The 115,343-nt window shown below is 72.5% G+C and carries 100 protein-coding genes, 1 pseudogene and 1 riboswitch (2 of these 102 only partly in view); of the genes and pseudogenes, 72 read left to right on the top strand and 29 right to left on the bottom strand.

Translation table 11 applies throughout. The annotated features are described in order from the left end of the window. Both ffh and OG702_RS09975 read left to right on the top strand, forming a co-directional pair. Positions 1-1,473, top strand: the 3' portion of a protein-coding gene (ffh, locus tag OG702_RS09980; protein WP_327288500.1) for a signal recognition particle protein. 93 nt of this gene lie to the left of the window's left edge; the window shows 1,473 of its 1,566 coding nt (coding positions 94-1,566); its start codon lies beyond the left edge, outside the window; it ends in the stop codon at positions 1,471-1,473. A gap of 36 nt (positions 1,474-1,509) precedes the next feature. Beyond that, the gene (locus OG702_RS09975) at positions 1,510-2,025 is read left to right on the top strand and encodes a GNAT family N-acetyltransferase (RefSeq protein ID WP_327288499.1); all 516 of its coding nucleotides are present in this window, start codon (positions 1,510-1,512) and stop codon (positions 2,023-2,025) included. Positions 2,026-2,065: 40 nt separating this feature from the next. Here the strand turns inward: OG702_RS09975 and OG702_RS09970 are convergent, their stop codons facing one another. Both OG702_RS09970 and OG702_RS09965 read right to left on the bottom strand, forming a co-directional pair. Further along, positions 2,066-2,569, bottom strand: coding sequence for a DUF402 domain-containing protein (locus OG702_RS09970; protein WP_327288498.1), 504 nt, complete (start codon positions 2,567-2,569; stop codon positions 2,066-2,068). A 56-nt stretch (positions 2,570-2,625) separates the two neighbouring features. Beyond that, positions 2,626-3,468 (bottom strand): SAM-dependent methyltransferase, encoded by an 843-nt coding sequence (locus OG702_RS09965; RefSeq protein WP_327288497.1) that lies wholly within the window; start codon positions 3,466-3,468, stop codon positions 2,626-2,628. Positions 3,469-3,663: 195 nt separating this feature from the next. Here OG702_RS09965 and proS point away from each other — a divergent pair, with 195 nt between their 5' ends. The 17 genes and pseudogenes from proS to OG702_RS09880 all read left to right on the top strand — a co-directional run bounded on the left by proS (position 3,664) and on the right by OG702_RS09880 (position 18,006). Continuing rightward, on the top strand, positions 3,664-5,076 hold the full coding sequence (proS, locus tag OG702_RS09960) for a proline--tRNA ligase (protein WP_327288496.1): 1,413 nt from the start codon (positions 3,664-3,666) through the stop codon (positions 5,074-5,076). Between the two features lie 241 nt (positions 5,077-5,317). Beyond that, positions 5,318-5,908 carry a hypothetical protein gene (locus OG702_RS09955; RefSeq protein ID WP_327288495.1) on the top strand — a complete coding sequence of 197 codons (591 nt, stop codon included), beginning with the start codon at positions 5,318-5,320 and terminating at the stop codon, positions 5,906-5,908. A 149-nt stretch (positions 5,909-6,057) separates the two neighbouring features. After that, positions 6,058-6,501 (top strand): 30S ribosomal protein S16, encoded by a 444-nt coding sequence (gene rpsP / locus OG702_RS09950; RefSeq protein WP_327288494.1) that lies wholly within the window; start codon positions 6,058-6,060, stop codon positions 6,499-6,501. 2 nt (positions 6,502-6,503) lie between these two features. Continuing rightward, the gene (locus OG702_RS09945) at positions 6,504-6,743 is read left to right on the top strand and encodes an RNA-binding protein (RefSeq protein ID WP_033173065.1); all 240 of its coding nucleotides are present in this window, start codon (positions 6,504-6,506) and stop codon (positions 6,741-6,743) included. A 143-nt stretch (positions 6,744-6,886) separates the two neighbouring features. After that, the gene (gene rimM / locus OG702_RS09940; protein ID WP_327288493.1) at positions 6,887-7,447 is read left to right on the top strand and encodes a ribosome maturation factor RimM; all 561 of its coding nucleotides are present in this window, start codon (positions 6,887-6,889) and stop codon (positions 7,445-7,447) included. 1 nt (position 7,448) lies between these two features. Further along, a complete protein-coding gene (gene trmD, locus OG702_RS09935; protein WP_327288492.1) occupies positions 7,449-8,270 on the top strand; it encodes a tRNA (guanosine(37)-N1)-methyltransferase TrmD in 822 nt (273 codons plus the stop codon). Between the two features lie 133 nt (positions 8,271-8,403). Then, on the top strand, positions 8,404-8,754 hold the full coding sequence (rplS, locus tag OG702_RS09930; protein WP_327288491.1) for a 50S ribosomal protein L19: 351 nt from the start codon (positions 8,404-8,406) through the stop codon (positions 8,752-8,754). A 44-nt stretch (positions 8,755-8,798) separates the two neighbouring features. After that, a complete protein-coding gene (gene lepB, locus OG702_RS09925) occupies positions 8,799-9,518 on the top strand; it encodes a signal peptidase I (RefSeq protein ID WP_327288490.1) in 720 nt (239 codons plus the stop codon). Further along, positions 9,511-10,668, top strand: coding sequence for a signal peptidase I (gene lepB, locus OG702_RS09920; protein ID WP_327288489.1), 1,158 nt, complete (start codon positions 9,511-9,513; stop codon positions 10,666-10,668). Before lepB (OG702_RS09925) ends, lepB (OG702_RS09920) begins: the two co-directional genes overlap by 8 nt. Further along, a complete protein-coding gene (gene lepB / locus OG702_RS09915; RefSeq protein WP_327288488.1) occupies positions 10,649-11,653 on the top strand; it encodes a signal peptidase I in 1,005 nt (334 codons plus the stop codon). Before lepB (OG702_RS09920) ends, lepB (OG702_RS09915) begins: the two co-directional genes overlap by 20 nt. A gap of 55 nt (positions 11,654-11,708) precedes the next feature. Continuing rightward, a complete protein-coding gene (gene lepB, locus OG702_RS09910) occupies positions 11,709-12,455 on the top strand; it encodes a signal peptidase I (RefSeq protein ID WP_442814703.1) in 747 nt (248 codons plus the stop codon). A 93-nt stretch (positions 12,456-12,548) separates the two neighbouring features. Continuing rightward, a complete protein-coding gene (locus OG702_RS09905) occupies positions 12,549-12,875 on the top strand; it encodes a DUF2469 domain-containing protein (protein WP_327288486.1) in 327 nt (108 codons plus the stop codon). A gap of 42 nt (positions 12,876-12,917) precedes the next feature. Beyond that, positions 12,918-13,326: pseudogene (locus tag OG702_RS09900) on the top strand (YraN family protein). After that, entirely contained in the window at positions 13,326-14,966 is a 1,641-nt protein-coding gene (locus OG702_RS09895; protein WP_327288484.1) for a YifB family Mg chelatase-like AAA ATPase, read from the top strand. The pseudogene OG702_RS09900 and the gene OG702_RS09895 overlap by 1 nt, the downstream one beginning before the upstream one ends. Beyond that, the gene (dprA, locus tag OG702_RS09890; RefSeq protein WP_327288483.1) at positions 14,966-16,273 is read left to right on the top strand and encodes a DNA-processing protein DprA; all 1,308 of its coding nucleotides are present in this window, start codon (positions 14,966-14,968) and stop codon (positions 16,271-16,273) included. The genes OG702_RS09895 and dprA overlap by 1 nt, the downstream gene beginning before the upstream one ends. A gap of 284 nt (positions 16,274-16,557) precedes the next feature. Beyond that, positions 16,558-17,394, top strand: coding sequence for an RNA polymerase sigma factor WhiG (gene whiG, locus OG702_RS09885; protein WP_327288482.1), 837 nt, complete (start codon positions 16,558-16,560; stop codon positions 17,392-17,394). 30 nt (positions 17,395-17,424) lie between these two features. Then, a complete protein-coding gene (locus OG702_RS09880) occupies positions 17,425-18,006 on the top strand; it encodes a TetR/AcrR family transcriptional regulator (protein WP_327288481.1) in 582 nt (193 codons plus the stop codon). A gap of 68 nt (positions 18,007-18,074) precedes the next feature. Here OG702_RS09880 and OG702_RS09875 read toward each other — a convergent pair whose 3' ends face one another. Then, positions 18,075-18,629, bottom strand: coding sequence for a murein hydrolase activator EnvC family protein (locus tag OG702_RS09875; RefSeq protein WP_327288480.1), 555 nt, complete (start codon positions 18,627-18,629; stop codon positions 18,075-18,077). A gap of 264 nt (positions 18,630-18,893) precedes the next feature. Between OG702_RS09875 and rpsB the strand changes: the two genes are divergently transcribed. From rpsB to OG702_RS09820, 11 genes are all read left to right on the top strand, one after another. Beyond that, positions 18,894-19,841, top strand: coding sequence for a 30S ribosomal protein S2 (gene rpsB / locus OG702_RS09870; protein WP_327288479.1), 948 nt, complete (start codon positions 18,894-18,896; stop codon positions 19,839-19,841). 111 nt (positions 19,842-19,952) lie between these two features. After that, positions 19,953-20,789, top strand: a complete 837-nt coding sequence (gene tsf / locus OG702_RS09865; protein WP_327288478.1) for a translation elongation factor Ts — start codon at positions 19,953-19,955, stop codon at positions 20,787-20,789. A 188-nt stretch (positions 20,790-20,977) separates the two neighbouring features. After that, positions 20,978-21,760, top strand: a complete 783-nt coding sequence (pyrH, locus tag OG702_RS09860) for a UMP kinase (protein ID WP_327288477.1) — start codon at positions 20,978-20,980, stop codon at positions 21,758-21,760. A gap of 114 nt (positions 21,761-21,874) precedes the next feature. Further along, positions 21,875-22,432, top strand: a complete 558-nt coding sequence (gene frr, locus OG702_RS09855; RefSeq protein ID WP_327293164.1) for a ribosome recycling factor — start codon at positions 21,875-21,877, stop codon at positions 22,430-22,432. A 113-nt stretch (positions 22,433-22,545) separates the two neighbouring features. Further along, positions 22,546-23,541, top strand: coding sequence for a phosphatidate cytidylyltransferase (locus OG702_RS09850; protein WP_327288476.1), 996 nt, complete (start codon positions 22,546-22,548; stop codon positions 23,539-23,541). A 78-nt stretch (positions 23,542-23,619) separates the two neighbouring features. Beyond that, positions 23,620-24,168, top strand: a complete 549-nt coding sequence (locus tag OG702_RS09845) for a GNAT family N-acetyltransferase (RefSeq protein ID WP_327288475.1) — start codon at positions 23,620-23,622, stop codon at positions 24,166-24,168. Positions 24,169-24,268: 100 nt separating this feature from the next. Beyond that, entirely contained in the window at positions 24,269-25,375 is a 1,107-nt protein-coding gene (rlmN, locus tag OG702_RS09840) for a 23S rRNA (adenine(2503)-C(2))-methyltransferase RlmN (protein WP_327288474.1), read from the top strand. A gap of 63 nt (positions 25,376-25,438) precedes the next feature. After that, a riboswitch (TPP riboswitch) is annotated at positions 25,439-25,568 on the top strand. Beyond that, positions 25,561-26,673, top strand: coding sequence for a thiamine ABC transporter substrate-binding protein (locus OG702_RS09835; RefSeq protein ID WP_327288473.1), 1,113 nt, complete (start codon positions 25,561-25,563; stop codon positions 26,671-26,673). It overlaps the preceding riboswitch by 8 nt. 22 nt (positions 26,674-26,695) lie before the next feature. Further along, positions 26,696-28,405, top strand: coding sequence for an ABC transporter permease (locus OG702_RS09830; RefSeq protein WP_442814702.1), 1,710 nt, complete (start codon positions 26,696-26,698; stop codon positions 28,403-28,405). 44 nt (positions 28,406-28,449) lie between these two features. Next, positions 28,450-29,466: an ABC transporter ATP-binding protein gene (locus OG702_RS09825; protein WP_327293163.1), complete on the top strand. Its 1,017-nt coding sequence runs from the start codon at positions 28,450-28,452 to the stop codon at positions 29,464-29,466. 148 nt (positions 29,467-29,614) lie between these two features. Further along, positions 29,615-30,094, top strand: a complete 480-nt coding sequence (locus tag OG702_RS09820; RefSeq protein ID WP_327288471.1) for a VOC family protein — start codon at positions 29,615-29,617, stop codon at positions 30,092-30,094. A gap of 21 nt (positions 30,095-30,115) precedes the next feature. Here the strand turns inward: OG702_RS09820 and OG702_RS09815 are convergent, their stop codons facing one another. The 5 genes from OG702_RS09815 to OG702_RS09795 all read right to left on the bottom strand — a co-directional run bounded on the left by OG702_RS09815 (position 30,116) and on the right by OG702_RS09795 (position 35,225). Further along, the gene (locus tag OG702_RS09815) at positions 30,116-31,228 is read right to left on the bottom strand and encodes an LOG family protein (RefSeq protein WP_327288470.1); all 1,113 of its coding nucleotides are present in this window, start codon (positions 31,226-31,228) and stop codon (positions 30,116-30,118) included. 26 nt (positions 31,229-31,254) lie between these two features. Beyond that, entirely contained in the window at positions 31,255-32,376 is a 1,122-nt protein-coding gene (locus OG702_RS09810) for a hypothetical protein (protein ID WP_327288469.1), read from the bottom strand. 67 nt (positions 32,377-32,443) lie between these two features. Then, positions 32,444-33,172, bottom strand: a complete 729-nt coding sequence (locus OG702_RS09805) for an ABC transporter ATP-binding protein (RefSeq protein WP_327288468.1) — start codon at positions 33,170-33,172, stop codon at positions 32,444-32,446. A gap of 227 nt (positions 33,173-33,399) precedes the next feature. Then, positions 33,400-34,761, bottom strand: coding sequence for an aspartate aminotransferase family protein (locus OG702_RS09800; protein WP_327288467.1), 1,362 nt, complete (start codon positions 34,759-34,761; stop codon positions 33,400-33,402). A 2-nt stretch (positions 34,762-34,763) separates the two neighbouring features. Continuing rightward, positions 34,764-35,225 (bottom strand): Lrp/AsnC family transcriptional regulator, encoded by a 462-nt coding sequence (locus OG702_RS09795; RefSeq protein ID WP_327293161.1) that lies wholly within the window; start codon positions 35,223-35,225, stop codon positions 34,764-34,766. Positions 35,226-35,445: 220 nt separating this feature from the next. On the opposite strand from OG702_RS09795, the gene OG702_RS09790 reads away from it, so the two are divergent. Continuing rightward, positions 35,446-36,879, top strand: a complete 1,434-nt coding sequence (locus tag OG702_RS09790; RefSeq protein ID WP_327288465.1) for a gamma-aminobutyraldehyde dehydrogenase — start codon at positions 35,446-35,448, stop codon at positions 36,877-36,879. 50 nt (positions 36,880-36,929) lie between these two features. Here the strand turns inward: OG702_RS09790 and OG702_RS09785 are convergent, their stop codons facing one another. Next, positions 36,930-37,646 (bottom strand): glycerophosphodiester phosphodiesterase, encoded by a 717-nt coding sequence (locus OG702_RS09785; protein WP_327288464.1) that lies wholly within the window; start codon positions 37,644-37,646, stop codon positions 36,930-36,932. Then, positions 37,637-38,674: an adenosine deaminase gene (locus OG702_RS09780; protein WP_327288463.1), complete on the bottom strand. Its 1,038-nt coding sequence runs from the start codon at positions 38,672-38,674 to the stop codon at positions 37,637-37,639. Before OG702_RS09780 ends, OG702_RS09785 begins: the two co-directional genes overlap by 10 nt. A 333-nt stretch (positions 38,675-39,007) precedes the next feature. Between OG702_RS09780 and OG702_RS09775 the strand changes: the two genes are divergently transcribed. The 7 genes from OG702_RS09775 (at position 39,008) to OG702_RS09745 (ending at position 46,950) form a co-directional block, all read left to right on the top strand. After that, positions 39,008-40,240, top strand: coding sequence for a polyamine ABC transporter substrate-binding protein (locus OG702_RS09775; RefSeq protein WP_327288462.1), 1,233 nt, complete (start codon positions 39,008-39,010; stop codon positions 40,238-40,240). 16 nt (positions 40,241-40,256) lie between these two features. After that, positions 40,257-41,516, top strand: coding sequence for an ABC transporter ATP-binding protein (locus OG702_RS09770; protein ID WP_327288461.1), 1,260 nt, complete (start codon positions 40,257-40,259; stop codon positions 41,514-41,516). After that, on the top strand, positions 41,513-42,463 hold the full coding sequence (locus OG702_RS09765; protein ID WP_327288460.1) for an ABC transporter permease: 951 nt from the start codon (positions 41,513-41,515) through the stop codon (positions 42,461-42,463). Before OG702_RS09770 ends, OG702_RS09765 begins: the two co-directional genes overlap by 4 nt. Next, the gene (locus OG702_RS09760; protein WP_327288459.1) at positions 42,463-43,269 is read left to right on the top strand and encodes an ABC transporter permease; all 807 of its coding nucleotides are present in this window, start codon (positions 42,463-42,465) and stop codon (positions 43,267-43,269) included. Before OG702_RS09765 ends, OG702_RS09760 begins: the two co-directional genes overlap by 1 nt. Before the next feature lie 70 nt (positions 43,270-43,339). After that, the gene (locus OG702_RS09755) at positions 43,340-44,737 is read left to right on the top strand and encodes an NAD(P)/FAD-dependent oxidoreductase (protein ID WP_327288458.1); all 1,398 of its coding nucleotides are present in this window, start codon (positions 43,340-43,342) and stop codon (positions 44,735-44,737) included. Between the two features lie 136 nt (positions 44,738-44,873). Next, a complete protein-coding gene (locus OG702_RS09750) occupies positions 44,874-45,323 on the top strand; it encodes a hypothetical protein (RefSeq protein ID WP_327288456.1) in 450 nt (149 codons plus the stop codon). Between the two features lie 118 nt (positions 45,324-45,441). Next, positions 45,442-46,950, top strand: a complete 1,509-nt coding sequence (locus OG702_RS09745; protein ID WP_327288455.1) for a CoA-acylating methylmalonate-semialdehyde dehydrogenase — start codon at positions 45,442-45,444, stop codon at positions 46,948-46,950. Here the strand turns inward: OG702_RS09745 and OG702_RS09740 are convergent. Both OG702_RS09740 and gabT read right to left on the bottom strand, forming a co-directional pair. After that, positions 46,909-47,601, bottom strand: coding sequence for a phosphatase PAP2 family protein (locus tag OG702_RS09740; protein ID WP_327288454.1), 693 nt, complete (start codon positions 47,599-47,601; stop codon positions 46,909-46,911). The genes OG702_RS09745 and OG702_RS09740 overlap by 42 nt on opposite strands. Before the next feature lie 362 nt (positions 47,602-47,963). Beyond that, positions 47,964-49,295: a 4-aminobutyrate--2-oxoglutarate transaminase gene (gabT, locus tag OG702_RS09735; protein ID WP_327288453.1), complete on the bottom strand. Its 1,332-nt coding sequence runs from the start codon at positions 49,293-49,295 to the stop codon at positions 47,964-47,966. Between the two features lie 245 nt (positions 49,296-49,540). On the opposite strand from gabT, the gene OG702_RS09730 reads away from it, so the two are divergent. Further along, positions 49,541-51,673, top strand: coding sequence for an ATP-binding protein (locus tag OG702_RS09730; RefSeq protein WP_442814358.1), 2,133 nt, complete (start codon positions 49,541-49,543; stop codon positions 51,671-51,673). A gap of 87 nt (positions 51,674-51,760) precedes the next feature. After that, the gene (locus OG702_RS09725) at positions 51,761-53,311 is read left to right on the top strand and encodes a PucR family transcriptional regulator (RefSeq protein ID WP_327288451.1); all 1,551 of its coding nucleotides are present in this window, start codon (positions 51,761-51,763) and stop codon (positions 53,309-53,311) included. 15 nt (positions 53,312-53,326) lie between these two features. On the opposite strand, the gene OG702_RS09720 is transcribed toward OG702_RS09725, so the two are convergent. After that, a complete protein-coding gene (locus OG702_RS09720) occupies positions 53,327-53,743 on the bottom strand; it encodes a CU044_2847 family protein (protein ID WP_327288450.1) in 417 nt (138 codons plus the stop codon). A 208-nt stretch (positions 53,744-53,951) separates the two neighbouring features. Between OG702_RS09720 and OG702_RS09715 the strand changes: the two genes are divergently transcribed. From OG702_RS09715 to OG702_RS09685, 7 genes are all read left to right on the top strand, one after another. After that, complete coding sequence (locus OG702_RS09715) at positions 53,952-55,406, top strand: aldehyde dehydrogenase family protein (protein ID WP_327288449.1); 1,455 nt, start codon at positions 53,952-53,954, stop codon at positions 55,404-55,406. A gap of 132 nt (positions 55,407-55,538) precedes the next feature. Continuing rightward, complete coding sequence (locus tag OG702_RS09710) at positions 55,539-57,458, top strand: acyl-CoA dehydrogenase family protein (protein WP_327288448.1); 1,920 nt, start codon at positions 55,539-55,541, stop codon at positions 57,456-57,458. 81 nt (positions 57,459-57,539) lie between these two features. After that, complete coding sequence (gene dxr / locus OG702_RS09705) at positions 57,540-58,793, top strand: 1-deoxy-D-xylulose-5-phosphate reductoisomerase (RefSeq protein ID WP_327288447.1); 1,254 nt, start codon at positions 57,540-57,542, stop codon at positions 58,791-58,793. Further along, positions 58,790-60,106 (top strand): M50 family metallopeptidase, encoded by a 1,317-nt coding sequence (locus tag OG702_RS09700; RefSeq protein WP_327288446.1) that lies wholly within the window; start codon positions 58,790-58,792, stop codon positions 60,104-60,106. The genes dxr and OG702_RS09700 overlap by 4 nt, the downstream gene beginning before the upstream one ends. Positions 60,107-60,205: 99 nt before the next feature. Further along, positions 60,206-61,360, top strand: a complete 1,155-nt coding sequence (gene ispG / locus OG702_RS09695; protein ID WP_327288445.1) for a flavodoxin-dependent (E)-4-hydroxy-3-methylbut-2-enyl-diphosphate synthase — start codon at positions 60,206-60,208, stop codon at positions 61,358-61,360. A 134-nt stretch (positions 61,361-61,494) separates the two neighbouring features. Next, positions 61,495-62,340 (top strand): GNAT family N-acetyltransferase, encoded by an 846-nt coding sequence (locus OG702_RS09690; protein ID WP_327288444.1) that lies wholly within the window; start codon positions 61,495-61,497, stop codon positions 62,338-62,340. A gap of 49 nt (positions 62,341-62,389) precedes the next feature. Continuing rightward, a complete protein-coding gene (locus tag OG702_RS09685; protein ID WP_327288443.1) occupies positions 62,390-62,923 on the top strand; it encodes a GNAT family N-acetyltransferase in 534 nt (177 codons plus the stop codon). Positions 62,924-62,939: 16 nt separating this feature from the next. Here OG702_RS09685 and OG702_RS09680 read toward each other — a convergent pair whose 3' ends face one another. From OG702_RS09680 to OG702_RS09670, 3 genes are read right to left on the bottom strand one after another with little or no spacing between them, the layout of a single operon-like run. Continuing rightward, a complete protein-coding gene (locus tag OG702_RS09680) occupies positions 62,940-63,890 on the bottom strand; it encodes an aminoglycoside phosphotransferase family protein (RefSeq protein ID WP_327288442.1) in 951 nt (316 codons plus the stop codon). 47 nt (positions 63,891-63,937) lie between these two features. Continuing rightward, the gene (locus OG702_RS09675; protein ID WP_327288441.1) at positions 63,938-64,357 is read right to left on the bottom strand and encodes a ferritin-like domain-containing protein; all 420 of its coding nucleotides are present in this window, start codon (positions 64,355-64,357) and stop codon (positions 63,938-63,940) included. After that, positions 64,354-64,878 carry a hypothetical protein gene (locus OG702_RS09670; RefSeq protein ID WP_327288440.1) on the bottom strand — a complete coding sequence of 175 codons (525 nt, stop codon included), beginning with the start codon at positions 64,876-64,878 and terminating at the stop codon, positions 64,354-64,356. The genes OG702_RS09675 and OG702_RS09670 overlap by 4 nt, the downstream gene beginning before the upstream one ends. Before the next feature lie 113 nt (positions 64,879-64,991). Between OG702_RS09670 and rimP the strand changes: the two genes are divergently transcribed. From rimP to OG702_RS09625, 9 genes are all read left to right on the top strand, one after another. Continuing rightward, a complete protein-coding gene (rimP, locus tag OG702_RS09665; RefSeq protein ID WP_327288439.1) occupies positions 64,992-65,561 on the top strand; it encodes a ribosome maturation factor RimP in 570 nt (189 codons plus the stop codon). A gap of 2 nt (positions 65,562-65,563) precedes the next feature. Next, positions 65,564-66,595, top strand: coding sequence for a transcription termination factor NusA (gene nusA, locus OG702_RS09660; protein WP_327288438.1), 1,032 nt, complete (start codon positions 65,564-65,566; stop codon positions 66,593-66,595). Between the two features lie 101 nt (positions 66,596-66,696). Then, entirely contained in the window at positions 66,697-66,978 is a 282-nt protein-coding gene (locus tag OG702_RS09655; RefSeq protein ID WP_327288437.1) for a YlxR family protein, read from the top strand. Between the two features lie 163 nt (positions 66,979-67,141). Next, complete coding sequence (gene infB / locus OG702_RS09650) at positions 67,142-70,258, top strand: translation initiation factor IF-2 (protein WP_327288436.1); 3,117 nt, start codon at positions 67,142-67,144, stop codon at positions 70,256-70,258. 128 nt (positions 70,259-70,386) lie between these two features. Further along, complete coding sequence (locus OG702_RS09645) at positions 70,387-70,680, top strand: DUF503 domain-containing protein (protein WP_327288435.1); 294 nt, start codon at positions 70,387-70,389, stop codon at positions 70,678-70,680. Positions 70,681-70,731: 51 nt separating this feature from the next. Continuing rightward, positions 70,732-71,232 (top strand): 30S ribosome-binding factor RbfA, encoded by a 501-nt coding sequence (rbfA, locus tag OG702_RS09640; RefSeq protein WP_327288434.1) that lies wholly within the window; start codon positions 70,732-70,734, stop codon positions 71,230-71,232. Continuing rightward, a complete protein-coding gene (gene truB, locus OG702_RS09635; RefSeq protein ID WP_327288433.1) occupies positions 71,229-72,122 on the top strand; it encodes a tRNA pseudouridine(55) synthase TruB in 894 nt (297 codons plus the stop codon). The genes rbfA and truB overlap by 4 nt, the downstream gene beginning before the upstream one ends. 253 nt (positions 72,123-72,375) lie before the next feature. Continuing rightward, entirely contained in the window at positions 72,376-76,125 is a 3,750-nt protein-coding gene (locus tag OG702_RS09630; RefSeq protein ID WP_327288432.1) for a trypsin-like peptidase domain-containing protein, read from the top strand. A 248-nt stretch (positions 76,126-76,373) separates the two neighbouring features. Then, positions 76,374-77,342: a bifunctional riboflavin kinase/FAD synthetase gene (locus OG702_RS09625; protein ID WP_327288431.1), complete on the top strand. Its 969-nt coding sequence runs from the start codon at positions 76,374-76,376 to the stop codon at positions 77,340-77,342. A 130-nt stretch (positions 77,343-77,472) separates the two neighbouring features. Here the strand turns inward: OG702_RS09625 and OG702_RS09620 are convergent, their stop codons facing one another. The 5 genes from OG702_RS09620 to eccE all read right to left on the bottom strand — a co-directional run bounded on the left by OG702_RS09620 (position 77,473) and on the right by eccE (position 85,740). Then, positions 77,473-78,141 carry a response regulator transcription factor gene (locus OG702_RS09620; RefSeq protein ID WP_327293160.1) on the bottom strand — a complete coding sequence of 223 codons (669 nt, stop codon included), beginning with the start codon at positions 78,139-78,141 and terminating at the stop codon, positions 77,473-77,475. An 89-nt stretch (positions 78,142-78,230) separates the two neighbouring features. Then, on the bottom strand, positions 78,231-79,748 hold the full coding sequence (locus OG702_RS09615) for a sensor histidine kinase (RefSeq protein WP_327288430.1): 1,518 nt from the start codon (positions 79,746-79,748) through the stop codon (positions 78,231-78,233). 236 nt (positions 79,749-79,984) lie between these two features. Continuing rightward, entirely contained in the window at positions 79,985-83,074 is a 3,090-nt protein-coding gene (locus OG702_RS09610; protein ID WP_327288429.1) for an SCO5717 family growth-regulating ATPase, read from the bottom strand. A 582-nt stretch (positions 83,075-83,656) separates the two neighbouring features. Then, a complete protein-coding gene (locus OG702_RS09605) occupies positions 83,657-84,439 on the bottom strand; it encodes a hypothetical protein (protein WP_327288428.1) in 783 nt (260 codons plus the stop codon). Beyond that, entirely contained in the window at positions 84,439-85,740 is a 1,302-nt protein-coding gene (eccE, locus tag OG702_RS09600; protein WP_327288427.1) for a type VII secretion protein EccE, read from the bottom strand. The genes OG702_RS09605 and eccE overlap by 1 nt, the downstream gene beginning before the upstream one ends. Before the next feature lie 167 nt (positions 85,741-85,907). On the opposite strand from eccE, the gene eccB reads away from it, so the two are divergent. The 7 genes from eccB (at position 85,908) to mycP (OG702_RS09565) (ending at position 93,127) form a co-directional block, all read left to right on the top strand. Next, a complete protein-coding gene (gene eccB / locus OG702_RS09595) occupies positions 85,908-87,410 on the top strand; it encodes a type VII secretion protein EccB (RefSeq protein WP_327288426.1) in 1,503 nt (500 codons plus the stop codon). 84 nt (positions 87,411-87,494) lie between these two features. Then, positions 87,495-87,965, top strand: a complete 471-nt coding sequence (locus tag OG702_RS09590; protein WP_327288425.1) for a hypothetical protein — start codon at positions 87,495-87,497, stop codon at positions 87,963-87,965. Between the two features lie 43 nt (positions 87,966-88,008). Further along, on the top strand, positions 88,009-89,535 hold the full coding sequence (locus OG702_RS09585) for a WXG100 family type VII secretion target (protein WP_327288424.1): 1,527 nt from the start codon (positions 88,009-88,011) through the stop codon (positions 89,533-89,535). A 43-nt stretch (positions 89,536-89,578) separates the two neighbouring features. After that, positions 89,579-90,961: a type VII secretion-associated serine protease mycosin gene (mycP, locus tag OG702_RS09580; protein WP_327288423.1), complete on the top strand. Its 1,383-nt coding sequence runs from the start codon at positions 89,579-89,581 to the stop codon at positions 90,959-90,961. Between the two features lie 119 nt (positions 90,962-91,080). After that, positions 91,081-91,419, top strand: coding sequence for a WXG100 family type VII secretion target (locus OG702_RS09575; protein WP_327288422.1), 339 nt, complete (start codon positions 91,081-91,083; stop codon positions 91,417-91,419). 57 nt (positions 91,420-91,476) lie between these two features. Next, on the top strand, positions 91,477-91,773 hold the full coding sequence (locus OG702_RS09570) for a WXG100 family type VII secretion target (RefSeq protein WP_327288421.1): 297 nt from the start codon (positions 91,477-91,479) through the stop codon (positions 91,771-91,773). A 109-nt stretch (positions 91,774-91,882) separates the two neighbouring features. Then, positions 91,883-93,127 carry a type VII secretion-associated serine protease mycosin gene (gene mycP, locus OG702_RS09565; RefSeq protein ID WP_327288420.1) on the top strand — a complete coding sequence of 415 codons (1,245 nt, stop codon included), beginning with the start codon at positions 91,883-91,885 and terminating at the stop codon, positions 93,125-93,127. Between the two features lie 73 nt (positions 93,128-93,200). On the opposite strand, the gene OG702_RS09560 is transcribed toward mycP (OG702_RS09565), so the two are convergent. The 7 genes from OG702_RS09560 to eccCa all read right to left on the bottom strand — a co-directional run bounded on the left by OG702_RS09560 (position 93,201) and on the right by eccCa (position 103,977). Continuing rightward, positions 93,201-94,535, bottom strand: coding sequence for a YrhB domain-containing protein (locus OG702_RS09560; protein WP_327288419.1), 1,335 nt, complete (start codon positions 94,533-94,535; stop codon positions 93,201-93,203). A gap of 4 nt (positions 94,536-94,539) precedes the next feature. Then, on the bottom strand, positions 94,540-94,899 hold the full coding sequence (locus OG702_RS09555) for a YrhB domain-containing protein (protein WP_327288418.1): 360 nt from the start codon (positions 94,897-94,899) through the stop codon (positions 94,540-94,542). A gap of 96 nt (positions 94,900-94,995) precedes the next feature. Then, positions 94,996-96,687, bottom strand: a complete 1,692-nt coding sequence (locus tag OG702_RS09550) for a putative T7SS-secreted protein (RefSeq protein ID WP_327288417.1) — start codon at positions 96,685-96,687, stop codon at positions 94,996-94,998. Between the two features lie 227 nt (positions 96,688-96,914). Beyond that, the gene (locus OG702_RS09545; protein WP_327288416.1) at positions 96,915-98,663 is read right to left on the bottom strand and encodes a putative T7SS-secreted protein; all 1,749 of its coding nucleotides are present in this window, start codon (positions 98,661-98,663) and stop codon (positions 96,915-96,917) included. Beyond that, the gene (locus OG702_RS09540) at positions 98,663-99,325 is read right to left on the bottom strand and encodes a hypothetical protein (RefSeq protein ID WP_327288415.1); all 663 of its coding nucleotides are present in this window, start codon (positions 99,323-99,325) and stop codon (positions 98,663-98,665) included. The genes OG702_RS09545 and OG702_RS09540 overlap by 1 nt, the downstream gene beginning before the upstream one ends. Continuing rightward, positions 99,322-99,936 carry a hypothetical protein gene (locus OG702_RS09535; protein WP_327288414.1) on the bottom strand — a complete coding sequence of 205 codons (615 nt, stop codon included), beginning with the start codon at positions 99,934-99,936 and terminating at the stop codon, positions 99,322-99,324. Before OG702_RS09535 ends, OG702_RS09540 begins: the two co-directional genes overlap by 4 nt. A gap of 108 nt (positions 99,937-100,044) precedes the next feature. Further along, the gene (gene eccCa / locus OG702_RS09530; RefSeq protein WP_327288413.1) at positions 100,045-103,977 is read right to left on the bottom strand and encodes a type VII secretion protein EccCa; all 3,933 of its coding nucleotides are present in this window, start codon (positions 103,975-103,977) and stop codon (positions 100,045-100,047) included. Positions 103,978-104,112: 135 nt separating this feature from the next. Here eccCa and eccD point away from each other — a divergent pair, with 135 nt between their 5' ends. The 6 genes from eccD (at position 104,113) to OG702_RS09500 (ending at position 111,292) form a co-directional block, all read left to right on the top strand. Next, positions 104,113-105,579 carry a type VII secretion integral membrane protein EccD gene (gene eccD, locus OG702_RS09525; RefSeq protein WP_327288412.1) on the top strand — a complete coding sequence of 489 codons (1,467 nt, stop codon included), beginning with the start codon at positions 104,113-104,115 and terminating at the stop codon, positions 105,577-105,579. 209 nt (positions 105,580-105,788) lie between these two features. Beyond that, positions 105,789-106,076, top strand: coding sequence for a 30S ribosomal protein S15 (gene rpsO / locus OG702_RS09520; protein ID WP_033173003.1), 288 nt, complete (start codon positions 105,789-105,791; stop codon positions 106,074-106,076). Between the two features lie 331 nt (positions 106,077-106,407). Continuing rightward, the gene (locus OG702_RS09515) at positions 106,408-108,630 is read left to right on the top strand and encodes a polyribonucleotide nucleotidyltransferase (protein ID WP_327288411.1); all 2,223 of its coding nucleotides are present in this window, start codon (positions 106,408-106,410) and stop codon (positions 108,628-108,630) included. Continuing rightward, on the top strand, positions 108,627-110,003 hold the full coding sequence (locus tag OG702_RS09510; RefSeq protein WP_327288410.1) for a M16 family metallopeptidase: 1,377 nt from the start codon (positions 108,627-108,629) through the stop codon (positions 110,001-110,003). The genes OG702_RS09515 and OG702_RS09510 overlap by 4 nt, the downstream gene beginning before the upstream one ends. Positions 110,004-110,064: 61 nt before the next feature. Then, entirely contained in the window at positions 110,065-110,838 is a 774-nt protein-coding gene (gene dapB, locus OG702_RS09505; protein WP_327288409.1) for a 4-hydroxy-tetrahydrodipicolinate reductase, read from the top strand. Between the two features lie 4 nt (positions 110,839-110,842). Beyond that, complete coding sequence (locus OG702_RS09500; RefSeq protein WP_327288408.1) at positions 110,843-111,292, top strand: hypothetical protein; 450 nt, start codon at positions 110,843-110,845, stop codon at positions 111,290-111,292. Between the two features lie 16 nt (positions 111,293-111,308). Here the strand turns inward: OG702_RS09500 and OG702_RS09495 are convergent, their stop codons facing one another. After that, positions 111,309-111,854: a hypothetical protein gene (locus tag OG702_RS09495; RefSeq protein WP_327288407.1), complete on the bottom strand. Its 546-nt coding sequence runs from the start codon at positions 111,852-111,854 to the stop codon at positions 111,309-111,311. A 166-nt stretch (positions 111,855-112,020) separates the two neighbouring features. On the opposite strand from OG702_RS09495, the gene thyX reads away from it, so the two are divergent. The 3 genes from thyX to OG702_RS09480 form a co-directional block, all read left to right on the top strand. Continuing rightward, positions 112,021-112,794, top strand: coding sequence for an FAD-dependent thymidylate synthase (thyX, locus tag OG702_RS09490; protein ID WP_442814353.1), 774 nt, complete (start codon positions 112,021-112,023; stop codon positions 112,792-112,794). Between the two features lie 189 nt (positions 112,795-112,983). Continuing rightward, positions 112,984-113,883, top strand: coding sequence for a 4-hydroxy-tetrahydrodipicolinate synthase (dapA, locus tag OG702_RS09485; RefSeq protein ID WP_327288405.1), 900 nt, complete (start codon positions 112,984-112,986; stop codon positions 113,881-113,883). A 136-nt stretch (positions 113,884-114,019) separates the two neighbouring features. After that, positions 114,020-115,343: the 5' portion of a ribonuclease J gene (locus OG702_RS09480; RefSeq protein ID WP_327288404.1), read on the top strand. The gene runs 362 nt beyond the window's last position; the window shows 1,324 of its 1,686 coding nt (coding positions 1-1,324); it begins with the start codon at positions 114,020-114,022; its stop codon lies beyond the right edge, outside the window.

Below are 115,343 nucleotides of genomic sequence, written 5' to 3'. Positions count from 1 at the left end.
CGCGAGATCCGGATCGCGCTTCTCGAGGCGGACGTGGCGCTGCCCGCCGTGCGCGCCTTCATCGCCAACGTCAAGGAACGCGCCTCCGGGGCCGAGGTCTCGCAGGCGCTGAACCCCGCCCAGCAGGTCATCAAGATCGTCAACGACGAGCTGATCACCATCCTGGGCGGCGAGACCCGGCGGCTGCGCTTCGCCAAGCAGCCGCCCACCGTGATCATGCTGGCCGGCCTCCAGGGCGCGGGAAAGACCACGCTGGCCGGCAAGCTCGGCAAGTGGCTGCAGGGCCAGGGCCACACCCCGCTGCTGGTCGCCTGCGACCTCCAGCGGCCGAACGCCGTCAACCAGCTCAGCGTGGTCGCCGAGCGCGCCGGCGTCGCGGTCTACGCGCCCGAGCCCGGCAACGGCGTCGGCGACCCGGTCAAGGTCGCCAGGGACTCGATCGAGTTCGCCACCTCGCGGCAGTACGACATCGTGATCGTCGACACCGCGGGCCGCCTCGGTGTCGACCAGGAACTGATGCGGCAGGCCGCGGACATCCGCGACGCCACCCACCCCGACGAGATCCTCTTCGTCGTCGACGCGATGATCGGCCAGGACGCGGTCAACACCGCGGAGGCCTTCCGCGACGGCGTCGGCTTCGACGGCGTGGTGCTCTCCAAGCTCGACGGCGACGCCCGTGGCGGTGCGGCCCTGTCGATCGCGCACGTCACCGGCAAGCAGATCATGTTCGCCTCGAACGGTGAGAAGCTGGACGACTTCGACGCGTTCCACCCGGACCGGATGGCGTCGCGCATCCTGGGCATGGGCGACATGCTGTCGCTGATCGAGAAGGCCGAGCAGACCTTCAGCCAGGCCGAGGCCGAGAAGATGGCGGCCAAGCTGGCGAAGGGCCCCAAGGAATTCACGCTGGACGACTTCCTGGCGCAGATGGAGCAGGTCCGCAAGATGGGCTCGATCTCCAAGCTGCTCGGGATGCTGCCGGGCATGGGCCAGATCAAGGACCAGATCAACAACCTGGACGAGCGGGACGTCGACCGCACCGCGGCGATCATCAAGTCGATGACCCCGGGCGAGCGTGCCGACCCGCACCTGATCAACGGCTCCCGCAGGGCGCGTATCGCCAAGGGCTCGGGTGTCGAGGTCAGCGCGGTCAAGAGCCTGGTGGAGCGGTTCTTCGAGGCGCGCAAGATGATGTCCCGGATGGCCCAGGGCGGCGGCATGCCCGGGATGCCGGGGATGCCCGGCATGGGCGGTGGTCCGGGGCGGCAGAAGAAGCAGCAGAAGCAGGCCAAGGGCAAGCGGCAGAGCGGCAACCCGATGAAGCGCAAGGCCGACGCGGCCGCCGCCGCCGCGCGCCGCGAGGAGCAGCATCAGGACGGGGGCGCCGAGCAGGGCGGCGGCAGCCCGTTCGGCCTGCCGGGCGGCGGCAAGGACTTCGAACTGCCCGACGAGTTCAAGAAGTTCATGGGCTGATGCGGGCGCCTTTCGGCGTCGCGGGATGATGGGTGCATGCGCGTATCGATCAGAGAACCCAGGTCCAGTGACACCGAGGCGCACCGCAGTGCGGTGCTGCGGTCGGTCGAGCATCTCTCGCCGTGGAATCCGGTGGAGCCGGACGGCCTGCCCGAGCTGCTGCGGCGGCAGGGCGCCGGCCTGCGGACCTTCCTGATCTTCGACAACGAGGACGGCGGCATCGTCGGCAAGTGCAATGTCGCCAACATCGTGCTGGCCCGCTTCCGCAACGCCGCCCTCGGTTACGACAGTTACGTGCCCTACAACGGGACCGGCCGGATGACCGAGGGCCTGCGGCTGGTGGTGGACCGCTGCTTCGCCGCCGAGCCGGGCGGCCTCGGCCTGCACCGGCTGGAGATCAGCGTCCAGCCGGACAACGTCCGCTCGGTGGCGATGGCCAAGCGGCTCGGCTTCCGGCACGAGGGGTTCTCGCCGCGGATGCTGTTCATCAACGACGCCTGGCGCGACCACGAACGCTTCGCCATGACCGCGGAGGAGTGGCCGGGCCTCTAGCCGGGCATCAGCCGCGCTTCCGGCCGGCCCCGGCCGCGGCTCAGCCGAGCAGCGGGGCCAGGCCGCCGTCGCGGCGGGCCAGCGCCTCCAGCTCGTCCAGCGCGCGCACCGCCCGCCCGGCCGCCTCCGGGTCCCGCGCCGCCAGCCCGCTCGCGGCGAACTCGTCCTCGTCCAGCCGCAACACCAGGCTGCCGTCGGCCGACACCCACAGGTCGAGGTCCAGGTCCTCCGAGGTGAGCACGCCCGCCGCGACCATGACCGGCCGGGCGACATCGCAGTACCAGCCCTTGGGCACGCCGCGGGCGTCCCGCACCTCCTTGACCGCGTACCACCGGTCGCGCCAGTAGTGCTCGGTGAACAGGTCGCCGGGCTCGAAGCGCACGAAGCCGAAGTCGCGCACCTGCGGCAGCGACCAGGGTGCGGTCACGGTCACCTGGACACCGTCGTCGGCGACCACGGTGGCGGGGTAGCGGACCTTCTCACGGCCGGCCTTGACCAGGCGCACGGACGCCGGGGCGCCGGGCGGCAGGAGGGTGGTGGGCATGCCCTCACCCTTGCCGATACCGCGCCTGGCGGCCACCGGGTTTCCTGTCGGGCGGGTCAGACGCGGGCGATCAGATAGCGGAAGACGTTCTCCATCCGGACCGTGCCGTCCGGACGCCGGTAGGGGTGCAGGGCCTCGGCGACCTCCTTCTCCACCTGCTGCTTGTCGGTGGCGGCCACCGCCGGGTCGAACAGGCCGGTCGACAGCAGGCCGCGTACCGCGCTCGCCTGGTTCTGGTAGCCGAACGGGCACGACACCCGCCCCGAGCCGTCAGGCCGCAGCCCGGCGCCCCTTGCCAGGTCCTCCAGGTCGTCCCGGCCGCTGAGCCGCGGTGCGGGGGCGGCGGGGCCGCGGGGTTCGGCGAGCCGGGTGGCGACCTTCAGCACCCTGGCGGCCGAGCAGCGTTCCGGCGGCCCCCAGCCGGCCAGCACCACGACGCTGCCCGGGCGGGTCACGGCGGCGACGGCCGCCAGCGCGGGCCGCAGCTCGTCCGCGGGGGTGGCCGGGTCCAGGGCGGTGACGACGTTGTGGCCGCCCGCGCGCAGGTCCTGCGTTCCGGGTGCGCCGGCGCGCAATGAGGGCGGTGCGGCGGTCGTACGCGCGCCCCGCGGTAAGGTACCGGGTCTCTTCGGTCCGGCGAGTCTTTCCCCCGCCAGGCGCAGCCGGTCGGGGTCGGCGTCGTATCCGGTGACGGCCGCGCCGCGGGCCGCCGCGAGCAGCAGCGCGAGGCCGGAACCGCAGTTCAGGGCGAGGAGCCCGGTGCCGGGACCGACGTCGAGCCGGTCGTGCACGGTGTCGTAGAGCGGTACGAGCATGCGTTCCTGGATCTCCGCCCAGTCCCGTGCCCGGTCGTGGTGTGCCGTCGCCGGCCTGGATCCGCGATAGAGGGTAGGTGCCATCGAAGCCCCAATCAGCCACGCTTCGCCGTGTTCCCCCCAGGGAATGTGTGCCGTTTTCGCCCCCCGAGAGCCAGACAACTGCTCTTTGCCCGTGGCGTCCAGGGCCCGGGGGAGTCGTTTTTCACCCGTTCCGCGGCCGGTTCCACGGGCGTAACCGATTCACGCTGCGGGGGCGGCGGCACGTACCATCGCCCCATGGCAAAGGCTCCCGTTCTCACCCCCCAGGCGGACGACTTCCCGCGCTGGTACCAGGACCTGATCAACAAGGCAGAGCTGGCCGACAACGGCCCGGTCCGCGGCACCATGGTCATCAGGCCGTACGGCTACGGCCTGTGGGAGCGGATGCAGCAGGACATGGATCTGCGGATCAAGGAAGCGGGCGCGCAGAACGCGTACTTCCCGCTCTTCATCCCGCAGTCCTACCTGACTCGGGAGGCCGAGCACGTCGAGGGCTTCGCGCCGGAGCTGGCGGTCGTCACGCACGCGGGCGGCAAGGAGCTGGACGAGCCGATCGTGGTGCGCCCCACCTCCGAGACGATCATCAACGAGTACTTCTCCAAGTGGGTGCAGAGCTACCGGGACCTGCCCCTGCTGATCAACCAGTGGGCGAACGTGGTGCGGTGGGAGCTGCGCCCCCGGCTCTTCCTGCGCACCACCGAATTCCTCTGGCAGGAGGGCCACACCGCCCACGCCACCTACGAGGACGCCCGCGACTACGCCTCGCTGATCCAGCGCGAGGTCTACGCCGACTTCATGACCAACGTGCTGGCGATGGACGTGGTGCTGGGCCGCAAGACGGTCAAGGAGCGCTTCGCGGGGGCGATCAACACCCTCACCCTCGAAGGCATGATGGGCGACGGCAAGGCCCTGCAGCTGGGCACCAGCCACGAGCTGGGCCAGAACTTCGCGAAGGCCTTCCACACGCAGTACCTGTCCAAGGACGGTGCCCAGGAGCACGTCTGGCAGACCTCCTGGGGCAGCACCACCCGCATGATCGGCGCGCTGGTGATGATGCACGGCGACGACAACGGGCTGCGGGTGCCGCCGCGGCTGGCCCATGTGCAGGTCGTGGTGCTGGCGATCAAGGGCGACGACGAGGTCGTGGCCAAGGTGCGGGAGATCGGCGACCGCCTCAAGGCCGCCGGGCTGCGGGTCGTGGTCGACGACCGCACCGACACCCCGTTCGGCCGCCGGGCGGTCGACTGGGAGCTCAAGGGCGTGCCGGTGCGGGTCGAGGTCGGCCCGCGCGACCTGGAAGCGGGCACCGCGGTGCTGGCCCGGCGCATCCCCGGCGGCAAGACGCCGGTCTCGATCGACAGCCTCGCCGAGCTGCTGCCCGCCGTGCTTGAGGAGGACCAGGCGCACCTGCTGCGCGAGTCCCGCGAACGTCGGGAATCCCGCACTGTGGACGTCGCGACCATCGAGGAGGCGGCCGAGGCCGCCGCCACCGGCTGGGCGCGCATCCCGTGGGCCGACCTCGGCCCGGAGGGCGAGGCGAAGCTCGCCGAGCAGGGCATTTCGGTGCGCTGCCTGGTCACCAAGGACGGCGGGGTGCCGGACGCGGACGACACTCCTGGCACGCTGGCGATCGTCGCGCGGGCGTACTAGCGGGCGTACTGCGGCCGCGGACGGCCGCCGGTGTCCGCTGACCGAAAACCGATGTACGTAATACGTGGTTCGTCCAACGTTGGGGCGGGTGCGCGGGTTCTCCACTGTCCTCCGCACCCGCCCTGCGTCATGCCCATCCACGCCCATCCACGGCGCATCATCCGGAACTGACCGATCAGTGCAAATTAATTGGGCTGGCCCGGAATCGGAACACCGGGAGCGCCCGGCTCGTTGTCACGGCGTGAGCACGACACCACCTGTCCTCGCCGCCGAGCTGGCAGTCGCGTGGGCCGACATTCAACGGCACCACCCCGAGCTGCCCGATCTGGCCGCCCCCGAGTCCCTGATCGGAGAGTCGTCATCCGCCTGCGGAAACGCGCTCTCCTTCGAAAGGCTGCTGCATGAGGCCGTGCACGGGATCGCCGCAGCCCGCGGCATCCGTGACACCTCGCGTGCCGGCCGCTACCACAACCGCCGATTCCTGGCCATCGCCGACGAGATGGGCCTCGACCACGCGGAGGAGCCGCATCCCAGCAGCGGGTTCTCGCTCGTGGTGATGCGCCCGGACACCCGGAAGCGATACCGGGCGACCATCGACCGGCTGCAACGCGCCCTCAAGGCCCACACCGTGGCCACCACGGCGGACACCGCGAGCTCCTTCCGCGGGCCCGCCGCACGCCATGGGTCTTCGGGCGGCGGAGTGCGGGTCAAGGCGGTCTGCGACTGCGGGCGCAATGTACGCGTCGTGCCGTCCGTCCTGGCCCAGGCGCCGATCATGTGCGGGGCCTGCGGGCAGCCGTTCCGTATCCCGGAGGTCGTGGGCGCCGCCTGAGTGTGGCAGAATGTCCAGCTGAGAACTCGACAGCCGTGCAGGAACCCTCTCTCCTTCGGCTGACGCGTCCATCGGGCGCAACGACTCCCACAACCCCACGTGGAGGTCCGCTGTGCCCAAACACGTCAATTCCAGGAGAACCCACTCCCGTGGCAGTCAAGATCAAGCTGAAGCGTCTGGGCAAGATCCGTTCGCCTCACTACCGCATCGTCGTCGCCGACTCCCGTACCCGCCGTGACGGCCGGGCCATCGAGGAGATCGGTCTGTACCACCCGGTGCAGAACCCGTCGCGCATCGAGGTCGACTCGGACCGCGCCCAGTACTGGCTCTCCGTCGGCGCCCAGCCGACCGAGCCGGTGCTCGCCATTCTCAAGCTCACCGGTGACTGGCAGAAGTACAAGGGCCTTGAGGCCCCCGCGCCGCTGCTGGTCGCCGAGCCGAAGGCCGACAAGCGCGCCCTGTTCGAGGCCGCGGCCAAGGACAGCGCCGACGAGCCCAAGGGTGAGGCGATCACCCCCAAGGCGAAGAAGGCCGACAAGAAGTCCGACGACACCGCCGAGGCCCCGGCCGCGGCTGAGTCCACCGAGGCCTGAGCGTGCTTGAGGAGGCTCTTGAGCACCTCGTGAAGGGCATCGTCGACAACCCCGACGATGTGCAGGTGGACATGCGCACCCTGCGCCGCGGCAGCGTGCTTGAGGTCCGGGTACACCCCGACGACCTCGGCAAGGTGATCGGCCGCAACGGCCGTACCGCCCGCGCGCTGCGCACGGTGGTGGGCGCGCTCGGCGGCCGTGGTATCCGCGTCGACCTGGTCGACGTCGACCAGGTGCGCTGAGCACCGGCCGTACCGCACGGAAAACCGGCTCGGGCCGGGGGTGGCGATGCCGCTCCCGGCCCGAGCTGTATGCCGTACGACCCCGGTGTCGTGCGGCATGGACGACGCAGGACCCGGACCAGGTACGAGAGGTGAAGCGCTCCATGCAGCTGGTAGTCGGCAGGATCGGCCGCGCCCATGGCATCAAGGGCGAGGTGAGCATAGAGGTGCGTACCGACGAGCCGGAGCTGCGGCTCGCGCCGGGCGCCGTGCTGGCCACGGACCCGGCCGCCACCGGACCGCTGACCATCGCCACCGGGCGGGTGCACAGCGGGCGGCTGATGCTGCGCTTCGAGGGCGTCAGCGACCGCACCGGCGCCGAGGCGCTGCGCAACACGCTGCTGATCGCCGAGGTGGACCCGGCGGAGACCCCGGAGGACCCCGAGGAGTTCTACGACCACCAGCTGATCGACCTCGACGTGGTCACCGTCGACGGCCGCGAGATCGGCAGGATCGCCGAGATCAGCCACCTGCCGTACCAGGACCTGCTGGTCGTCCGGCGCCCGGACGAGACCGAGGTGCTGATCCCCTTCGTCGCCGAGTTCGTGCCCGAGATCGACCTGGAGGAGCAGCGCGCGGTGATCGACCCGCCGCCCGGACTGCTGGACGACGAGATCCAGGACACCGCGGAAGCGGCCGGCGACAGCACGGTGGACGGCGGCTGAGATGCGGATCGACGTCGTCACGATCTTCCCCGAGTATCTCGACCCGCTGAAGGTCTCGCTGGTCGGCAAGGCCCGCGCCGCAGGACGGCTGGACGTCCAGGTGCACGACCTGCGCGACTGGGCCCACGACCGGCACAACACCGTCGACGACACCCCGTACGGCGGTGGCCCGGGCATGGTGATGATGACCGGGCCGTGGGGCGAGGCGCTGGACGAGACCATGGCCATCGGTTACGAGGCGGGTGCCTGCCATCCCGCGCTGGTCGTCCCCACCCCGAGCGGGCGGCCCTTCACCCAGGCACTCGCCGCGGAACTGTCCGCGCGGCCCTGGCTGATCTTCGCCCCCGCCCGCTACGAGGGCATCGACGCCCGGCTCACCGCCGAGTACCGCACCAGGGTGCCGGTGTACGAGGTCTCCATCGGCGACTACGTCCTGGCCGGCGGCGAGGCGGCGGTGCTGGTCATCACCGAGGCGGTGGCCCGGCTGCTGCCCGGCGTCCTCGGCAACGCCCAGTCGCACCGGGACGACTCCTTCGCGCCGGGCGCCATGGCCGACCTGCTGGAGGGGCCGGTCTTCACCAAGCCCCCGCAGTGGCGCGGCCGCGGCATCCCCGAGGTGCTGCTCAGCGGCCACCACGGCAAAATCGCCCGCTGGCGGCGGGACGAGGCACTGCGGCGTACGGTCGCCAACCGGCCCGACCTGGTGCGACGTTGCGACCCGTCCGTCTTCGACCGGCGAGACCGGGAGATGCTCAGCATCCTGGGCTGGCAGCCGGGCCCGGACGGACGATTTGGGCCGAGCCCCTACGCCGTGGAAGAATGAGCGGCTGCTGCCCGTCCGGCGCGCGCCCCTGCCACAGGGGGAACGACGCCCGCCGGCACCGGCGGCCCACCCATGACGAACCACCACGTTCCGTCGATGACCTGTGGCATCGGCGAGGAAAGCAGACATCACCATGACCAACCTGATCGAGAGCCTCAACGGCGCCTCGCTGCGCACCGACATCCCGGCCTTCCGCCCGGGTGACACCGTCAACGTCCACGTGCGGGTCATCGAGGGCAACCGCTCCCGTGTGCAGCAGTTCAAGGGCGTCGTCATCCGCCGTCAGGGCGCGGGCGTCAGCGAGACCTTCACGGTCCGCAAGGTCAGCTTCTCCGTCGGTGTCGAGCGCACCTTCCCGGTGCACACCCCGATCGTCGAGAAGATCGAGGTCGTCACCCGCGGCGACGTCCGCCGCGCCAAGCTGTACTTCCTCCGTGAGCTGCGCGGCAAGGCCGCGAAGATCAAGGAGAAGCGCGACAACTGAGCCGTAGCGGTATCCAGGGGACGGCCGGATAGGCTCTGGCCTCGATGGACACCGAAGCAGCCACACCGGAACGCGACCGTTCCTCTGCCGCCGACGAGGCGGAGCCTGAGGAGCGGTCGCGTTCCGTCGTGCTGCGGCGGAGACTGGCGCGGGCGCTGCCGGTGTGGTGGGCCGAGTGGCGGCGGACGATCCTGCTGGCGCTCGCCGGTGTGGCCGCGCTGCTGCTGGTCAGCACTTTCGTGGTGCAGCCCTTCCAGGTGCCCAGCGGCTCGATGGAGGGCACGCTGCGGATCGGTGACCGGGTACTGGTGGACAAGCTGGCGTACCGCTTCGGCGGCACTCCGCAGCGGGGGGACGTGATCGTGTTCGACGGCGACGGGTCGTTCACGCAAACCGGCGGCACGGACTTCGTGAAGCGGGTCATCGGGGTCGGCGGCGACCGGGTCACCTGTTGCGACGCGCAGGGACGGCTGCAGGTCAACGGCCGTCCGCTGGACGAGACCTACCTTTATGCGGGGGACACCCCGTCCCGGGTACCGTTCGACATCGTGGTACCGGACGGAAGACTCTGGGTGATGGGCGACCATCGCGACGACTCGCGTGATTCTCGCGACCACCTCGGCGATCCCGGCGGCGGTACGGTTCCGGTCGGCCGGGTGATCGGCCGCGCCGACTGGATCGGCTGGCCGGTCGGCCACTGGACCAGGCTGCGCCGGCCCGTGACCTTCGCCGCCGTTCCCGCCCCGGCCGGCCCGCATGGGTAACCGCGGCAGGGCGCGCCCGGCCGGTGGCCGGGCGGCCGGGGAAGCAGGTTCCGCCGAGGAGCCGGCCGGCGAGGACGATCTGAACCCGCCCAGACTGCCGGGCAAGACCCGGATCGAGCGGCGCAAGCTCGCCCGCAAGGTCCGCCGCAAGCGGCGCCGCTCGCTGGCCCGTGAGGTGCCGCTGCTGGTCATGGTGGCGCTGCTGATCGCGCTGGTGCTCAAGACCTTCCTGCTCCAGGCGTTCGTGATCCCGTCAGGATCGATGGAGCAGACCATCAAGATCGGCGACCGGGTGCTGGTGGACAAGCTCACCCCCTGGTTCGGCGCCCAGCCGCACCGCGGCGACGTGGTCGTCTTCCAGGACCCGGGCGGCTGGCTGTCGGGCGAGCCGGCGCCGGCCCCGGACCCGGTGGTCATCAAGCAGGTCAAGCAGTTCTTCACCTTCATCGGGCTGCTGCCCGCCACCGGTGAACAGGACCTGATCAAGCGGGTGATCGGGGTCGGCGGCGACACGGTGGAGTGCTGCGACGCCCAGGGCCGGCTGCTCGTCAACGGCAAGCCGCTGGACGAGCCCTATCTGTACCCGGGCAACCCGCCCTCGCTGAAGAAGTTCGTCGACCACGTACCGCAGGGACGCCTGTGGGTGATGGGCGACCACCGCTCGGACTCGGCGGACTCGCGCTACCACGTCGACCAGCCCGGCGGCGGCACCATCCCGGAGAGCCTGGTGGTCGGGCGGGCCTTCGTGATCGGCTGGCCGATCGGCCACTGGCAGCGGCTGAAGGAACCAGCGACCTTCGGCGCGGTGCCCGCGCCGGGGTCGGCCGCCGCGGCGGCCACAGGTGAGCCCACTAGGGTGGGCTCGGCCAACAACGGTCAAAGGACGAACCGGCTACCGACTCCTGCGGAACTCTCGCTCGTTATGGGAGTGGCGGGCCTGCGCCGGATGGGGCGCGGGCGGCGGTCTGGAGTGAGGAGTGGATGTGGGGGACCTGGTGGTCGGCGCGCGGTCTGGACCCGGCGAGCCCGAGAAGCGGGATTCCGAGGTGCCCCCGGCCGACGAATCGGCGGCAGACGCCCCGGTCCCCGGACGGCCCCCGGCCGGGCCGGCGTACGACGACAGGACGGGTATGACGACGGCGGAGCATGACCCGGCCTCCGGTGGCGGTACGGCGAACGGCAGGTGGGTCGAGGACCCCGCGCCGGGTGCCGCGCTGCCCGGCAACGGCATTCCGGCGATGGCGCCCGGCGCCCCCGGTGACCCGGTGGGGCCGGTCGGCCCCGCGGATCCGCGGCGGGAGAAGGACGACGAGGACGCGGAGCGGTCCCACCGCGACGACAACCGCAAGCAGCGGTCGTTCTGGAAGGAACTGCCGCTGCTGATCGGGATCGCCCTGGTGCTGGCGCTGCTGATCAAGACGTTCCTGGTGCAGGCCTTCTCCATCCCGTCCGACTCGATGAACAACACCCTGCTCAAGGGCGACCGGGTGCTGGTCGACAAGCTCACCCCCTGGTTCGGCTCCACGCCGAGCCGTGGCGAGGTCGTCGTCTTCCACGACCCGGGCGGCTGGCTGCCGGAGAATCCCTCCCCCAGCAGCAACGTGGTGGTGCGCGGCCTGCAGAAGGGCCTGAGCTTCATCGGCCTGATGCCCTCGGCCGACGAGAAGGACCTGATCAAGCGGGTGATCGGCGTCGGCGGTGACACGGTCTCCTGCAAGGGCACCGGACCGCTGATGGTCAACGGCAAGGCGCTCGACGAGCCGTACGTCTTCCCGGGCAACACCGCGTGCAGCCCGGAGGTGCCCTTCACCGTGCACGTGCCCAAGGGCAGGATCTGGGTGATGGGCGACCACCGCCAGGACTCGCTCGACTCCCGCTTCCACACCACGCTCCCCGGCGGCGGCACCGTCCCGAACAGCGACGTGGTGGGCCGAGCGGTCGTGGTGGCCTGGCCGGTCAACCGCTGGGACGTGCTCTCCATCCCCGGCACCTTCTCGCAGCCCGGCATCAATGCCGCGGGTGCGGCCATCCCGACGGCGGCCGGCCTGGCCGGCGCGCTGCCGCTGGTGATGTGGCGCAGGCGGCGGCTGCTGTCCAGGGCCGAGCCGGTGCAGGCGGCCGCTCAGGACTGCTGACCCGGGGCCGTACCGCCCGGTAGGGTTCCGGTCCATGAGCAGCAGCAGCGGCGCGATGACCGGCACCGGCACCACAGGGAGCAGCACCGTAGGACGCGGCACAGCCGGTGGCCGGGGCGGTATCGGCCACCGGCTTTCCGGTATAGCCATCGCCGTGGGCTGCGTGCTCTTCCTGGGCGCGGCGGTCTGGGGAGCCCTGATCTACCGCCCGTACACGGTGCCGACGAATTCGATGGTGCCCACCGTGCAGCCCGGTGACCGGCTGCTGGCCCAGAAGGTGTCGGGCTCCGCGGTGCACCGCGGCGACGTGGTGGTCTTCCAGGACAAGCTGTGGGGCGCCGAGCCGCTGGTCAAGCGCGTTGTCGGGGTCGGCGGCGACGTGGTGGCCTGCTGCGACGCGCAGGGCCGGCTGACGGTGAACGGCAAGCCGGTCGACGAGACCTATCTCAAGGGCGGCGGCCCGGCCTCGATGGAGCCCTTCAGTACCCGGGTCCCCGCCGGCGACCTCTTCCTGCTCGGCGACAACCGCGCGGTCTCCGAGGACTCCCGTATCCACCTGGCCGACGCCCAGGGCGGTGCTGTGCCGGCCGGCGACGTCCGCGGCCGGGTGGACGGCATCGCCTGGCCCGCGTCCCGGATGGGCCTGCTGGCGCGCACCTCCGCCTTCGGCGCGATCCCGGGCGGCGGATCGCCGGGGCAGGGTCCCCTCGGCTCGCTGGTCATCGCGGTCATCGCCGGCGCGGTGCTGATCCTGGGCGGTGCGGCCTACGACCCGCTGGCCAGACTGCTGAGGCGCAGGTGATCACCGCGGACGTGCGGGTGCGGGGAAGTTCCGCGCGGTCGTGAGACCGTGTGACGCACAATGGGGGCACGCACGGCTGAAGGGGAACACACGATGAGCGCCGAGGACCTCGAAAAGTACGAGACCGAGATGGAGCTGAAGCTCTACAGGGAGTACCGCGACGTCGTCGGCCTGTTCAAGTACGTGATCGAGACCGAACGGCGCTTCTACCTCACCAACGACTACGAGATGCAGGTGCGCTCGGTGCAGGGTGAGGTGTTCTTCGAGGTCTCCATGGCCGACGCCTGGGTCTGGGACATGTACAGGCCGGCCCGCTTCGTGAAGCAGGTGCGGGTGCTCACGTTCAAGGACGTGAACATCGAGGAGCTCAACAAGGCGGATCTGGATCTGCCGTCGGACGACTCCGGCTTCAACAACTGAGGCGCGCGGAGAGTTATCCACAGGCTTGAGAGCAAGATCATCGTGAGGGCGGCTCACTCTGTCACAGTCAGTGACGGAGGTGGTACGCATGAACGCGCGAGGTGCGCTGGGGCGGTACGGCGAGGAGGTCGCGGTCCGCGCCCTGCTGGCGGCGGGCCTGACGGTGGTCGGGCGGAACTGGCGGCACGGCCGCCGCGGTGAGATCGACATCCTCGCGACCGAGGGTGACGCCCTGGTGGTCTGCGAGGTCAAGACCCGGCGGGCCGGGCCCTTCCAGCACCCGATGGCGGCGCTTCCCCCGGCGAAACTGGACCGGCTGCGGACGCTGGCCGAGCGATGGACCGCCGAGCACGGCGGGGCGCCACCGGGCGGGGTGCGGATCGACCTGATCGGCGTGATCCTGCCCGACCGCGGCGCTCCCGCGGTGGAGCACGTGCGGGGGGTGGCGTGATGGGCTTCGCCCGTACGTGCTCGGTCGCGCTGATCGGCGTCGAGGGTGTGGTCGTGGAGGTCCAGGCCGACCTGGAACCGGGCCTCGCGGCCTTCACCCTGGTCGGCCTGCCCGACAAGAGCCTGGTCGAGAGCCGGGACCGGGTGCGCGCCGCGATCGTGAACAGCGGTGAGACCTGGCCGCAGAAGAAGCTCACCGTCGGCCTGAGCCCAGCCTCCGTCCCGAAGGGCGGCTCGGGGTTCGACCTGGCCGTGGCCTGCGCGCTGCTCGCCGCGAACGAGCGGATCGCCCCCAAGTCCATCGCCGACCTGATGATGATCGGCGAGCTCGGCCTCGACGGCCGGGTCCGCCCGGTGCGGGGCGTGCTGCCCGCGGTGCTCGCGGCGGCCGAGGCGGGGTATCGCCATGTGGTGGTCCCCGAGCGCACCACGGCGGAGGCCTCGCTGGTCCCCGGCGTCGCGGTGCTCGGCGTGCGCAGCCTGCGCCAGCTGGTGGCGGTGCTCAACGACGAGCCGGTCCCCGAGGAGGAGGACGAGGGCCCCTACGGGGAGGGCAGGCCCGATCCCATGCTGGCCGGGCTGACCGTGCCCGGCGGCGGGGTGGGCTCGGGCCTGGCCACCAGCCTCGGCGGCGGTACCGCGGACAGCGGCAGGGCGGTCGGCCCCGACCTGGCCGACGTGGCCGGGCAGTCCGTCGCCCGGCTCGCCCTGGAGGTGGCCGCGGCCGGCGCCCACCACCTCTATCTGAAGGGTCCGCCAGGTGCCGGCAAGACGATGCTGGCCGAGCGGCTGCCCGGCATCCTGCCCGCGCTGTCCCGCCAGGAGTCCCTTGAGGTCACCGCGGTCCACTCGGTGGCCGGCATCCTCCCCGCGGGCCGCCCGCTGGTGGACTCGCCCCCCTTCTGCGCGCCCCACCACTCGGCCACCATGCCGTCGCTGGTCGGTGGCGGCAGCGGACTGCCCAGGCCGGGAGCGGTGTCGCTGGCGCACCGTGGGGTGCTCTTCCTGGACGAAGCGCCGGAATTCACCGTGAAAGCCCTCGAAGCGCTGCGGCAGCCGCTGGAGTCCGGCCATGTGGTGGTGGCCCGCTCGGCCGGGGTGATGCGGCTGCCGGCCCGCTTCATGCTGGTGCTGGCGGCGAATCCGTGCCCGTGCGGGAGGTATTCGCTGCTGGGCGCGGGCTGCGAGTGCTCGCCGACGGCGGTGCGCCGCTATCAGGCCAGGCTGTCGGGGCCGCTGCTCGACCGGGTGGACCTGCGGGTCGAGGTGGAGGCGGTCAGCCGCTCGGAGCTGATCGGCCGCGGCCCGGGGGAGAGCACCGCCGTCGTCGCCGCCCGGGTGCGGGAGGCCAGGGAGCGGGCCGCCGTGCGCTACGCCGACACCCCGTGGCGGGCCAACGGTGACGTCCCCGGCCATGAGCTGCGCACCCGCTGGCCGGTCGCCTCCGGCGCGATGCACCCGGCCGAGCGGGACATGGAGCGCGGGCTGCTCACCGCCCGGGGCCTGGACCGGGTGCTGCGGGTGGCCTGGACGCTGGCCGACCTGGCCGGGCACCCCCGCCCGGACGCCGAGGACGTCCGGGCGGCCCTCCAACTGCGCACCGGCGTCAGCCGGGGCCCCGCGCCGGCCGGGAGCTTCTGATGCCGGGCCTCGATCGGGACCCGCGCGACCCGTCGGCACCGTCCCAGCCCATGGCGCTGTCCGCGCTGTCCGGGCCGCCCGATCCGGACGGCCCGGCGGAGGCGATGCGGCGGGTCTACCGGAGCGGGGGAGAGAGCGGCACGGCCGCCGCGGGGCTGGGGGAGTGCACCGGGTGGCAGGAGCGGCTGGCCAGGGCCGCGCTGACCCGGATCGCCGACCCGGGGGACGAGGTGATGGGGCGGGCGGTGCGGGACCGCGGCGTGCAGGCGGCGCTGCGGGCCGCGTGCGGCGGCCGGGCGCTGCCGGGAGCCAGTCCGCGCCGGACCGCTTCCTATGCCCGGCGGGCCGCCCGCGCCGACCCGGTGGCCGACCTGGCCGCCGCCCACCGGGCAGGGGCACGCTTCGTCTGCCCCGGGGACGGCGACTGGCCCGGGCAACTCGACGACCTCGGCCCGCAGCGCCCCCTCGGCCTGTGGGTCCGCGGCCGGCCGTCGCTGCGGCTGTGGGCGCTGCGGTCGGTCGCGGTGGTCGGCGCCCGGGCCTGTACGGACTACGGCGCCCACATGGCGGCCAGGCTCGGCGCGGATCTGGCCAGGGCGGGCTGGGTGGTGGTCTCCGGCGCCGCCTACGGGGTGGACGGGGTGGTGCACCGCAGCGCCCTGGCGGCCGGCGGCGCGACCATCGGGGTGGTGGCGTCCGGTGTGGATGTGGCGTATCCGCCGGGCAACGCCGAGTTGATCGGGAGGATCGCGGAATGCGGCCTGCTGGTCGGCGAGTTGCCGCCCGGCGAGCACCCCACCAGGAGCCGCTTCGTGCTGCGCAACCGGGTGATCGCCGCGCTGACCCGGGGCACGGTCGTGGTCGAGGCCCGTTACCGCAGCGGCTCGCTGATCACCGCGCGCCGGGCGGCGGCCATGGGCCGGATCACCATGGGGGTGCCGGGGCCGTGCACCAGCGGGCTGTCCGAGGGAGTGCACGAACTGCTGCGCGGCGGTGCGGCGGTGGTGACCGACGCGGCCGAAGTCGTCGAGCTGATCGGCGAGATCGGCACCGACCTCGCGCCCCCGCGGCGCGGCCCGGTGCTGCCCCGCGACCTGCTCGGCCCGGCGGCGGCCCGGGTGCTTGAGGCGGTGCCGGGCCGGGGCGCCGCCGACGAGCGGCAGATCGCCGACGCCGCCGGGTCCACCTGCGACGACACGCTGAGCAGGCTCTACGAATTGCAGGCGCTGGGCTTCGTCGAACGGCACGACGGGAGGTGGCAGTTGGTCCGTACCAGACGGGGCGGCGGCACGCGGCACGCCTGTTGACGTGACCGGTACACCATCAGGTGACAGCGGAAGCCCGTGACCTGGGGCGATCGCGGGACGCGGAGTTCGGGCCCCGGCCGCGCCCCATGATGGCCCGATGCGGACGTTCGGCGGCCCCCGCGCCGGACCCCGCGAACCTGCCGCGACGTCCGCGTACCCGTAGAGGAACGTATCTGCGCATGTCCCATACGGATGATGTAGCAATAAGCGACACTATGGTCACGCTACGCTCTCGGAGGCTCGATTTCTCATCCACGTCACGGCAGAACGGCGCACAACGACGCATGCCCCAGTACACGCCCGGGTCCGAACGGGCGACGGCCGCGACCGCCGCCCCGGCCGCCGCGCGGCCCGCCGCCCCCACGACGCTCGACGCGCTGTGGCGGACCTACAAGTCCACGGGGGACGCCCGGCTGCGCGAGCAACTGATCCTGCACTACTCGCCGCTGGTGAAATACGTGGCCGGCCGGGTCAGCGTGGGACTTCCGGCCAACGTGGAGCAGGCCGACTTCGTGTCGTCCGGGGTGTTCGGCCTGATCGACGCGATTGAGAAGTTCGACCCTGACCGGGCGATCAAATTCGAGACCTACGCGATCACCCGGATCCGCGGCGCCATGATCGACGAACTGCGCGCCCTGGACTGGATCCCGCGCTCGGTGCGGCAGAAGGCCAGGGCGGTGGAGCGGGCCTACGCCACGCTGGAGGCCAAGCTCCGCCGCACCCCCAGCGAGCCCGAGGTGGCCGCCGAGATGGGCGTCGGCCTGGAGGAACTGCACGGCGTCTTCAGCGCGCTGTCGCTGGCCAACGTGGTGGCGCTGGAGGAGTTGCTGCACGTCGGCGCCGACAGCGGTGACCGGCTCAGCCTGGTGGACACCCTGGAGGACACCGGCGCCGACAACCCGTCCGAGGTCGCCGAGGACCGCGAACTGCGCCGCCTGCTCGCCCGGGCCGTCAACACGCTGCCCGAGCGGGAGAAGACCGTGGTCACCCTCTATTACTACGAGGGCCTGACGCTGGCCGAGATCGGTCAGGTACTGGGCGTCACCGAAAGCAGGGTCAGCCAGATCCACACCAAGTCGGTGCTTCAACTGCGGGCAAAGCTCGCCGACGTCGGCCGCTGACCCCACCTCCGCACTGTCTACAGTGGTGGGATGCCCAGGATTCGAGCGGCCTCGGTGGCCGAACACCGCACGATGCAGCGCCGGGCCCTGCTGGACGCCGCCAGGTCCCTGCTGTCCGAGGGCGGCACGGACGCACTGACCTTCCCGGCCCTGGCCGAGCGGACCGGTCTGGCCCGCTCCTCGGTGTACGAGTACTTCCGCTCCCGGGCCGCCGTGGTGGAGGAGCTGTGCGCGGTCGACTTCCCGGTCTGGGCGGCCGAGGTGGAGGCCGCGATGGAGACCGCGGACAGCGCCGAGGACCGGATCGAGGCCTATGTCCGCAGCCAGCTGGCCCTGGTCGGGGACCGCAGGCACCGCGCTGTCGCGGCGATCTCCGCGGGCGAGCTGGACCCCGGCGCCCGGGAGAAGATCCGCGCCGCGCACGGCGGCCTGGTGGCCATGGTGGTCGAGGCTCTGTCCGACCTCGGCCACGACGAGCCGCGGCTGACCGCGATGCTGCTGCAGGGTGTGGTGGACGCCGCCGTCCGGCGGATCGAACTGGGCGCCGCCGAGGACCCCGAGCGGATCACCCGGGCCGCGATAACCATGGCCCTGCACGGCGTCACCGGCTGACCCGCGCCCCGCGCCACACCCCGCCCGCCACATCCCGCCCGCCGCGACCTGCCCACGTCCGGGCCCGCTCACGCCGGGGCTGCGACCCCGTACACCGGCAGCAGCCGCGACGGACCCGGGCGCCGTATCCACGCCGGCAGCAGCGACAGCGGGTCCAGGTAGACGTCACCGCCCGGCACCGACTGCAGCAGCCCCCAGTGCAGGCAGCCCCCGGGGCAGTGCGCGAGCCCGCCGTCCAGCACGCCGACCTGCGCTCCCGCCGCCACCCGGGCACCGCCCGGCACCGTCGCCCGCACCGGTTCGTAGCTGATCCGCAGGCCCGGGCCGATCCGCAGCACCAGCACGCCCGTGCCGCCCACCTGCCCGGCGAAGACCACCTCGCCCGGCGCCGCCGCCCGCACGGCCGCGCCTGGACCCGCCCGCAGGTCCACCCCGCGATGCCCGGCGCCCCACCCCGTCGCCGGCGGCTCGAAGATCCGCAGCACCTCGGGCCGCCCGCGCGGCCCGGGTCCCGACACCGGCCAGCTCCGCCCGCCGGAGCCGGCCGCGGGTGGCTGAGCAGCGCCGCCCGTGCCGGCCAGCAGCGCCGCGATCATCGTGAACCACATCACCGTGAGTGCCATGACACGACGATCCCGCATTCCGCCGCCCAAAGATGATCATGGTCGCGGCCTGTGGATAACTCGGGTGTCGCCGGTGGCTCCACCGGTCCCGTACACTTTCTCTGGCGATCCGGGTCACCGGGTCGACTTCGCACGCCCCGCCACCCACCCCCTCTCAGGGGCGGTGGCCGCGCCCCTCGGTCCCTCGTGGCACGGCGCGTCGGGGCGTCAGGCGCGACCGCCGTCCGGCGGCCGCGATAACCGAGCACATCAAGGAGTACGGCCATGGCCGTCGTCACGATGCGGGAGCTGCTCGAGAGCGGCGTCCACTTCGGGCACCAGACCCGTCGCTGGAACCCGAAGATGAAGCGATTCATCTTCACCGAGCGCAATGGCATCTACATCATCGACCTGCTCCAGTCGCTGTCGTACATCGACCGCGCCTACGAGTTCGTCAAGGAGACCGTCGCGCACGGCGGCTCCATCATGTTCGTCGGTACGAAGAAGCAGGCGCAGGAGGCCATCGCCGAGCAGGCCTCGCGCGTCGGCATGCCCTACGTCAACCAGCGCTGGCTGGGCGGCATGCTCACCAACTTCTCCACCGTCTACAAGCGCCTGCAGCGCCTCAAGGAGCTTGAGGAGATCGACTTCGACGATGTGGCCGCGTCCGGCCTCACGAAGAAGGAGCTGCTGGTCCTCTCCCGCGAGAAGGACAAGCTGGAGAAGACCCTGGGCGGCATCCGCGAGATGCAGAAGGTGCCCAGCGCCGTCTGGATCGTGGACACCAAGAAGGAGCACATCGCCGTCGGTGAGGCGCGCAAGCTCCGCATCCCGGTGGTCGCGATCCTCGACACCAACTGCGACCCCGACGAGGTCGACTACAAGATCCCGGGCAACGACGACGCGATCCGTTCCGTCACCCTGCTCACCCGCGTGATCGCCGACGCCGTCGCCGAGGGCCTGATCGCCCGTTCCGGCGCCGCGCTGAACGACAAGAAGGCCGAGGGCGCCCCGGCGGAGCCGCTGGCCGAGTGGGAGCGCGACCTGCTCGAAGGCGAGAAGAAGGCCGACGACGCGACCGAGGCACCCGCTGCCGAGGCCGCGCCCGCGACCGAGGCTCCCGCCGAGACCGAGGCCCCGGCTGCGACCGAGGCTCCGGCCGAGGACGCGGCTGCGGACGCGCCGGCCGAGGCCGCACCGGCCGCCGCCGAGGGCGACGCCGAGCAGGCCTGACCTGAGGCCGGCGGCGCACCGCCGCCGGCACCACGCGTGACGACGGCGGGGGCCGATGCCCCCGCCGTCCACCCGTAGATCCACCGACCATTCGGGAAGAGACTCAAACCCATGGCGAACTTCACCGCCGCTGACGTCAAGAAGCTCCGCGAGCTGACCGCCGCGGGCATGATGGACTGCAAGAACGCCCTTGTGGAGGCCGAAGGCGACCTGGACAAGGCCGTCGAGATCCTTCGGGTCAAGGGCCAGAAGGGTGTCACCAAGCGCGAGGGCCGCTCGGCCTCCAACGGCGCCGTGGTGTCCCTGATCGCCGACGACAACTCCGAGGGTGTCCTGGTCGAGCTGAAGTGCGAGACCGACTTCGTCGCCAAGGGCGACAAGTTCGTCGCCGTCGCCGACGCCGTCGCCGCCCACGTGGCGAGCACCAAGCCGGCCGACCTCGGCGCGCTGCTCGGCTCCGAGATCAAGCCGGGCCAGACCGTGCAGGCCTTCGTCGACGAGGCGAACGCCACCCTCGGCGAGAAGATCGTGCTGGACCGCTTCGCGCAGTTCTCCGGTGGTTACGTGGCCTCCTACCTGCACCGCACCAGCCCGGACCTGCCCCCGCAGGTCGGTGTGCTGGTGGAGCTGGACAAGCCCGACGCCCAGACCGCCAAGGACGTCGCGCAGCACATCGCGGCCTTCGCGCCGAAGTACCTGACGCGCGACGAGATCGACGCCGACACCGTCGAGAACGAGCGCCGCGTCGCCGAGGCCACCGCCCGCGAGGAGGGCAAGCCCGAGGCCGCCCTGGCGCGCATCGTCGAGGGCCGGGTGAACGGCTTCTTCAAGGAGAACGTCGTCCTGGAGCAGGCGTTCGCCAAGGACGCCAAGAAGACCGTCCAGAAGGTGCTCGACGAGGCCGGCGTGACGCTCAAGCGCTTCGCCCGCTTCCGGGTCGGCGTCTGACCGTTCGACGGCCGCATGCCGGGTACCGGACGCCGGCGGGCAGCGAATGACCGACGGCCCCGCTAGGGTCGTACGCGGTCGGCCGCCCGCCGGCCGGCCGCAGATGTGACAAGGAGGCCATTGCCGTTCCGGGAACCCACGAGGACCCACGGCAATGGCCTCCTTTGTACGTGCACGAGGAGACCTCCATGAACGAAGGCGCCGAACAGGCCCCGACCACCGCATCCGCCGCCAGCAGCAACGGCGGCCCGAGCCGCCGCTTCCTGCTCAAGCTGTCCGGCGAGGCGTTCGCCGGCGGCGGCGGCCTCGGCGTCGACCCCGATGTCGTGCACGCCATCGCCCGCGAGGTCGCCGCCGTCGTGGCCGACGGCTACGAGATCGCCCTCGTCGTCGGGGGCGGCAACTTCTTCCGCGGCGCCGAACTGCAGCAGCGCGGCATGGACCGGGCCCGCTCCGACTACATGGGCATGCTCGGCACGGTGATGAACTGCCTGGCGCTCCAGGACTTCCTGGAGAAGGAGGGCGTCGAGACCCGGGTGCAGACCGCGATCACCATGGGCCAGGTCGCCGAGCCGTACATCCCGCTGCGGGCGGTACGGCACCTGGAGAAGGGCCGCGTGGTCATCTTCGGCGCCGGTATGGGCATGCCGTACTTCTCCACCGACACCACCGCCGCGCAGCGCGCGCTGGAGATCGACGCGGCCGCGATGCTGATGGGCAAGAACGGGGTAGACGGCGTCTACGACTCCGACCCCAAGAAGAACCCGGCCGCGGTGAAGTTCGACGCACTGGAGTACGGCGAGGTCATCGCGCGCGACCTGCGGGTCGCCGACCTGACCGCGATCACCCTGTGCCAGGACAACAAGCTGCCGATCCTGGTGTTCGAGCTGCTCGCCGAGGGCAACATCGCACGGGCGGTCAAGGGTGAGAAGATCGGCACACTGGTCAACACCCACGGCACCCGGGACTGACCACAACCCGCCACAGGGGATGGACAACACGCTGCCGGTCGGACACCGTGCAGAACAGACGCACGCAGGGGCCGCGCCTCCAGGGCTCCGCCTTCTGAATACCAGGAGCACATGGTGATTGAAGAAACCCTCCTCGAAGCCGAGGAGAAGATGGAGAAGGCTGTCGCCGTCGCCAAGGACGACTTCGCGGCCATCCGTACCGGCCGTGCGCACCCGGCGATGTTCAACAAGATCGTGGCCGAGTACTACGGCACCATCACGCCGATCAACCAGCTCGCCTCCTTCGCGGTGCCCGAGCCGCGGATGGCGGTGATCACCCCCTTCGACAACAGCAGCCTGCGCAACATCGAAGAGGCGATCCGCAACTCCGACCTCGGCGTCAACCCGAGCAACGACGGACGTATCATCCGGGTGGTCTTCCCGCAGCTGACCGAGGAGAGGCGGCGAGAGTACATCAAGGTCGCCAAGACCAAGGGCGAGGACGCCAAGATCTCCATCCGCAGCATCCGCCGCAAGGCGAAGGAGACCCTGGACAAGTTCGTCAAGGACGGCGACACCGGCGAGGACGAGGTGCGCCGCGCCGAGAAGGAGCTGGACGACACCACGGCGAAGTACGTGGCGCAGATCGACGAGCTGCTCAAGCACAAGGAAGCCGAGCTGCTGGAGGTCTGACCCGGGTCCGGCCGAGGCCGGTCCCCGGTCCGACCCGAGGTCGCCCCCCCCGCACCCGCCACCCGACCCCTCCGGTTCTCACGACCCCCGACGACGACGCGAGGCGAAGCTCAGTGAACGACTCTTCCTGGGGCGCTTCGCCACGCGCCGGCCACTGGGGAGCGCCCGAGGACACAGTCACGGCCACGGCGGGTTCCGCCGCGGAAAGCGGCATCAGGGGGAAGACTCCTCCTATGCCACCGCCACCCCCGGCCTCGGCGCCCCCGCCGCAGCAGCAGCCCGCCCCCGCGAAGAAGTCCGCAGGGCGGAATCTGCAGGCCGCGATAGGGGTCGGGGTCGGTCTCGGCGTGGTCGTCCTCGCGGCGCTCTTCATCGTCAAGGCGGTCTTCGTCGGGGTCGTCGTGGTCGCCGTGGTGATCGGTGTCTGGGAGCTGACCTCGCGGCTCGCCGAGCGCAAGGGCATCCACGTCCCGCTGATCCCACTCGCGGTCGGCGGCGCGGCGATGGTGGTGGCCGGCTACCTGCGGGGCGCCGACGGCGCATGGGTGGCCATGGCGCTGACCTCGCTGGCCATCCTGGTGTGGCGGATGACCGAACCCGCGCACGACTACCTCAAGGACGTCACGGCCGGCGTCTTCGCCGCCTTCTACGTCCCCTTCCTCGCCACCTTCGTGACGATGATGCTCGCCGCGGACGACGGCCCCCGCCGCGTCCTGGTCTTCCTGCTGCTCACCGTGGTCAGCGACACCGGCGCTTACGCCGTCGGCTGGCGCTTCGGCCGCCGCAAGCTCGCCCCGCGCATCAGCCCCGGCAAGACCCGCGAGGGCCTGCTCGGCGCGATCGCCTTCGCCATGGTGGCCGGCGCCCTGCTGATGCAGTTCTTCATCGACGGCGGCCACTGGTGGCAGGGCCTGCTGCTGGGCCTGGCCGCCGCCGTCAGCGCGACCCTCGGCGACCTCGGCGAGTCGATGATCAAGCGCGACCTCGACATCAAGGACATGGGCACCCTGCTCCCGGGCCACGGCGGCATCATGGACCGCCTCGACAGCCTCCTCCCCACCGCCCCGGTGGTCTGGCTGCTGCTGGTCGCCTTCGTCGGCAAGGGCTGACGCGGGGCCGTCGACGCCGGTCGTCGATGCCTGCAGCGGTCTTGATCGCCTCCGCACCCCTTGACTAGGTTGGCCGGCATGACCGACCCCAGAGCGCTCGCCTGGCCGCCCGACCCGATCAGGACCGAGCGGCTGGTAGTCCGCGAGTCCGAGGCCCGCGACCGCGCGGCGGTCATCGAACTGAACGCCTCACCTGAGGTGTACGCCTACCTCGGCGGTCCTCGGCCGCTTGCCGAGCTCGAAGGCACCGTCCCCGAGGTGCCCGGGCGGCGCCCCGGCTTCTTCGTGGTCGAGCTGGACGGAGCGGCGATCGGCACGGTGGAGCTCGACCCGCACACCCCCGAGCTCCCGGACAGCCCCCGCCGGGAGGCCGGGGGGACCGCGCTCGGCTACTTGTTCCTGCCGCACGCGTGGGGACGTGGTTACGCCACCGAGGCCTGCGCGGCGGCACTCCACTGGTTCGACGCCGCGCTTCCCGGTGAGCCGGTGGTGCTCTACACCCAGACCGCCAACGCCCGCTCGATGCGCCTGGCGGCGAAGCTCGGCTTCACCGAGCGGGAGCGATTCCACGCCTACGACGCCGAGCAGTGGTTCGGCGTGCGGCCCCCGGCCACACCGCCCGCCTGAGCCCGCCCCGAGGGCCCCGGACCACCGTGGACGGCCGGAGACGACCGTCACTGCCGGTCCGGGCAAGCCATGCGCGCGGGTCTGCGACACTGGACGCATCATGCCTGTGCCCGGAGAACTGACTTTCGCCGTGCCGCGTGGGGCCAAGAAGCCCCCGCGGCATCTTGCCGACCTCTCGCCCGCGGAGCGACGTGAGGCGGTGGCCGCGCTCGGGGAGAAGCCGTTCCGGGCCAAGCAGCTGTCGCAGCATTACTTCGCGCGGTTCGCCGACGACCCGGCGGCCTGGACGGACATCCCGGCCGCGGCCCGCGGCAGGCTCGCCGAGGACCTGCTGCCCGAGCTGATGACGGTGGTGCGGCACGCGTCGTGCGACGACGGCGACACCCGCAAGACGCTGTGGAAGCTCTTCGACGGGACCCTGGTCGAGTCGGTGCTGATGCGCTATCCGGACCGGGTCACGATGTGCATCTCCTCCCAGGCGGGCTGCGGCATGAACTGCCCGTTCTGCGCCACCGGGCAGGCCGGCCTCGACCGCAACCTGTCGACCGCCGAGATCGTGCACCAGATCGTGGCCGGCATGAAGTCGCTGCGCGACGGTGAGGTCCCCGGCGGGGCGTCGCGGCTGTCGAACATCGTCTTCATGGGCATGGGCGAGCCGCTGGCCAACTACAAGCGGGTGGTCGGCGCGATCCGCCGGCTCACCGACCCAGAGCCGGACGGCCTCGGGCTGTCGCAGCGCGGCATCACCGTGTCCACGGTGGGACTGGTGCCCGCGATGTACCGCTTCGCGGACGAGGGCTTCAAGTGCCGCCTCGCGGTGTCCCTGCACGCCCCCGACGACGAGTTGCGCGACACCCTGGTGCCGGTCAACACCCGCTGGAAGGTCCGCGAAGTGCTGGACGCCGCCTGGCACTACGCCGAGGTCTCCGGCCGCCGGATCTCGGTGGAGTACGCGCTGATCCGCGATGTGAACGACCAGGCGTGGCGCGCCGACCGGCTGGGCAGGCTGCTGAAGAACCACCGGGTGCACGTCAACCTGATCCCGCTCAACCCGACGCCCGGCTCGAAGTGGACGGCGTCCAGGCCGGAGGACGAGCGCGCGTTCGTCGCGGCGCTGGAGTCGCACGGCGTGCCGGTGACCGTACGGGACACCCGCGGCCAGGAGATCGACGGAGCGTGCGGGCAGCTCGCGGCGGCCGAGCGCTGACCTGCTGCTATCGTACGGTCGGCGACCGACGGCAAACATAGCGTCGTACAGTCGTACAACAGAACATTCCGACAGGGGAGCGCCTGCGACGGCGCTGAGAGTGCGGCGAGGGATCCGATCCGAGGATCCCAGGCCGCAGACCCTCCCACCTGATCCGGGTCATACCGGCGTAGGGAGTCATGCAGATGAGAACGACCCCACGGCGTGCTGTCGGCGCGCTCGTCCTGGCCACCGCCGCGGCGACCGTGCTGGCCGCCTGCGGCAGCGACTCGGACAAGGGCAAGGACGCGGCGGGCACCGGCTCCTCCGGGGGCGGCTCCAAGACCGTCACGCTGGTCAGCCACGACTCCTTCGCCGCGTCGAAGTCCGTGCTCGCGCAGTTCACCAAGGAGACCGGCTACACCGTCAAGGTGCTGCGCGGCGGGGACGCGGGCGCGGCGGTCAACCAGGCCATCCTGACCAAGGACCACCCGCGCGGTGACGTCTTCTTCGGCGTGGACAACACCCTGCTCTCCCGGGCGCTCGACAACGGCCTGTTCACGCGGTACACGGCCAAGGACCTGGCCCAGGTGCCGGCCGACGTGCAACTCGACGCGGCGAAGCACCGCGTCACGCCGATCGACTCCGGCGACGTCTGCGTCAACTACGACCGCGCCTACTTCACCTCCCACCACCTGGCCCCGCCGCAGACCTTCGCCGACCTGGTGAAGCCGGCGTACAAGAACCTGCTGGTGACCGAGAACGTCTCGACGTCCTCGCCGGGCCTGGCCTTCCTGCTGGGCAGCGCCGCCACCTACGGCGACGCGGGGTGGCAGGGGTATTGGAAGCAGCTCAAGAGCAACGGCGTCGAGGTCGTCGACAGCTGGGAGCAGGCCTACAACGACCGCTTCTCCGGCTCCTCGGCCGGCAAGCAGGCCAAGGGCGACCGGCCGCTGGTGGTCTCCTACGCCTCCAGCCCGCCCGCCGAGGTCGTCGGCGTCACCCCCGAGCCGGCCCGGTCACCCGTGGGCGTGTCCACCGGCACCTGCTTCCGGCAGATCGAATTCGCCGGCCTGCTGCACGGCGCGAAGAACACCGCGGGCGGCCAGGCGCTGATCGACTTCATGCTGAGCAGGACCTTCCAGCAGGACATGCCGCTGCAGATGTACGTCGACCCGGTGCGCCAGGACGCCGTCGAGCCGCCGGTCTTCGTCAAGTACGGCGCGAAGATCGCACACCCCACGACGCTGGCGCCCGGGAAGATCGCCGCCGAGCGCGACAGCTGGGTCGGCGCGTGGAACTCGATCGTCCTGAAGTGAGCGCAGGGTGAGCGCGCTGCGGATGGCGTACGACCGCGGCACCGGCAAGCTGCCCGGCTCCGGCCGGCCCGGCACCCCGCGCGGGACCGCCGCCGGGCGCCGGGCCGGCGTCCGCGCGGCGCTGGCCGTGCTCCCGCTGCTGTTCTTCGGCGCCTTCTTCGCCTATCCGGTGGCGGCGATCGTCACCCGCGGCCTGCACCAGGGCGGCAGGTGGCGGTTCGGCCGGTTCGCCGACGTCCTCGGTGACGCGGGGATCCGCCATGTGCTGTGGTTCACCTGCTGGCAGGCGGCCGCGTCGACCGCGCTGACGCTGCTGGTCGCGCTGCCCGGCGCCTACGCCTTCGCCCGGCTCGACTTCCCCGGGCGGCGGCTGCTGCGCGCCATCGTCACCGTGCCCTTCGTGCTGCCGACCGTGGTGGCGGGGTCCGCGTTCCTTGCGCTGCTCGGCCGAGGCGGCTTCACCGACTCGCTGTTCGGGCTGCGGCTGGACACCAGCGCGTGGGCGATCCTGATCGCCCACGTCTTCTTCAACTACGCCGTGGTGGTCCGCACCGTCGGCGGGGTGTGGGCGCAGCTCGACCCGGCGCAGGAGGAGGCCGCCCGGATGCTCGGGGCGGGCCGGTTCGCCGCCTGGCGGCGGGTGACGCTGCCGGCGATCGCCCCGTCGGTGGCCGCGGCGGCCCTGATGGTCTTCCTGTTCACCTTCACCTCCTTCGGCACGATCCAGATCCTCGGCGGCCCGCGGTACTCCACCCTCGAAGTGGAGATCTACCGGCAGACCGCGGAGGTCTTCGACCTGCCGACCGCCGCCGTGCTGACCCTGCTGCAGTTCGCCGCGGTCCTGGCGATCCTCGCCCTGCATGCCTGGACGGTACGGCGCCGGGAGTCCGCGCTGCGGCTGGTGGACCCGGCCCTGACCGCGCACCGGCCGCGCGGAGCGGCGGAACGCACGCTGCTGGGCGGCGTGCTCGCGGTGATCGGCGTGCTCATCGTGCTGCCGCTCGGTGTGCTGGTGACCCGCTCCTTCGACACCCCCGGCGGCTACGGCCTGGCCTTCTACCGGGCGCTGGGGTCCACCGACGGCGGCACCTTCAGCGTCGCGCCCTGGCAGACGCTGTGGAACTCGCTGCGCTTCGCCGCCGTCGCCACCGTCATCGCGCTCACCGTCGGCGGGCTGGCCGCCACGGTGCTGGTGCGCCGGGCGGGGCGGCTGGTGCGCGGCTTCGACGCGCTGCTGATGCTGCCGCTGGGCACCTCAGCGGTGACCATCGGCTTCGGCTTCCTGATCGCGCTCGACAGAGCGCCGCTCGACCTGCGGGACTCGTGGCTGCTGGTGCCGCTCGCCCAGGCGCTGGTCGGCGCGCCCTTCGTGGTGCGGGTGATGCTGCCGGTGCTGCGGGCGGTCGACGAGCGGCTGCGGGAGGCCGCGGCGGTGCTCGGCGCGTCCCCGTGGCGGGTCTGGCGGGAGGTGGAACTGCCGCTGGTGTCCCGGGCCGTTGCGATCGCCGCGGGCTTCGCCTTCGCGGTGTCCCTGGGCGAGTTCGGCGCCACCGTCTTCATCGCCCGTCCCGACGACCCCACGCTGCCGGTCGCCGTCGCCCGGCTGCTGGGCAGGGCAGGGCCGCTCAACTACGGCCAGGCGATGGCGTTGAGCACCGTCTTGATGGTGGTGTGCGCCGCCTCGCTGCTGCTGCTCGAAGCGCTGCGCACCAACGGATCGGGGGAGTTGTGACCGCACCGGCCACCACCGGCGCCACACCGGAGGCGCAGGACGCGCTGCTGTGCCTGGACGCCGCGACCGTACGCTTCGGGGGGCGCACCGCGCTGGACGCGCTGGACCTGGAGGTCGCCGAGCACGAGATCGTCAGCGTGCTCGGCCCCAGCGGCAGCGGCAAGTCCACCCTGCTGCGGGCCGTCGCGGGGCTCACCGCGCTGGACGCCGGGCGGGTGCTTCTCGACGGCGCCGACCAGCGTGAGGTGCCCGCGCACCGGCGCGGGGTCGGGCTGATGTTCCAGGACCACCAGCTCTTCCCGCAGCGTGACGTCGGCGGCAACGTGGGCTTCGGGCCGCGAATGCACAAGGCGCCGCGCGAGCGGCGGCAGCGCCGGGTGGCCGAACTCCTCGACCTGGTCGGCCTGCCCGACGCGCAGACCCGGGCGGTCGCCACGCTCTCCGGCGGCGAGCAGCAGCGGGTCGCGCTGGCCCGCGCGCTGGCGCCGGAACCGCGGCTGCTGATGCTGGACGAACCGCTGGGCCAGCTCGACCGGTCGCTGCGCGAACGCCTGGTGCTTGAGCTGCGGCAGCTCTTCGGCCGGCTCGGCACCACGGTGCTCGCCGTCACCCACGACCAGGGCGAGGCCTTCGCGATGGCCGACCGGGTGGTGCTGATGCGGGACGGCAGGATCGCCCAGACCGGGACGCCGCTGGAGGTCTGGCAGCACCCGGCCGACGAGTTCGTCGCCCGCTTCCTCGGCTTCGACACCATCACCGACGCCGTGGTCACCGGCGGCGTCGCCGTCACCGACTGGGGCAAGCTGCCCGCCCCGGCCGGCGCCCCCGACGGCCCCTGCCGGCTGCTGGTGCGTCCTACCGGTGTCCGGCTGTCCGCCGAGGGCGGGCTGCGCTGCGAGGTGGTCGCCCGCACCTTCCGCGGCGGCCATGTCGCGGTGCGGCTGCGGCCCGAGCACGGGCCGCTGCTGGAGGCGGAGTGCGCGCTGCGGTCCGCGCCGCAGGAAGGCGCCCTGGTCGGGGTGACCTTCGACCCCGAGGACGTCGTGGTGCTGCCGGGCTGACGGGGCCGCCGCCGCGTCACCCGACGGCGGCTCCCCCCCGCCGCGAAACCATCCGGACGGCACCGATGAGTTTCGCCGCGCCCGACCGTCCTATCTGCTGGAGGCGCGAACCACGCCCTCAAGGCCGACCAGATCCGGGAGCCCCACCATGCAGAAGATCACCACTTTCCTTTGGTACGACGGCAAGGCGGAGGAGGCCGCTGCCTTCTACACCTCGCTCTTCGACGACTCGCGGATCGTCCACGAGCAGCGGTACGGCGAGGCCGGGCCCGGCACCCCCGGCAGCGTGATGATCGTGGAGTTCGAGCTGGCCGGGCAGCGCTTCCTGGCGCTGAACGGCGGCCCCGAGTTCACCTTCAACGAGGCCATGTCGCTGTCCGTCGACTGCGGTTCGCAGGAGGAGGTCGACCGCCTGTGGACCGCGCTGACCGCGGACGGCGGCGAGGAGGGTCCCTGCGGGTGGCTCAAGGACCGCTACGGGGTGTCCTGGCAGATCGTCCCCCGGCGCCTCCAGGAACTGATCAGCGACGCCGATCCGGCCAGGGCGCAGGCCGCGGTGCAGGCGATGATGGGCATGAAGAAGCTGGTGATCAAGGAGCTGGAGGACGCCGCGGCCACTGCGGGCTGACCGCGGCCGGCTCGCCCCGGCTCACTTCTCCGCCAGCCGGGCCAGTGCGTCGGGGACCTCGTGCACCGACTCGACCAGCGCCACCCGCCAGGCCATCGGATGGTCGCGGGCCAGCGCGTTCAGCAGCGGCCAGGCGGGCAGCTGCTCGGTCCAGTGCACCCGGTCCACCAGCACCATCGGGGTGGGCTCGCCGCGCGAGGAGTAGTAGTTCGGGGTCGCCGCGTCGAAGATCTCCTGGACGGTGCCCGCAGCGCCCGGCAGGAAGACCACGCCGACGTTGCAGCGGGCCAGCAGGGTGTCCTCGCGCACGGCGTTGGCGAAGAACTTCGCCACGTGCGAGGCGAAGGCGTTCGGCGGCTCGTGCCCGTAGAACCAGGTCGGCACGCCCAGCGAGGTGCCGCCCTCGGGCCAGCGCTCGCGTACTTCGAAGGCGGTCAGCGCCCACGCGCCGACCGACGGCCGGAAGGACGGGGCGCCGCCGAGCACGGACAGCGCCTTGCCGAGCATCACGTCGTCGTGGGGTGCGGCGTAGGCGCCGAAGTTGGCCGCCTCCATCGCGCCGGGGCCGCCGCCGGTGGCCACCGTCAGGCCGTCGCGGGCCAGCGCCCGGCCGAGTCGGGCCGCGCCCGCGTAGGCGTCGGTGCCCCGCTTCATCGCGTGGCCGCCCATCACACCGACCACCCGGGCGTCCGCCAGGTGCTCGTCCAGGGCGTCGGTCACGGCGTCGTCGTGGATCGAGCGCAGCATCGAGGCGAGTATGTCCCCGCTGGCCGCGGTCGCCTTGAACCACTCGTACGCCCGGGCGTCCGGGGTGTGCGGGTAGCCGCCGGCCAGATCCGCGTAGAGCTCGGCGGGGCTGTAGAGCGTGGCCCGGTAGGGGTCGAAGGGCAGATGCGGGACCGGCGGGAAGACCAGCGCGCCCCCCGCCCTGACGTGGGCGAGCGCCTGCGGCTCCATCGGGCAGCCGAGGAAGACCGCCTGGGTGGTGTCGGCGACCAGCAGTGCGAACGTACGGTCCGTCAGGTCGACGGCCTGGAGGCGGTATCCGGCGAAGGAGCCCGTCAGGGCGACCCGGTCGAATTCCTCCAGGGTCTCGATCTCACGGGCGGGCGGGGGAGTGGCGTCGGCAGGCACGCCAGCACGATAGCCCGCCGGCCTGTTCACCGGGTGGCCGGGACCGTCGCGAGCCCGGCGACGAGGGCCGTCAGCGGGATCGCGACCGCGAGCAGCACCCCGGCGCGCAGCGCGACGGCACCGCGCAGCAGGGCCGGCGAGGCCCCGAGGTCCCGCAGCGCGGCGGTGGACCGCGCCCTGGCGCCCCTGGCCTCCAGCATCGCGGTGCCGGTGATCGCCAGCACGCACACGCCGATCAGGGCCGCGGCGAAGGTTGTCAGCGGCCCGAGCCGGTGCCCGCCGCCGCTCTGCAGGTCGTAGGTGGCCACCGCGCCCGTCGCCGTCGCGCACAGCAGGCCGAGCGGGCGGCCGATCCTGCGCGCCTCCTGCTGGAGCGCCCGGCCGGCCAGCAGCCGCAGCGCGCCCGGCCGGTGCAGGGCGAGCAGCCGTCCGCACAGGTGCACCAGGCCGGGCCCGGCGACCACCATGCCGACCGAGGCGACCAGCCAGCCGGCCGCCGTCGCCGGCGACACCGAGCCGAGACCGCTGGGCAGCGGCAGCGTGTCGCCGCGCGGCGCGCTCACCTGCACGGCGAGCCCGACCGCGGTCAGCGCGACACCCCAGGGCAGCCCCACCGGCGCCGCGCCCGGCTTCGCCGCCCGCGGCTGCCACACGCCGGCCGCGACGACGCCGGCCGCGGCCAGCGGCACCAGCGCAAGCAGCGTGGCCGCGCCGGCGACCGGCAGCCGGTGGCCTGCGCCGAGCGGACCCGACGCGGAGCCCGCGTAGGGCACTCCGCCCAGGTCGCCGCGCAGGTAGAGGAAGAGCAGCAGGGCGACGGCGCTGCCGAGGGCGCAGGCCAGCGCGGCGCCGGCGGCGCCGATCAGTACGGTCGCGGTCCTGCCGAGGCCCATCGCGGCGAGCCCGGAACACGGCCACCCCAGCGGCTGGGCGCGGCCGACCACCGCCGCGAGCTGCACGGTCACCGCGACCGGCAGCAGGCACCACACCAGGCGCACTCCGGCCCCGGCGCCGGGCTGCGTGTGCCCCAGCGCCCAGCCGAGCGCCGACAGCAGCAGCAGTCCCGTACCGGTAGCCGCGGCGACCACCGTCAGCCACCGGCCCATCGCGCCGAGCCGCGCCCCGCGCACCACCCGCCAGCTCAGCACGACGTCCCCCGTCCGCCGGTACGGGCGGGGGCCGCGCTGCCAGGTACGCCCTGGCGCTGTGGGCGCGTCATGCGTTCGCCGGGGCAGGGTCGGGCGTCTCGCGGTCGTGCGTGTGCGCCGCGGTGTCGGGGCAGCCGTCCCGCAGCGTGAGGGTGCGGTCGGCGTAGCCGGCGGTGTCCGGGTCGGTGCCGGCCAGCACCACCGTCATGCCGTGCGAGCGGGCCGCGCTGGCGAGGGTGCGCAGCACCTGGGCGCGGTCGGCGCGGTGCAGCGGCGCCGCCGGGTCGTCGGCGAAGACCACCGCGGGCACCGCGACCAGGGCGCGGGCCACCGCGACCCGCTGCCGCTCCGACTGGAGCATGGCGCCGGGGTGCTTGCGCGCCGCGGCGCCGATGTCGAGCCGCTCGAGCCATTCCATGGCCTTGGCGCGGGCTGCGCGCGAGCGGACGCCGCGCATCAGCAGCGGCAGCGCCGCGTTCTCCCACGCGGTCAGCTCGGGCAGCAGCTGCGGTTCGCTGCCGACCCAGCCGAAGCGCTCCCGGCGCAGCTGGTCGCGGGAGGCGGCGGCCAGGGAGTTGACGGGACCGCCGTTGAACCACACCTCGCCCTGGTCGGGCACCAGCTGCCCGGACAGGCAGCGCAGCAGCGTCGTCTTGCCGGAGCCGCGCGGCCCGACCACTGCGAGGATCTCCCCTTCGCGCACCCCGACCGTGACGCCGAGCAGGGCCGGCGAGCCGCGGTGGGAGTGGCGCAGGGCGCGGGCGAAGAGCACGTCGTTGTCGGGCGGTGCCACCATGCCGTTCCTCCGCGAGTCGTCCCCCCGGCGGCGGGCGGCGGTGTGTCGCCGACGCCGGGGAGTGGGCGGTCACTCCCCGGCACCGTAGGCAGGCGGTGGCCTGGTACGCCCGCAGGCGCGTCGGCCGGCCGCGCCGATCCGTCCGTACGGGTGAGCGCGCCGCGGACGTCGCCGGAGCCGGCGCCGGGCTCCGGGTCCCGCACTGCAGGCCGGCCGCCCCGGCGGCCTCACAGCTTCGTCCAGGCCTCCGTCAGCACGGTCCGCAGGATGCCCTCGATGTCGTCGAAGAGCGCCTGGTCGGAGATCAGCGGCGGGGCCAGCTGGACCACCGGGTCGCCCCGGTCGTCGGCGCGGCAGTACAGGCCGCTGTCGTAGAGGGCCTTGGACAGGAAGCCGTAGAGGACGCGCTCGGTCTCGGCGTCGGTGAAGGTCTCCTTGGTGGCCTTGTCCTTGACCAGCTCGATGCCGTAGAAGAAGCCGTTGCCGCGGACGTCGCCGACGATCGGCAAGTCGCGCAGCCGGCCGAGGGTGGCGAAGAAGTCCGCCTCGTGGTCCAGCACGTGCTGGTTGAGGCCCTCGCGCTCGAAGATGTCGAGGTTGGTCAGCGCGACCGCGGCCGACACCGGATGGCCGCCGAAGGTGTAGCCGTGCAGGAAGGTGTTGCCGCCGCGGTAGAAGGGTTCGGCTAGCCGGTCGGAGATGATGCACGCGCCGATCGGCGAGTAGCCGGACGTCATGCCCTTGGCGCAGGTGATCATGTCCGGCACGTAGCCGAACTTCTCGCAGCCGAACATCGTGCCGAGCCGGCCGAAGGCGCAGATCACCTCGTCCGAGACCAGCAGCACGTCGTAGGTGTCGCAGATCTCCCTGACCCGCTGGAAGTAGCCGGGCGGCGGCGGGAAGCAGCCGCCGGCGTTCTGCACCGGTTCGAGGAAGATCGCGGCGACGGTCTCGGGGCCTTCGAAGAGGATCTGCTGCTCGATCTGGTCGGCCGCCCAGCGGCCGAAGGCCTCCGGGTCGTCGCCGTGGATCGTCGCCCGGTAGATGTTGGTGTTGGGCACCTTGCGCGCGCCCGGCACCAGCGGCTCGAAGGGCGCCTTGAGCGCCGGCAGCCCGGTGATGGACAGCGCGCCCTGCGGGGTGCCGTGGTAGGCGACGGCCCGTGAGATGACCTTGTACTTCGTGTGGTTGCCGGTCAGCTTGTGATACTGCTTCGCCAGCTTCCACGCCGTCTCGACGGCCTCGCCGCCGCCGGTGGTGAAGAAGACCTTGTTGAGGTCGCCCGGCGCGTAGTGCGCGAGCCGCTCGGCCAGCTCCACCGCCTTGGGGTGCGCGTAGCTCCACACGGGGAAGAACGCCAGCTCCTGGGCCTGCTTGTAGGCGGTCTCGGCCAGCTCGTGCCGCCCGTGCCCGGCGTTGACCACGAAGAGCCCGGACAGCCCGTCGATGTAGCGCCTGCCGTGGTCGTCGTAGATGTAGGTGCCCTCGCCGCGCACGATGGTCGGCACCGGGGCGTTCTCGTAGTCCGACATCCGGGTGAAGTGCATCCACAGGTGGTCGTACGCCGTCTTCGACAGGTCTGCGCTCATGGCTATCTGGTTCCCCAGGTGTAGGTCTGCTTGCGGAGCTTGAGGTAGACGAAGCTCTCGGTGGAGCGCACGCCCGGCAGCGCGCGGATCCGCTTGTTGATCAGCTCAAGCAGATGGTCGTCGTCCTCGCAGACGATCTCGGCGAGCAGGTCGAAGGAGCCGGCGGTGATCACCACGTACTCGACCTCGTCCAGTGCCGCCAGCGCCTCCGCGACCGGGTCGATGTCGCCCGCGACGGTGATGCCGACCATCGCCTGCCGGCGGAAGCCCACGGTGAGCGGGTCGGTCACCGCGACGATCTGCATAACGCCCTGGTCGAGCAGTTTCTGCACCCGCTGCCGCACCGCGGCCTCCGACAGGCCGACGGCCTTGCCGATCGCCGCGTAGGGGCGGCGGCCGTCCTCCTGGAGCTGCTCGATGATCGCCTTCGACACCGCGTCGATCGGCGGCGGGGTGCCGTTCATGTCACGTGTGGCCACGCGCCCCACTGTGCAGGAGAGGTCGACGGTCCCGCAAGCCTTTCACGATGAAATTCGTCGCCAGGAGCTCCTCTGGGTACCGATTCGGTTGTCGGTGGGATCCGGGTATGTCGAATACGGCAGTCCTGCGACTAAGCTGGGTGCTGTCTCAGTGCGTGGACACCCGACACAGCACCATGATCCGGACGACCAGGGAGCATTCGCCGTGACCGAACTCCGTACTCTGCGCAACTACATCGACGGAGAGTTCCGTGCCGCCGCGGACGGACGGACCACCGAGGTGGTGGACCCGGTGACCGGCCAGGCGTACGCCACCGCGCCACTGTCCGGCGCCGACGACGTCGACGCGGCCATGGCCGCGGCCGCCGCGGCCTTCCCCGGCTGGCGGGACACCACGCCGTCGGACCGGCAGAAGGCGCTGCTGCGGATCGCCGACGCGATCGAGAAGCGGGCCGACGAGATCGTCGCGGTGGAGAGCCAGAACACCGGAAAGCCGATCGGCCTGACGATGTCCGAGGAAGTCCCGCCCATGGTCGACCAGATCCGCTTCTTCGCCGGCGCGGCGCGGATGCTGGAGGGCCGCTCGGCCGGTGAGTACATGGAGGGCATGACCTCGATGGTCCGGCGCGAGCCGGTCGGGGTCTGCGCGCAGGTCGCGCCCTGGAACTATCCGATGATGATGGCGGTCTGGAAGTTCGCACCCGCCATCGCCGCGGGCAACACGGTGGTGCTCAAGCCGTCCGACACCACCCCGGCGTCCACCGTGCTGCTCGCCGAGATCCTGGGCGAGCACCTGCCCAAGGGCGTCTTCAACGTCGTCTGCGGCGACCGCGACACCGGCCGGCTGATGGTCGAGCACCCGGTGCCCGCGATGGCCTCGATCACCGGCTCGGTCAGGGCCGGCATGGAGGTCGCCGGGTCGGCCGCCAAGGACCTCAAGCGCGTCCACCTCGAACTGGGCGGCAAGGCCCCCGTGGTGGTCTTCGAGGACGTCGACATCCCGCGCGCCGTCGAGGACATCGCGGTGGCCGGCTACTTCAACGCCGGCCAGGACTGCACCGCAGCCACCCGCGTCCTGGTGCACGAGTCGATCCACGCCGAGTTCACCGCGGCCCTGGCCAAGGCCGCCGCGGACACCAAGACCGGCCGGCCCGACGACGAGGACGTCCTCTACGGGCCGCTGAACAACGCCCAGCAGCTCGCGCAGGTCAGCGGCTTCATCGAGCGGCTTCCCGCGCACGCCAGGATCGAGACCGGCGGCCACCGGGTCGGCGAGGAGGGCTACTTCTACGCGCCCACCGTCGTCTCCGGGCTGCGGCAGGACGACGAGATCATCCAGCGCGAGGTCTTCGGTCCGGTCATCACCGTCCAGTCGTTCACCGACGAGGAGCAGGCCCTCACCTGGGCCAACGGCGTCGACTACGCCCTCGCGTCGTCGGTGTGGACCAAGGACCACGCCCGCGCCATGCGGATGTCACGGCGGCTGGACTTCGGCTGCGTGTGGATCAACACCCACATCCCGCTGGTCGCCGAGATGCCGCACGGCGGCTTCAAGCAGTCCGGTTACGGCAAGGACCTGTCCGGCTACGGCTTCGAGGACTACACGCGGATCAAGCACGTGATGACGTCCCTGGACTGAGCACCCGGCCGATGGCCCTGGCCAGTGAGCACGACGGCCGAAGGCCCCGGTCACGTCCCGGGGCGGCGGCTCCCCGTACCGCCGGGCGCGGGGAGCCCCGTCAGGCGCTGCAGCGCGGTCAGCCGGTTCGTGGTGACCGAGTCGGCGCCCAGGGCCAGCAGCCGGCGCATCGAGCGGCGCCAGTCGGCGGTCCAGGCCGCCACCAGCAGGCCGCGCTCGCGGGCGTAGGCGACGGTCGGCGGGTCGACCAGGCCGAAGCGCAGGTTCAGCCAGCGCGGCGCCACCGCGGCGAGCAGCGCGGGCGCGGGACGCGCGGAGGTCTTCCAGGTCAGCGCGATCTCCGCGTCCGCGTCCGCGGCCCGAACGGCACGCATCGCGGTCGCCCCGCCGCAGAAGTAGACCCGCTCCTGCGCCCCGGCGGCCCGGACCGCGGCCAGCGCGGGGGCCGCCTGCTCCGCGCCGTTCAGGTCCAGCAGCATCCGGCCGCGGGCGTGGCGCCGCAGCTCCGCGAGCGCGTCCTCCAGCGTCGGCAGCCCGCCGCCGGTGAGCTCGGCGACCTCGGCGGCGGTGAGCGCGCCGACCGGGTGCGGGAGGTCCCACAGCCGCTCCAGGGTCTCGTCGTGCAGCAGCACGGGCACCCCGTCGAGGGTCACCCGGACGTCGACCTCGACCGCGTCGGCGCCCTTGAGCAACGCGGAGCGCACCGAGGGCAGGGTGTTCTCGCGGTACGCGAACGGATCGCCCCGGTGGGCGACGGTCAGTGCCATGCGGCCGCGTAGCTGTCGATCTCGGCGGCGATCCGCGCCTTGCCCGCCGGGTCGAGGAACGACGCCTCGACCGCGTTCTTCGCCAGCCCCGCCACCCCGAGGTGGTCGAGCTCAAGGAGCCGCGCCGCGACCGCGTACTCGGTGTTGAGGTCGGTGCCGAACATCGGCGGGTCGTCGCTGTTGACGGTGACCAGGACGCCCGCCTCGACCATCCGCCGTATCGGGTGCTCGTCGAGGGTGGCGACCGCGCGGGTGGCGATGTTGGAGGTCGGGCAGACCTCCAGCGGGATGCGGTGCTCGGCCAGGTGGTCGAGCAGCCGCGGGTCGGCGGCCGCGCTGGTGCCGTGGCCGATCCGCTCGGCGCCCAGCTCCCGCAGCGCGTCCCAGATCGTCTCCGGCCCGGTGGTCTCCCCGGCGTGCGGCACGCTGTGCAGGCCCGCCGCCCTGGCCCGGTCGAAGTACGGCTTGAACTGCGGCCTTGGCACCCCGATCTCGGGTCCGCCGAGGCCGAACGACACCAGGCCCTCGGGCCGCAGGTCGAGGGCCAGCCGTGCGGTCTCCTCCGCCGAGGGGAGGCCCGCCTCGCCGGGGATGTCGAAGCACCAGCGCAGCACCACGCCCAGCTCCGCCTCCGCGGCCTTCCGCGCGTCCTCGATCGCCGCCATGAACTCCCGGTCGTGGATGCCGCGCCGGACCGAGCTGTACGGGGTCACGGTCAGCTCGGCGTAGCGCACGTTCTGCCGTGCCATGTCCCTGGCCACCTCGAAGGTGAGCAGCCGCACGTCCTCGGCGTCCCTGATCAGGTCGACCACCGAGAGGTAGACCTGGATGAAGTGCGCGAAGTCCCGGAAGCTGAAGTAGTCGGCGAGCGCCGCGGGATCGGTGGGCACGGCCGAGTCCGGGTGCCGGGCAGCCAGCTCGGCCACGATCCGCGGCGAGGCGGACCCCACGTGGTGGACGTGCAGCTCGGCCTTCGGCAGCCCGGCGATGAAGGCCTCAAGGCCGCCTGCGGGAGCGCTGTCGGGCATGCGGTGTCCTCCTGGACGACGGTGCGGATACGGCCGGCGGTGCCGCCTCATCGTAGAACGCCCGCCGCGCCGCGCCCCGCGGCGTACCGGGTGCGACGCAGGTGGCGCCATGTGCGGGCGGAGTCCACAGATTTCGTCGCGTAACCAAAAGGCAACAACGGAATCCCTTGTTGGAGGACGTCCCCTCTGCCAGGATCAGCCACCAATCCGGGAATTGACCACGCCATCGGGCGACCGTGAGGCCCGGCGGCCGGCCGTGTCAGGTCATCCCCGGGAGAGGCACCAGCAGGCCGATCACCCCCGCGAAGGCCCCGAGACCGGAGGGCGTCACCCATGGAGCAGTACGACCCCCTGCCCCCGTCGCTGCGTGCGGCCCTGCGGCGCAGCACGACCGGTGGACGCGCGGCGATGGGCCGGCGGACGCTGCTGCGTGCCGCGGGCCTCGGCGCGGCCGGTGTCGCGGGCCTGACCGCGTGCGGCATACCCGCGGCGGGCCGCACCGGCGACAGCACCGCGTCCAGCGACCACTCGGCCCAGGAGAAGACCGTCGACTTCTCCAACTGGACCGAGTACATCGACGTCTCGGACGACGGCAAGCACCGCCCGACGCTTGAGGCGTTCACCAAGCGCACCGGCATCAAGGTCAAGTACACCGAGGACATCAACGACAACGTCGAGTTCTTCGGCAAGATCAAGCCGCAGCTGTCCGCGGGCCAGGACACCGGGCGCGACCTGATGGTGCTGACCGACTGGCTGGCCGCCCGGATGATCCGGCTCGGCTGGGTCCAGCAGCTGAACCCGGCGCATCTGCCGCACGCCTTCGCCAACCTCGAACAGCGCTTCCGCAGCCCCGACTGGGATCCCGGCCGCGCCTACTCCTACCCCTGGCAGGGCATCGCGACCTGTATCGCCTACAACAAGAAGGCCACCAAGGGCCGGGCGGTCACCTCGATCTCGCAACTGCTCGACGACCCCTCGCTCAAGGGCCGGGTCGCGATGCTCTCCGAGATGCGCGACACGATCGGCATGACGCTGCTCGACATGGGCCACAAGCCGGAGACGGTCACCGACGACACCTACGACGCGGCGATCGCCCGGGTGCAGAAAGCCGTGGACAGCCAGCAGATCCGCAAGTTCACCGGCAACGACTACACCGACGGGCTGAGCAAGGGCGACATCGCCGCCTGCGTCGCCTGGGCCGGCGACCTGGTGCAGCTGCGGATCGACGACCCGGACATCGAGTACGTCTTCCCCGACGCCGGATTCCTCTTCTCGACCGACAACCTGCTGATCCCCGCCAAGGCGCGGCACAAGGCCAACGCCGAACGCCTCATCGACTACTACTACGAGCCGCAGGTCGCCGCCCAGGTGTCGGCGTACATCGCCTACGTGTGCCCGGTGGCCGGGGTGAAGCCGTATCTGGCGAAGATCGACCCGTCGCTCGCCTCCAACCCGCTGATCCTCCCGGACGCCGCGATGGACGCCAAGTCGCACAGCTTCCGCTCCCTCAGCGAGGACGAGGACACCCGCTACGAGGAGAAGTTCTCCAAGCTCATCGGCGCCTGACCCGAGGACACCTGCCATGACGACCGCACCCTCCGCAGCACCCGGCGACGCCGTCCGCCTCTCCGGGCTCAGCAAGACCTACGGGTCCTTCACCGCCGTCCATCCGCTGGACCTCGCCGTCCCCGCGGGGTCGTTCTTCGCCCTGCTCGGCGCGTCCGGCTGCGGCAAGACCACCACCCTGCGGATGATCGCGGGCCTGGAGACCCCCACGGCGGGCTCCGTGGCGCTCGGCGGCCAGGACGTCACCGCCCTGCCGCCGTACAAGCGCCCGGTCAACACGGTCTTCCAGAACTACGCGCTCTTCCCGCACCTGGACATCCACGAGAACGTCGCCTTCGGGCTGCGCCGCCGCGGTGTCAAGTCGGTCGAGCAGCAGGTCGGCGACATGCTCGACCTGGTGCAGCTCGGCGGGTTCGGCCGCCGCAAGCCGCACCAGCTCTCCGGCGGGCAGCAGCAGCGGGTCGCCGTGGCCAGGGCGCTGATCAACAAGCCCGAGGTGCTGCTGCTCGACGAACCGCTGGGTGCCCTCGACCTCAAGCTGCGCCGGCAGATGCAGCTGGAGCTCAAACGCATACAGACCGAGGTCGGCATCACCTTCATCCACGTCACCCACGACCAGGAGGAGGCCATGACGATGGCCGACACCGTCGCGGTGATGAACGCCGGCCGGGTCGAGCAACTGGGCGCCCCCGCGGACCTCTACGAGAACCCGGGCTCCACCTTCGTGGCGAACTTCCTCGGCACCTCCAACCTCATCGAGGCGGAGGTCACCGGCACCTCGGGCGGCGACATCCTGCTGGTCTCGGCGGGGCAGCCCCTCACGCTGCCCGCCGCCCGGTGCAGCGCCGAGGTCGCCACCGGCGGCACGGTGCTGGCGGGGGTGCGCCCGGAGAAGATCGCGCTGGCCCACCGGGACGACGAGGACGCGATACCCGAGGGGCGCAACCGGGTGCCGGGCCGGATCGTCGACTCCAGCTTCATCGGGGTCTCCACGCAGTACGTGATCGACAGCCCGGTCTGCCCGGAGCTTGAGGTCTTCGTGCCGAACGTCGAACGCGACGGCCGGCTCGTACCGGGCGCGCCCGTCGTCCTGCACTGGAATCCGGCGCACACCTTCGGCCTCGACGCGGCCCAGGACATCGACGCCGGCCTGGGCGCGGACGCGGAAGACGCCGCGTACTCCCCGAGCGCGCCCGCGCCGAGCGCGAGCGGCAAGGACGCCGCGGGCAACGGCGGTACGGCAAAGGACGGCTCCGCCGCGGAGGCCGCCGTATGAGCGCCGCCACCGCGCAGGCCGCCGGGCCGCCACCCACCGCGCCGGAGCCCGGGTCGCTGCCCGCCGCACTGCGCCGGGCGGCCGGGCGGCGCCGGCTGACGCCGTATCTGCTGCTGCTCGCCGGTGTCGCCTGGCTGCTGGTCTTCTTCGTCGCGCCGATGGTCTACCAGGCCTCGACCTCGGTGCAGACCGGCTCGCTCGACAAGGGCTTCAGGGTCACCTGGCACGTGGCGACCTACTGGGACGCGCTGCGCGAATACTGGCCGCACTTCCTGCGCTCGCTGCTCTACTCCGGCATCGCCACCGCGGCCTGCCTGGCGATCGGCTACCCGCTGGCGTACATGATCGCCTTCAGGGCCGGGCGCTGGCGCAACGTGGTGCTGGTGCTGGTGATCGCACCCTTCTTCACCAGCTTCCTGATCCGCACCCTGGCCTGGGAGACGATCCTGGCCGACCAGGGCCCGGTGGTGTCGTTCCTCAACACCGTGCACCTGCTGGACGTCACCTCGTGGCTGCACATCACCCAGGGCGACCGGGTGCTCGCCACCCCGCTGGCGGTGGTCTGCGGACTGACGTACAACTTCCTGCCGTTCATGATCCTGCCGCTCTACACCTCGCTGGAGCGGATCGACGGGCGGCTGCACGAGGCGTCAGGCGACCTGTACGCCACGCCCTTCACCACCTTCCGCAAGGTGACCTTCCCGCTGTCGCTGCCCGGGGTGGTGGCGGGCACCCTGCTGACCTTCATCCCGGCGTCCGGCGACTACATCAACGCCGAGTTGCTGGGCTCGACCAACCAGAAGATGATCGGCAACGTCATCCAGTCCCAGTTCCTGCGGGTGCTGGACTACCCGACGGCCGCCGCGCTGTCCTTCATCCTGATGGCGGCCATCCTGGCGATCGTCACCGTCTACATCCGCAGGGCCGGGACGGAGGAGCTGGTCTGATGCAGACGCGTCCGATGCGCTGGCTGCGCAGGAACGTGGTGGTGCTCGCGGGAGTCCTCGCGCTGGGCTACCTCGTGCTGCCCAACCTGGTGGTGCTCGTCTTCTCCTTCAACAAGCCCAAGGGCCGCTTCAACTACACCTGGAACACCTTCTCCACCGACGCCTGGCAGCACCCCTGCGGTGTCGCCGACATGTGCGGCTCGCTCACCTTGAGCCTGCGGCTCGCGGTCTACGCCACCCTCGGCGCGACCGTGCTGGGCACCATGACCGCCTTCGCGCTGGCCCGCTACCGCTTCCGCGGCCGGGCGGCCACCAACATGCTGATCTTCCTGCCCATGGCGATGCCCGAGGTGGTGATGGGCGCCTCGCTCGGCACGCTCTTCCTCAACATGCGGATCCGCTTCGGCTTCTGGACGATCCTGATCGCACACATCATGTTCTGCCTGAGCTTCGTGGTCGTCGCGGTCAAGGCCCGCATCATGAGCATGGACCCGCGGCTGGAGCAGGCCGCGCAGGACCTCTACGCCACCCCCGCCCAGACCTTCCTGCGGATCACCCTGCCGCTGGCGGCGCCCGGCATAGCGGCGGGCGCGATGCTCTCCTTCGCGCTGTCCTTCGACGACTACATCATCACCAGCTTCAACGCGGGCAACACCGTGACCTTCCCGATGTTCGTCTGGGGTTCCGCCCAGCGCGGCACCCCGGTGCAGGTCAACGTGATCGGCACGGCCATGTTCGTGATCGCGGTGCTGCTGGTGGTCGCCGGCCGGCTGGTCGGGGGCCGCCGCAGGGGGGCGCGCAGCTGACCCCCGCGGCCGGCCCCCGTGCCGGACCGCAGACACCGCCGCACCACCCGCACGTCCCACCGGAGGAGCCATGGACCCGGCCACCCGCTCGCTCGCCGGCGCCGAGCAGACCCCGTACTGGCTGGATGACCCCGCCAGACCGGCCGCGCGGACCGCGCTGACCGGCGAGGAGGACTGCGACCTTTTGGTGGTCGGCGGCGGCTACACCGGGCTGTGGACCGCACTGCTGGCCAAGGAGCGCGACCCCGGCGGCGACGTGGTGCTCGTCGAGGGGACCAGGGTCGGCTGGGCCGCCTCGGGGCGCAACGGCGGCTTCTGCGCCGCCAGCCTCACCCACGGCCTGCTGAACGGGCTGGCCCGCTGGCCGGCGGAGTTCGCCGCGCTCCAGTCGCTCGGCGACCGCAACCTCGACGCCATCGAGGCCGCGGTCGCCCGCTACGGCATCGACTGCGACTTCGAGCGCACCGGCGAGATCGACGTGGCCACCGAGGAGTATCAGTACGCCGAACTGCGCGAAGCCGCCGCACTCGCCGCGCGGAACGGGGTGGAGCTCGAGGTGCTCGACCGCGACCAGGTCCGCGCCGAGGTCGACTCGCCCACCTTCCACGGCGGCCTGTACGACCGGCGCGGGGTCGCCATGGTCAACCCCGCCCGGCTGGTCTGGGGCCTGCAACGCGCCGCCGAGGCCGCGGGAGTTCGGATCTACGAGCGCACCCCGGCCACCGCCATGGTCAGGCACCGCGCCGGCATGGCGGTGCGCACCCCTTACGGCCGGGTGCTGGCCCACCGGGTCGCGCTCGGCACCAACGCCTTCCCCTCCCTGGTCCGCCGGGCCCGCCGCTACACCGTCCCCGTCTACGACTACGCCCTGGTCACCGAACCACTCACCGCCGAGCAGCGGCGGGCCGTCGGCTGGCGCGGACGGCAGGGCCTCGGCGACAGCGCCAACCGCTTCCACTACTTCCGGCTCACCGCCGACCAGCGCATCCTGTGGGGCGGCTACGACGCGGTATACCCGCGCGGCGGCAGGATGAGCGCCGACCACGACCACCGCCCGGCGACATACCAGACCCTGGCCCGGCACTTCTTCAGCTGTTTCCCGCAGCTCGAAGGCCTGGACTTCAGCCACGCCTGGGGCGGCGCCATCGACACCAGCACCCGCTTCGCCGCCTTCTTCGGCACCGCCGGCTCCGGCCGGGTCGGCTACGCGGCCGGCTACACCGGGCTGGGGGTGGGCGCCAGCCGGTTCGGCGCCGAGGTGGTGCTCGACCTGCTGGCCGGCGCCGACACCGAGCGCACCCGGCTGGGCATGGTGCGCAGGAAGCCGCTGCCCTTCCCGCCGGAACCGCTGGCCTCCGCCGGTATCGGCCTGACCCAGTGGTCGCTGGCCCGCGCCGACCGCTCCGAGGGCCGGCGCAATCTGTGGCTGCGCGCCATGGACCGGGCCGGGCTCGGTTTCGACAGCTGACCGGACGGGGGGCGCACGCGCCGGCGCCGTACGAGCCGTCTCACTACCGGTGGGTCGCGGAACCCGCGTAATAACCGCCCGGTTGCCCGCTCTGCCCGGTGACAGCAGATGTCACCGGGCAGAGGGAGGGGCCGCAATGGGCAGCGCCGGAGGGAAGAGTGCGGTCGAATGGCTGGCGTCGGTGGCGTACGACCCGGAAGGCGTCCGCGAGGAGTGGGAGTGCAATCCGCTCGGGGTGGCGCTGCTGCCGGCCGGGCGGAAGTGGGACGTGCTGATCCTCGGCAGCGCCCTCGGCTACCCGACGCTGGACGTCCTGACCCGGCTGGCGGACCGGCCGGGCCCGGTGCTCGCCGACTTCGGCGACGCGCGGATCGGCTTCTTCGTCCCCCCGGGCACCGCCGCCCGCTGGCTCGGCACCGGCGTGCGCGCGGTGGGGCGCGGCACCTGGATCGTGGTGCCCTACCCCGGCCGGCCCACCGGCGGCGTGCGCTGGCTGGTACCGCCGGACGGCACCGGCCACCTCACCGACCCGGTGCTGCTCGAACTGGCCATGCACGAGGCCGCGGCCCAACTGGCCGGGGGTTAGCTCATGTTGGGCACATCCCGGCTGGCCGGGTGCGGCGGGTCCGCCGCGGGCCGCGTGGTGCTTGTGGCCCGCGCCCGGCGTGGTGACACTGGCCAGACGACGACGGAAGGGTCATCCCGTGACGAGCCCCCAGCACATCACCCACTGGATCGCCGGCCGCCCCTGGACCGGCACCGCGGAGCGGCGCGGCGACGTCTACGACCCCGCCACCGGCGCGGTGAGCGGCCAGGTCGACCTCGCCGGCGTCGAGGTCGTCGACCAGGCGGTCGCCGCCGCGCTCGACGCCTTCGGCCAGTGGCGGCACGCCTCGGTCGCCAAGCGGGCCTCGGTGCTCTTCGCCTTCCGCGAGCTGCTCAACGCCCGCCGCGAGGAGCTGGCCGCGATCATCGTCTCCGAGCACGGCAAGGTGCAGTCCGACGCTCTCGGCGAGATCGCCCGCGGCCTGGAGGTCGTCGAATACGCCTGCGGCATCCCGCAGCTGCTCAAGGGCGGCTACACCGAGCAGGCCTCCAGCGGCATCGACGTCTACTCGCTGCGCCAGCCGCTCGGCCCGGTCGCGGTGATCTCCCCGTTCAACTTCCCCGCGATGGTCCCGATGTGGTTCTTCCCGCTCGCCATCGCCGCCGGCAACACCGTGGTCGTCAAACCGTCCGAGAAGGACCCCTCGGCCGCGAACCTCCTGGCCGCCCTGTGGCGCGAGGCCGGCCTGCCCGACGGCGTCTTCAACGTCGTCCACGGCGACAAGCCCGCCGTGGACCGGCTGCTGGAGCACCCCGACATCAAGGCGGTCTCCTTCGTCGGCTCCACCCCGATCGCCCGCTACGTCTACGAGACCGCCACGCGCCACGGCAAGCGCGTCCAGGCCCTCGGCGGCGCCAAGAACCACATGCTGGTGCTGCCCGACGCCGACCTCGACCTGGCCGCCGACGCCGCCGTCAACGCCGGCTTCGGCGCCGCGGGGGAGCGCTGCATGGCGGTGTCGGTGCTGGTCGCGGTGGACCCGGTCGGCGACGACCTGGTCGAGCGGATCAAGCAGCGCATCGCCGGCCTCACCGTCGGCCCCGGCTCTGCCCCCGACTCCCAGATGGGCCCGCTGGTCACCGGCGTGCACCGCGACAAGGTCAGCTCCTACCTGGACTCCGGCGTCGCCGACGGCGCCGAACTGGCCGTCGACGGCCGCAAGCACCCGCTGTCCGAGGGCGCCGCCGACAGCGGCTTCTGGCTCGGCCCGACGCTGTTCGACCAGGTGCGCCCCGGCATGTCCGTCTACGACGACGAGATCTTCGGCCCGGTGCTCTCCGTGGTGCGCGTGCCGTCCTATGACGAGGGACTCGCCCTGATCAACGCCAACCCCTACGGCAACGGCACCGCGCTGTTCACCAACGACGGCGGCGCCGCCCGCCGCTTCCAGCACGAGGTCGAGGTCGGCATGGTCGGCATCAACGTGCCCATCCCGGTGCCGGTCGCCTACTACTCCTTCGGCGGCTGGAAATCCTCGCTCTTCGGCGACACGCACGCCTACGGCGAGGACGGCGTGAAGTTCTTCACCCGCGGCAAGGCCGTCACCCAGCGCTGGCTCGACCCCTCACACCACGGAATCAACCTCGGCTTCCCCACCAACAGCTGACCCGCCGCGAGCCCCGGCGGCCGGGGCCCGCCGCGCCGGCACCCCCGCCGCCGCGACCACCGACAGCAGCGCCACCGCCAGGCACCAGCTGGCCGCCACGTCCAGCGGCCAGTGGTAGCCGTCCCACACCAGTGCCGCGCCCACCGCCGCGACCAGCAGCACCGCCAACGCCGCCAGCGGCCAGCGCAGCACCCTGAGCCGGACGAAGGGCAGCACCAGCAGTGCCGCCGCGCCGATCGCGACCGCCGAGGTCGCGGTGTGGCCGGAAGGGAAGAAGCCCGCGTAGCCGTTCGGCCCCAGGTGCACCTTGCCGGGGGCCGGACGGGCCACCGCCGACTTCACCGCGCCCACCACCAGCGGCACCGCCGCCATGGCCAGGGCCGCCGCCAGCGGCGGCAGCCACCACAGCGGCCGCCTCACCAGGCGGCCGTGCACCGCCGCGTAGAGCACCGCGGCCAGCAGCAGCGGCACCGCGACCTGCACGTTGCCGACGTCGGAAAGCACCTGCGCCGGGTCGTCGAGCCCCGGATGCGCCGCCGAGGAGCGCTGGAACCAGCCGAGCACCGACCAGTCCCGGTCCACCAGCGGCCCGCCGTCCGACACCTGCCGGGTGATCAGCACGAAGAGGGCGAGGCCGGCGCAGAAGGCCACGGCGAGCGCGGCGAGCGTCCAGAGCGCAGAACGCCGCCCCGGAACAGGGGGGATAGTTCCGGGGCGGCCATGTCGATCGCCGTACCGCCCGTCCCGGGGGGTGTGGGACGAACGGCGGGCCGATCGGCGAGGTGTGCCGGGGCCACCATCGGACCCGGCGGTTTCGTGCGCGAGGGCACTGCCGTACCGGTGATGGGGAATCACCGGTGCGTTGTCACTCGTCGCCGACTCCGTCGGAGCCGGCCGCGAGCGGGGTGTTCTGGTGAAACCGTACGTCACCTCGCGGGGCCCGGGGCCCCCGATCACCCGTCCGCCATCAGGCCCCCACACGTTCTTCACGAGCCCCGCCTTCCCCTCACCGCTCACACCCCGGCGAAGGCCTCCTCGATGATGTCGAGGCCCTCGTTGAGCAGATCCTCCCCGATGACCAGTGGCGGCAGAAACCGAAGCACGTTGCCGTACGTCCCACAGGTGAGCACCACGAGGCCGTTTGCATGACACGCTTTGGCCACCGCGCTCGTCAGAGCAGGGTCGGGCTCCTTGGTCCCCGGCCGCACGAGCTCCACCGCGATCATCGCGCCGCGCCCGCGGACCTCGCCGATCGCCGGGTACTTCTCCTGCAGCGCCCGCAGCCGGGGCGTCATGATCTCGCCGATCCGCCGCGCCCTGGCGGGCAGGTCCAGTTCCTTCATCGTCTCGATGGCGCCCAGCGCCGCCGCGCACGCCACCGGGTTGCCGCCGTAGGTGCCGCCCAGGCCGCCCGAGTGGGCGGCGTCCATGATCTCGGCCCGGCCGGTGACCGCGGCCAGCGGCAGCCCGCCCGCGATGCCCTTCGCCGTGGTGATCAGGTCGGGCACCACGCCCTCGTCCTCGCACGCGAACCACTGCCCGGTCCGGCAGAAGCCGGTCTGGATCTCGTCGGCCACGAAGACGATGCCGTTGTCCCGGGCGAAGCGTGCCATCAGCGGCAGGAAGCCCTTCGCCGGCTCGATGAAGCCGCCCTCGCCGGCGATCGGCTCGATCACGATCGCGGCGACGTGCTCCGCGCCGATCTGCTTGGTGATGATCTCGACGGCCTGCGCGGCGGCCTCCTCGGCCGCGTGCTCCGGCCCGGTCAGCCACCGGTAGCCGTAAGCCAGCGGCACCCGGTAGACCTCGGGCGCGAAGGGGCCGAAGCCCTCCTTGTACGGCATGTTCTTCGCCGTCAGCGCCATCGTGAGGTTGGTGCGGCCGTGGTAGCCGTGGTCGAAGACCACCACCGCCGGGCGCTTGGTGTAGGCGCGGGCGATCTTCACCGCGTTCTCCACCGCCTCGGCGCCGGAGTTGAACAGCGCGGACTTCTTGGCGTGGTCGCCGGGGGTGAGCGCGTTGAGCTGCTCGGCGACCTCCACGTAGCCCTCGTAGGGCGTGATCATGAAGCAGGTGTGGGTGAAGTCCGCCAGCTGCTCGGTGGCCCTGCGCACCACGGCGGGCGCGCTGTTGCCCACCGACGTCACCGCGATGCCCGACCCGAAGTCGATCAGCCGGTTGCCGTCCACGTCCTCGACCACCCCGCCGCCGGCCCGCCGCACATACACCGGCAGCGTCACCCCGACCCCGTCCGCGACCGCCGCGGACTTCCTGGCCGACAACTCCACCGACTTCGGCCCCGGCACGGCGGTGACCAGCCTGCGCTCCTGCGGCAATTCGCTCATGACGGGCATTCTCCTCGAACTCTGCGACCCAGCTCGATCCAGACCTCCCCCGAGGCTAGGCCGCCCCACCCACCCCCGCATACGCCGAACGGTCACACTCCCCCCACCCTCTTCGCCGGAACGGCCAGTGCCCCCGGCACACCCCGCGGCCCGGGCGGGGCGGGCGGCCCCGCCAAGATCCTTTCTTTGGGTGTAGCGGCTCGACTACATTGTGCGCATCGGCGGCGACGAGGGGCAGACGCGCCATGGATGACAAGGGCACGCAACGCTATGGGTACGGGCGGGCCGGCACCGACCCGCCATCCGCGCCGCCCGGAGCCGGCAGTCCCGTGCCCCGCCCCACCGTGCCCCCGCCGATGCCCGCCAAGGCTCCGCCGGCCTCGGCTCTGGAGATCTGGCTGCGCACCCCGCGCGCGGCCGACGCACCCGGCATCTACGGCTTCGGGCACACCCCGCGCCCCAAGCCCGATCCGCACCGGCTGCCCGCCAGGCGGCTGCTGGGCGGCGCCGTGCTCAGCCTGCTGGTCGGGCTGCTCGTCTGGTCGATGTTCAGGGACGGCTACTTCACGTTCTGGATCTGGCCCGCGATATGGATCACGCCCGACCACTGGCGCAGCGGCAGCGGCGGGGACACCAACGCCTTCAACGCCGTCACCCGAATCTGGGCGTGGGTGTGCACCCTCGCGCTGGCCTGGATCTGCGCCCGGGTCGGCAACTGGGGCCAGGTATGGCGGCGCTTCGTGACACCGTCGCTGCGCAAGCTCGTGGACGAACCCGAGACACCGGCCGCCGCCGCGGAGACCGGTGTACCCGACCTGGTCGAGTGGCCGGAGCTGCGCGCGGCGCAGCGGCACGCCCTCGCCGACCGGCTCACCGCAGAGGTCCGCACCGGCCGGATGAACGACGTCGACTACACCCGTATCCGCCGCGCCTGGAGCGACGCGCTGGCCGACCCCGGGCGCCTGCACGCGTTCACCGACGGGGTGCTGCGCGAGGGTGGACAGGCCTGCGGCCACCCGTCGGGCGCACGGGACGTGCCCCACCGTGCCGCGCCGCACGACCTGCTGACCCGGCAGGTGCGGATCGGCCGTGGCGTCGAGGACGACCGCAACCCCTACCAGCACCGCGGGTCCGGCATCGCGCTCGATCCGACCCTGCTGGGCACCGGGCTCCTGGTCGTCGGGCCGTCCGGCTCCGGCAAGACCCGCCAGGTGGTCCGGCCGGTCACCGAAGCGCTGTGCCTGCAGGCGCTGGCCGGGCAGGCCGCCGTGGTCGTGGTGGGTGTGGACGGCGCCGACCTCGGCCCCGCCGACGCCTTCGACGTGGTCATCTCGCTCGCCGACCCGGCGTCTCGCTACGACCTGGACCTCTACGGCACCGACGACCCCGACGCGGCGGCGGGAACGCTCGCGGAGGCACTGATCGACCCGCATGGCGCCGGCAGCGGTGACGTACGCCGGGCCGCGAGCGCGCTGAGCCAGATCCTCGGTCCCTTCCTCACCGCCCGCGGCCGTTTCCCCGCCGTCTCCGAACTACGCGAACTGCTCGACGGCACCCCGCACGCCTTCGCCGGCCTGCGCGACGCGCTCGACGCGGCAGGCGCGCCTGCGATGGTGCGGGAGTTGAACGCCCGCGAGCGGCAGACCAGCCAGCGCGGCGACATCGGTCCGCTGCTCGCCGACCGTGTCTCGCTGCTCGACCGGTCGGCCTTCGCCGGCTTCTTCGACGTGACGGGCCGCACCCGCCCCTTCTCCATGCGCGCCCTGGAACATCCCGTGCGGGTCCGCATCGACCTGCCACGCCACGGCCACACGGAAGCCGCCAGGATCCTGGTCCGGCTGGTCCTCGCGCAGTTCACAGCGGCGGCCGTCGCACGGCGGGACCGCTCGCTCTTCGCCTGCCTGGTGCTGGACGACGCCGCTCACACCGTCACCCCGGAGTCGGTACGCGGCTTCGCCCGGCTGCGTTCGGCGAACGCCGGGGTGGTGATGGCCCTGCGGACACTCGACGACGTACCGGAGGAGCTGCGGACGGCGCTGCTCGGCGCGATGGGCTGCCGGATGGCGATGTCCGGGGTGACGACCTGGGACGGCAAGCGCTTCGCCGAGGCATGGGGGACGACCTGGGTGGAGACCAGGGACATCACCCGCAGCCCCGACCAGTCGGGCGGCCTGCCGCGGCGGCTGAGCCGCGGGGTGCGGAAGGTGTTCACCGGTGAAGCCGTCACCACCGAGTCGGTGACCGTCAGGGAGGTGGAGCGGGAGCGGTGGTCCGCTTCGGATCTGGCGCATGCGGTGCCCGCCGGGCACGCGGTCGTGTCGTTGACGGCGACGACGGGGGAGCACGCGCCGCCGATCCTGGTGGATCTGCGGGGGTGAGGGGGCGGGTGGACGGTGCGGCACAATTGAGGGGGGCGGCCACTCCCGGTCGGCCAAGAATCCAGTGATTGCCGGTATCTGGTCCGTATGCCGCTCACCCTCGCGACCCTCGTGCAGCACTCCGCGCTCAAGCTGACCGTCCTGGCAGGCAAGGACCGGCTGGATTCCGAGGTCCGCTGGGTGCACACCAGCGAGCTGGACGACCCCGGCCCGTATCTGGAGGGCGGCGAGCTGCTGCTGACCACCGGGCTGAAGCTGGAGGTCGGCGACCCGGAGGCGATGCGTGGCTACGTGCGGCGGCTGACGGCCGCCAAGGTGGTCGGGCTCGGCTTCGGCGTCGGGGTCGGGCACGACAGCGTGCCCGACGCGCTGGCGGCGGCGGCCGAGCAGGCGGGGCTGCCGCTGCTCGAAGTGCCGCGCAAGACCCCCTTCATCGCGATCAGCAAGACCGTCTCCGCGGCGCTGGCGGCCGAACGCTACCGCGCGGTGACCGCGGGCTTCGACGCCCAGCGCGAGCTGACCCGGGCCGCGCTCGCCCCGGACGGCACCGCCGCGCTGCTGGCCCGGCTGGCCGCCCACCTCGACGGCTGGGCCGCGCTCTACGACCCCTCCGGCGCGGTGGTGGCCGCCGCGCCGGACTGGGCGGGCCGCCGCGCCGCCCGGCTGGCCGGCGAGATCGACCGGCTGCGGGACATCCCCGGGCCGGCCGGCGCCGCCGTCGCGGGGCCGGCGGGCAGCGAGGACCGGGTCGAGATCCAGTCGCTGGGCACCGGGCGCCGCCCGCGCGGCTACCTGGCGGTCGGCACCGAGGAGCGCCTGGACACCTCGGCCCGCTACGTCGTGCACGCGGCCGTCGCCCTGCTGACGCTGTCGCTCGAACAGTCCCGCGCCCTGCAGGACGCGCACACCCGGCTGGCGGCCGCGCTGCTGCGAATGCTGCTCGCCGGTGAGGCCGGGCACGCCCGCAGCGTGGCGGGCACGCTCTACCGCAGCCTGCTCGACCACCCGGTGCGGGTGCTGATCGCCGAGCCATCGGACGCCCAGCGCGGCCCGGAGGCGCTGGCCCGGCTGGCGGAGCGCGTGGAGTCGGCCGCCGCCCGCTCGGGCGACCCGCTGCTGGCCATCCAGGAGGAGGCGCGGCTGATCGTGCTGGCCGCGCAGGACGCCACCGCGCTGGCGGCGGCGGCCGACCTCGCCGAGGCCGAGGACGCGCTCGCCGCCGGGCTGTCGGGGGCGGTACCGCCCGAGGAGGTGCCCGAGGCGCACCGGCAGGCCGAGCAGGCGCTGGCCGTCGCGCAGCGCAGGGGGCGCAACCTGGTCGAGCACGGCGAGGTCGGCGCCGGCTCGGTGGTGCCGCTGCTCGCCGACGACGCGGTGCGGGCCTTCGCCGAGGGCCTGCTGCGGCCGCTGCGCGAGCACGACGCGACCTCGCGCGGCGACCTGGCCACCTCGCTGCACGCCTGGCTGTCGCACCACGGCCAGTGGGACGCGGCGGCGGCCGACCTCGGGGTGCACCGGCACACCCTGCGCTACCGGATGCGCCGGGTCGAGGAGATCCTCGGGCGCTCGCTGGACGACCCGGACGTCCGGATGGAGCTGTGGCTTGCCCTCAAGACCGAGGCAGAAACCGGCGCCTGAGCTCCCGGGCGCGGGTCACGGCGGCGGCGTCGGACCGATGGCGGCGGCGGCCGCGGCGGCTCGGCGGGCGGCGAGGTCCCAGGACAGCCGGACGGTCAGCCCCGCCTCCGTGCCGGCCTCGGCGATGACACCGAGCAGCTGCCCGGACTTCACCGCGAGCTTGAGGCCGAACTCGACCTCGAAGGCGTCGGGGGAGCCGGCGGCGCCGCCCTCGGTGATGGTCTGCGCGGCCCAGCGGCCGACGCTGCGTACGGTGTCGCGGACGCCCTCCAGGGTCAGGGTGACGGCGGAGCCCATCGCGGCGGCCCGGGAGCGCACGCCGACGTCGTCGTAGCCGCCGGTCTCGTCGGGGTGCTGGAAGGGCACCTCGCCGACGATCTCCGCCTCCACCGTCGAGCCGTCGTCCAGTTCGATCGTGACCGTCTGCGCCATCGCCCGTCCCCTCCCCGTGCCGGGGCGCCAGGATAGGGCCGGCGGGTGCCGGCCGGGGCGGAATCCGGCGCATGCGACCCGTACGGTGGGCGCTGGCCATTCCGTAGCGCGCGGGCGTACGCGTACTCCGCCGTGGACAACCGGGCGGGCGGCCCGCGGTGCCTACGGTGGCAGCGAGCGAGACCCGCGACAGAAGGGCGGAACCACCGTGACGACCGCAGCTCCGTACGCGTTCTGGCTGGCAGGCCGCCAGGCCACCGGCGCGGACACCTTCGACGTGACGAGCCCCTGGGACGGCGCCCTGGTCGGCCGGGTGAGCGTGCCGGACGAGGCGCAGGTCGAGGAGGCCGTCGCGGCGGCGGCCGCGGCGCAGGCGGAGTTCTCCGCCACCCCGGCGCACGTGCGGGCGGCAGCGCTGGACCACGTATCGAAGCGGCTGGCCGAGCGGGCCGAGGAGATCGCCCTGCTGATCACCGCGGAGAACGGCAAGCCGCTGAAGTGGTCGCGCGGCGAGGTCGGCCGGGCGGTGTCGGTCTTCCGGTGGGCGGCCGAGGAGGCGCGCCGCTTCAACGCCGGCGAGGCGCAGCGGCTGGACACCGACCAGGGCGGGGTGGGGCGGCTCGCGCTGACCCGGCGCTTCGGGCGCGGTCCGGTGCTGGGGATCGCGCCCTTCAACTTCCCGCTGAATCTGGTGGCGCACAAGGTCGCCCCGGCCCTCGCCGTCGGCGCGCCGATCATCCTCAAGCCGGCGCCCGCGACCCCGCTGTCGGCGCTGCTGCTCGGCGAGCTCCTGGCGGAGGCCGAGGGGCTGCCGGCCGGGTCCTGGAGCGTCCTTCCGGTGCCCAACGACCGGATGCCGGCCCTGGTGCAGGACCCGCGGCTGCCGGTGATCTCCTTCACCGGCTCCGACACCGTCGGGTACGCCATCGCCGACTCGGTGCCGCGCAAGCACGTCACCCTGGAGCTGGGCGGCAACGCGGCGGCCGTGGTGCTCGCCGACTGGTCCTCGGACGCCGACCTGGAGTGGGCGGCGGGGCGGATCGCCACCTTCGCGAACTACCAGGGCGGCCAGTCCTGCATATCGGTGCAGCGGGTCATCGCGGACGCGGCCGTCTACGACACGCTGGCCGAGCGGATCGTCGCCAAGGTCCGCGAGCAGGTCACCGGCGACCCGGCGGACGGCGCCACCGACGTCGGCCCGCTGGTGAACGAGGCCGCGGCCGTCCGGGTCGGGCAGTGGGTGGACGACGCGGTGGCCAAGGGCGCCAAACTGCTGGCCGGCGGGACCCGCGACGGGGCCAGCTACGCCCCCACGGTGCTCGCCGAACTGCCCGCCGACGCGGTGCTCGCCACCGAGGAGGCCTTCGGCCCGGTCCTGTCACTGCATCGGGTCAACGGGCCCGCGGAGGCTTTCGCGGCCGTGAACGACTCCCGCTTCGGCCTGCAGGCTGGTGTCTTCACGCACGATCTGCAGCTGGCCTTCCGTGCCCACCGCGACCTGGAGGTCGGCGGCGTGGTCATCGGCGACGCCCCCTCCTACCGCGCCGACCAGATGCCCTACGGCGGCGTCAAGGACTCCGGCACCGGGCGTGAGGGTGTGAAGTACGCGATGGAGGACTACACCTACGAGAGAGTGCTGGTGCTCACCGGCCTCGACCTGTGACGGGCGACCGCCCGCCGCGGCGAGGGGCCGGCCACTGACGGCTTGACGGCTTGTCTGGTGGGGTCCGTGGAATTCGGGTAGTACGGACTGGTAGCACCGGTCGGTAACCGGCTACCCGGAGGTGACGCAACCGTGTCCGCACCCGTCGCAACACGCAAGGTCTCCGAACGCGAGGCACGCCAGGTGGCCGAGGCCGCCCGCGAGCAGGACTGGCACAGGCCGAGCTTCGCCAAGGAACTCTTCCTCGGCCGCTTCCGTCTGGACCTGATCCACCCCTATCCACTCCCGGCCCCCGAGGCCGCAGCCAGGGGCGAGGAGTTCCTCGCCCGGCTGCGGGAGTTCTGCGAGACCTCGATCGACGGCGCCAGGATCGACCGCGAGGCGCGCATCCCGGACGAGACGATCCTCGGCCTGAAGGAACTGGGCGCGCTCGGGATGAAGATCGACCCCGCCTACGGCGGGCTCGGCCTCACCCAGGTGTACTACAACAAGGCGCTGGCCATGGCCGGCACCGCGAGCCCCGCGGTCGGCGCGCTGCTGTCCGCGCACCAGTCGATCGGCGTGCCGCAGCCGGTGAAGATGTTCGGCACCCCCGAGCAGAAGCAGGCGTTCCTGCCGCGCTGCGCCACCACCGACATCAGCGCCTTCCTGCTCACCGAGCCCGACGTCGGGTCCGACCCCGCCCGGCTCGCCACCACCGCGGTCCCCGACGGGGACGACTACGTGCTGGACGGCGTGAAGCTGTGGACCACCAACGGCGTCGTCGCCGACCTGCTGGTCGTGATGGCCCGGGTGCCCGCCTCCGAGGGCCACAAGGGCGGCATCACCGCCTTTGTCGTGGAGGCCGCAGCCGAGGGCATCACCGTCGAGCACCGCAACGCCTTCATGGGCCTGCGCGGCATCGAGAACGGCGTGACCCGCTTCCACCAGGTGCGCGTCCCCGCCGCCAACCGCATCGGCCCCGAGGGCGCCGGCCTGAAGATCGCCCTGACCACCCTCAACACCGGCCGCCTGTCGCTGCCCGCGGGCTGCGTGGGCGCCGCCAAGTGGTGCCTGAAGATCGCCAGGGAGTGGTCGGCGGCCCGCGAGCAGTGGGGCAAGCCGATCGCCGCGCACGAGGCCGTCGGCTCCAAGATCGCCTACATCGCGGCCACCACCTTCGCCCTGGAGGCGGTGCTCGACCTGTCCTCGCAGATGGCCGACGAGGAGCGCAACGACATCCGGATCGAGGCCGCGCTCGCCAAGCTCTACGGCTCCGAGGCCGCCTGCCGGATCGCCGACGAGCTGGTGCAGATCCGCGGCGGCCGGGGCTTCGAGACCGCCGACTCGCTCGCCGCCCGCGGCGAGCGGGCGGTGCCCGCCGAGCAGATGCTGCGGGACCTGCGGATCAACCGGATCTTCGAGGGCTCCACCGAGATCATGCACCTGCTGATCGCCCGGGAGGCCGTCGACGCCCACCTGTCGGTGGCCGGCGACCTCATCGACCCGGACGCCTCGCTCGGCGACAAGGCCAGGGCCGGCGCCAAGGCCGGCGGCTTCTACGCCAAGTGGCTGCCCAAGCTGGTCGCGGGACCGGGCCAGCTGCCGAACTCCTACGCCGAGTTCGACGGCCTCGCCCCCCACCTGCGGTACGTCGAGCGCAGCGCGCGCAAGCTCGCCCGCAGCACCTTCTACGCCATGTCGCGCTGGCAGGGCCGGATGGAGACCAAGCAGAACTTCCTCGCCCGCGTGGTCGACATCGGCGCGGAGCTCTTCGCGATGAGCGCGGCCTGCGTGCGCGCCCAGCACCTCGGGGCCGGCGACCACGGCCCGGAGGCCCGGCAGCTGGCCGACGCCTTCTGCCGGCAGGCCCGGGTCAGGACCGACGAGCTCTTCGACCGGCTGTGGACCAACACCGACAGCGCCGACCGCGCCCTGACCAAGGCGGTGCTCGGCGGCGCCACCGAATGGCTCGAAGCGGGCATCGTCGACCCCAGCAGGGACGGACCGTGGATCGCCGAGGCAGAGCCGGGCCCGTCGAACACCGCCAACGTGCACCGACCCGTGCACTGAGCCCGACAGGGCGCGGTACGCCGCCCACCGCCCGTGCGGGGCAGTGGACGGCGTACCGCTTCCGCACGACACAATGTCCCCATGACGGATGCTCTCGCAGACCCGCACTACCGCCCGCACCTCGCCGGCGACCCGGCGGACGGCCCCCGCGACATCGTGATCCTCGGCTCGACCGGATCGGTCGGCACCCAGGCCATCGACGTGGTCCTCCGCAATCCGGACCGCTTCCGCGTCACCGCGATCTCCGCTGCCGGCAGCCGGGTCAGGCTGCTCGCCGAGCAGGCCCACCAGCTGCGCGTGCGCACCGTCGCCGTCGCCGACGAGGCCGCCGTCGGCCCGCTGCGCGAGCTGCTCGGCGACCTGTACGGGCCGGGAGCCGGACTGCCCGAGATCATCGCGGGTCCCGGCGCCGCCACCGAGGCGGCGGCGCTTGACTGCCACTCCGTGCTCAACGGCATCACCGGCTCCATCGGCCTGCGGCCCACGCTGGCCGCGCTGCGGGCCGGCCGGGTGCTGATCCTGGCCAACAAGGAGTCGCTGATCGTCGGCGGCCCGCTGGTGAAGGCGCTCGCGAGACCGGGCCAGGTGGTGCCCGTCGACTCCGAGCACTCCGCGCTCTTCCAGGCGATGCTCGGCGGCCGCCGCCAGGAGGTGCGCAAGCTGCTCGTCACCGCCTCCGGCGGCCCCTTCCGCGGCCGCAGCCGGGCGGAACTGGCCTCGGTCACGCCGGCCGACGCGCTCGCCCACCCCACCTGGGACATGGGCCCGGTCATCACCGTCAACTCCGCGACGCTGGTCAACAAGGGCCTTGAGGTGATCGAGGCGCACCTGCTCTACGACGTCCCCTTCGACCGTATCGAGGTCGTCGTCCACCCCCAGTCGTACATCCACTCCATGGTGGAGTTCGTCGACGGCTCCACGATCGCGCAGGCCAGCCCGCCGGACATGCGGATGCCGATCGCGCTCGGCCTGGGCTGGCCGGACCGGGTGCCGGACGCCGCACCGGCCTTCGACTGGTCGAAGGCCTCGACGTGGGAGTTCTTCCCGCTGGACGAGGACGCCTTCCCGTCGGTCGCGCTGGCCCGCCATGTGGGTAGCCTCGGGGGCACCGCACCCGCGGTGTTCAACGCCGCCAACGAGGAGTGCGTCGACGCCTTCCTCGCCGGCCGGCTGGCGTTCACCGGGATCGTGGACACCGTCGCGAAGGTCGTCGAGGAACACGGCACACCCGTTCCGGGAACTTCACTGACGGTCGAGAACGTCCTCGAAGCGGAGGCCTGGGCGCGCGCCCGGGCCGTGGAACTGGCCAGGACATCGGAGGCAACAGGCGTATGACCGCTCTCATGACGGTCCTCGGCATAGTGGTCTTCGCCGTGGGCCTGATGGTCTCGATCGCCTGGCACGAGCTGGGCCACCTCTCCACGGCCAAGCTGTTCAGGATCCGCGTGCCGCAGTACATGGTGGGGTTCGGCCCCACCGTGTGGTCGCGCAAGAAGGGCGAGACGGAGTACGGCTTCAAGGCCATCCCGCTCGGCGGCTACATCCGCATGATCGGGATGTTCCCGCCCGGCGAGGACGGCCGGATCACCGCCCGCTCCACCTCGCCGTGGCGCAGCATGATCGAGGACGCCCGCTCCGCCGCGTTCGAGGAGATGCAGCCGGGGGACGAGACGCGGCTGTTCTACACGCGCAAGCCGTGGAAGCGCGTCATCGTGATGTTCGCCGGGCCCTTCATGAACCTGATCCTGGCCTTCGCGCTGGCCCTGTCGGTCTTCATGGGCATCGGCATCGCCCAGCAGACCACGGTGGTCAGCTCGGTCAGCGACTGCGTGATCTCGCAGGCCGACACCGCCAAACGCAACCCCGACAACCCCTGCCTGCCCACCGACAAGGTCGCCCCGGCCAAGACCGCGGGCCTGCAGCCGGAGGACAAGTTCGTCTCCTTCAACGGCCGGCCGGTCGACAACTGGTCCGACCTGTCCAAGGACATCAGGAACGGCGTGGGTCCCGCCACCATCGTGGTCGAGCGGGACGGCCGGCAGGTCACCCTGCACCCGGTGATCACCAAGAACGTGGTGGCGAAGACCGACAGCCACGGCGAGGTCGAGGACGGCACCGTGACGGCCGGCTTCCTCGGCTTCAGCCCGGCGAGCCACATCCAGCCGCTGACCTTCACCAGTTCGGTGAGCCACATGGGCGACATGGCCCGGCAGGGCGTCGACTCGCTGCTGCGGCTGCCGCAGCGCATCCCCGACCTGTGGCGGGCGACCTTCGACGGGGCGCCGCGCAAGGCGGACTCGCCGATGGGCGTGGTCGGCGCCGCGCGGGTCGGCGGCGAGGTCTTCTCGATGAAGGAGCCGGCCGTCGACCGGATCGCCACCATGGTGATGCTGGTCGCGGGCTTCAACCTGTCGCTGTTCCTGTTCAACATGCTGCCGCTGCTGCCGCTGGACGGCGGGCACGTGGCGGGCGCGCTGTGGGAGTCGATCAGGCGGCACACCGCCCGGGTCTTCCGCCGGAAGGACCCGGGGCCCTTCGACGTGGCCAAGCTCATGCCGGTCGCCTATGTCGTGGCCGGAATCTTTGTGTCCTTCACCTTGCTGGTGCTGATCGCCGATGTGGTCAACCCGGTCAAACTGGGTTCGTAATGCCCTGAGCCGAGTGAGAGACGCGGGGCGGGTGCCGTAACCTCGAAGCGGAGCCCGCCCACGTCGGGACTTGTGTCACACCTTGGGGAAGCCACGCAGATGACCGCGATTTCGCTCGGTATGCCGGATGTTCCGATCAAGCTCGCCGAACGCCGCAAAAGCCGTCAGATCCAGGTGGGAACCGTCGCCGTCGGTGGCGACGCCCCGGTGTCCGTCCAGTCCATGACCACCACCCGAACCTCCGACATCGGTGCCACGCTCCAGCAGATCGCCGAGCTGACCGCGTCCGGCTGCCAGATCGTCCGGGTCGCCTGCCCGACACAGGACGACGCCGACGCGCTCGCCACGATCGCCAGGAAGTCGCAGATCCCGGTCATCGCCGACATCCATTTCCAGCCGAAGTACGTCTTCGCCGCGATCGACGCCGGCTGCGCCGCGGTCCGGGTCAACCCCGGCAACATCAAGCAGTTCGACGACAAGGTGCGGGAGATCGCCAAGGCCGCCTCCGACGCCCGGGTGCCGATCAGGATCGGCGTCAACGCCGGCTCGCTGGACCGCCGGCTGCTGGAGAAGTACGGCAAGGCCACCCCCGAGGCGCTGGCGGAGTCCGCGCTGTGGGAGGCGTCGCTGTTCGAGGAGCACGGCTTCCGCGACATCAAGATCTCCGTCAAGCACAACGACCCGGTCGTCATGGTCGCCGCCTACCGGCTGCTCGCCCAGAAGTGCGACTACCCGCTGCACCTCGGGGTGACCGAGGCCGGGCCCGCCTTCCAGGGCACCATCAAGTCCGCGGTCGCCTTCGGCGCGCTGCTGGCCGAGGGCATCGGCGACACCATCAGGGTCTCGCTGTCCGCGCCGCCCGCCGAGGAGGTCAAGGTCGGCATCCAGATCCTGGAGTCGCTGAACCTGCGGCAGCGGCGGCTGGAGATCGTCTCCTGCCCGTCCTGCGGCCGCGCCCAGGTCGACGTCTACAAGCTCGCCGACCAGGTCACCGCGGGCCTTGAGGGCATGGAGGTGCCGCTGCGGGTCGCCGTCATGGGCTGCGTCGTCAACGGCCCCGGTGAGGCCCGCGAGGCCGACCTCGGCGTCGCCTCCGGCAACGGCAAGGGCCAGATCTTCGTCAAGGGCGAGGTCATCAAGACCGTCCCCGAGTCGAAGATCGTCGAGACCCTGATCGAAGAGGCCATGAAGCTCGCCGAGCAGATGGAGGACGCCGGAGTGGCCTCCGGTGAGCCCCAGGTGAGCGTGTCCTGACCGGCTCGATTCCGGTCCGCCCCACACCCCTGATTCCCGGGCGTGGGGCATGGCACGCCCGTGCGAGGTAAAGTGCGCAGTCCATTCCCCGCCTGCACGAGCGGACCAGAAGGCGAAGACGGTGAGGCGTCCACGTGCTGACCCACTCGACTGCCCGCGTCCTGGAGCCCGGTGACCTGGACGCGGCGCTGGCCGTCCTGCACAGCGATCCGGTCGCCAACGCGTTCGTCACCTCCCGGGTCAACGTCGCCGGGCTCGACCCGTGGCGGCTCGGCGGCGAGATGTGGGGCTGGTACTCGGCCGGGAAGCTCACCTCGCTCTGCTACGCCGGCGCCAACCTGGTGCCGATCTGCGCCACTTCGGAGGCGATCGCCGCCTTCGCCGAGCGGGCCCGGAGGTCGGGGCGCCGCTGCTCGTCCATCGTCGGCCCCGCCGACCCCACCGCCGACCTGTGGTCCCGGCTCGAACCGCACTGGGGTCCGGCCCGCGAAGTCCGCCGCCACCAGCCGCTGATGACCACCCGCGCCCTGCCCGCCGACATCGCGCCCGACCCCGGGGTGCGCCGGGTGCGCAAGGACGAGATGGAGGTGATCATGCCGGCCTGCGTGGCGATGTTCACCGAGGAGGTCGGCGTCTCGCCGCTGGCCGGCGACGGCGGCCTGCTCTACCAGGCCCGGGTCGCCGAACTGGTGTCCAACGGCCGGGCGTTCGCCCGCATCGAGGACGGCGAGGTGGTCTTCAAGGCGGAGATCGGCGCCGTCACTCGGCACACCTGCCAGATCCAGGGCGTCTGGGTCGCCCCCTCGCACCGCGGCCGGCGGCTCTCGGAGTCCGGCATGGCCGCCGTCCTGCACTACGCGCTCCGCGACGTCGCCCCGGTGGTCAGCCTCTACGTCAACGACTTCAACACCCCGGCCCGCGCCGCCTACCGCCGGGTGGGCTTCACGGAGGTCGGCGCCTTCATGTCCGTGCTGTTCTGATGGTGCCCGGCGGCCGGCGGGGCGGTGGAAGGCAGTAATGTCGCCGCCCATGGAGAACGTGGTGGTCGGGACGGGCGATCTCGCCGCACATGTCGACGAGGCGCTCGCCGTACAGGCCCTCGCATTCGGGCTCGGGCCCGAGGAGGTGGCGATCCGGCGGCAGATCGTCCTGCGGCACCTGGCCTGTCCCGGCGCGCGGGCGCTGGAGGCGCGGACCGCGGACGGGCGGCTGGTCGGATTCGTGTACGGGCTGCCCAACGACCGTACGCACTGGTGGTCCAGCGTCGTCCAGCCCTACTTGCGCCGGGAGGGCAACGACGACTGGCTCGACGACTCCTTCGTGATCACCGAGCTGCACGTGCTGCCGGACTTCCAGAGCCGCGGCATCGGCCGCCGGCTGATCACCGCGATCACCGACACCGCCGCCGAGCCGCACAGCATCCTGTCCGCGATCGACGGCGACACCCCGGCCCGCCGGCTCTACCGTGCCCTGGGCTACCGCGATCTGGCCCGCCCGGTCCACTTCCCCAGCGCCGCCCGCCCCTACGCGGTGATGGGCGCCCCGCTGCCGCTCCAGCGCTGACCGGCGCGGCCCGCCGCTACAGCCAGCTGGCGAACTCCAGCAGCAGCTCGCCGTCCTCCCGGCCGCCGACCGACAGGTACCAGACGCCCGCCTCCACCGCGCGGAACACCGACCAGCCGCGCAGCCGCCGGGCGTCCACCTCCAGCGCGTCCGCCAGCTTCGCGATCCGCCGCCGGGCGGTGGCCCGCGAACCCGGCTGCGCCGCCAGCGTGGAGAGCCGGTCCCTGGCCAGCCACGCCAGGTCGTAGGCCCGCTCGCCGACCAGCGGCTTCGGGTCGATCGCCAGCCACGGCATCCGCTCGCCGGCCAGCACGTTGCCGTGGTGGTAGTCGCCGTGCAGCAGCACGCTCTCCACCGAGTCCGCGGAGCCGGCCAGTTCGGCCTGCGCCGCGAGTGCCTCGTCGATCACCGGCCGCGCTTCCGCCGCGTAGGGCGCCGCGCGCCGCTCGCGCAGCAGCGCGGCCAGCTCGCCGGTGGCCCCGGCGACCGTACGGAACGGGTGCCCGCAGGACGGCGGCACCCACAGCCGCTGGAGCACGCCCTCGGCCTCCAGCATCGCCTTGGGCTCCGCCAGCGAGCGCAGCGAGACATCCGCCCGCAGTCGCTCCAGCAGCATCGCGCCCTCGGCGGGTTCTGCCCGCAGCAGTCGGACGGCGCCGCGGCCGCCCCAGTGCGCGAGCGCCGCGTGCTCCTGCTCGGTCTCGCGGTTCACCATGCCGACCTTGAGCACCGCGGGTTCGCCGTCCTGGTCGCTCACCAGCACGACCATGCTGATGTGGCCGCCGGCCGCGACGACCCGCTCCACGGTCAGCCCCCAGCGCTCCAGGCAGCCCGCCACCTGGCCGGGCAGCCGCGCCAGCCACTCCCGGCCCGCGTCGCCCTCCCAGGCGGTGACCGTGCGGACCAGCGGCTCGGGCGGTTCGAGGCCCTCGGCGGCGGGCCGCCCGTGGTGCGCTGCTGAACCCATCGCTGTGTCCTGCCCTCCGTGCGGCTTGTGGCGCCCGGCGGCGCCGTTCAGCCGCGTTCCGCCAGACCCGGGAAGGCTACGCTGCCGCCGCGCCATCGCACGGCCCGCACCGCCGCGTCCCGCAGCGCGCCGGCCGCGTCCCGCCGCAGGTCGCCGACCGTGCTGCGGACCACGTCGCCGTACGCGCCCGCCACCCGCTCCTCGACGTAGGCGGCGAGCCGTTCCGCCGCCGCCGCGTCGGTGACCGCGAAGGGCAGCTGGTAGCCGGCCGCGGCGGTCACCGGGGACGCGCCGAGGTCGGCGGCCGTGCGCGCCAGGTGGTCGCGGCGGGCCCGGTGGGCGTCGAAGCCCTGCTGGGCCTCGGCCTGCCGGCTGCCGGTCAGATGGCCGCCGACCACCCCGTAGCCGTACACCGCGGCATGCTCGGCGGCGAGCGCCGCCTGCACGGCGTCGATGACCGCGTTCATTCCCCGCTCTTCCCCTCGCTCGACGGGCGCTTGCCGGACTTCTCGCCGAGCAGCGCCGCGTGTCCCGCGCCCGCAGCCGCCACCGACGCCAGCAGCCGGGCCAGGTCGCCGGGCACCGTCAGGACGGCGGCCGCCCTGCGGTCGGCCAGGGCGCGCTCGGCGGCGGCGATGCCGGCCAGCGCCTCGGCCGCGGTCCCGGTGTCCGCGTCCTTGTGCGGCGCGGCGGCGGGCGCCTTGCCGCCGAAGGCCTCGATGTGCCGCGCGACCTCGGCCCGCAGCGGCCGCAGCCGGGCGGCGAGCGTGGGGTGCGCCGCCGCGGCGGCGTCGTAACGCCCGATCAGTTCCGTGCTGTCGCGAACCGCCCGCGCCTGCTCCGCGACCCCGGGGAGCACGGCGGGCGCCTGCGCCGCCCGGCCGCCCGACGGACCGTCAGGACCCTTGCCACACCCGCCGCCGACCGCCACGACCGCTGCCGCCACCACACTCCGCCTGCTCAGCCGAGCGGCCGCCTCCGGGATCATGGGGGGAGTGTACGGCTGCCCGCGTGGCGCGGTGCGCCGCCCCGGCTCGGGTAGCCTTGCCCTTACACGCGACCTTCCATCACAACAGCACACGCGGCCGAGGAGTCACCCGGATGAGCACCACCCAGAGCGAAAGGCTGCGCGCGCTGCTTGAGCCGCTTGTCGGCAAGGCCGGTCTCGACCTGGAGGACGTCACGCTGAGCGCGTCCGGCCGGCGCCGCCAGCTGCTGGTCGTGGTGGACGCCGAGGACGGGGTGCAGCTGGACACCGTGGCGGCCGTGAGCCGCTCGGTCTCCCAGGCGCTGGACGAGTCCGACGTGATGGGCGAGACGGAGTACGTCCTGGAGGTCACCTCGCCCGGCACCGACCGGCCGCTGACCGAACCCCGCCACTTCCGGCGCAACGAGGGGCGGCTGGTGAAGCTGTCGCTCAAGGAGCGCGGCGAGCTGATCGCACGGATCATGGCGGTGGACGAGACGGGTCTCGACCTGGAGGTGCCGGGGGTCAAGGGCCGCAAGCCCAAGCCCGCCCGCGCGGACTTCGCGGAGATCGCGAAGGCCCGGGTCGAGGTCGAGTTCAACCGCAAGGCCGGCGAGCCCGACGACGACCTCGGCGACATCCAGGACCGCGACGGCCTGGACGACGACGGCAGTGACATCGACGAGACCACAGAGGAGGCGTAGCCGTGGACATCGACATGAAGGCCCTGCGGGGTCTGGTGCAGGAGCGGCAGATCTCGTTCGACCTGCTGGTCGAGGCCATCGAGTCGGCGCTGCTGATCGCCTACCACCGCGAGCCGGGCAGCCACCGGCGGGCCAGGGTGGAGCTCGACCGCACCAGCGGGCACGTGACGGTCTGGGCGACCGAGGAGCCCGAGGAGGTGGCCGAGGGTGCCGAGCCGCGCGAGTTCGACGACACCCCCTCCGGCTTCGGGCGGATCGCCGCGTCGACCGCCAAGCAGGTGATCCTGCAGCGGCTCCGCGACGCCGAGGACGACATCACCTTCGGGGAGTACGCCGGCCGCGAGGGCGACATCGTGACCGGTGTCGTCCAGCAGGGCAAGGACCCCAGGAACGTGCTGGTCGACATCGGCAAGCTGGAGGCCATCCTGCCGGTGCAGGAACAGGTCCCCGGTGAGGAGTACAAGCACGGCATCCGGCTGCGCACGTACGTGGTGCGGGTCGCCAAGGGCGTACGCGGCCCGTCGGTGACGCTGTCGCGCACCCACCCGAACCTGGTCAGGAAGCTCTTCGCCCTCGAAGTGCCGGAGATCGCCGACGGCTCGGTCGTCATCGAGGCGATCGCCCGCGAGGCCGGTCACCGCAGCAAGATCGCGGTCAGGTCGGCCCGCTCGGGACTCAACGCCAAGGGCGCCTGCATCGGACCGATGGGCGCCCGGGTGCGGGCGGTCATGGCCGAGCTGCACGGCGAGAAGATCGACATCGTGGACTGGTCGGACGACCCGGCCGAGATGGTGGCGAACGCGCTGTCGCCCGCCCGGGTGTCCCGGGTCGAGGTGGTGGACGCCGGCGCCCGCTCCGCGCGGGTCACGGTGCCCGACTACCAGCTGTCGCTGGCCATCGGCAAGGAAGGGCAGAACGCCCGGCTCGCCGCCCGGCTCACCGGGTGGCGGATCGACATCCGCCCCGACACCGAAGGCGCCGACTCGGCGCCCTCCGGCCCCGGGTCGCCGGTGCAGGCACGCCCGGAAGGCTGAAACCGGACCACGCGTGGCCGAATCCCCGGCTGCCGTGAACGAACAACCGTGCGTCGGCACACTCGAAGGAGTGAGGTCCGTGCGGGGAGGTAGACTGAAGAGTGTCTGGTCGGACGCTGTCATCAGCATGCCCGGAGCGTACGTGCGTCGGCTGTCGTCAGCGAGCGGCCAAGAACGAACTGCTGCGTGTGGTGGTGGACGGGGACGCGTGCGTTCCCGATCATCGCGGTACGCTGCCCGGTCGGGGTGCATATGTGCATCCCGCCCTTGCCTGCCTTGACCTGGCGGTCCGCCGCCGGGCGTTCGCCCGGGCCTTCCGAGGCCCGGTGGCGCCCGATACCGCGGAGCTGCGCCGGTTTGTCGAGCAGCAGGCAGCCCCGTAAGAAGGCAACAAGAAGTACGCCACGGGTCACCCCGTGCGATCAGGTACCTCGCGAGATGGAAGTAGGTCGAGATTGCGATGAGCACTCGATGAGTACGCGATGAGTACGCCCATGAAGTAGCGACGGTCCGGCGGACGATCACCCCGGACCTAAAAGGAGCGAAGTGGCTAAGGTCCGGGTATACGAACTCGCCAAAGAGATGGGAGTCGAGAGCAAGGTCGTCATGGCCAAGCTCCAAGAACTCGGCGAATTCGTCCGTTCGGCGTCCTCGACGATCGAGGCGCCGGTAGTCCGCAAGTTGACCGACGCGTTCCAGGGACCGGCCGGCGGCAACGGCAAGTCCGCTGCGAAGCCTGCGGCACCCCGTAAGAGCGCCCCCGCCAGGCCGGCCCCCACCCCGGGTGCGCCGGCCCGTCCTGCTGCCCCGGCCCCCAAGCCGGCAGCCGGCGGCCCCGTCACCCCGGCGGCCCCCGCCGCGCCGAGCACCGGCTCCGCGCCGGCGCCCGGCCCGCGCCCGGGCCCCGCGGCACCCAAGCCGGCCCCGGCCGCGCCCAAGCCCGCCCCCGCCGCACCCGTGCCGGCCGCGGACTTCCAGGCGCCGCCCGCCGCACCCCCGGCGAGCCAGCCGTCCAGGCCCGGCGCCGCCACCCCCGGTCCCCGTCCCGCCCGCCCGGCCCCGGCCGGCGGTCAGCGTGACGGCGGCCAGCGCGACGCAGGCCAGCGTGACGGCGGCCCCCGCCAGGGCGGGCGCCCCGCGCCCGGCCAGGGTGGCGCCGCACGTCCCGGCGGCGCACGGCCCGCGGGCCCGCGTCCCGGCAACAACCCCTTCACGTCCGGCTCCACCGGCATGCCGCGCCCCGGTGGCGCGCCGCGTCCCGGCGGTGGCCAGGGCGGTGCCCCGCGTCCCGCGGGTCCCGGTGGCGGCGCTCCGCGTCCCGGCGGTGCTCCGCGTCCCGGCGGCGGCCAGGGCGGTCCCGGCGGTGCGGGCGGTGCCCGTCCCTCGCCGGGCGGCATGCCCCGTCCGCAGTCCGCGGGGCCGCGCCCGAACCCGGGCATGATGCCGCAGCGTCCCGCCCCCTCCCCGGGCGGTCGCCCGGGTGGCGGTCCCGGCGGCCGCACCGGCGGTCCCGGCGGTCGTCCCGGCGGCGGTCCCGGCGGTCGTCCCGGCGGTGGCGGCGGCGGCTTCGCCGGACGCCCCGCGGGTCCCGGCGGCGGCGGTCGTCCCGGTGGCGGCGGTGGCGGCTTCGGTGGCCCGCGTCCCGGTGGCGGTGCTCCCGGCGGTGGCGGCGGCTTCGGTCCCCGTCCCGGCGGCTTCGGCGGTCGTCCCGGTGGTCCGGGCGGCCGTGGCGGCACGCAGGGCGCGTTCGGTCGCGGCCCGGGCGGACGTCCGGCGCGCGGCCGTAAGAGCAAGCGCCAGCGGCGCCAGGAGTACGAGGCCATGCAGGCCCCGTCCGTGGGCGGCGTGCTGCTGCCCCGCGGCAACGGCCAGACCGTGCGCCTGTCGCGCGGTGCCTCGCTCACCGACTTCGCCGAGAAGATCAACGCCAACCCGGCGTCGCTCGTCCAGGTGATGCTCAACCTCGGTGAGATGGTCACGGCCACCCAGTCGGTCTCCGACTCCACCCTGGAGCTGCTGGCCGGCGAGATGAACTACGTGCTGGAGATCGTCAGCCCGGAGGAGGAGGACCGCGAGCTGCTCGAGTCCTTCGACATCGAGTTCGGCGAGGACGAGGGCGGCGAGGACGCACTGCAGCCGCGCCCGCCGGTCGTCACTGTCATGGGTCACGTCGACCACGGCAAGACCCGCCTGCTCGACGCGATCCGCAAGACCAACGTGGTCGCGGGCGAGGCCGGCGGCATCACCCAGCACATCGGCGCCTACCAGGTCGCCACCGACGTCAACGGTGAAGAGCGCAGGATCACCTTCATCGACACCCCCGGTCACGAGGCGTTCACCGCCATGCGTGCCCGTGGTGCGAAGTCCACCGACATCGCGATCCTGGTGGTCGCGGCCAACGACGGTGTGATGCCGCAGACGATCGAGGCGCTGAACCACGCCAAGGCGGCCGAGGTGCCGATCGTGGTCGCGGTCAACAAGATCGACGTCGAGGGCGCCGACCCGACCAAGGTGCGCGGCCAGCTCACCGAGTTCGGGCTGGTGGCCGAGGAGTACGGCGGCGACACCATGTTCGTCGACATCTCCGCCAAGCAGGGTCTGAACATCGACAGCCTGCTCGAAGCGGTGATCCTCACCGCGGACGCCTCGCTCGACCTGCGCGCCAACCCTGAGCAGGACGCACAGGGCATCGCGATCGAGGCCCACCTGGACAAGGGACGCGGCGCCGTGGCGACCGTCCTGGTCCAGCGCGGCACCCTGCGGGTCGGCGACACCATGGTCGTCGGCGACGCCTACGGCCGCGTCCGCGCCATGCTGGACGACAAGGGCGAGAACGTGGAGGAGGCGACCCCGTCGACTCCGGTGCTCGTCCTCGGTCTGACCAACGTGCCCGGCGCCGGCGACAACTTCCTGGTCGTCGACGAGGACCGCACGGCCCGTCAGATCGCCGAGAAGCGGGCCGCCCGCGAGCGCAACGTCCGCTTCGCCCGCAAGGGTGTGCGGTTCTCCCTGGAGAATCTGGACGAGGCGCTCAAGGCCGGTCTGGTGCAGGAACTCAACCTCATCATCAAGGGCGACGCGTCCGGTTCGGTGGAGGCCCTCGAGTCCTCGCTGCTCCAGCTCGACGTCGGCGACGAGGTCGACATCCGCGTCCTGCACCGCGGTGTGGGTGCGGTCACCGAGTCGGACATCGACCTGGCGACCGGCTCCGACGCCATCGTCATCGGCTTCAACGTCCGCGCGGCCGGCCGTGCCGCGCAGATGGCCGAGCGCGAAGGTGTGGACGTCCGCTACTACTCGGTGATCTACCAGGCCATCGAGGAGATCGAAGCCGCGCTCAAGGGCATGCTCAAGCCGGAGTACGAGGAGGTCGAGCTGGGCACCGCGGAGATCCGCGAGGTCTTCCGCTCCTCCAAGCTCGGCAACATCGCCGGTGTGCTGGTCCGCTCCGGCGAGGTCAGGCGCAACACCAAGGCCCGGCTGCTCCGCGACGGCAAGGTCATCGCGGAGAACCTCAACATCGAGGGGCTGCGCCGCTTCAAGGACGACGTCACCGAGATCCGTGAAGGTTACGAGGGCGGTATCAACCTCGGTAACTACAACGACATCAAGATCGACGACGTCATCGCGACGTACGAGATGCGCGAGAAGCCGCGCGGCTGACGCCGCAGTCCGGCCGTACCGCACGCCCTGTGGCGTGCGGTACGGCCGGGCGCAGGTTCCGGGCCGGGGTCGGCCGGCGGGGAAAATCCCGTCGATCGGCCCCGGCCGTCGCCTGTACCGTCGTACCCATGTATGCAGGCACGTTGTGCTTCGACCTGCTCCTGGGTGACGTACGGTCCCTGAAGGAGAAGCGGTCCGTGGTCCGTCCGATCGTCGCCGAGCTGCACCGGAAGTTCGGGGTGAGCGTGGCGGAGACCGGGGAACAGGACCTCTATCGCAGGGCGGAGATCGCAATCGCGGTGGTGTCGGGAGAGCTCGGGCACCTCAAGGACGTACTCGACCGGTGCGAACGCTGGATGATCGCCCGTCCCGAAGTGGAACTGCTGTCCGCACGGCAGCGCATCCACGGCGACGACGACTGAGACGAACGACCCCGGACACAGAACGACCAAGGACACAGAGAGAAGAAGACGATGACCGACACCGCGCGGGCGCGCAAGCTGGCCGACCGCATCCGGGTCGTGGTCGCGGAGACCCTGCAGCGGCGGATCAAGGACCCGCGGCTGGGGTATGTGACGATCACCGACACCCGGGTGACCGGCGATCTGCGGGAGGCGACGGTCTTCTACACGGTCTACGGCGACGACGAGGAGCGGGCGGCCTCCGCCGCCGCGCTGGAGAGCGCCAAGGGCGTGCTCCGCTCCGAGGTCGGCCGGCAGACCGGGGTGCGCTTCACCCCCAGCCTGGCCTTCGTGGCGGACGCCCTGCCGGACAACGCGAAGACGATAGACGATCTGCTGGCCAAGGCCCGCGCCGCCGACGAGGAGGTCCGCAAGGCCGCCACGGACGCGCAGTACGCCGGGGACGCCGACCCGTACCGCAAGCCGGCCGACGAGGACGAGGACCTCGACGGCGACGACGGCCCGGAGCCCGACGGCGGCTCCCGCCCCGAGGGCGGTACGTCGCCGGCATGACCCGCACCGCTTCCTCCTCCGGGCTGGTCGTCGTCGACAAGCCCGGAGGTCTCACCTCGCACGGCGTCGTCTCCCGCATGCGCCGGCTGGCGGGCACCCGGCGGGTCGGCCACGCCGGCACGCTCGACCCGATGGCGACCGGCGTCCTGATCATCGGCGTGGAGAAGGCCACCAGGCTGCTCGGTCATCTCGCGCTCACCGAGAAGGAGTACGCCGCCACCATCCGGCTCGGCCAGACCACCGTCACTGACGACGCCGAGGGCGACGTCACCGCGTCGGCGCCGCCCGCCGCGGTCGCCGCGGTCACCAGGGAGGCCGTCGACGCCGGGATCGCGTCGCTGACCGGGCCGATCCAGCAGGTGCCCTCGAAGGTCAGCGCGATCAAGGTCAACGGCGTGCGGTCCTACACCCGGGTGCGGGAGGGCGAGGACTTCGAGCTCCCCGCGCGCCCGGTGACGGTCTCGTCCTTCACCGTCCAGGACGTCCGTCCGGCCGACGGCGCCCTCGACCTCGACGTCACCGTGGTCTGCTCCTCAGGTACGTACATCCGGGCACTGGCCCGCGACCTCGGCGCCGGCCTCGGCGTCGGCGGCCACCTCACGGCACTGCGCCGCACCCGGGTCGGCCCCTACGACCTGGCGGGGGCGCGCACCCTGGAACAACTCGACGGCGACTTCGGCGTCCTCCCCATCGAGGACGCCGCCGCGGCGGCCTTCCCCCGCTGGGACGTCGACGCGGAGCAGGCCGAACTCCTCGGCCACGGGGTGCGCATCCGCACCCCGGAGCTCGCCCCGGTCCCGCACGCCGTCTTCGGCCCAGACGGCCGCCTGCTGGCCCTGATCGAGCCCACCGCGGGCCAGGCCCGCATCGTCGCCGGCTTCCCTTCCTGACCTGCCCCTGCCAGGGGTGCCACTTGCGGTGGTCTTTCGCCCGCCCCCCGCCGGGGGAGGGCAGCGAGGCCACCGCAAGTGGCACCCCCAAAAAAGGCGCGCGCTAGCGATGTTCACCCGGGTGGCGGGGCGCTCGGCGTGAAGGCCGGGCGCGGAAGGGGCGCCTTCCGACCTCACCCGCCCCAAAAGACGCATGCGCACACTACCGTCGAAGCGGGACGAATTGGGCGCGGCAACGGGAGGGGGTGCCCGGATGGCGTCGGCGACACGGGGCGCGGCGGGGAACGGACCGGACGACGTACTCGTCCGGGTGTGCGACCTCGCAGGCCGCCCCCGCGGCACCGGCTTCCTCGCCGACGCCGACGGCACGATGGTGACCAGCCACGAGGCCGTCGACGGCCTCGCCCGCCTCGTCCTGCACGCCCCCGGGGGGCAGTTGTGCCTGGTCGAGGCCGCCGCCATCACCCCGCTCCCCGAGCAGGGCCTGGCCCTGGTGGCCACCGAGGGGCTGGCCGTTCCGCCGCTCCCGGTGGCGCCCGGCGGCCCCGCGCACCCCGACCGGCGGATACGGGTGCGGCTGCCGCAGCGTACCGAGGGCTCGGTGCTGGGCACCGCCACGGTGACGTACACCGCGACCGACCGCTTTCACCTGCTGGAGGACGTCTACGAACTCGCCCTGGACGGCACCGACCTGAGCCGCGTCCCGCCACAGGCGTCCGGCGCGCCGGTGATCGACGCGCTGACCGGCGCGGTGCTCGGCGTCGTCGCGACGGCCCTGCACGCCGGGCACCGGGCGGCCGGCTTCGCGCTGCCGCTGCGCCCGGCCGGGGCCCCGCGCCCGCTCGCCGACCTGCTGGCGCGCAACGCCGCGACCGTGCCCGGCTTCGGCCCGCACCTGAACCTCGCGGGCGCGCTCCAGCTCGCCGCGACCTCCGTCGGCACCGCGTCCGGCCCCGCCGAATGGCGCGAGCCGGTCACCCGGCCTGAGGTGGCCGACGCCCTACGGGGCTTCCTCGCCGCGCGCGACGAGCGCGCCCCGCTGATCCTCGGCCTGGTCGGCGAGCCGGGCACCGGGCGCAGCACCGAGCTGGCCCGGCTCGCCGCCCGCCGTTCCCGCGGCGCGCTGCCCGCGCCCACCGTGTGGCTGCGCGGCGCGGAGCTGCGCCCCGCCGACGGCGGCATCAAGGACGCGGTGGAGCGCTCGCTGCGCACCGCGGCCCGTATCGTCGGCGCCGCCACCACCGCCGAGCCGCTCTACGCCTCGCCCGACGCCATCGCCGGCCTCGCGCGGGCCGCCGGGCGCCCGCTGCTGATCGTGCTCGACGCCCCCGAGGAGATGCCCCCGGTCCTCGCCCACGCCCTTCCGGACTGGACCGCGGGCACCGCGAGCTGGCTGCGCGCGGGTGCGGCCCGGCTGGTCGTCGCCTGCCGGCCGGAGTTCTGGGACCAGGCGGGACGGTTGCTGCCCGCCGCGCTGCTGCACGGACCGGCGGCCGGACCGCACGGGGACGGTGGGCAGCAGATGCCGCCGTGCGTGCGCCTCGGCGACCTGGACGCGGCGCAGGCCGCGGCGGCACGGGAGCGGTACGGCGTGCCCGAAGGCGCGCTCGGCAGTACCGACGAGGCGCATCCGCTGGCACTGCGGCTGCTCTCGGAGGTGCGCGCGGCCGTACCGGGGGGCGTGGACGGGACTCCGTCACGGGTGGAGGTCTTCGCCGCGCATCTGGACCTGGTGTGCCTGCGGATCGCCGTGCGGCTGGCAGCAGCCGCAGAACCGCCGGTGCGCGGCACCGGGGTGCGACGGCTGGCGGCCCGGGTCACCGGCCAGGTGCACGAGGCGGCCCGCCGCTGCCTCGGTCCTGGCCAGGGCGAGCTGGACCGGGAGGCCTTCGAGGAGCTCTTCCCGTGGCGTACGGGCTGGGCGTCCGCGGTACTGACCGAAGGCCTGCTCGTCCCCGCGGGCGCGGGCTACCGCTTCGCCCACGAGGAGGCCGCCGACTGGTTGCAGGCCATGCACCTGGACCTCGGGGCGGCGCTGCACGCGCTGGTCCACCGCTGGTTCGCCGTACCGGCCGCGGGCTCGGCCGACGCGCCCGTACGGCTGCCGTCCCGCCCTGCCGCGCGCGCCGGGCAGCCGCCCCCCGTACCCGAGGCGCCGCCGGTCGCCCCGGCGGGGCCGCGTTCGCTGCCGGTGCCCCGGCACCGCGCGGGTCCCGTCGTCCAGGCGCTGCTGCTGGCGCGGCCCGACGTCCTGGCGCGGCACCTGGCGGAGCTGGCCCAGGCGCTGGACCACAGGACGCCGCCGCCCACCCGCTGCACTCCGCGCAAGGCGCCCGCACCGCCGCCGCCCCCGGCGGACCTGGACGCCGACACGGTGCCCAACCCCCGCACGCGCAGGGCCGCCCGCCCCGACGCCGCACCCGGTGCGATGCGGCAGCACGAGCCGGACGACGGCGGCTGGCCGCGCGGTGTGTCGGTGGCCGGGCGCCCCGCCCTGCCGGGACCGGCCGAGCGGCGCGGCGACGCGCTGTGGTGGGCGGCGCACCTGCTGCGCGAGGTCTTGCTGCGGCTGCCGGACGCGACGGTCTGCCGCGAGGTGCTGCGCGACCTCGCCGAGAGGACCGCCGTGCGGGCGGTGGAGCGCGGCGGCTTCACCCCGGAGGGGATGGCCGGCCTCGGCGACTTCGGGCCGTGGTTCTGGCGCCGGGTGCGCCTGCCGGTCACCGAGCGGCTCGACTTGCTCCGGCTGCTGCTGCCCGCCGACGGGCCGCCCGGCTTGCCGGACCGCGCCGACCGCTTCCTGGCCGCCGTCGCCGACTTGCTGTGCGACTCCCCGGCCGAGGTGCTGCCCGCCATCTGCGGGTGGTTCGACGACGACCGGCCGCTCCAGGCCCCGCCGGGTCTGGACGGGCCACGGCTGACCGTCGCATCGGCCGCGCAGGCTCTCTTGCACACCCACCGCGGGCTCGCCCTGGACGACCTGACGGAGGCTCTGGTCGCCGCGGCGCACCCGGGCGCCGACGAACTGCTCGCAGCACTCGTGGAGGACGAGCCGTCAGCCCTCTGCCGGGCCGTCGACCGCTGGGCGCACGACCCGCGCCCCGGCCGGCATGTGGCGGCCGCCGCCTACGGCCCGCGCGCCGCGCTGGCCGCCCGCTCCGACGCCGACCGCGAACTGCTCCGTTACGCCGCCCTCGCCATCCTCGCCCGCCCCGGCGACTGCTCGCTGCACGGCGCCGCCCTGGGCATGCTCGTCCGCGACCCCGCCACCCGGGCCCGCCATCTGCCCGCCGCGCTCGACCGGTTCGCCGCGGGCGACCCACGGCTGCTGGCCGGCGCGCTCGGCGCAGCGCTGGCCACGCACCCCGAGCCGGTGCTCGCCGCCTTCCAGGCCCGGCTGCGGTCCGCGGAGCCCGGCGAGGACGACGCCGACCTGCTCGCGGAGATGGCCGCCGTCACCGCTCCGGCGCTCGCCCGCAGGACCGCGGCACTGGTCCAGGACCACCTGCGGCACCGCCCGGCGGGCGCGGCGGCCGTCGCCCGCTTCCTCGACCTGCGGCTCGAACAGGGCCCCGGGGTGCGGGCGGTCGTCCTGCCGCTGACCACCGCGCTGCTGCGCGACCACCCGCCGGCCGTCCGCAGCGCCCTGCTTGCGGTGCTCGCCGCCCCCGGGAGCCACCTGTCCCGGCCGCTGCGCCAGGAACTGCTGGACGCGGCCCTGGAGAGCGAACGCGACCCCGACGTCCTGGACGCCCTGCTGACCGCCGCGGCCGACGGGGCCGGCCGCCGCCCGCCGCCGCTGACCCACGAGCTGGTCCGCCGCCTCGCCCTGCTCCTCGGCCGCACCCCCGAGGGCGCTGCCCGCTTCGACCGCCGCATCGTCGAACTCGCCGCCGCCACACCTGACTTCGCCGGCCTCCTGCTCAGCTGGCTCACCGACACCGCGACCTGGGATCCGCTGCTCGGCCCCAGCGCCCGCCACCGCCTCTGCCGCCAGGTCTGAGCCGGTGCCCGCGAGCCTTGCCGTCCCCGGCTCGAAGGGGAGACCCGTTCCGCACCGGACGCGCGGGCGGGGCCCGGCCAAGGGGCCCGCTCCTCCTGGGCGGCCGGGGAGGCGGCCAGACGGGGTGCGGGCGCCGCGACGGGCCCGGGCCGATCAGCCCGGGGGCGCGCCCCCGGCCACGGGCATGGCAGTCTTGGCTCTGCAGAAAAGCGAATGTCAGAGATTCGGCGAGGAAGCGGAGCGTCAAGGTGCAGCGCTGGCGGGGCTTGGATGACGTTCCCGGTGACTGGGGACGCTGCGTCGTCACCATCGGCTCCTACGACGGCGTCCACCGGGGTCACCAGCTGATCATGGGCCGGGCGGTGGAGCGGGCACGCGAGCTGGGGCTGCCGTCGGTGGTGGTCACCTTCGACCCGCACCCCAGCGAGGTGGTCAGGCCGGGCAGTCACCCGCCGCTGCTGTCCGCCCACCACCACCGGGCGGAGCTGGTCGCCGCACTCGGCGTGGACGCGCTGCTGATCATCCCCTTCACCAGCGAATTCTCGAAGCTCTCGCCGAGCGAGTTCGTCCGCACGATCCTGGTGGACGGCCTGCACGCCAGGCTGGTGGTGGAGGGCCCGAACTTCCGCTTCGGCCACAAGGCGGCCGGTGACGTCGACTTCCTGTCCGCGCTCGGGCTGAAGTACGACTACGAACTGGAGGTCGTGGACCTCTTCATGAGCGGCGCGGCGGGCGGCGGCGAGCCGTTCTCCTCCAGCCTGACCCGGCGGCTGATCGGTGCGGGCGACATGGAAGGCGCCGCGGAGGTGCTGGGGCGGCCGCACCGGGTCGAGGGCGTCGTCGTCCGCGGTGCGCAGCGCGGGCGCGACCTGGGCTACCCCACGGCCAACGTCGAGACGCTGCCGCACACCGCGATCCCCGCGGACGGCGTCTACGCCGGATGGCTGCACGTCGGCGACGAGGCCATGCCCGCGGCGATCTCGGTCGGCACCAACCCGACCTTCGACGGCACCGCGAGGACCGTCGAGGCCTACGCCATCGACCGGGTCGACCTGGACCTCTACGGCCTGCACGTGGCCGTGGACTTCCTGACCTTCCTGCGCGGGATGGAGAAGTTCGACACCGTCGAGGCGCTGCTGGAGCGGATGGCCGACGACGTGAAGCGGGCCAGGGACCTGATCGGGGCCGCCAAGCAGCCGACCCGCTCCGACGGTTAGAGCGGTCAGGCCGCCACGGGCTGCAGCTCGGTGTGCTCCGGCGGACCCCGCCGGGCGCCGGCAGCCAGGCCGGGGCCGACCGCGTCCTCGACCTCACGGTGGAGGGCCTCCGCACCCGGCCGCAGGACCCTCAGCCCGGGCGGACCAGCCGGGTCTCGTAGGCGAAGACCACCGCCTGCACGCGGTCGCGCAGCTCCAGCTTGACCAGCACCCGGCTGAAGTGCGTCTTCACCGTCGCCTCCGCCAGATGCAGCGACGCCGCGATCTCCGCGTTGGACAACCCGCGGCCCACCTCCACCAGCACCTCGCGCTCCCTGGCCGTCAACCGCGACAGCCGCGCGTCCGCCCCCGTCCCCTCGGCGCCGCCAGGGGCAGGCAGGTGGTGCGCGAAACTCTCCAGCAGCCGCCGGGTGATCCGCGGGGCCACCACCGCATCCCCCGCTGCCACCGAGCGGATCGCCGCCAGCAACTCCCCGGGCAGCGCGTTCTTCAGCAAAAACCCCGACGCACCGGCCCGCAGGCCCGCGAAGGCGTACTCGTCCAGATCGAACGTCGTCAGGATCAGCACTCTCGACCGCGGGCAGCTCTCGATGATTCTGGCCGTCGCCTCGATGCCGTCCGTGCCGGGCATCCTGACGTCCATCAGCACCACGTCGGGCTGCAACTCCCGTGTGAGCCGCACCGCCTGCGCGCCGTCCCCGGCCTCACCCACCGCCTGCATGTCCGCCTGGGCGTCCAGCACCATCGTGAAAGCCATCCGCAGCAGCGGCTCGTCATCCACCAACAGCACCCGGATCACCGGCGCCGCCACCTCCTCGCCGGGCGCCGCCCGTCCAGGCGCGGACCCTTCCGCGGGCCGGGCGGCCGCGGGCGGTGCGGATTCCGCGGTCACAACGCCTCCGGAGTAGTCAGAGTGAGAACGGCGGCCACCTGCCACCCGCCGCCGGGCAGCGGCCCCGCCGTCAGCCGGCCACCGTAGGCCGCTGCACGCTCCCGCATCCCGGGCAGCCCGTGCCCCGCGGACCCCGCGGGATCGGGCGGCGGTGACCCCGCGCCGTCGTCGGTCACCGTGACCGTCACCGCCTCCGGCGCGCAGCCGACCCGCACATCGGCACTGGTCCCGGCCGGCGCGTGTTTGAGGGAGTTGGTCAACGCCTCCTGGACCAGCCGGTAGACGGTCAGCTGGGCCGCGATCGGCACGGCCGCCGGATCGCCCGCGACCCGCAGCCGGGTCGGCAGCCCTGCCGCCCGCACCTGCTCGACCAGCGGAGGCAGCTGGCCGATACCCGGCATCGGATGCCGCAACGCGTCCGGTTCGTCCGCCCGCAGCAGCCCGAGGAAGCGCCGCATGTCCGTGATGGCCTGCCGCCCGGTCGCCGACACCTGCTCCATCGCGACGGCCGCCCGATCCGGATCCCGCCGCCCGGCGAAGACCGCACCGTCCGCGAGCGCCACCATCACCGACAGGTTGTGCGTCACGATGTCGTGCATCTCCCGGGCGATCCTGGCCCGTTCCCCGGCGACCGCGAGTCGCGCCTGCTGGTCCCGCTCCCGCTCCAGCCGCACCGCCCGGTCCTCCAGCGCCGCCAACCGGTCGCGCCTGCTGCGCATGTTGAGCCCGAGCACCATGGCCGCGGTCGCCATCGCCGACAGCGACACGAACGTCCCCGTGCCCCGGTCGTGCACCGACCACCGCAGCGTCGCCAGCAGGATGCCGCCTTCGACTATGGCGAACGCCAGCAGTGCACGGCGCCTGCTGCTGTAGGCGGCCACCGCACACAGCGCGATCAGCAGCGCGGCATCGCTCGGGGTCCGCAGATCGATGGACCACTGCACCAGGGCCGCACCCGCGAGGGTGCAGAACACCGCCGTCGGTGCGCGCCGCCGCCAGATCAACGGCAGCACCAGCGCCGCGTGCACCGCCATAAGCCGTGGATCATCCTGGAGGGGCCGGCGCATCAGGGCCGTGGTCGCCAGGAACAGCCCCACCGCGAAGACCGCGTCCACCGCGGGCGGCGACAGCCGCACCCACCGTGCGACCCGGGCATATCCCGTCCGGGCCACCCGCTCGGCCCACACCTCCAGCCGTGCTGCCTGCCCCGGCGCGGCTTCCACTGTCTGGGACCCGCTGCCGCGCAACGGCCGCTGGACCGCGGGTAGGTCGGCGGAGACCCCGGTGGGCGGTGCCGGACCCTCCGCCGCTGCGACGGGCGGCCCGCCCGAGGACCACACGGCATAGGTGATGCCGTCACCGTCCCGCGTCCTGCCGCCCGAGCTGCCGCGCGGCCGGCGTCGCCGCCGCCACCGCGGCGCAGCGGTCACCGCGTCCGGCGGGGCGGGGAAACTCAGCTCGGTCACGGCGGCACGCCTGTCGCGCCGTTCGGTCGGGGCGTGGGTCTCGATCATGGGAGGGACCTCTTGTCGTGTGTCGGAGCGGGTCGATCAGGATGTCTCCATCGTCCGCTTCGAACCCCGCGGCACGCGACGGCCCACAGGCGGATTCTGCATCGCCGCCGCTGCATCCCCGGGGGGACCCCGCATACGCCCGGTGGGGTAGTCGCCGCGCCGGGCCCCGTACACGCCACAGGCCGCCGCCGTGGAGACCCACGACGGCGGCCCGGTGACCGCTTCTGTTTCCGGCCCTACTGCTGTTGCTGCTGCGGCGGGGGCGGCGGGTAGCCGTAGCCCTCCTGCTCGGGCTGCTGCTGGGGCGGCGGCCAGCCCTGCTGCGGCTGGGGCGTCTGCGGCTGCGGCGACTGGGGCTGGAAGGGCTGCGGCGGCGGGGGCGCCTTCGGCTCGGCCTGCTGATACGGCTGCGGAGCTGCCTGCGGCGGACCGCCGTACGGCGGAGGCGGGGTCTGCCCCGGCGGTATCGGCTGACCGTACGGCGGCTGACCGTACGGCGGCTGACCGTACGGCGGCTGGCCATGAGGCGGTTGGGCGTAGGGCGGCTGAGCGGGCCGGCCGGGCTGTACAGGCTGCCCCGGCTGACCGGGTTGCCCCGGCTGCTCCGTCCCCGGGTAGCCCGCCGGGGCGCCGCCGTACGGGCCGGGTGCCCCGTACGGAGCCGGCATGGGCGGCGCCAGGTGCGGCGGCTGGTTCTGGCCGTCCGCCGTCCAGAGCCCCTGCGCCTGCTGGGCGCGGATGAAGTCCTCGGCGACCATCGCGGAGAGGTTGAAGTACGCCTCCCGGGTCTTGGGCCGCATCATGTCGAGGTCCACCTCGGCGCCCGCCGCCAGATGCTCGTCGAACGGCACCACCTGCACACCGCGGCAGCGGGTCTGGAAGTGCGACACGATGTCCTCGACCTTGATCATCTTGCCGGTCTCGCGCACCCCGGAGATGACCGTGATGCTGCGCGCGACCAGATCGGCGTAACCGTGCGCCGACAGCCAGTCCAGCGTCGTACTGGCGCTGGAGGCACCGTCCACCGACGGCGTCGACACGATGATCAGCTGGTCGGCCAGATCCAGCACGCCCCGCATCGCGCTGTAGAGCAGACCCGTGCCCGAGTCGGTGAGGATGACCGGATACTGGCGGCCGAGCACGTCGATGGCCCGCCGGTAGTCCTCGTCGCTGAACGCCGTCGAGACCGCCGGGTCCACGTCGTTGGCGATGATCTCCAGGCCGGACGGCGCCTGCGAGGTGAAGCGGCGGATGTCCATGTAGCTGTTGAGATACGGGATCGCCTGGACCAGGTCGCGGATCGTCGCACCGGTCTCCCGGCGCACCCGGCGGCCGAGCGTACCGGCGTCCGGGTTCGCGTCGATCGCGAGGATCTTGTCCTGCCGCTCGCTCGCCAGCGTCGACCCCAGCGCGGTCGTGGTCGTCGTCTTGCCCACGCCGCCCTTGAGGCTGATCACCGCGATCCGGTAGCACGACAGCACAGGAGTGCGGATCAGCTCCAACTTCCGCTGCCGCTCCGCCTCCTCCTTCTTGCCGCCGATCTTGAACCGGCTCGGCTGCGCGTTCGCGCCGGGCTTCCGCGGCTTCGGCTGGTTGCGCAGCAGCCGGTCCGAGGACAGCTCCACGGCCGCCGTGTACCCCAGCGGCGCCCCACCCTGAGTGGTGCGCTGCCGCTGGTCGGGCGTCACCGTGGGCCAGCCCCCGGAGCGCGGGTCCACCGGACCCGGCTGCGCCGGCGGCGCGGCCGGGGCACTGCCCTGGCGCGGGTCGATCCCCTGGCCCTGCGGCTGCTGATGCTGAGGCTGGGCGTACGGCGCCGGAAGGTTCTGCGGCGGCTGCTGCTGCGGGAAGCCGTAACCGCCCTGCGCGGGCAGCGGCGGCAGCGGCCCCGCCGCCTCGGGCTCCGCCCCCACGGACTGCGGGTGCCCGGGCTGCGGAGGCGGCGGAAAACCGTAACCCCCTTGTGCGGGCAGCGGCCTGCTCTCCGCCGGCCGGGGTGGCTGCTGCGGCAGCCCGGTCGGGACGGCGCCGTACGCCTGCGGCGGCTGTGGTTGCTGCTGCTGCGGGAAGCCGTAGCCGCCCTGGGCGGCCCGCGGAGGCGCGGGCGGCGGCGGGAAGCCGTAACCCCCGTGCGGGTCGGGCTGGGCCGGAGTCACGGGCAGGTTGGGTGCGGGCGGCGGGAAGCCGTACCCGCCCTGCGGGGCGGGCTGGGCGGGCGTCTCAGGCGCCGGGAAGCCCGCAGCCGGGTACGGAGCGGGACCGGGGGGCGCGGGCGGCGGGTAGGCCGCGGGCTGACCCTGCGGCGGACCGGCCTGGCCGACCGGCGGCGGCGCGACCGGAGAGGGGAAGGACTGCGAGCTCTCCGGAGTCGGATACTGCGGTTCCGCACGCTCGAAGTGCGGCGGCAGCGGTGGCACCGCACTCTGCGGCGCCACCGGCGCCCAAGGCGCCGGCTCGGCAACGGGCGGCGCCGGCGGGGTCCACACGGGCGCGCTGTTCGCGGGCGGCGCGGCATCCGGCACGGGCGCCGGGGCCGGAACGGCGTCCGCCGGTCCGGCCGGGGCGACTTCCGCGGCCGCGTCCGCGGGCCTGGCGTCCTGCGGCTCCTCGGCCGACTCCGGTCGGGCCGGCCGCAGGTCCTCGCCGGCGACCTCCTCGACCTTCACGCCAGCCCGCTCCTCGATCTCCTGGCGCAGCGCCGCGGGCGAGAACCGTACGGTCTCGCGGGCCACCAGATCGCCCCGCGACTCCGCGTCGCTCTCGTCCGCCGACGCCGACTGCGGCTCGGGTGCGGGTTCGGGTGCGGAGTCCGGCACGATCGCCTGCTCGGGAACGGGAACGGGAACGGGAACGGGAACGGGAACGGGCTCGGGCGCGACGGGCGACACCGGAGTGCCGGACCATACGGGGCGCTCGGGTGCGGCGCTCGGCGCTTCCGGCTCCCCGGCCTCGGAGTCGGCCGACGCCGACCACGAAGCACCGCCCGCCAACGGGGTGATTCCTGCCGCGGGTTCCTGCGCCGTCCGCGGCGGCGGCATCTCCCGCACCGGCACGCGCGTCGTCACGTCCTCGGCCGCGGGCACACCCGGCTCCGGCGCGTCCGGCGCCTCGGGCTCCGCAGGGTCCGGCGTCTCGACGGGCTCGGGCTGCGGCTGCTGCGGCGGTTGCGGTGCCTGGGCGGCCGCGTCGCCGCTCCCGCTGCCGTTCTGCATGTACCAGGCCGGCGGGGTGAAGTCGAAGCGGTACTCGCCCGTCACGTCGCCTTCGGCCGGTTCCTCGACAGGGGCGGCCCCGCCCGCGCGGTTGTCGTCCCGATCGCTGTTCACTGTGCCTCCCGGTCTGCGTCGAGGAGCTACCTGTAGCCGGCTCCCCGCCCCGTGCGCCGCAGGGCAAGCGCCCTTCGCCACTGCCCTGCCGCTCTCGACGGACAGCCTAATCGCCGGGGCACGTCCGCCGTCAGGCCGTCCGCTCCCGCTTCCCTCATTCCCACACCGGCGCGTCCCGCTAACGGCTGTTGGGCGCCGCGTTCATCCCCCGGCACGATGTGGTTCGATCCCCGCACCCCTGTACCAGTGCGACTCACCCCACACTACGCGCGCAACGACGCCCCGGGTGAAAGCCGCAACCCCTCCACAATCAGCACCCTGTGCTGCGGGCGAGAACCACCGCCCCCAGCCATTACGCAGGCGAAGATCGCAACGCCCGGGCGGACGGCACCGGGTGAGGCGTGCGGGGAAGGCCGTCCCCCAGCCTTGACGCAGGCGATGGCCGCAACGCCGCAGCACATGGCACCCCTTGACGGGGCTCAACTCCGGCCACCGCAACAGCGGCGCCCCACCAGCCCGAGCGAGACCGGCGCCTCAAGCGCCGCACCGGCGGCGATGCGCGGGGCACTCCGCCGCCCGGGTTCAGTCGATGCGACGGGCCTCCCCCAGGAGGCCCACCTCCGCGTCGGTGGGCTGCAACAGGACGAACTGCCGGTGCTGCGGCGTCCCCCAGAGCATCACCCCGTCGCCGAGCGCGGGCAGCGCCGCGGCTTCCTCGCGGGTCAGCCGCAGCGCCTTGGCCAGGATCTCCGCCTCCTGCGGGGAGACCCGCTGGATGCCGACGAGTCCGGCCTCGCCCAGCAGCCTGGGCGCCTGCGGCCCGAGGAAGGGCAGCAGCGTCAGCACCGCCTGCCAGGGCGCCTTGGCCAGGCGGCTGCGCGGCGGATACGTACCGCAGTCCCGTACGACCAGCACCGGGCTGGACACCGTCGGGCCCTGCGACGGCAGTTCCTTCACGTCGTGGACGGTCATGCACTGCTGCCCGCCGCCCGCGGCCTGCGCGAGCGGCGTCCAGACCTGCGGGCGGGCCGACTCGACGGCGACCCGCGCGCCGGTGCCGACCGCGCGCAGCGCCAGCACCTGGGCGGTCCACACGCTGCCGATCACCACCACGTCCAGCTGTGCGGGACGGAACAGGCCGAGGACCGCGGGATTGCCGGCCTCGTCGATACCCGAGACCACCCCGTCGTCGCCCAGCGGCAGCGACATCGCGTCGAGTTGCGACGCCGCCAGCCCGTGCCGGTCGCGGCGCGGGCCGCGCAGCCCGAAGCCGGGCCTGGCCGTTCTGCGCTGCTGGGGGAAGCTCTGGTCGGGCTCGGGCCTGAAGCCCGGACGCGGACCCTGCTGCGTCGGCTGAGTCGTCATCAGTTGGTCCCTCCCAGCGGCAGCGTGGCCAGCACTCCGGGCAACTGCTCGCGGTCGAGGCGTACGAGGCCCACCTTGTGCCGCCGGGCGACCCGCTCCAACTCCCGGCGTGCCGTCGTCAGCTGGCGGTCGTCGCGGGCGGTTATCCGTACGTACGCGCTGAGCGCGGGCGTCTGGCCCGTGCCGCGGCTCAGCGTCAGGGCGAAACTCCCGGCCATCGCGGGCACCGCGGTGAGGGCGGTGACCGTACGGGCGGTGGGCAGCGCGCCGCCGCCCTGCGGCCAGCGCCCCACCCAGTACGTGGTGTGCCAGCGGTCGTCGCACCGCCAGGCGCGGCTGCGCTCCAGCGTCCTGCGCTGCCCCGTGCCGATCCGCCCGGCCAGCGCGGTCGCCAGCGGGTTGACGCCCGCCGAGGTGGCAAGCGCCGCGGTCAGCTCTTCTTCGTCCAGTACGGACGCCTCGAAACCGGCCCCCGCCAGCCTGCTTGCCAGGTGGTCAGCCGCCCGCAACACCGCCCGCTGGGCTCCGCCGAGGCCGCCGCCGCGGGCCAGCACGGCCTCCGGGCACAGCTCGGGGTCCAGCTTGAGCGCCACCCAGGTCACGCGGATCGCCGGCGTCCCGTACTGCGCCTGCAACGGTCCGTAGGACACCGCCGCGACCGCCTGCGGAGGAAGGTGCGGCGCCGGTGCGGGCTGGACGTGCTGCACGGCCTGGACCGACGCCAGCGTGATGTCGTCGACCTCCAGGGCGTCATAGAGGAGCCCCAGCGGCATCGGCCTTGCGGTACGCAGCGGTTCGTCCCGCGACTGCACCAGCAGCACCGCCGTCAGGAACGTACCGTCGCCCACCATTCCTACGCTGCGCTCCCGCCGCCGCCCGGAGAAGGTGTAGGTGCGCAGCGCGGGATCGCACTCGGTGATCGGCGCGAGAGCCGGGTCGATGAGCCCCGCCCCCGGGGCGGTTGCCGCGACGCCCGGCGTCCCCGCCTCCCGCGTCGCCTCCCTGGCCGCTTCACGCTGCCGGCGGCGCATCGCCATCACACTGCTCAGCCACTCAGGAAGCGGCCTGCCCCGCCGACGCAGTACCGCCGCGGCCACCAGCACGGCCGCCGCCACCGCGCAGGGCACCATCACCGCCCGCCCGGCCGCCGCACCGATCAGCACCAGCGCTGCGGCCACCTCGACCAGGGCCAGTTGGTGCAAGCGGAGCACACCGATCCGCCCGGGGCGCGAACTCAGGTGCAGCGCGGCCGGTGCCGGACCGTGCCTGCGATCACGCCGTGCTGTGCTTGCGGTGGTCATCCCCCTGCGCCCTCCGTCGTGCGGCGTCATAATGTCCGCTCACCGTACCGGTGTCGTAGGACATGCGGCGCACCCGGCATAGTAGGGGACCGACCCTGCCAACGCGACGGCACGGCGCCCGAGGGCAGCGGGTCCCAGTGGACGTCACCCGGGGGGAAAGCGGAACGATGGCCTCACGCAAGGAACAGCTCAACGCCTACACCTTCGCGCGCAAACGCGTGGTGGCGGCCTTTCTGCAGCCCAGCCCCGCCGGCTCCGACGAAGGGGCCCCCCGGCCGCTGCGCACCCTGATGCCCGGCATCGTCATCGGCGCCGTGCTGCTCGCGGGCTTCGGCGCCTGGGGACTGATCAGTCCCTCGGTGCCGCACGGCTGGGACGAACCCGGCAAGCACGTGATCGTCGCCGACGAATCCACCACGCGCTATGTCGTGCTGAACGACGTCGACACCCACAAGCCCGTGCTCCACCCGGTGTTGAACATGGCGTCGGCCCGGCTGCTGCTCGACCCCGGGGCCTACGACGTCATCAAGGTCAAGGAGTCCGTGCTCGACCACAGCGGACTCAAGCACGGCGCCACCATAGGGATCCCCTACGCGCCCGACCGGCTGCCCAGCGCCGCCGACGCGGCCAAGGCGAAGGTCTGGGCCGTCTGCGACCGGCCCGGCGGCGGCAGCAGCCACGCCGCGCAGCAGGCGGTGTTCGTGCTCGGCGGCGACGAGGCGGCCGTGATGAGCAGCCCGTCCGCGCTCCACGGCGACCAGGTGCTCTACGTGCAGGACCAGGACGGCGTGCAGTACCTCGTGGACGCCCACGGCACCAAGTTCGAGCTGGGCGGTCCGGACTCGAAGAACAGCAAGGCCGACAGGATTGGCCTGTTGCGGCGCACCATCTTCGGCGAGAGCCTGCAACCGCAGAACGTCTCCGACACCTGGCTCGCCTCGCTGCACGCCGGAACCCCCATCGTGTTTCCGGAGATCCCCGGCCACGGCGAGCAGCGGACGGTCGTCGGGGTGCCGAGCGGGAAGTCCACGGTCGGTACCGTCCTGCGGGCCGTCTCGGGAGCGGGCTACGAGTACTACGTCGTCACCCAGGACGGCGTCGCACCGATCAGCCGCTTCGCGTCGCTGCTGCTGCTCCAGGTCAACTCCCAGGACGCACCCGTGCAGACCAGCATCCCGGTCAGTCCTCAGCCGCGCTTCCTGCCGAGCGACTGGCCGCAGGGCGATCCCGCCCGCGTCAACACTTTGGGCGGGGATTCACCCCGTGATGTCTCCTGCAGCGTGCTGCACGGCGGTGCGACCGCGGCAGCCTCGCCCCAACTCACCCTGTGGGCGGGCAAGGACTACCCCGAGCAGATCGTCGAGGGCGCGAGCAGTGCCTACGTGACACCCGGCAGCGGCCTGCTCTACCAGCAGGTGAGCGGCACCGACATGACCGGTGGCTCCCTGTTCCTGGTCACCGACACCGGACTGCGGTACTCCGTCTCGATCAACAACGACAGCTCCGCGGCCAACAAGGCGTCCAATTCCAAGCAGGAGGCGAACCAGGCTGCCGTGCGACTCGGCTACCAGGACGTCAAGCCGACCGCGATCCCGTCCGTCTGGTCCGAACTTCTCCCGAAAGGGCCCGCGTTGGATACGGCAAGTGCTGCACAACCGCAAGGATCCTGACCGCACCACGGGCCAAGATACGGGTAAACTCGAATCAGGTGGTGTCTGTGGCCACCGGTGTCACGGGGGAGGGGCGACGTTCGAATGGAAGCACCAGAGGGTGGCAGCCTGCACGTTGCGCTGCAGGACCTGCGCACTTTCAAGTCCCGCGTGGACGGACTGCTCGAAGAACTCGACGGCTCGCAGGCCTCGCCGAAGCGGATCGGTGAGGAGCCGGTGAAGTCGGCACAGATCGGCACCGGGTTCGGCGAGGCCGAGGACCTGATGAAGGCGTACAGCTACGTCCACGGTCAGTTGGAGCAGCTGTCACTGACGCTGAACAACCAGATCGAGGCCATGAGCCTCTCGCTGCACATCGGACACTCGACGTTCCAGAACGTCGACCTCGGCACCCAGCGCAAACTCCTCGACCTGAACCACCAGATCGTGCAGGCCTACAACCCGGCCCTCGACCCGAACGCGCCGAAGCACGCCACCGCGGAGCCGCCCGCCAAGGCCTCCGCGCCGGACCACGGCAGCGACGGCTCGCAGGCAGGCAGCGGAGGCGTGGGATGACCAGCCGCACGGACAACAACGCAACGGAAGACGGGGGCAGAACATGACCGCGCAGTCAGGGAGCACTCCCGGCGGGTTGTTCGGCAACGTGGTGAAGACGATCGAGAAGGCGCTCGACTTCTCCCACACGGACTTCGAGTCGTTCTCGCACGAGGCGATGCTGGACATGGTCCAGCACACCGACCCCGAGGCACTCGCCGGCTTTGGTCACCGCCTCTCGGCGGCTGTGGCAAGCATCAACCAGGTCGGCAACGACCTCAACAACAACATCGCCTACGTCGACTGGGAAGGCGCGTCGGGCGCCGCCTTCAAGGAGTGGGGCAAGAACGTCGCCAAGTCCACGCTGGCGCTGGGCGACTACGCCGACTCCACCGGCAAGGCACTGACGGCTGCCGCCGACACGCTGCGCACGGTCAAGCGCGACATCCCGAAGGTCCCGGCCGGCGCGAAAGCCACGTACACGGCCCTCCACGCTGACCCCGCCGCCCGCCACGACCCGGACGGCCAGAAGGAGATCTCGCAGGCCCACACGCAACTGGAGACGGCCCGCATCCAGGCCGCGGACCAGATGCACAAGCTGGCGCAGTCGTACTCCTTCTCGGCGGCGATCATCAACAACGAGAAGCCGCCGACGTATCCGCCGATGCCGGCGACGTTTGTGCCGCCGCCAGACGCGCGAGCAATCGACCCATCGCACTACAGCTCTTCGACGGGTTCGGTATCGCCCTACAGTTCGAGCAGTAGCAGCAGCTCGTCGCACTCCGTGAAGCCCGCTGACCACAGCGGGTTGCAGAAGGTGTCGATCTCCGGCAGCGATGTGTCGCACGTGTCCACGACCGGGTCCCCGGTCGCAACAGCTCCGGACGACGGCGCGCCGCCGGTCACGCACATCCAGTCGGCCGGACCCCTGGCTCCGGTCGCGACGGCACCGCAGCCGAGCCCGCTGTCGCCGAATACCGGTGGTGGTCCCGGTCCCATCACCGGCGGCCCCAGCTTCGGGACCCCGTTGCAGCCGATCCCGAACGAGAACCAGCAGTTCGGCGGTCTCAACCCGAGGCTGCCGAACCGGGTAGGCGGCGTCGAGCCGATCAACACGGCCGGCGGATCGCGCGCTACCACCGGCCCGTTCAACCCACGGAACATCACGGGGTCGCCTGCTGAGGAGATCGGCGCCGCTCCGCCGATGCGGCGGAGTACGACCAACGGTATCTACGGTGGCCGTCCGTCGACCGAGGCCGAAATGCTCGGCGGCCGTACTCAGGGCCAAGTCCCCCGTGGCAGTGTCATCGGCGGCAGGGGCGCCGCTGCCCGGCTGCCCGGCGGTGGAATGGCGGAAGGCGGCAGCCCTGGCGTGGGTGGCCGCAGTGCCATGAACCGAGGCGGCGCCGGCAGGTTGGCGAGCGAGCCCGGCGGAGTGGTGGGTCGTACGCCTGCCAGTGAGTTCGCTCCCGGCGCGAGCCGCTCCTCCGACCGCAACCGACGGCGCGAAGGCCGCCGTCCGGATCACCTGATCGAAGAGGACGACTGGATCCCGACCCGCGATGATGTCGCACCGCCCGTTATCGACTGACTCGACGGCGATCCGACCAAGCCGCACCGCGAGGAGAAGAGCGATGAAACGCCGGGCCCGTACCTGGGTACAACGTGCCCTGGCTGTCATCGCCACGAGTGGCGCCCTGACGCTCAGCGTCGGGGCGCTGCCCGCGCAGGCGCAGACCGTGCGTGAAATGCAGTGGCATGTCGACGCCATGCGTTTGTCGGAAGCGTGGAAGATCAGCGAAGGTGCAGGCGTCACGGTTGCTGTGATCGACACAGGTGTCGATCGAACGATCCCCGATCTGAGGGGCCAGGTTCTCGACGGGAAGAGCTTTACCTATCCTGTGGATTCGCCCTATGACGACAAGATCGGTCACGGTACAGGCATGTCCAGCCTCATCGCCGGGACCGGGGCTGCTGACGGGGGAACTGGGGCAATTGGTGTGGCCCCGAAGGCAAAGATTCTGCCGATCAGAATCCTCAACGATCCCCGCGACACGAACGAGGCGGCGAGCGCGGAGTCGTTCACCCTGGAGTTGGACAAAGCGCTTCGTTATGCTGCCGATAGCCAGGCAAAGGTCATCAACATCTCCCAGGCTGTACCGGCTACATCTCTAAGGCCTGAGGATGTCGCAGGACTGCAGGACGCCGTGGACTATGCAAGGTCCAAGGGCAAGCTGATCATCGCCGGTTCGGGCAACTCCGGCGAACAAGGCAGCCCTGTTCAGTACCCCGCCGCCAGTCGTGGAGTTGTTGGTGCGGGTGCGCTGGACCGCAACGGAAAGGCACTGGCGCTGTCCAACAAGGGCCCCCAAGTAGACCTCTCCGCCGTTGGCGACAACATCTCGAAGGCCTGCCCGAGCGGGATCCGCCCCCACTGCGTCAACACAAGCAGTGGCACAAGCGACGCCTCCGCCCTCACCTCCGGCTCCGCCGCCCTCGTCTGGTCCGCGCACCCCACCTGGACCGCCAACCAGGTCCTGCGCGTGCTGCTCAACACCGCCTCGAAACCCACCGACGGGGCCGAGCGGAATGACTCGATCGGGTATGGCGCGGTGCGGCCCCGCGTGGCGCTTCAGACGCCCGGGGACCCCGGGCCCGCCGACGTCTACCCGTTGGCGGAGCACGAGGGGTGGGCGCAGACCGCGGAGCCGTCGGCGACGCCGACGTCCGGCGCCACCGGTACCGCGGCTCCCGCGCCCTCGGCCAAGTCGTCCGACTCCGCGATCGCGGACGGGGCGGACTCCGGTGGCGGGGGCGGTAGTTCGGCGCCATGGATCGCGGCCGGGGCCGCGGTGATCGTGCTGGCGGCGGCCGGGACGGCTCTGGCCGTACGCGGTCGGCGCCGCCGCGGTGCCGCCGCGGCCTTTGTGGCGCAACCGCTACAACCGCCACTGCCACCGCAGCAGCAGCCGCCGTATGGTGGATACCGGCCGCCTCCACCACCGCCTCCTTACTAGGAGCAACTGGGACCATTGTTCGCCCTGTTGGGATCAGCAGGTGTTGTGGCTAGAGTGAGCGGGTAACGTATTCGCCCGCGACGACGTACACGCGATTGCATGGGGGAGGGGCAGAAACCATGACTGCCGGAATGAAAGTCACCGCGGCCTCGCTGGCCAAGCTGGAAACCGACATCTACGACATGGTCGGCTCGATGGACCGCCAGGTGAAGGCGCTCCAGACGGTGATCGACAACCTCGAGGGCCACTGGCGGGGTATCGGTGCCAACGCCTTCAACTCGCAGCAGAGCCTGATCAACGAGGACCACCGTGTGCTGGCGATCCTGCTGAACAAGATCAAGGACGCCGTGCACGACACGAACATCACCTCGGGCTCGACCGATGAGGACGTCCTCCAGGACATGAAGAGCATCGACATCAACGGCAGCGCTGCGGGCAGCGGCATCGCCGGTCTCTGACCTGGTCTCCGACCATCACGCCACGAGCCGTATCACCTACTTCCATGGGGGGTAATCATGTCCGATCCCGGTGAACTCAAGGTCACATATTCCTCGCTCGACGAGGCCGCCGGTGCGATCAAGCAGCAGGCCGGTCAGCTGGAGACCGACCTCGACAACCTGCTGACCCGCGTCCGCGCGGTCGCCGCGTACTGGGAAGGCGACGCGCAGAACGCCTTCCACGCCGTCGCGAACGAGTGGGCGAACCGTACGCACCACATGCACGACGTGCTGGAGTCGATCGCGAGCAAGGTGCAGATCGCCAGCGGTCACTACAACGCGGCCGACAAGAAGGCCGCGTCGTACTTCGGCTGAAACAGACCGGCCGTGCGGCCGACCCGCGCCGGCCGCCCGTCGTGGCGGCCGACCTGCGGGTCGGCGGCGGGCCGGGGCACTTGGGGCGTAAGGGCCGAGGAGAGGCGTCGTGAGGGTTGCAGGGCCGCCGCACCGGCGTGCCGTGTCCGTGGCTGCCACCGCGGCCGTGCTGGCGTTGCTGCCGGGAGTGATCCTGGGCGGAGCGACACCCGCGGCCGCCTCGCCCGTCCGGCCTGACACGCCGCACGCCGTCGAGCCGCTCGACGGCGACGGGCAGTGCACCTTCCCCGCGCCGTCCGTGAAGCAGATCCCCTGGTCGTTGCAGCGCGTGCTGCAGAACCAGTTGTGGCAGAGCACCGAGGGTGAGCACGTCAAGGTCGCGGTGATCGACTCCGGAGTGGACGTCGAGAACCCCCAGCTGGCCGGGGCGGTGGACCGCGCGGACAGCGTCGACCTGATAGACCCCAAGGACAAGGGCCACGGCACCACCGACCCGGTAGGGCACGGGACGGAGGTGGCCGGCATCATCGCCGCCCGCCGGGCGGACTCCACCGGTTTCGTGGGACTGGCTCCCGCGGCGACGATCATCTCGATCCGGCAGGCGGGCGAGGACGGCACCGGTACGGTGCCCAACCTGGTGGCGGCGCTGGGGAAGGCCGTCAATGCAGGCGCCCGCGTCATCAACATCTCGCAGGACACCTCGCGCAGCACTCCCCAACTGCGCGACGCCGTGGCCAATGCGGTGGCCCACGACGTGGTGATCGTCGCCTCCGCGGGCAACGACGGTGCGGACGGCGTGGCCCGTACCACCTACCCCGGCGGCTACGACGGCGTGCTCGCGGTCGGTGCCTCGGACCGCAACAACGAGCGTGCGACGTTCTCCCAGTCGGGGGAATTCGTCGGCGTGGCGGCGCCGGGCGTGGACATGCTCTCCACCGTTCCCGGCGGCGGCCAGTGCGTGGACAACGGCACCAGTTTCGCCGCACCTTATGTGGCGGGTGTCGCGACGCTGATCCGCGCCAAGCATCCGCACTGGACCGCGCCGCAGGTCATCGCGCAGATCGAGCAGACCGCGCAGCGCACCTCGCTGGGCCACAACTCCCTGGTCGGCTGGGGCGTCGTCGACCCGGTCCGCGCGCTGACCGACGATCAGAAGCCGATCGACGCGCCGAAGCCCGACCCCGGCGTGCTCAAGGGCCAGGACCGAGTCGTGCCGGCGGCGCTGACGTTCGGGGATCCCGCGCGGCAGCGGCAGAAGCGCATCGCCGCCTACGTGGTGAGCGGTATGGCGGTGACCCTGCTGCTGATCGTCGGTACGTCAGTGGCGCTGCGGGACCGCAGGCGCCGCTCCTGAGCCGCGGGATCCACCCGAAGGTGCGGGATCCCGCGAACCCGGAACGGCGCCCGCACGCGGGCGCCTACGGCCCTCAGCGGTACTGAATCAGGTGCAGCGACCGTACGCCTTCGTACTCCAGCTCCGCCGGGGCGTCCCTGGCGGTGTCGATGAGGGCCAGGCCGGTCTCGGTCTGCGCGGCGACGCACAGCAGCCCGACCGACTCACGGCCGCGCCGGTCGTTCCTGCGCAGCCACACCACGGACCGCGAGCCCACCGGCATCTCCATCACCCCGGCCAGCAGGGTCTGCCAGTCGGTGAAGTGGGTGACGGACAGCACCGCGCCGAGCGGGCCCATCGTCGGTGCGAACCATGCCGCGGGTCCCGGCTCTGGCGGCAGTGGGAAGCCGTCGACGCCCGGTTGCGCGCCCTGGTCCCAGCGGTCGAACCAGGTCCACGGGTCGGAGTTCGGCAGCCCGAACGGCACCGAGCCGTCCTTCGGCACCACCAGCGCGGCGTCCAGCATCGCGTGCTGCGGGCTGCCGTCGGCCAGGAAGGCGCGGGTGTTGCACGCGAACAGCCAGCCGCGGCTGCTCTCGTCGGCGGGGGAGGGGTCCACGAGAACGACCTCACCGCCGTGCACCTTCTCCAGCCACGCCTCGGCCGCGCGCACCGCCGACGCCAGGTCCGCCGCTTCGCGCCCGGCCGGTACGGTGGCCGACCCGCCGGCCGCGCCCGCCTGTACGGGGGCCGCCGGTTCCGCCGCCGGCGGGATCCTGGCCAGCACGATCTCCCGTACGTTCTCGGTCTCCAGCCGGGCGAGCCGCCGCGCCTGCGGGTCGAGCAGCGCGACCTGGCCGTCCTTGTTGTGGGCGTAGAGCAGGTGGCCGGTCGCCTCGGCGCCGTGCAGTTCACGGCGTACCCAGACCACGCCCGCCGTGCCCGGGCCCGTTTCCTCGACCGCCGCGATCACCGTGTCCCAGTCCGGGCACGGGCCGACCTCGGCGGTGGGGAAGTACCGCAGCAGGAAGTCGTCCCACCAGGTGGGGCCCTCGTGTACGGACTGCCAGGGCAGCGCCGACGCGGGCGCCCCGCCGACCATGGCGTGCGCGGCGAGCACCGCACCCCTGGCGTTCGTCCTGCGGGCCTGCTCGGAGGGGATCCTGGGCTTCGGGTCGCGCTCGAAGTCCGCCAGGTCGCCCCACGGGTCGTCGGTGGCCGGGTGGAAGGGCGGCATGCCGTTCTTCGGCACGCACACCAGCGACGTGAGCAGCGGCGCGGCCGCCCGGGAGGCGCCGGCCACCGCGCGGGGCGCCACGGTGAAGACCCAGGTCTGCGGGGTCTCGGCGACGGGGGCGCGCTGGACGTCCACCGGTACGTCGTAGCCGGACCGCACCCAGTCGTGCGCGAGCTGATACGGGTCGGTCATGCCCTCACGCTCCGGTGGCGGGGGGTTGCCCGGTCCACTGGGTCCCGAAGACCCGGGGGTCGGTCAGCTGGGCGAGCCGCTCCGGCCAGACGCCGTCCTCGAACCAGGCGGTGGCGTCCGGTGTGCTCAGCGCGCTGGGCGTGAAGCCGATCAGCGAGCCGTCCTTGAACACCACGATCTCCCGCACCATCGGCGCCTGGGTGAAGTCGCCGGTGTCGATGTGCTCCTGCGAGTCGAAGCGGACGGTCCAGGCCAGCCGGTACTCGGCGGTGCTCCCCGGCTCGATCACGATCGTCGGCGGCCCGTCGCCGTACCTGTCCCGAAGGAACGCCCAGGCGGCGGCGAGCGCCTCCTCCTCGGTCATCACAGGTGCACCTTTCTTCGCTGTGCGCCGGGCCGGCACTGGCGGCCGCGCCCGGTGGGGTCGGTCAAGCGTCACACAAGGGTCGGGTCGTCCAGGCTATTTGTACGGCATGTATTGGATCGAAACGCCCTTTTCGAGGTCGGCCAGCCGGCCGCTCTGCCCGTCGAGGAAGACCACGCCGTTGCTGTCCTTGACCACGTTGAAGACGTGGGCACTGCCGCCGCGGTTGATGTAGACGACGCCGCGCGAGCCGTCGCCGCGCGCGTTCATGTCGTTGATGATGTCGTCGTAGCTCTTGACGTTCTCCCACTGCGCGCTGGGGTTGCCGAGCCTGGTGGGGCTGGGCCACTGGGGCGACTGCAGCGGGGTGGCCTTGGATGGCATGCCGTCGAGGCGCTCGTTGACCGCTTCCACGTTCTTGGAGCAGTTGTCGGTGTAGCCGGGCTTGCCCGTCTCGTTGACGTCCTTGAGCCAGGGGTATTCGTCGTGCAGGAACTGCGCCTCTTCTGCCGGGGTCATCGAACCCTGGTGGAAGGCCTTGCCCTTGACGTCGCTGGTGGCCTTCGCGAGGTTCTTCCACTTGCCGCCGTTTTCCGCGGCGTCCTTCGCGGCCTGCTCGGCCGCCTCCTTGCCCGCACCCTCGACACCGGCCTTGGCGCCGGCGCTGCCGCCGTCGGTGGCGATCGCCATCAGGATGTTGCCGACGAGCCGGCCGCCCGCCTCGGAGCCGTCGGACCCCCATCCCGTGCCCAGCAGGACGCCGGGGAGCCGCTCGGGGTGCGCGGTCATGTCCAGCAGGCCGGCGGCGGTGGAGTTGAGGTGGGTCAGATACTGCGCGGGGTGCGTCATGTTGTACGGGTCGTACGGGTTCAGCCCGCGGACGAACTTCAGCATGTCGGTGCCGGAGCGTATGAGCCCGCCGGCGAAGTGCTCGGCCTGGATCGGCATCGAGGTGAGGAAGTCGCCGCCGTCGCTCTTCATCCGGTCGGCGAAGTCCGGCTTGGCGGGTGCGAGCGCGGTGGCCGCGCGGACCTTGGTCCCGGCCTCGCCGGCGACCGTGTCGCGCTGCTTGCGGGCCGCGTTGAGTATCTCCTTGGCGTGGTTCTTGTCGGCGGCGCCGGGGTCGACGAAGGCGCCGGGGGCGACCGGCGGCTTGCCCGGGTCGTCGTTGCCGTCGACCAGATCCTTGTAGCTGGCCAGGTCCTTGTTGTACTCGTCGACCTTCGCGTTGTAGGCGTCCGCGGCCCTCTTGCGCGCGTCGGTGCCCTGCTTCCACAGCCGGACCGCCTCCTTGGCCTGGCCCTGCGCCCAGTCGACGGTGAAGGCGTAGTGCTCCAGCGCGTTCGACGCGTCCTGGCAGGCGGTCGCCGCCTTGGCCCACTTGGCGGGCTGCGGGGCGAACTTCGACCGGAAGGCCTCGGCGCCCGCGCCCTCCCAGCTGCCCGGGTCGAGGTGGGTCAGGCCGGTGTGGCCGGTGTCGAAGGCGGAGTGGAAGCGGCTCAGGTGGCCGGCGACCTCACGTATCTTCGTCGAGTCCCCGTGCACCAGCTCCTTGGGGTCCTCGCTCTGGCCGAGCTGCTGCTCGTCGACATGCGCGCCCAGGTGGTCGGCGATCGAGTCACCGTGGTCGTCGACCCAGTCCGCCGCGTCGTGCAGGCCGACGTGGTCCAGGCCGTCGCCGACGGCGTGGGCCCCGTCGTCGATCAGGTCGCCGGCCTTCTTCTTGGCCTTGCCCAGCAGCTTCTCGCCGCCGTCGCCGATCTTGTTGACCAGACTTCCCAGGCCCATCAGCCCACCCCCGCGGTGCTGTTCTGCGGCGCCGGTTCGGCGGCCGGTCCGCTCGTGCTGTGTTGACGATCGCCGCCCATCCTCGCAGGTTCCGGCCAGGGGCCGCATCTCCGGGACGGGAACCGCCAGGCCAGCGGGCCGACGAAGCACAGCGCAACGGACCTTTCAGGCCGCCCGGTCCAGCCCGTTTCCGTCTTTCTCCGGCGGCCCGGGAAGCGGCGCGGAGCTCAGTCCGCGACCCGCCGCCCGTGCGCGTCCAGGACGTAGTGGAAGACGTGCCGCGCCGCCAGGTGGATCGGGCTGGTGCTCACCAGGCCCGCCTGCGGGTCCCACCAGAACACCCGGCCCCGGTGGTTCAGCGCGGCGAAGACGTGCGTGGCCCGTACTCCGTGGGCGCGCTGCCCCCACTCGACCTGGACGAGGGCGCTCGACCCGTGTCCCGACCGGCCTACGTCGTCGGCGACTTGCCGGTAGGCGGTGGGCCCGGGGCCGGTGTAGCCGAAGGAGGTGTCGTCCCGGACGCCGCCGTGGTGCACGCCCGGGCGCTCGGCGCTCAGTACGTCGAGCCGCCCGTCCGCCGGCCCGCCGAGCGTGCGGGCCGCGGCGGCCCGCGGATTGCCGTACCAGGTCTCCAGCGCGGCACGTACGCTGCCGGCGCTGTTGTGCGGCCGGCCCGCGACCGTGATGCCGCCGTGGACCTGAATCGTCGTCCAGACCCCGCGCGGGTCCGGGTACCGCTGGAAACCACCGTCGGGAAGGCGCGGCACCGCACTCTCCAGCCCCTGCCGCAGCCCCTCGGGTCCACCGTCCGCAGGACCGCGGATGCCGTCGGGACCGATGCCGCGCGCCGGCACGGCATCGCGGCCCGCGGCGCTGCCGCCGTCCGTCGCGAGGGTCAGCAGGACGTTGCCAACGAGCCGCCCGCCCGCCTCGTCGCCGTCGGTGCCCCAGCCGGCGCCGACGACGATCCCGGGCAGCCGCTCGGGGTGCGCAGCCAGCCGGAGCAGCCCGGTCGCGGTGCCGTTCAGCCGCGCCAGATACGCGGCAGGGTGGCTGCGGTTGTACGGGTCGCACGGGTTCAGCCCGCGTCCGAAGCGCATCGCGTCCGTGCCGCTGCGGATCAGCCCGCCGGCGAAGTGCTCGAGGCGGATCGGTGCGCCGTCCAGCAGGTCGACGGTGTCGGACCCGAGCCGGGCGGCGAAGTCCGGCAGCGCCGGGGCGAGCCCGGTTGCGGACCGCAGCGCCGTCTCGGCGGCCCGCGCCACCGTGTCGCGCTGGTCCCGCGCCGCGGTCAGCAGGTCGTGCGCGGCGCTCCGGTCGTCCGCGCCCGGGTCGACGAAGGGGCTCGGCGGGGACGGAGGCGCCTGCGTGGCGCCGGCGGCCGCCAGCGCGGAGTGGTATTCCGCGACCTTCACCTGGTAGGCCCGCGTGGCCTTCCCGCACGCCTCGAAGCCCTGCTTCCACAGCCGGGCGGCCTCCTTGGCCTGGCGCTGCGCCCAGTCCACCACGAAGGCGTAGTGCTCCAGGGCGTCCGCCGCCTCCTGGCACGCCGATGCCGCGCGGCCCCATGCCGCGGGCTGCCGTGCGAAGGCCGTGCGGAAGGCGTCGCCGCCCAGCCCCTTCCAGTCGCCCGGGTCGAGCCGGGACAGGCCCGTGCACCCGGCGTCGAAGGCAGTGCGCAGCCGGCGCAGGTGGCCGGCCGCGGTACGGATGCGGCCGGCGTCGCCGTGCAGCAGGTCCCTGGGGTCCTCGCTCTGCCCCAGCTGCCGCTCGGCGACACCGGCACCGAGCCGGTCGGCGACCAGGTCGCCGCTGTCCGCGGTCCAGCGCGCCGCGCCGTGCAGCCCGGCGGCGTCCAGCCCGGCGGCCAGCAGGTGGGCGCGGTCCTCGACCAGGGCGCCGGCCCTGTGCTCGGCCGAGCGCAGCAGCCGCTCGCCGCGCTCGCCGATCGCGTCGGCGACCGCCCGGACGCCCATCAGCCGCCGCTGCCGGTGCCACCGCCCTGAGCCTGCTGCTGCGCGCGCTCGTCGGGGGTCGGGCCGTAGAGCTGGTCCAGCGACTGGTCGTACTCGTCCTTCTGTCCGGTGAGTGTCGCCGCGGTCTCCATCGGGATGGACTGGCTCATGTCGTGGGCGGTGTCCTTCCAGGTCTGGCCCATGTCGGACAGCGCCTGGTCGGCGGACTTCGCGCTGAAGTCCGGGTGCAGGAAGTCGTTGATCGCGTTGTCGGAGCCGATCTGGCCCCATGACATGTTCTCCTCCTGCTCCTCGGTCAGGTTCGGATTGCCGAGGTCGGAGGCCACGACGACCTTGAGGGTCTTCATGGCGTACTGGTCCATCTCGTAGTACGTGCCGGCCGCCAGGCCCAGCCGCTGCGCGATCTGGTCGGCGTCCTGGACGATGGTCCGCACGCCCCACTCCCAGCGGTCGCAGAAGCCGTCGAAGGCCGACGTGAGCCCGGAGTGCCCGGTCTGCATGCCGGTCAGTTTGAGGTTGGAGAAGCCGCGGCCGACGTCGGCCGCCGCTTCCTGCCCCATCGACTGCAGTTCGTGGATGACGCCGTTGAGCCCGGCCGCCGTCTGGGCCAGCGCCGTCTCGGTGACGTTGTAACCGCCGCCGCCCCCGCTGCCTCCGGTCATCGTTCCTCCCCGTTCACCGCCGCGGCGTCCACCGCGGCCTCGTCAGGTACCACACCCGTCACCGGCGGGAAGATCATCGGCCGACCCCCCGCCACGTCCAAGGCCACGCCCGCCGGTTCGCCGACCGCGGGGACCACCTCGTCCAGCAGCCGCCACCCGTAGACCGACAGGTAGTCCACCTCCGACGAGCCGTCAGCACCCCGCGCCACCGCGAAGCGCGCCAGCTCGGTGTCGTCGGAGAAGGCGTACACCCAGTGGATACCCCCCATGCGCGTCGCCCACAGGTCGCCGCCCTCCAGCGTCGGCACCATGACCAGGCTCGCCCGGAAGGCGTCGATCAGGGCCTCCGGGTCGCCGTTGCCCGCGTGCAGGTCGGCCAGTTCGGAGACCAGCGCCGCGTGGGCGCCCTCCTGGGCGCTCGGCAGCATGCCGAAGGCCGCGGCCACCGGCACCGGCGGGCTGTCGCCCGCGCCGTCCACCAGCTCCGTCAGCCGCGACCACGCCGCGGGCGGCGCGGCGGCCGCGCTCCGACCGCCGTCGCTGCTTCCGCCGGACTCGTCCGGCGGTACGTCACCGCCGGAGCCGTACAGCCGGTCCCAGTCCGACTTCATGATCGTGCCCCCATCGCCGGTGCGGCCGCCGGCCTGCGGCCGCACTCATCCCGACAAAAAACCTAGCAGCAGACGGGGATCGCGTGACCTGTGCGTCAACGCCCCCGCTCACCCCTCCGGGGTCCAGGCCAGTTGCACCAGCCGGCTGCCGCCGCGGCGCGCCGCGAAGATCGCCCGGCCGGGTGGCATGTGCCGCGGCCGCACGCTGCCCATCAGCTCGCCCTCGATCGGGTCGCCCGACAACACCAGGCCCTGCGCGCCCAGTTCCTTGGCGCGCTGCATGAACGGCTCGTACATCGAGCGCCCCGCACCGCCGCTGCTGCGGGCGATGATGAAGCGCACCCCGACGTCGCGGGCGAACGGCAGGCTGTCGGCCAGCTGCGCCATCGGGTTGCTGCCCGCCGCGACCAGCTCGTAGTCGTCGATCAGCACGAACAGCTGCGGCCCGCTCCACCAGCTGCGGTCGCGCAGCTGCCGCGGGGTGACGTCCGGACCGGGTGCACGCCGTTCGACCAGCTTCTGCACCTCGGTCATGTGCGTCTCCATGGCCGCCGACGCCGCGATGTACTCCAGCACATGGCTGTCGGGGAGCGCGCCGAGCAGGGTGCGCCGGTAGTCGCCGACCACCAGCATGGCCTCCTGCGGGGTGTAGCGCTGGCTGAGCTGCCGGGCGATGTGCCGCAGCGCGGCCGTCTTGCCCGACTCGCTGTCGCCGAAGACGATCAGCACCGGATCGGTCTCGAAGTTCACGAAGACCGGCGCGAGAGCCGTCTCGTCGATGCCGATCGCCACCCCGCGCTCCGGGAAGCGCGAACCGTCGGGCAGCTGCTCGGCGGTGAGCATCGTCGGCAGCATCCGGATGCCCGGCGCGGGCGCCCCGCGCCAGGCCGAGTTGACCGCCTCCACCATCGCGGCGCCGCCCTCGGTGAGGTCGGCCGACGCCGAACTGCCGTCGATACGCGGCAGGCCCGCCATGAAGTGCAACTGCTGCTGCGTGATGCCGCGACCGGGCACCCCGGCCGGGACGTTCGCGGCGACCTTGCGGTTGATCTCGGAGTCCATGACGTCGCCGAGCCGCAGTTCGAGCCGGTTCAGCAACTGGTCCTTGAGCGCGGCCCTGACCTCCATGTAACGCGACGCGGTGAGCACCACGTGCACGCCGAAGCCCAGACCGCGGGCGGCGATGTCGGCGACCACCGGTTCCAGGCGCTCGTTGTCCTGCTTGAACGCGCCCCAGCCGTCGATCAGCAGGAAGACGTCGCCCCACTGCTCGTCGGGCAGTTCACCGGTCGCCCGCAGCCTGCGGTACGACGCCACCGTGTCGATCCCGCGGCTGCGGAAGGTCTCCTCGCGGCGGGCCAGCACGCCCGCGACCTCGGCCACCGCCCGGCGCACCCGGTCGGGTTCCAGTCGCCCCGCGACCCCGCCCACATGGGCCAGGCCGTCCACCGCGCGCAGCGCGCCACCGCCGAAGTCCAGGCAGTAGAACTGCACCTCGTCCGGCGTGTGGGTCAGCGCGAAGGACGCCACCAGGGTGCGCAGCATCGTGGACTTGCCGCTGCGCGGCCCGCCGACGATCAGACCGTGGCCGGCCGCCCCGCTGAAGTCCAGCATCAGCGGGTCGCGGCGCTGCTCGAACGGCTTGTCCACGATGCCCAGCGGCACCGAGAGGCCGCCCAGCGGCGTCCCGCCGGTCGCCTGCAGGCCGCGGTCGGCGGACACCGCGAGCGGCATCAGCCGGTCCAGGCTCGGCGCCTCGTCCAGCGGCGGCAGCCACACCTGGTGCGCCTCGGGGCCGCGGCCCTCAAGGCGCCGCACCAGCACGTCGAGCACGGTGTCGGCCACGGCGTCGTCGCGCTGCGCCGCCACCGGCCGGACCGCCGGCGCGCTCATCGGCACCGGCGCGGCGGTGAACGGCGCCGCCCGGCGGCCGCTCTGCGCGCCGCCCTCGGCCTCGGTCTCCCGGCCCCTGCGGTGCGGGCCCGACACGTAGGCGGCCTTGAACCGCACCATGGTGTCGGTGCCGAACTTCAGATACCCCGAACCGGGCACCGACGGCAGGTGGTAGGCGTCCGGCACGCCGAGCGCGGCCCGCGACTCCGAGGCGGAGAAGGTCCGCAGGCCGATGCGGTAGGACAGATACGTGTCCAGGCCGCGCAGCCTGCCCTCCTCCAGGCGCTGCGAGGCCAGCAGCAGGTGCACGCCCAGCGAACGGCCGATGCGGCCGATCTGGATGAACATGTCGATGAATTCGGGCTTGGCGGTCAGCAGTTCGCTGAACTCGTCGATGACCAGCACCAGCGAAGCCAGCGGTTCGAGGGCCGCGCCCGCGGTCCTGGCCCGCTCGTAGTCGTGGATGTTGGCGTAGTTGCCGGTGGACTTCAGCAGCTCCTGGCGCCGCTGCAGTTCACCGGTGATCGAGTCGCGCATCCGGTCGACCAGGGTCAGGTCGTCCGCCAGGTTGGTGATGACCGCCGACACGTGCGGCATGTCGCTCATACCGGCGAAGGTCGCGCCGCCCTTGAAGTCGGCCAGCACGAAGTTCAGCGACTCCGAGGAGTGCGTGACGGCCAGGCCGAGCACCAGGGTGCGCAGCAGCTCGGACTTGCCGGAACCGGTGGCGCCCACGCACAGCCCGTGCGGCCCCATGCCCTCCTGCGCCGCCTCCTTCAGGTCGAGGTGCACCGGCTCGCCGTCCTCGCCCACCCCGATCGGTACCCGCAGCCGCTCGTGCTGGCTGCGCGGCACCCAGCCGCGGGAGACGTCGAAGGACGAGGCCTCGCCGATACCCATCAGGTCGGTGAAGTCCAGGTTGGACAGCAGCGGTTCGTCGTCGCCGCCGTCGGCCGGCCGCAGCGGCGCCAGCTGGCGGGCCAGCGACTCGGCCTCTATGGCGCTCAGCCGGTCCGGTGTGCCGCCGTACGCGCCGCCGGACGCCGAGCGCAGCAGCATCTCCTCGGAGGTGCAGCGCAGCCACAGGTCGCCGCGCGGCTCCCCGGTCTCGCCGGGCGCCATCTCCACCACGGTCACGCCCAGCAGGCCCTCACCGGCGGCGAGCACCGACGTCGCCGGGACCGTACCGCCGTCCACGAAGACCACCACGTGCGCCTGGTCGAGCAGCGGCGACGCGTCACGCTGGAACCGCGGACGGTCCTCCAGCCTGCCGTGCAGCAGTTCCTCCAGCTCGCCCATGTCGCCCACCACCAGCCGCCGGGTGCCCGCCCCGTCCAGGTCGGCCGGGGACTGCGTGTGCGGCAGCCACTTGACCCACTCCCACTCGCGCAGCGCGGACTGCGAGGCGGCCACACCGAGCACCAGGTCGGCCGGCGAGTGCAGCGTCGACAGCTGCGCGATCATCGCCCGCGCCTGCCCGTAGACGGCCTCGGGATCACCGGTCAGCGCGACATGGGAGAACGCCCGCAGCGACACCGCCAGCGGCAGCCCCTCCACGGTGCCGTAGGCGGCGATGAAGCGCTGCATGGCGTGCGCGGTCAGCGGCTCAAGCTGGTCCACCGGGGCGGTGTCCGGGGCGACCAGCGGGGTGGCCAGCTGCTGCGGGGCCAGCCCCACCCGCACCTGCCCGAAGTCGTCGTCGCCCGGGCGGCGTTCCCAGACCCGCTTGCCCTCGGCGGCCAGCGCCCACAGCTGGTCCGGCGCGGGATGGGTGTAGAGCTGGCTGCTGCGCTGCTGGTCGGCGACCTTGCGGGCCTTACGGCGCTGCTGCGCCAGGTATTTGAGGTAGTCGCGGCGGCTGTCGGCCATGTGCCCGCTGGCGCCCTGCCGGGTGCGCACCACCTGCGCTATCGCCATCGCCACCATCGAGGTGAGCATCAGCCCACCCATCACCTTCATGATCGGCTGCGAACCGGGCATGAAGAAGTACGCGGCCGAGCCGCCCATGGCGAGCATGGGCAGCAGCATCATCATCACGCCCTGGTCCTGGCCGCGCTGCAGTTCGGGCGGTGACGCCAGTTCAAGCTCTTCCGACGGCATCTCGGGCGGGAAAGCCCGCGCCGGGCGCTTGACGATGACCGAACTCACTGATGTGCTCGCCCCCCGGGATCATCTACCCGTTGTGACTGATATTTTGTCGCAGATACTACTTACAGCCACCGCCCACCGGCCAGACGGGAGTTGGCTGATCGCGGAATTCCGCACCCGAGGGGGCACAGCGCGGTGAGCACGATCTCAGCGACCGGATTCTGCCGCGTCACGGTCGTAGCACCGGACAGCAGGATCGATGTGGCACTGCCCGACGACCTGCCGGTCGCCGACCTTCGCCCCGACATCCTGCGTCTGTCGGGCCAGGTGCAGACCGAGGAGGAGCCGACCGGCTTCCATCTCGTCCGCCGGGACGGCAGCGTCCTTGACCCGGCCCTGTCGCTTTCGGCGCAGCGCGTCCTCGACGGCGAACTGATCGCGCTCCGGGCCTTCGCCGAGTCGCTGCCGCCGGCCGTCCACGACGACGTGGCCGACGCCATCGCCACCGCGGTCGTACGCGACCGGCGCCGCTGGGACGACGACCTGATGCGGATCGTCGGCCTGACCGGCGGCGCGGTGCTGCTGGTGATGATGGGCTTCGTCCTGTGGTGGGCCGAGCCGGTCAGGCACGACATGCACTCCATGCCGGGCGTGGTGGCCGGCGTCCTGGGCACGCTGCTGGTCGCCTACGCGGCAGTACGCGCCCGGATCTACCGCGACCGCGCCGCCGCCGTCGCGCTCGGACTGGCGGCGCTGCCGCACCTGCTGATCGCCGGCTCCGGCATCGTCGCCCCCGACCACGGGCACGGCCCCGGACGGCTGCAGTTCTTGGTCGGCTGCGCGACGGTCCTGCTGGCCTCGGCGATCCTGGTCGCCGTACTGCCCACCGGCGACGCGCCCTTCGTGGCGTCCGCCTTCCTGGCCGGCGCGGGCACCCTGGCCACCTACGGCGCCATCGCCACCGACGCCCCGCCGCGCGCGGTCGCCTCGGTCGCCGCCGTCGCGGCCGTCGCCCTGGTCGGCTTCCTGCCCGGCTGGTCGGCCCGCTTCGCCCGGCTGCCGATCGGCTTCGGCTCGCCCGAGCCGTCCGCCGAGGTCATGGAGCGCTACGGCGACCGGCGCGAGCCCGAGCAGGCCATCGACTACGAGGCGGTCGCCGCGCAGGCCCGCCGCGGCCACGAACTGCTGCTCGGCCTGGTCGGCGGCTGCTCTGCCACCGTGGTCGGCGCCGCCGCCGTGATGAGCTTCTCCGACTCCGCGCCCGCCCAGGTGCTCGCCCTGACCGCCGGGGTCGCGGCACTGCTGCGCGCCCGGCTCTTCCGCTACACCAGCCAGGTCGCCAGCCTGGTGGTGGCCGGCATCCTGGCGGTGGCGCTGCTGATCCTCGGTCTGGCGCTCAACCCCGACACCTCGCTGCTGCTGGATCTGGCCAGGGGCGACCACGGCCCGATCGACCTGCACACGCTGTGGCTGTCCGCGGCCATCGCGGCCGGCGCCGTCCTGCTGGTCGCCATCGGCCTGATCGTGCCCCGCAAGGGCGTGTCCCCGTTCTGGGGCCGCAGCCTGGACCTGGCGGAGGGCGCCGTCCTGCTGTCGCTGGTCCCACTGTGCCTGGGCGTGCTCAAGGTCTACGGCTCGGTCCGCGGGCTGAGCAGCGACTGACCTGCGGGAGAGCGCCCGTCCTGGGTGCGCCGGCCGGGCAGGCGGCGGCGATGACCCGCCGGTAAGGGGCCCGACAACCGGCTGGTACCCTGGGTGACGGTCACCTGTGTGTTCACGCCCGGTGACCGTACGCCGCACGAGTCACCTGAGATTTCCCCGCGATGCAGACCGGGGACGCTCGTCGGCCCACGACCCCACGAGGAGTCCGTATGTCGCTCGACGTCGAGACGAAGAAGCAGATCATCGCCGAGTTCGGCACCAAGGAGGGCGACACCGGCTCCCCCGAGGTCCAGGTCGCGCTCCTGTCGCGCCGGATCTCGGACCTGACCGAGCACCTCAAGACCCACAAGCACGACCACCACTCGCGTCGTGGTCTGCTGATCCTGGTCGGCCAGCGCCGCCGTCTGCTGCAGTACCTGGCCAAGAAGGACATCACGCGCTTCCGTGAGCTCCGCGAGCGCCTCGGCATCCGTGCCGGCGCTGCGGGCGTTCGCTAACACGCGTGGAGGGGAGCGGTGCCCGCAGGACGGGGCCGCTCCCTTTGCCATATGCACCGAATTCTGCCAGCGGCACCGAAGTTGTCCGCACTCGGCGACCAAGCGCGCACATGACGTGCGCGAAACCTGCGTCGTCTGGTGCAATGGTGCTGTTGACAACGTATGAGGAGGAGCGTCCTCCTTTCCGCCGCAGACGCCGGTCCTCGGTAGTGGCCCCCGGGTGGTTCCACCCCCGGTGGCTTCGATCGAAGACCGGCCCCCGGCAGGACGCCCCTCCACCGATGGCCCCCGGGGACACGCCCCGCGGGCAAGGACGAGGAGAATCCACATAGTGGAGAACGAGACCCACTACGCCGAAGCCGTGATCGACAACGGCACCTTCGGCACCCGCACGATCCGCTTCGAGACGGGCCGGCTGGCCCGCCAGGCCGCCGGCTCCGCCGTGGCCTACCTGGACGACGACACCATGGTGCTGTCGGCCACCAGCGCCTCCAAGCAGCCCAAGGAGCACTTCGACTTCTTCCCCCTCACGGTGGACGTCGAGGAGCGCATGTACGCGGCCGGCCGGATCCCCGGCTCCTTCTTCCGCCGCGAGGGCCGCCCCTCCGAGGACGCCATCCTCACCTGCCGGCTGATCGACCGCCCGCTGCGCCCGTCCTTCGTCAAGGGCCTGCGCAACGAGATCCAGGTCGTCTGCACGATCATGGCGCTCAACCCCGACCACCTCTACGACGTGGTCGCCATCAACGCCGCCTCCTGCTCCACGCAGCTGGCCGGCCTGCCCTTCTCCGGCCCGATCGGCGGCGTCCGCGTCGCGCTGATCCGCGGCCAGTGGGTCGCCTTCCCGACGCACACCGAGCTCGAAGAGGCCGTCTTCGACATGGTCGTCGCGGGCCGCGCCCTGGAGGACGGCGACGTCGCGATCATGATGGTCGAGGCCGAGGCCACCGCGAAGACCATCCAGCTGGTCGAGGGCGGCGCCGAGGCGCCGACCGAGGAGGTCGTCGCCGCCGGCCTCGAGGCCGCCAAGCCGTTCATCAAGGTGCTCTGCAAGGCGCAGTCCGAGCTCGCGGTCAAGGCCGCCAAGCCCACCGGCGAGTTCCCGATCTTCCTGGACTACCAGGAGGACGTCTTCGAGGCCCTGGAGTCCGCCGTCACCGGCGAGCTGTCCAAGGCGCTGACCATCGCCGGCAAGCAGGCCCGCGAGGCCGAGCTCGACCGGGTCAAGGCGCTGGCCGCCGAGAAGCTGCTGCCGCAGTTCGAGGGCCGTGAGAAGGAGATCTCCGCGGCCTACCGCTCGCTGACCAAGAAGCTGGTCCGCCAGCGCGTCATCCGTGACAAGGTCCGCATCGACGGCCGCGGTGTCACCGACATCCGCACGCTGGCCGCCGAGGTCGAGGCGATCCCGCGGGTGCACGGCTCGGCGCTCTTCGAGCGCGGCGAGACCCAGATCCTCGGTGTCACCACGCTGAACATGCTCCGCATGGAGCAGCAGTTGGACACCCTGGCGCCGGAGACCCGCAAGCGCTACATGCACAACTACAACTTCCCGCCGTACTCGGTCGGCGAGACCGGCCGGGTGGGCTCGCCCAAGCGCCGCGAGATCGGCCACGGCGCCCTCGCCGAGCGCGCCCTGATCCCGGTCCTGCCGACCCGCGAGGAGTTCCCCTACGCGATCCGCCAGGTCTCCGAGGCGCTCGGCTCCAACGGCTCCACGTCGATGGGTTCGGTCTGCGCCTCCACCATGTCGCTGCTGAACGCCGGTGTGCCGCTCAAGGCCCCCGTCGCCGGTATCGCCATGGGCCTGATCTCGCAGGAGATCGAGGGCGAGACGCACTATGTCGCGCTCACCGACATCCTCGGCGCCGAGGACGCGTTCGGCGACATGGACTTCAAGGTCGCCGGCACGAAGAAGTTCGTGACCGCGCTGCAGCTGGACACCAAGCTGGACGGCATTCCCGCGTCCGTGCTGGCCGCGGCCCTCAAGCAGGCCCGCGACGCCCGGCTGCACATCCTCGACGTGATGATGGAGGCCATCGACTCCCCGGACGAGATGTCGCCGAACGCGCCGCGGATCATCAGCATCAAGATCCCGGTGGACAAGATCGGCGAGGTCATCGGCCCCAAGGGCAAGATGATCAACCAGATCCAGGAGGACACCGGCGCCGACATCTCCATCGAGGACGACGGCACGGTGCTGATCGGCGCCACCGAGGGCTCGCAGGCCGAGGCGGCGCGTGCGGTGATCAACCAGATCGCCAACCCGACCATGCCCGAGGTCGGCGAGCGTTACCTGGGCACGGTCGTGAAGACCACCACCTTCGGCGCGTTCGTGTCGCTGATGCCCGGCAAGGACGGTCTGCTGCACATCTCGCAGATCCGCAAGCTCGCCGGCGGTAAGCGCGTCGAGAACGTCGAGGACGTCCTCGGCGTCGGCGCCAAGGTGCAGGTCGAGATCGCCGAGATCGACCAGCGCGGCAAGCTGTCGCTCGTCCCCGTCATCGAGGGCGAGGACGGCGACGCCGACGACGTGAAGGACGAGTCGGCCCAGTGACGACCCGCTCCACCGCCGCGACGGCCCGCCCCTCCACCAAGGGGCGGGCCGTCCGCACACGGACCCTGCTGCCCGGCACCGACGGCATCGGGACGGTACGCCGCAGCGTGCTGCCCGGCGGCCTGCGGGTCGTCACCGAGACCCTGCCGACGGTGCGCTCCGCCACCTTCGGCATCTGGGCCGCCGTCGGCTCCCGCGACGAGACCCCGGTGCTCAACGGCGCCACCCACTACCTGGAGCACCTGCTCTTCAAGGGCACCGAGCGGCGCAGCGCACTCGACATCTCCGCCGCCGTCGACGCGGTCGGCGGCGAGATGAACGCGTTCACCGCCAAGGAGTACACCTGCTACTACGCCCGGGTGCTCGACACCGACCTGCCGCTGGCCATCGACGTGGTCTGCGACATGCTCACCGGATCGCTGATCCGCCAGGAGGACATCGACGCCGAACGCGGCGTCGTCCTGGAGGAGATCGCGATGACCGAGGACGACCCGGGCGACCAGGTGCACGACCTGTTCAGCACCGCCATGCTCGGCGACACCCCGCTCGGCCGCCCGGTCCTGGGCACCGTCGAGACCATCAACGCGCTCACCCGCGACCAGGTGGCCCGCTTCTACCGCAAGCACTACGACCCGACGCGCCTGGTCGTCGCCGCCGCGGGCAACGTCGACCATGCGAGCGTCGTACGCCAGGTCCGCCGCGCCTTCGACCGGGCCGGCGCCCTGCGCGACGCCGACGCACTGCCGCAGCCGCCCCGCGACGGCGCCCGCACGCTGCGGGCCGCCGGCCGGGTCGAGGTGCTCGACCGGCGCACCGAGCAGGCCCATGTCGTCCTCGGCATGCCCGGCCTGTCCCGCACCGACGAGCGGCGCTGGGCGCTGGGCGTGCTCAACACCGCCCTCGGCGGCGGCATGAGCTCCCGGCTCTTCCAGGAGGTCCGCGAGAAGCGCGGCCTGGCCTACTCGGTGTACTCCTACACCTCGTCCTTCGCCGACTGCGGGATCTTCGGCGTCTACGCCGGCTGCCAGCCGGGCCGGGTGCCGGAAGTGCTGAAGATCTGCCGGGACGAGCTGCACCAGGTCGCCGAGCACGGGCTGACCGACGAGGAACTGCGCCGCGCCATCGGCCAGCTGTCCGGATCGACGGTGCTCGGCCTGGAGGACACCGGCGCGATCATGAACCGGATCGGCAAGAGCGAGCTGTGCTGGGGCGACCAGCTGTCCGTCGACGACCTGCTGGCCAGGATCGCCGCCGTGACGCCCGACGAGGTACGCGCGGTCGCCCGTGACGTGCTCGGGCAGCGCCCGTCGCTGGCCGCCATCGGCCCGCTCAAGCAGAAGCAGGCCGCCCGCCTGCAGGAAGCCGTCGCGTAGCCGGCGCCGGCTCCGTACGCTCCACGCACCCCGTACGCACGACTCGGAGGACCCCGAAACGATGAGCAAGCTCCGTGTGGCCGTCATCGGCGCCCAGGGCCGGATCGGCTCGGCGGCGGCCGGCGCCGTCGAGGCCGCGGACGACCTCGACCTGGTCGCCGCGATCGACCGCGACGACCCGCTGGACACGCTGACCGCGGCCGGCGCCCAGGTCGCGGTCGAACTGACCCACCCCGACGCGGTCATGGGGAACCTGGAATTCTGCGTCGGGCACGGCATCCACGCGGTGGTCGGCACCACCGGGTGGACCGAGGAGCGGCTGGGCCGGCTGCGCGGCTGGCTGGCCGCCGCGCCCGGCACCGGGGTGCTCGTGGCCCCGAACTTCTCCATCGGCGCCGTCCTGACCATGCAGTTCGCCCGCCAGGCGGCCCGCTGGTTCGAGTCGGCCGAGGTCATCGAGCTGCACCATGACAACAAGGCGGACGCCCCCAGCGGCACCGCCACCCGCACCGCCCAGCTGATCGCCGCCGCCCGCACCGCGGCGGGCCTCGCCCCGCAGCACGACCCGACCACCCACGGCCTCGACGGCGCCCGCGGCGCGGACGTCGACGGGGTGCCGGTGCACTCGGTACGGCTGCGCGGCCTGCTCGCCCACCAGGAGGTGCTGTTCGGCGGCACCGGCGAGACACTCACCATCCGGCACGACTCGCTGCACCACAGCAGCTTCATGCCCGGCATCCTGCTCGCCGCCCGCACCGTCCCCGGTGTCCCCGGCCTGACCTACGGGCTGGAACACTTCCTGGACGGGACGGAACCGGGCCACCCGGAGGACTGACCGCATGCGCTCCAAAATCAGCTACGCCGTCTCCGCCGCCGCGCTGCTGTTCTACTTCGTCCTGGTCGGCGACCGCGGCCTGCTGCTGATCGCCGACGGCCGCCCGGTCACCGTCGCCTTCGGCGTCGCCGTACTGGTGCTGCCGCTGATCGGCGGCTGGTTCCTGTGGCACACCACGCAGTTCGCCCGGCACGCGGGGCGGCTCGGCCGCGAGCTGGAGGCCGAGGGCGGGCTGCCGGTCGACGAGCTGGCCCGCATGCCCAGCGGCCGGATCGACCGGGACTCCGCCGACGCGGTCTTCGCCAAGCGGCAGGCCGAGACCGAGGCGGCGCCGGACGACTGGCGCAACTGGTTCCGGCTGGCCGTCGCCTACTTCGACGCCCGCGACACCCCGAGGGCGCGCAAGGCCATGCAGCGCGCCATCGCCCTGCACGACGGCAAGCCGACGCGGTAGGGGCGACGACGGCGGGTCAGCACAGCTCGGCGGCCCAGCCCTCGATGGCGTCGGCGGCCATGTCGAACGCCTCGACCCGGCCGAGGAAGTCCGCGTTGTGGTCGGTGAGCTGCGGGCGCAGCGGCTCGCCGCCCTTTCGGGTGATGATCAGCGCCTGCCCCTGGACGCTGCGCGGCAACCCCAGCACCCGCACCGGCTGCTGCGCGGTCCGCACCGAGGCGACCTTGCGCCACGGCACGGTCACCGTGGTGAAGTAGGACGTCTGCCGCAGGCCCTTGCCACTGACCCACACACCGACCCGCAGCAGCCGCAGCGCGGCCACGATGACCAGCGCCGCCACCAGCAGGCACACTGCCGCGCCCCGCGTGTTGCCCGCGGCGGCCATGATCAGCGCGGCGAACATCAGATAGGACGCCAGCATCAGTGCCAGCGCGGCCGTGGCGACCCGCCACGGCCCCGGGCGGTACGGCCGCATCCAGCGGTCCTGCTCCAGATGGAGGAGCGGGCGGCCTTCCGCCAGGTCGTCGGGGGCGGCACTCGCGGACATGTAGGGCAGGGACACGCGGAGAATCCTCTTCCGGTTCCGGCGGGGGCAGGGCGGAGCGGGCTGCACTCCGACCCGGTGAGGCTAGCCGCCCCGGCGGCCCCACGGCTACTTCGGGTCGGCCGATCGGCTGCGGCCCGCTGTCCGACCCAGCGGCTAGCCTGGTCGCCGCAATGCCGTCCACATGGAAGGACCTCCGGTGCCGACCGATCTCCCCACCGGGACCCCCGCCCCCGCCTCGGCCGCCGTCGAGTTCCGGGACGACGTCACCGTCGACCTCGTCAAGCACAGCGCGTCGGACTCCGACGTCCTGTGGGCGGCCCGGGTCTCCACCGCGGGCGAGCAGTCACTCGAAGAGCTCACCAAGGACCCGGAGCGGTCCAAGGGCCTGATCAACTACCTGATGCGGGACCGCCACGGCAGCCCCTTCGAGCACAACTCGATGACCTTCTTCATCAGCGCCCCGATCTTCGTCTTCCGCGAGTTCATGCGCCACCGCGTCGGCTGGTCCTACAACGAGGAGTCGGGCCGTTACCGCGAGTTGCAGCCGGTCTTCTACGTGCCGGGACCGGACCGCAAGCTGGTGCAGCAGGGCCGTCCCGGGAAGTACGAGTTCGTGCACGGGACACCCGAACAGCACAAGCAGACCGTCGCGGCGATGGAGGAGTCCTACGCGCAGTCCTACGCGGCGTATCAGGCGATGCTCGCCGACGGAGTGGCCCGCGAGGTGGCCAGGGCCACTCTTCCGGTCGGACTGTTCTCGTCGATGTACGCGACCTGCAACGCCCGGTCGCTGATGCACTTCCTCGGCCTGCGCACCCAGCACGAGCTGGCCTCGGTGCCGTCCTTCCCTCAGCGCGAGATCGAGATGGTGGGCGAGCGCATGGAGGCGGCCTGGGCGGAACTGATGCCGCTCACCCGTGCGGCGTTCAACGCCAACGGGCGTGTCGCCCCGTAGCGGGGCGGCCCGGCACCCCCCGGCACGGCCAAATGTCCGAAGTGTTCGGATTGCAGGCTTTCGTGAGGTTCATCTAGGCTGCAGAAACGGACTCCGGCGGTGCCTGAACCCCCGAGCAGACATCGCCGGAGTCCTTTGCGCAGGTCCCACGGCTGCGTGCCCCCGTACACACCGAGTAGCGTGGGACCCATGGCTCCGACCTCCACCCCCAAGGCCCCCTTCGGGCGGGTCCTGACCGCAATGGTCACGCCGTTCACCACGGACGGTGCACTCGACCTCGCCGGCGCCCAGCAGCTCGCCGCCCACCTGGTGGACGCGGGCAACGACGGACTCGTCGTCAACGGCACCACCGGGGAGTCGCCTACCACGAGCGACACGGAGAAAGACCAGCTCGTACGCGCCGTGGTCGAGGCGGTCGGCGACCGCGCCTTCGTCATCGCCGGCGTCGGCACCAACGACACCCGGCACAGCTCCGAGCTGGCCCGCCAGGCCGAGCGCAGCGGCGCCCACGGCCTGCTCACGGTCACGCCGTACTACAGCAAGCCGCCGCAGGAGGGCCTGTACCGGCACTTCACCACCATCGCCGACGCCACCGGGCTGCCGGTCATGCTCTACGACATCCCCGGCCGCAGCGGCGTCCCCATCGACACCGAGACCCTCGTCAGGCTGGCGGAGCACCCCAGGATCGTCGCCAACAAGGACGCCAAGGGCGACCTCGCCGCGGCGAGCTGGGCACTGGGCCGCAGCGGCCTTGCCTGGTACTCCGGTGACGACATGCTCAACCTGCCGCTGCTGGCCATCGGCGCCACCGGCTTCGTCTCCGTCGTCGGCCACCTCGTCACCCCCGAGCTGCGCGCACTGCTCGACGCGTACACCAGCGGCGACGTTGCCAAGGCCGCCGAGATCCACCAGCGACTGCTGCCGGTCTACACCGGCATGTTCCGCGCCCAGGGCGTCATCACCACCAAGGCCGCCCTCGCGCTGCGCGGACTGCCCGCAGGCCCGCTCCGGCTCCCGCTCACCGAACTGGACCCGGACGCCACGGAACGCCTCAGGAAGGATCTCGCCGCAGGCGGGGTACACCTCTGACTACAGACTTCACAACTGAATAAGCACCATCCGATGCAACAGCACCGCCCGAATGACGGTGCTCCACCGAAAGTCACACAGTTCCGCGCGCCACGGCCCAGGAAGGCCTTTCCGGCGTGCGTGATAGGGAGAAACTTTGAGTCATCCGCACCCCGAACTCGGCCCCCCGCGGACTCTCACCGAAGGCGGCCTGCGCATCACACCGCTCGGCGGCCTCGGTGAGATCGGCCGCAACATGACGGTCTTCGAATTCGGCGGCAAGCTGCTGATCGTCGACTGCGGAGTCCTCTTCCCCGAGGAGGAGCAGCCGGGCGTCGACCTGATCCTGCCCGACTTCACCTCCATCAGGGACCGCCTCGACGATGTCGTCGGCGTCATCCTGACCCACGGCCACGAGGACCACATCGGCGCCGTCCCCTTCCTGCTCAGGGAGAAGGACGACATCCCGCTGATCGGCTCCAAGCTCACCCTCGCCCTGATCGAGGCCAAGCTCCAGGAGCACCGCATCCGGCCGTACGCACTGGAGGTCAGGGAGGGCGACCGGGAGCGCATCGGCCCCTTCGACTGCGAGTTCATCGCCGTCAACCACTCCATCCCGGACGCCCTCGCCGTCGCCATCCGCACCCCGGCCGGCATGGTCGTGGTCACCGGCGACTTCAAGATGGACCAGCTCCCGCTGGACGGCCGGCTCACCGACCTGCCCACCTTCGCGCGACTCGGCGAGGAGGGCATCGACCTGCTGCTCGCCGACTCCACGAACGCGGAGGTCCCCGGCTTCGTGCCGCCGGAGCGCGACATCTCGCAGGTGCTGCGGCAGACCTTCGCCAAAGCCGAGAAGCGCATCATCGTCGCCAGCTTCGCCAGCCATGTGCACCGCATCCAGCAGGTGCTCGACGCCGCCTACGAGCGAGGCCGCAAGGTCGCCTTCGTCGGCCGCTCCATGGTCAGGAACATGGGCATCGCCCGCGACCTCGGCTATCTGAAGGTCCCCAACGGCCTGGTCGTGGACGTCAAGGTGCTCGACGACCTGCCGGACGAGAAGGTCGTCCTGGTCTGCACCGGATCGCAGGGCGAGCCGATGGCGGCACTGTCCCGGATGGCCAACCGCGACCACCAGATCCGCATCGTCGAGGGCGACACCGTCGTCCTCGCCTCCTCGCTCATCCCTGGCAACGAGAACGCGGTCTACCGGGTGATCAACGGCCTGACCCGATGGGGTGCCAACGTCGTCCACAAGGGCAACGCCAAGGTGCACGTCTCGGGCCACGCCTCGGCCGGCGAGCTGCTGTACTTCTACAACATCTGCAAGCCCCGCAACCTGATGCCGATTCACGGCGAATGGCGTCACCTGCGGGCCAACGCCGACCTGGGCCGGCTCACCGGCATCCCCAAGGAGCGCACGGTCATCGCCGAGGACGGCGTCGTCGTCGACCTCGTCAACGGCGTGGCCAAGATCGCCG

Source organism: Streptomyces sp. NBC_01198, assembly GCF_036010485.1.
Taxonomy (GTDB): Bacteria; Actinomycetota; Actinomycetes; order Streptomycetales; family Streptomycetaceae; genus Actinacidiphila.
Note: the sequence above shows the minus strand (reverse complement) of the source record. Positions and strands in the feature narration are given on the sequence as shown.

Coding starts and splice junctions, on each gene's coding strand:
- OG702_RS09500 (WP_327288408.1), top strand. CDS start 110,843: ATGCGCTCCAAAATCAGCTACGCCGTCTCCGCCGCCGCGCTGCTGTTC.
- OG702_RS09795 (WP_327293161.1), bottom strand. CDS start 35,225: ATGAACGGCACCCCGCCGCCGATCGACGCGGTGTCGAAGGCGATCATC.
- OG702_RS09845 (WP_327288475.1), top strand. CDS start 23,620: ATGACCGACCCCAGAGCGCTCGCCTGGCCGCCCGACCCGATCAGGACC.
- OG702_RS09800 (WP_327288467.1), bottom strand. CDS start 34,761: ATGAGCGCAGACCTGTCGAAGACGGCGTACGACCACCTGTGGATGCAC.
- OG702_RS09835 (WP_327288473.1), top strand. CDS start 25,561: ATGAGAACGACCCCACGGCGTGCTGTCGGCGCGCTCGTCCTGGCCACC.
- rpsO (WP_033173003.1), top strand. CDS start 105,789: ATGTCGCTCGACGTCGAGACGAAGAAGCAGATCATCGCCGAGTTCGGC.
- OG702_RS09785 (WP_327288464.1), bottom strand. CDS start 37,646: ATGGCACTGACCGTCGCCCACCGGGGCGATCCGTTCGCGTACCGCGAG.
- gabT (WP_327288453.1), bottom strand. CDS start 49,295: ATGAGCGAATTGCCGCAGGAGCGCAGGCTGGTCACCGCCGTGCCGGGG.
- rbfA (WP_327288434.1), top strand. CDS start 70,732: ATGACCGACACCGCGCGGGCGCGCAAGCTGGCCGACCGCATCCGGGTC.
- OG702_RS09605 (WP_327288428.1), bottom strand. CDS start 84,439: ATGACGACTCAGCCGACGCAGCAGGGTCCGCGTCCGGGCTTCAGGCCC.
- OG702_RS09975 (WP_327288499.1), top strand. CDS start 1,510: ATGCGCGTATCGATCAGAGAACCCAGGTCCAGTGACACCGAGGCGCAC.
- lepB (WP_442814703.1), top strand. CDS start 11,709: ATGACCGGCACCGGCACCACAGGGAGCAGCACCGTAGGACGCGGCACA.
- OG702_RS09805 (WP_327288468.1), bottom strand. CDS start 33,172: ATGGTGGCACCGCCCGACAACGACGTGCTCTTCGCCCGCGCCCTGCGC.
- dxr (WP_327288447.1), top strand. CDS start 57,540: ATGACGGATGCTCTCGCAGACCCGCACTACCGCCCGCACCTCGCCGGC.
- OG702_RS09765 (WP_327288460.1), top strand. CDS start 41,513: ATGAGCGCCGCCACCGCGCAGGCCGCCGGGCCGCCACCCACCGCGCCG.
- rimP (WP_327288439.1), top strand. CDS start 64,992: ATGAGCACCACCCAGAGCGAAAGGCTGCGCGCGCTGCTTGAGCCGCTT.
- OG702_RS09575 (WP_327288422.1), top strand. CDS start 91,081: ATGACTGCCGGAATGAAAGTCACCGCGGCCTCGCTGGCCAAGCTGGAA.
- rlmN (WP_327288474.1), top strand. CDS start 24,269: ATGCCTGTGCCCGGAGAACTGACTTTCGCCGTGCCGCGTGGGGCCAAG.
- OG702_RS09820 (WP_327288471.1), top strand. CDS start 29,615: ATGCAGAAGATCACCACTTTCCTTTGGTACGACGGCAAGGCGGAGGAG.
- OG702_RS09615 (WP_327288430.1), bottom strand. CDS start 79,748: ATGATCGAGACCCACGCCCCGACCGAACGGCGCGACAGGCGTGCCGCC.
- OG702_RS09550 (WP_327288417.1), bottom strand. CDS start 96,687: ATGGGCCTGGGAAGTCTGGTCAACAAGATCGGCGACGGCGGCGAGAAG.
- whiG (WP_327288482.1), top strand. CDS start 16,558: ATGCCCCAGTACACGCCCGGGTCCGAACGGGCGACGGCCGCGACCGCC.
- OG702_RS09720 (WP_327288450.1), bottom strand. CDS start 53,743: ATGGCGCAGACGGTCACGATCGAACTGGACGACGGCTCGACGGTGGAG.
- OG702_RS09680 (WP_327288442.1), bottom strand. CDS start 63,890: ATGGGTTCAGCAGCGCACCACGGGCGGCCCGCCGCCGAGGGCCTCGAA.
- rpsB (WP_327288479.1), top strand. CDS start 18,894: ATGGCCGTCGTCACGATGCGGGAGCTGCTCGAGAGCGGCGTCCACTTC.
- pyrH (WP_327288477.1), top strand. CDS start 20,978: ATGAACGAAGGCGCCGAACAGGCCCCGACCACCGCATCCGCCGCCAGC.
- trmD (WP_327288492.1), top strand. CDS start 7,449: ATGCGGATCGACGTCGTCACGATCTTCCCCGAGTATCTCGACCCGCTG.
- OG702_RS09570 (WP_327288421.1), top strand. CDS start 91,477: ATGTCCGATCCCGGTGAACTCAAGGTCACATATTCCTCGCTCGACGAG.
- OG702_RS09590 (WP_327288425.1), top strand. CDS start 87,495: ATGGAAGCACCAGAGGGTGGCAGCCTGCACGTTGCGCTGCAGGACCTG.
- OG702_RS09560 (WP_327288419.1), bottom strand. CDS start 94,535: ATGACCGACCCGTATCAGCTCGCGCACGACTGGGTGCGGTCCGGCTAC.
- OG702_RS09905 (WP_327288486.1), top strand. CDS start 12,549: ATGAGCGCCGAGGACCTCGAAAAGTACGAGACCGAGATGGAGCTGAAG.
- OG702_RS09875 (WP_327288480.1), bottom strand. CDS start 18,629: ATGGCACTCACGGTGATGTGGTTCACGATGATCGCGGCGCTGCTGGCC.
- ispG (WP_327288445.1), top strand. CDS start 60,206: ATGACCGCGATTTCGCTCGGTATGCCGGATGTTCCGATCAAGCTCGCC.
- OG702_RS09685 (WP_327288443.1), top strand. CDS start 62,390: ATGGAGAACGTGGTGGTCGGGACGGGCGATCTCGCCGCACATGTCGAC.
- OG702_RS09970 (WP_327288498.1), bottom strand. CDS start 2,569: ATGCCCACCACCCTCCTGCCGCCCGGCGCCCCGGCGTCCGTGCGCCTG.
- OG702_RS09555 (WP_327288418.1), bottom strand. CDS start 94,899: ATGACCGAGGAGGAGGCGCTCGCCGCCGCCTGGGCGTTCCTTCGGGAC.
- tsf (WP_327288478.1), top strand. CDS start 19,953: ATGGCGAACTTCACCGCCGCTGACGTCAAGAAGCTCCGCGAGCTGACC.
- OG702_RS09775 (WP_327288462.1), top strand. CDS start 39,008: ATGGAGCAGTACGACCCCCTGCCCCCGTCGCTGCGTGCGGCCCTGCGG.
- OG702_RS09965 (WP_327288497.1), bottom strand. CDS start 3,468: ATGGCACCTACCCTCTATCGCGGATCCAGGCCGGCGACGGCACACCAC.
- thyX (WP_442814353.1), top strand. CDS start 112,021: ATGGAAGGACCTCCGGTGCCGACCGATCTCCCCACCGGGACCCCCGCC.
- OG702_RS09535 (WP_327288414.1), bottom strand. CDS start 99,936: ATGAAGTCGGACTGGGACCGGCTGTACGGCTCCGGCGGTGACGTACCG.
- eccE (WP_327288427.1), bottom strand. CDS start 85,740: ATGACCACCGCAAGCACAGCACGGCGTGATCGCAGGCACGGTCCGGCA.
- lepB (WP_327288489.1), top strand. CDS start 9,511: ATGGGTAACCGCGGCAGGGCGCGCCCGGCCGGTGGCCGGGCGGCCGGG.
- proS (WP_327288496.1), top strand. CDS start 3,664: ATGGCAAAGGCTCCCGTTCTCACCCCCCAGGCGGACGACTTCCCGCGC.
- OG702_RS09540 (WP_327288415.1), bottom strand. CDS start 99,325: ATGACCGGAGGCAGCGGGGGCGGCGGCGGTTACAACGTCACCGAGACG.
- lepB (WP_327288488.1), top strand. CDS start 10,649: ATGACGACGGCGGAGCATGACCCGGCCTCCGGTGGCGGTACGGCGAAC.
- OG702_RS09760 (WP_327288459.1), top strand. CDS start 42,463: ATGCAGACGCGTCCGATGCGCTGGCTGCGCAGGAACGTGGTGGTGCTC.
- OG702_RS09545 (WP_327288416.1), bottom strand. CDS start 98,663: ATGGGCGTCCGGGCGGTCGCCGACGCGATCGGCGAGCGCGGCGAGCGG.
- lepB (WP_327288490.1), top strand. CDS start 8,799: ATGGACACCGAAGCAGCCACACCGGAACGCGACCGTTCCTCTGCCGCC.
- dprA (WP_327288483.1), top strand. CDS start 14,966: ATGCCGGGCCTCGATCGGGACCCGCGCGACCCGTCGGCACCGTCCCAG.
- truB (WP_327288433.1), top strand. CDS start 71,229: ATGACCCGCACCGCTTCCTCCTCCGGGCTGGTCGTCGTCGACAAGCCC.
- OG702_RS09780 (WP_327288463.1), bottom strand. CDS start 38,674: ATGCCCGACAGCGCTCCCGCAGGCGGCCTTGAGGCCTTCATCGCCGGG.
- eccB (WP_327288426.1), top strand. CDS start 85,908: ATGGCCTCACGCAAGGAACAGCTCAACGCCTACACCTTCGCGCGCAAA.
- OG702_RS09725 (WP_327288451.1), top strand. CDS start 51,761: ATGCCGCTCACCCTCGCGACCCTCGTGCAGCACTCCGCGCTCAAGCTG.
- OG702_RS09585 (WP_327288424.1), top strand. CDS start 88,009: ATGACCGCGCAGTCAGGGAGCACTCCCGGCGGGTTGTTCGGCAACGTG.
- OG702_RS09670 (WP_327288440.1), bottom strand. CDS start 64,878: ATGATCCCGGAGGCGGCCGCTCGGCTGAGCAGGCGGAGTGTGGTGGCG.
- OG702_RS09630 (WP_327288432.1), top strand. CDS start 72,376: ATGGCGTCGGCGACACGGGGCGCGGCGGGGAACGGACCGGACGACGTA.
- OG702_RS09750 (WP_327288456.1), top strand. CDS start 44,874: ATGGGCAGCGCCGGAGGGAAGAGTGCGGTCGAATGGCTGGCGTCGGTG.
- rplS (WP_327288491.1), top strand. CDS start 8,404: ATGACCAACCTGATCGAGAGCCTCAACGGCGCCTCGCTGCGCACCGAC.
- OG702_RS09895 (WP_327288484.1), top strand. CDS start 13,326: ATGGGCTTCGCCCGTACGTGCTCGGTCGCGCTGATCGGCGTCGAGGGT.
- OG702_RS09770 (WP_327288461.1), top strand. CDS start 40,257: ATGACGACCGCACCCTCCGCAGCACCCGGCGACGCCGTCCGCCTCTCC.
- OG702_RS09880 (WP_327288481.1), top strand. CDS start 17,425: ATGCCCAGGATTCGAGCGGCCTCGGTGGCCGAACACCGCACGATGCAG.
- OG702_RS09675 (WP_327288441.1), bottom strand. CDS start 64,357: ATGAACGCGGTCATCGACGCCGTGCAGGCGGCGCTCGCCGCCGAGCAT.
- OG702_RS09755 (WP_327288458.1), top strand. CDS start 43,340: ATGGACCCGGCCACCCGCTCGCTCGCCGGCGCCGAGCAGACCCCGTAC.
- OG702_RS09700 (WP_327288446.1), top strand. CDS start 58,790: ATGACCGCTCTCATGACGGTCCTCGGCATAGTGGTCTTCGCCGTGGGC.
- OG702_RS09830 (WP_442814702.1), top strand. CDS start 26,696: ATGGCGTACGACCGCGGCACCGGCAAGCTGCCCGGCTCCGGCCGGCCC.
- dapA (WP_327288405.1), top strand. CDS start 112,984: ATGGCTCCGACCTCCACCCCCAAGGCCCCCTTCGGGCGGGTCCTGACC.
- OG702_RS09730 (WP_442814358.1), top strand. CDS start 49,541: ATGGATGACAAGGGCACGCAACGCTATGGGTACGGGCGGGCCGGCACC.
- dapB (WP_327288409.1), top strand. CDS start 110,065: ATGAGCAAGCTCCGTGTGGCCGTCATCGGCGCCCAGGGCCGGATCGGC.
- mycP (WP_327288423.1), top strand. CDS start 89,579: ATGAAACGCCGGGCCCGTACCTGGGTACAACGTGCCCTGGCTGTCATC.
- rimM (WP_327288493.1), top strand. CDS start 6,887: ATGCAGCTGGTAGTCGGCAGGATCGGCCGCGCCCATGGCATCAAGGGC.
- OG702_RS09645 (WP_327288435.1), top strand. CDS start 70,387: ATGTATGCAGGCACGTTGTGCTTCGACCTGCTCCTGGGTGACGTACGG.